This window comes from Chitinophaga filiformis (assembly GCF_900102545.1).
Classification (GTDB): Bacteria; Bacteroidota; Bacteroidia; order Chitinophagales; family Chitinophagaceae; genus Chitinophaga; species Chitinophaga filiformis.
Genome location: NZ_FNBN01000009.1, coordinates 173,015 through 288,357, shown reverse-complemented (window position 1 = coordinate 288,357; position 115,343 = coordinate 173,015). Strand labels below are relative to the sequence as shown.

Genomic DNA, 115,343 nt, shown 5'->3' with positions numbered 1-115,343 from the left:
ATTATACCGTTTCTGTACATCTTCCAATACAGTTTTTAGCGGCCGTTTGTAAGCGCTATCGGATGTTTGCTGCGCATACAGACAATGGGTATTCAACAATAGCAGGCATCCCAGTAAGGGAACGAGGAATCGGGTCGTTCTTTTCATAACATGGCATTAAACGAATGGGAATCTAAAACAAAATCACAGGTTGGTCATCCTATGCTGTCTACTTCCCGGAAAAATCGAAATAAAGTATGATCTGTAAAGCCCTTTCAGGCTCTTTCTCATAGTCGTAAAAGATATTCTTCATGCCCATTGGACCGGTTGTTTCATTGCGTTGTGTCTTGGTACCGATACTGCTGATGCCCTGCATAAAGGACAGATCTCCCGAGGGGAAGATGGGTTCATAATTATGCCACTGGTCCGTTTTCCAGGCAGGCGTAAATAAGCGCAGGAACAGGCTTTCATTGTCTGTGTATACAGTGAAGGGTTGAGAAGCAGTGATAAACTTACACCAGTACATATTAGCATGATAGCCTTTGAATTCAGGATAGTTCCAGCTCTCCCCTGTTTCTGTATTGTTATATGCTTTATGCCAGATGCCGAATTTAGTGCCTTTCAGGCGATTCTTCCATACACGGTATGGTCCGCTACCCATGTATTCCACTGCCTGCATTTCCTTTTCAGGGAATGCAAAGTTTACACCGACAAAGGAGGTGAAATAAGCAGCAGGGAAATATTGTACGGCCATCTTTACGATGCCGGATGGATAGATGGTCCATTGTAAGGTGTTGTAACTTTTCTTTCTGTCGAAGGTGGAAGTGATGATCAGTTTATTGCCTTCTTCATGATAAGAAAAACCGGCGAAGTTATTGTCTCCTTCCTGGAGTACAGGGCCATTGTTAAAAGGGATGATTGTGTTGCCGTGTTTTACGGCTTGTAACAGTCCACTCCTGTTGTTGAACGCGAGATGTATATCGGCCGCTGACACCAGCCATAGCGAGTCCTGTTCGCGGATAGTGACTTTACCGGTACTTGCTGTATCAATCATCTTAGCAGTTACCTGTGCAGGCCTTACGATGGGAAAGCTCCAGGTGAAGAGTTCCTTATCATGCGGATCTTTTGCAGACAGATAGAGCACATCGTAGCTTTGCCAGTTGGCCGGGAGCTTAAGTTTTAAAGTACCTTTCTCAAAAGGTTTCAGATGAGGTGCTATGATGGAATCATTGTATACAGTTGCTGTTGCCTGTTTTTTTAGTTGCCAGGTAAAGTGGCATTGGTCAATGTTAGTAAAGGCGTAGCGGTTCTCTATGTTGAATGTACCGTCGAAAGCGGGCGTTATTTCTCTTCTTTCCACATAGATGGGACTCCATACTTCTTTGATGGTGAAGAAGCTGCCTTCTTTTTCGTGGTGAGGCCCTACAATGCCATCAGCACCTCTGTGGTGATCAGTGTCAAGCGAGTCGTGCAGGTCCTTTCTTACTACACCCTGATCTGCAAAGTCCCAGAGGAAGCCACCAGCGCTGAGTGGGTTGTGCCACATCTTGTCCCAGTAGTCTTCCAGTCCGGCGCCATGGCCACCATCGAATTGTCCGTGGAGGAATTCGGTGGGCATGACTATTTCCCTGCCGTTTTCATAGTTGCCAATGCCGTAGTTATATTCCCTGTAGTGTTGGGTTTCGATGCCATTGAACAATTGCCAGGGATGTAGAACAGGGCGTTGCTGCAGGTCCAATTCAGGAAAAAGATGATCCAGCTCTTTGTTATGTCCGCCTTCATTGCCGTTGGCCCAGAAGACAATACTGGGATGGTTTACATCATGTTCCAGCATTTCCTTTACGAGACGGGTACCAGTTTCCGTATTATAATTGCCGTGCCAGCCTGCCAGTTCATCCATTACATATAATCCGAGTGAATCACAGACATCGAGAAAATGACCATCAGGCGGGTAATGCGACATACGGACTGCATTCATGTTCATCTCTTTAATGAGTAGTACATCTTCTATGCTGATGGCTTTACTGGTGGTACGTCCTGTTTCCGGGCGGAAAGAGTGGCGGTTCACGCCTTTGAATTTCATCTTTACACCGTTCACATAGATACCGTCGCGTTGTTTCACTTCTACAGTGCGGAAGCCAATACGTTGCCGGAGGGTGTGTAATACCTGGCTATTATTCCGCAGAGATATTTCTACTTGATAAAGGTTGGGAAATTCCGACGACCATGGTTGAATATGCGGATAGAGCGTATCCATATGAATTTCAGGCGCATTGACTGATCTTATAATTTGCGGGCCTACTTTCTGATGGTCTTTGTCGTACAGTTGCAGGGCGACCTGTCGTTGTTGTGCCGCATTGACCTTCAGGACAGCGTGGAAATCGCCGTCAGCCCGGGCATTGATAGCAACGCTGGTGATGTGTTCTGCGGGCAGGGCTTCCAGGAATACAGGGCGGAAGATGCCGCCGAAGAGCCAGAAGTCGGCTTTGCGCTCAGCTTCGTTTACAGATGGATTAGCGGAGTGCTTATCCACCGTGACTTCCAGCAGGTTCCTGCTTCCATATTTTAGTAATGTGGAGATGTCATATTTAAAGGCGTAAAAGGCGCCTTGATGTACTGGTCCCGCGGAACGACCGTTGATCTTAACGGTGGCGTCCGTCATTACTCCTTCGAAAACAATGTTTACTTTTTTGCCTTTCCAGCTGGCCGGCACTTGAAAAGTATACTTATAGAAACCACTTTCCTTACCTCGAAGACTGTCTTTCGCAAATCCGTAGTCGTATTTACCAAAACCCTGCAGTTCCCAGCAGGAAGGTACGGGGATAGTGGTCCATTTACCAGACTGACTACCAGCGGTGCAGTAGAACTGCCAGTTAACGGTGTGATCGCTACCGGTACCTGAGAGATAATTTATTTCAGTAGACTGGGCTACAGCTATTTGTATGGCGGTTGTTAATACCAGCAGCGCGGTAAGACATTTCTGTGGAATTCGTTTCATCATCAGGGTACACTTTTGGACCAAGCGGTGGTAAGTTAGTAAATGTATCCTGATATTTAAAACTGTTTTCTTTACCAGAAAGGTTATCAGGCACAATAAATGTAGACACGACACATATCTATGGGGTATATTTTTTTATATAGTGGCTTGCTTAAACCAGCTTATACCGTATTTTTGCGTCCGTGAGAAAAGTATGCCTTTACATACTAATTGTTTTTATCTGGGCTGAGAGTACCTCATTCGATCAGTTGCTGAAGCTGCCTGTGTTATTTGAACATTTCAAAGAACACCAGCTCAAGAACCCGAATGTGGACTTACTGGAATTCATATCCATGCACTACTGGGGGCAGGATATGGACGACACGGATAATGACCGGGATATGCAGCTTCCCTTTAAGAAGGTGAATATCAATACTCACTATATACTTTTCGCAAGATTCACCCAGGCTCCCCGGATCATTGCCACAGAACAAACAGTATCAAGGACTTTTACCATTTATAAGGATCAATACTATCCTGACCCAAATCTTACCTCCCCTTTCAGACCTCCCTGTGCGTGAAATTGCACCCTGTTATTTATTGATCTGTGCTGACATAGCAAGGGTATTCTGCTGCCCGTATGTCATTTCATAGGTCTTTTCTGCAATTCGATTCAACAGAAGTCATGCTTGATAAGATTATTCAATTCTCAGTTAGGAATAAACTGGTGATTGGCCTGTTCATGTTGCTATGGATTATCTATGGCATCTTTGAAGTAACGCGTCTGCCTATTGACGCGGTGCCGGACATCACCAACAACCAGGTACAGGTTATCACTACCGCACCATCATTAGGGGCGCAGGATGTGGAACGACTGATCACCTTTCCTATTGAACAGGCGCTTAGTAACGTGCCTCATCTGAAGGAAAGCCGTAGTATGTCGCGTTTCGGATTATCTATCATCACCGTTGTATTTGAGGACGATGCTGATGTGTATTGGGCGCGTCAGCAGGTGAGTGAGCGACTGCAACAGGTGGAGATCAATGAAAACGCCAGTAGACCAGAGCTGGCAGCAGTGTCCACTGGTCTGGGGGAGATATATCAGTATGTACTCCGACCGGTGAAAGGATATCAAGGTAAATACAGTCTGGCGGACCTGCGTACGATCCAGGACTGGATCGTAAGGCGGCAGTTGCTGGGTACCAGGGGAGTAGCAGAGGTATCTACTTTCGGTGGAGAGCTCAAGCAGTATGAGGTAGCGATTAATCCGTACCAGCTAAAGTCATTGGGATTAACGATCAGTGATGTGTTCACTGCTTTACATAACAACAACCAGAATACCGGCGGGGCTTATATTGAAAAAGGCCCAACGGTGATGTACATCCGTAGTGAAGGACTGGCAGGTAGTATTGCGGATATAGAAAATATTGTAGTGAAAAATACAGCAGCAGGTGTACCTGTACTGATCAGGCATGTGGCCAGTGTCAGGATGGGTGCTGCTACCCGTTATGGTGCATTGAACTACAACAATACCGGTGAAGTGGTGGGTGCTATTGTATTGATGCTGAAGGGGGAAAATTCTTCTCAGGTTATTAAGAATATAAAAGAGCGCGTTGCAGAGATACAAAAAACATTGCCGGAAGGCTTATTAATAGAGCCTTTCCTTGATCGTACCAAAATGGTGAACAATGCGATTGGTACGGTGGAGCATAATCTGCTGGAAGGTGCGCTGATCGTTGTTTTCGTACTGGTGCTCTTCCTGGGGAATTTACGTGCGGGGTTAATCGTGGCATCGGTTATTCCACTATCTATGCTATTCGCCATTATCATGATGAATACTTTCGGCGTAAGTGGCAACCTGATGAGTCTTGGTGCGCTCGACTTTGGGCTGATCGTGGATGGCGCGGTGATCATTGTTGAAGCGATATTGCATCATTTACATTTCTCTAAAAAGTATCAGCATATAGACAAGCTTTCACAGGAAGATATGAATGCGGAAGTAGCGGGATCTTCTTCCCGTATGATGAACGCGGCAGTATTTGGGCAGATCATTATCCTGATCGTATACCTGCCTATTCTTTCACTGGAAGGTATTGAGGGAAAGATGTTCAAGCCAATGGCGCAGACGGTGGCCTTCGCGATTATGGGGGCCTTCATTCTGTCGCTTACCTATGTACCGATGGTGAGTTCCTTATTCATCAGTAAAAAGATCTCACACCAACCGAATCTTTCCGATCGTGTAATGGATAAGATTGAACGCTTCTATCAGCGGGTACTTGGCCGTGCCTTGCGTTTCCGCAGAAGTGTAGTAGTTGTTGCTTTTGGATTGTTTGCACTGGCGGTGTTCATCTTTAGCCGGATGGGCGGAGAATTCATTCCGCAACTGGAGGAAGGAGATTTTGCGGTGGAGACGCGCTTACTGGTGGGAACGAACCTGAGTACGACTATTGCTACTTTTCAACAGATCTCGGGGATTCTGAAAGATAAGTTTCCTGAGGTGGAGCGGATCGTGTCCCGCATTGGTAGCGCCGAGATCCCGACAGATCCGATGCCGATAGAAGGAGGTGATATGATCATTGTATTAAAGGATAAATCTGAGTGGGCAAGTGCGGAGAGTTTCGAAGATCTGGCATCGAAGATGTCGGCCGTGGTACAGCAGGCAATACCGGGAGTGACCTTGAGTTTCCAGTTCCCTGTACAGATGCGTTTCAATGAACTGATGACGGGCGCCAAACAGGACGTGGTGTGTAAGATATTTGGTGAAGACCTGGACCTGCTGGCAAAGTATGCAGAGCAGATTGGCGCTATCAGTAAGACGGTATCCGGTACGGCTGACTGGTATGTAGAGAAGATGACAGGGATGCCGCAGGTAGTGATCCGCTATAACAGGAATGAGATAGCGAAATACGGGTTGAATATCGACGAGATCAACCGTACAGTGAATGCGGCATTTGCCGGCGCTGCCGCGGGAAAGGTATATGAGGGAGAGAAACGCTTTGACCTGGTGGTGAGGGTAGGTAATGAAGGCAGGCGGAATATTGAGGATGTACGCAACCTGATGATCGCGACTTCTACCGGTAGCCAGATTCCCTTATACCAGGTAGCGGCTATTGATGAAATAGAAGGACCTAACCAGATACAACGCGAGGACGCCAAACGCAGGATCACTGTCGGCTTCAATGTGAGAGGGCGTGATGTGCAGTCGATCGTTGAAGAATTGCAGCAAAAGATCCAACGGAAAATAAAACTCGAACCGGGGTATACCATTACGTATGGCGGTACGTTCGAGAACCTGCAGCAGGCGAAGAAGCGACTGAGTATTGCGGTGCCTGTGGCTTTACTGCTCATTTTCGTCATGCTGTATTTTGCTTTTTCATCTGTGAAGGAGGGAGCGCTGATCTATACGGCGATCCCCCTATCTGCCATCGGCGGCGTCTTTGCATTGGCGTTACGTGGCATGCCTTTCAGTATATCTGCCGGTGTTGGTTTTATTGCCTTGTTTGGTGTGGCGGTATTGAATGGTATTGTGCTTATTTCTGAATTCAATCGTATCAAAAAAGAAGGAAAAGTAACTGATGCACTGCAACTGGTGATGATGGGTACGCGTAACCGGCTGCGGCCGGTATTGATGACAGCTGCGGTGGCATCACTGGGATTCCTACCTATGGCCCTAAGCAACGGCGCCGGCGCGGAGGTACAACGCCCGCTGGCGACCGTTGTAATTGGAGGATTGCTGACTGCTACCCTGCTGACTTTATTTGTGCTGCCGGCACTTTATCTTTTATTCGAAGGAAAGGTCAAAATAAGGCTGAATAAAGCGGTGATGATAGCGGGACTGGTGTTTATCGCCATTCCTTCCGTTAAGGCGCAGAACAGCCCTGTAAATCTCAATCAGGCTATCCATATTGCATTGAGTCATAATCTGCAGGCTACCAGCGCTAGGTTGAATGAGCAGGCGGAGAATCTGCGGCAGAAGACAGGGGTTGATATTCCGAAAACACAGTTCAGTGCCGACTTTGGCCAGATCAATAGCATTCAGAAGGATAACCGCTTTGGCGTTACGCAGTCGCTGAGTTTTCCGACGGTGTATAGTCATCAGAAAAAGGCCCTGCGGGAGAACTATCTGGCGGCACAGGCTAAAACACAGCTGATGGAACAGGATATCAGGGCTGGTGTACGGCGACTGTTCTATGACTGGGTATGGCTGCATGAGAAGCAGCAGTTGTTGCGGTATGCGGATAGCATTTACGGATTATTCGAAGAAAAGACTAATCTCCGCTTCAAAACCGGGGAGACGAATATCCTGGAGAAGACTACTGCAGAGTCGCACCGGCAGCAGATTACCAATCAGCTGGAGATGCTTTCAGCGGATATGCTGATCACACTGAAGCAGTTCAATGTTCTATTGGGCGATAGTGTGTTTTATGAGCCGAAGACGGATAGCATCCGCCTCTCCTATTCTACTCCGGACACTTCGCTGGAGCAGCTTCCACAGATCCGTTCCCTGCAGCATGAATCTGCCGCAGCACACTGGCGCTGGCGTACGGAGAAGTCGAAGTTATTGCCTGACTTCTTTATCGGGTATAACAACCAGAGTATTTCGGGAATGCAGAATGTGGATGGTCAGGAGACTTATTTCAGTAACAGCAAACGGTTCAACTATGTGAATGCGGGGATCAGCATTCCCTTGTTTTTTGGTGCACAGCGTTCCAGGGCTTCCGCTGCACAATTAGACTGGCAGTTGTCGCAGCAAAGAGCGGATTACGCACTACTGCAGACACGCACGGAATGGCAGAATGCGTTGACGCAGGTACAGAAGTACGCTGCCAGCCTCCAATATTACCAGGGAAAAGGACTGGAAAATGCTGCGGCCATCATCTCAACTGCTGACAAACAGTTTGTTGGCGGGGAGATCGACTATCTACAGTGGGTCATCCTTGTTGATCAGGCGATAGGTATCAGGAACGAATATCTCGATATGTTGAACAATTACAATCAGGCCGTCATCCAGGTACTGAAATTGCAAAACTTTTAATTCAATCATTCATGCGACAATATCTTTTCTTATATATCCTGTTCGTTGCCTGCAGCAGTCATGCGCCTGTCCAGGAGCCGGCTGCAGAGACCTCCGCAGACAGCAGCACGGTAACGCTTACCAGCGATCAGATCAAAAATGCAGGTATCGAGACCGGATATCCCACGACGATGACCGTCAGCGGTGCACTGCGTTTGCAGGGTACCATTGATGTTCCACCACAGAGTACCGTGAGCGTGAGCTTTCCCCTAGGTGGCTACTTAAAGAGAACAGATCTGCTGCCGGGTGCTCATGTTAGTAAAGGCCAGGTGCTGGGAGTACTGGAAGATATGCAGTTCATCCAGCTGCAACAGGATTACCTGCTGGCGAAAGAGAAATTCACCTTTGCGGATACGGAATTCAAGCGGCAGCAGGAACTGAATGCCAGTAAGGCGAGTAGTGATAAGGTGCTGCAGCAGAGTAAGGCGGAGATGGAGAGTCAGCGTATTACGATGCAGGCCCTGGCGCGAAAGCTAGAGTTGATAGGGATTAATCCTGAGCGCCTGACGGCAGGTAATATTTCCAAGAGTGTTAATATTCTGTCGCCCATTAGTGGGTTTGTGTCTAAGGTGAATGTCAATATCGGCAAGTACACCTCCCCTACTGATGTGCTGTTTGAGCTGGTCAATCCGAGTGACATCCACCTGGCATTGAGTGTGTTCGAGAAAGATGTGAATCAGTTGTCTGTCGGACAGCAGGTAGTCGCCTACAATAACGAGCATCCGGAGAAGAAATATAATGCCGAGATCCTGCTGATCAGCAAGAACCTGAATGAGGACCGGATGGCGACGGTGCACTGTCACTTTCACCAGTTTGATGCTTCTCTCCTGCCGGGGATGTTTATGAATGCGGAAGTGGCGGTCAACAATGCGACTGCGTTAACTGTTAATGAGGCGGCGATCGTTCGCTGGCAGAATAATTTCTATGTGTTTGCTGATAAGGGGGGTAATAATTTCCAGATGGTGCGGGTGACTCCCGGGAATGTAAATAACGGGCAGGAACAGTTTTCGGCACCGGGAGTGGATACAGGGACTAAACTAGTGACTAAAAATGCTTATGCGTTGTTGATGAAGATGAAGAACAGCGCTGAAGAGGAATAAGCCTAACTATACCAGATCGTAAACAGAAGAAGGGCTGACCGGTTGGTCAGCCCTTCGCAATTTTATATTTTCATGAATCTGATCGTTACAGGAGATCGGCTTCTTCGTTTCAGCACTGCCAGGTAATATCCTTTGCTAAGACTGCTGATATTTACAGTGATCTTCGTTTTTCCTGTTATATCATACGAAATCGCTGGTTGAGCACTTGCGACGGGGATGATGTCCAGTGTTTCCCAATTTGCGGTAAGGCTGATATTATCCAGTGTAAATTCACCTGTTGCCGGATTCGGATACAGGTGGTTTGACGTATTTGATGGAGATGCGGACAGAGAAAATGCCAGTGGTTCAGAGGATTCTGTACAGTTCCCATTATTGGCCAAAACCCTATAGATACCTTCTGTAACAGGTTTAAACACTGTGCCTTATGGTATGTATAATAGTCGTAGCTGGGATCAGGCATTGTTCCAAGAAATTCTTGCGAAGACTCTTCCACACCATTTGATTTAAGCCTGTACACCTTAAAATTGCCGGAGGCACGCACGCCGGTAAGCAGTATTTTACCATCCGGCTGCACACTTATGTTTGTATTCGACGGGTTGCTCCCGAATCCCAGTATACGGTATCCACTTCCACCAAAACCATAATCGGTAGTGCCATCAGCGTGATATTTACAGACACTGGTCCGCGAATCAGAAATGCCTGCGGCGAAAATGCTACCATCAGGCAATGAGATCACCTTCGTTACTTCATCGTCTTCATCAATATCAGTATAAACTACTCCTCCATTTCCAAAGGAATTATCCAGCTGGCCGTTTGGCAGAAAACGCACCAACAGATAATCTTTGGTGACATTCTGTGCACTTCCCGCAATAATTATGCGACCATCCTGCTGTATACAACCAGTATTGATATGAAAATAGGGGAAGCCAAAATTTGCTGTTACTTTGCCATTTGTACCGAATGAAGGATCGGGGGAGCCTGTCTGGGAAAAACATTTGAAAATACTGATACAAATGAAGAACTGGATCAGTACAATAGTTTACGCATAGGTATCGGGATAAAGCGCAATATATTACGAATATCCCATATAATTAACGGCGACTGCATAGCGTCGCCGTTAATTATTTATAAGCGCCAGTCGACCGGTTCTATGCCAGCTTTCGCCAATAATTCGTTTGTTTTGGAGAAATGTTTGCAGCCGAAGAAGCCTTTATCGGCGCTAAAGGGTGATGGGTGAGCGGCTTTCAGGATATGATGTTTCGTTGCGTCGATCAGCACCTGCTTATCCTGCGCAAAACGGCCCCATAATATAAAAACCACATCCTTTTTCAGTTCGGATACCTTCCTGATCACGGCATCGGTAAAGTTCTCCCAGCCTATTTTGCTATGGGAAGCCGGTTCATTAGCCCTTACGGTCAGCATGGCATTGAGTAACAGTACCCCATGATCCGCCCATTTGGTCAAATTCCCTCCTTGTGGTATGGGGAGTCCCAGGTCTTCCTTCATTTCTTTGTAGATATTTACCAGGGATGGCGGAGGTTTTACGCCGTCCTGTACGGAAAAACACAATCCATGTGCCTGTCCGGCGCCATGATAAGGGTCCTGACCCAGTAATACGACCTTGACTTTGTCGAAGGGGGTTTTATCAAAGGCGTTGAAGATCAGGTTTCCGGGAGGATAGATGGTGTTTCCGACAGCTTTTTCATGTTTGAGGGCCATGACAACCTGTTCGAAATAGGCTTTGTGAAACTCGTCTTTGAGGACTTCTTTCCAGGTAGGCTCGATTTGTACCTCCATATCGTTTTATTTTTTTTGATTTATTTTGAATTATTAAGGGAATTTTCCATAGATTTGCACTCCCAAATTAAACGTTAAATATAGGGAAATTTGGGGATATGGATCGGTAGCTCAGCTGGATAGAGCAGCTGCCTTCTAAGCAGCAGGTCATTGGTTCGAATCCAATCCGGTTCACGAAAGCGCGATGTAGGTCGCGCTTTTTTTATGCAAAAAACTTTGACTGGTGCGGGTTTCGGAGGGTTTGATCCACTAAAGTAGCTTAAATAAAATCAAGTTATTTAGTGAGCGTTTAGTGAGCAAATAGGTGTGCTATCTTTGGTGCTCACTCGTCAAATAATGTGCTTGCAGTGTGGTTTGAAGAGCGATTTAATAACCGCTTAAATGTGAAGAAAAATGAATGTAAAGCAGAAATTGTCAATTCTAGTCTATGGCCGGAAAAGGACAGGCGTTAGTGACAGCCTCTCCCTTTATATTAGAGTTAGTATCGACGGATTTAAGGAGGAAATGTCCTGCGGGATTAAGATCCGACCTGAACATTGGGATAACTCCCGGAAACAAATCAAAGCTGGAGAAACTCAGTTCAAAAAGTACAATAAGACCCTAGAATTAATGAAGGCCGATCTCGAACGGCATTTTTACCTCGTACAGGCGTTACATCGTGTGGCTACGCCGCAAATGGTCTTGGACTCCTACCGCTCCCCTATTAATGGTAAAGATCAACAGCAACAGAAGATTGCCAATCTAGCGTTTAGTGAACGACTGGATGCCCTGATATGCGATTATATCAAATATTGCAAGTTTGAGAAGAAGGCGTATGAATTTGATGCGGTGCCTTCATCGGAGAAGAAGATCATTCTTGAAGATCGACGGAATGGTATTAAAAAAAGACTGGACGCTATTACCAGAGAGGCAAATGCCATCTTTGATAACAAGAGTCATCACAAGACACTCGTATTGGCGATTGATGAGTATCTGCTGAATTTCCTAATGCTGGCGTTTAGCGGCAATCGTTCGCCGAATAGTTTGGAGAAAATGATCGGTAGAAAGAACCGGTATCTTTCTTTCATTAAATACCGTTACAAAGCAGACGATCTCCCTGTTGAGAAGCTGGAGTATAAATTCATTACTGACTTGTTTAATTACCTACTGGTTCAATGGGGAGTGAACGAGAATTCAGCAACTAAGTACTGTCAATGTCTGAAGGAGATTATTGACCGGGCAGTAGCGAATGGCTGGTTACAGGCGAATATCTTCGGCCTGTTTAAATGCAGTTATGTAGAGCCTGATAAGCTATGGCCAAGTATGGACGAGTTTGTGACATTGCTTAATGCGGATTTGTCTAAGCAGAGCCTTCGAGAAATCCGGGATATTAACATCTTCTGCGGAATGACAGGGCTGGCCTACCAGGAAGTATTTGATCTTAGCCCGAGGGACATTGTGAAAGGATCGGATGGGGAACTGTGGATTGAGAAAAAGCGACAAAAAACAGATGGAGATGTAAGCTTGCCTCTCCTACCGCTCGCACTGGAGATTATTGAGCAATTGTAAATTCTGGTCATAAATCAGAACGGTGGGTCAACATGGTCCAGAATCTACAGATAATTTGAGCAAGCCAATAGATAATGCAAGACCTTATTTGTTGGCACTTTGAATAAAGAGTTATGAATGAAAGTGGTAAAACGTAGGCTAAAATGAGCCCAAAACAAATACTTAGGGAAGATCTTAGCTATATTCACTTGGGATTTCATAAAACAAATTACATATTTAGTATGTTTAATACCAATTCAATGTAGGCATTTTAATCAAAGCTTCTTGAAGGAGATTGATTCGTCATTCTTCCTCGCAATGACGATATGTCGAATAAACAACAGCCTCCACGCTATCTACATCCAGGCACGAGAAAAAGTCAGCAAATGTGTACGCAGCGCTTTTTTGCTGTTGTCGTCATCCTGATCATGGGTCGTCATCTTAGCCAACGCATCATCCTGACGCAGGTCAGGATACCGATCCTGCAAAGTCATTATCTACAGTCGGAAAAATCTTAGTGAGCCCCTAAGATAAACTCAAGATGATCACATCAGAAAGGCAACGAAAAAAAGGCGCAGAAATACTGCGCCTTTTTTGCATTATACTTGTTAACATCCTTTAAGGTCAATACTTCAGACCCAATTTAGATATAACGCCAACTAGTTGGTAAACCTGTAAAGGAATCTAAGCTAATCATTAGTCGATTAACTTTCTTTTCTTCACTGATCGTTGTTCATATAGATCATTTACTCTGCTCATTAAAAAAAATCAGGTACGATGAAATAGATTTTGCAAACGGTCTTTCAAGGTTGTTCAATATTACGGAGTGGCATATTTCCTTTAAAGGCACTGATGGATAGTTAAACGAAATAAAATAACCATTATCAGGATGCGACTTCACCGAAGGGCTTGCTTTAGCTGTATGAATAAAAGAGCTATCTTGTAATAAACCCTGTAACCATGTATCTATTTGTTTCCCAGTTACAATCTTATACTTTTTTGATCTAAGATTATAACAATGAACTTTCTGAATATTATTTCTGTTGACGACGACGGTAATCATTGCAACTGCATAAGCACGGCTTCCAATTACCTGAATAACCTCATGTTTATCTCTCCTGATTTTCTTTACTAAGCTATCAGTAGTTGATAAATAAGATTTCATATCAAAATAAGAATAATAGTTGCAAGTACATCCCAAATTATTCTGGGCCCTAGTATCCTTACTTAAAAGTATTAGCAGTATTAAACTAATTAAATAACGCATTTGTTTAATTTATCTTAACCATTTCATTAACCTAAGTGCTCCTATTACGCCTTGATACATGGGAGGTATACCTTTGGCTATTTCAGGGTCTAAGTGTCCAGTTCTAGCATGCTGCCCTCCATCTCTGTAAATGTTCATCTCTCCTTGAGATCTCAAATATACATTAGTCATTTGAATAGCATCCTCCTGTTTAAAGCCAGCCTGCCCCTTTACATCTGGCACTCCGTGTCCAAGTATCTCGTGTGCAAGAGCCTCCCCAAACGAAGGACCTCGCTTGATATACTTTTTTCCTATCCTATAATCGAAGTCCGCTTCTACTTTAGAATCCATGACTGATGCTGCCGGCAATAAACTGAAAAAAACAGTGACAGACAGCACGCTGTCCACTCCCCGTATTACAGAGACTTACTATGACGGAGATTTTGTTTATAATCAGGATACGCTGCAGTTGTTCAAACATGAAGAAGGAAGGGTACGATTTTTATATGATTCGGCTGTACCGCGTTACACTTATGATTATTTTGAGAAAGATCATCTCGGCAATATCCGGGTGGTATTGGGAACTTCTAGCGCTACTAAAGTGTATACGGCCACTATGGAAACAGCTTCAGCCGTTACTGAAAACGCATTGTTCAGCAATATCGATGCAACCCGTGCTGATTTACCGGCTGGCTATCCTGCTGATGGTACGACCAACACTAATAAATATGTAGCTCGGCTGAATGCACAAAACGGCAAAAAAGTGGGCCCGTCACTGGTATTGAAAGTAATGGCGGGAGATACAATCAGAATTGGTGTAAAAGCTTTCTACAAAAGTAATGGCACCAATGTAGCCAAGAGCACAGCGGAGGATATGCTGACGGCCATGATTCAGTCATTAACTGGGAATGCTGAAGCTGACGGTATGCATAGTCTGGCTTCTTCCGGGTCAGGTGCAGCATCATTATTGAATGCGAATGATTTTAATAGTCTTAAACGCAAAGATCCGTCCCAAAATCTGGAAAATAAGCCGAAAGCCTATCTTAACTACATTCTGTTCGACGACCAGTTTAAAATGGTTAATGAGAACAGTGGAGTAAAGCAGGTACAGAGTAATCCTGATGAAATGTCGACGTTAAGTGTTGATGGCACCGTTATTAAGCAGTCTGGGTTTATGTATGTCTATACCAGTAATGAAAGTGCAGAGAATGTCTATTTTGATAATCTGATAGTGGCACAGGGGGTAGGACCCTTACTGGAAGAAACGCATTATTATCCGTTCGGGTTGACGATGAGTGGCATTTCGTCAAAGGCGCTGGATGCCGCAATAGTTGAGAATAAATACCGTTTCAATGGCATTGAGTTTGAAAATAAGGAATTCAGCGACGGAAGCGGATTAGAGATGTATGATACTGATTTCCGGCAGCTTGACCCGCAGACAGGCAGATGGTGGCAAATGGATCCAAAACCGCAGTACAACTCGAGCCCATATGCTGCTATGATGAATAATCCGGTATTGTACACTGACCCTATGGGGGATACTACATGGGTGTTTGGCACAAGCGGACAGTTTCTTGGTGTTGTAAATGACAACTTGCCAAACCAGGTCCATTTTATTGATAATAGCGATCCTAAGACAGCTCCTTTTGATGCAAGTAAGTTAAGTCTGGAAGATGCAAACAAGCTTGGGCAAGCCATAAGAGATGCATCAGTGGCATTTATGGGTAGTAAAACAGCAGGTGACCTTAAGAGAATTACGGCAGAAGCAGATGCACGTAAGACAGAGTTAGCCTTTGTTGGCGTTGTAGATCCAGACAAGGAAATCCGTTTGTCAGCGTTGCCTCCGGATGAAAGCAATAAGGTTGCCAAAGTTGACCTTATCGGTCAAGTTGATAAAAAATATCCTACAGCAGAGGAACAGTCAAAAATATTTATCATAGGGCATGTTCATGACAGGGAGGCTGCGAGACCTGTATTATACCCGACAACAAAGGAGAATCTTGATTTTCTTGGAGAGCCTAGTAAGTCTGATTATCAACCGGTGTTGTATAGGAGTCCAACTGCAACTGAGAAAGGACGGTCCGTTGCTTTAATCGCAACACACTATGGTGTGACGATTTACGGCACGGGAGCTAGTAGAAGTGTATACGGATCGGAGGATTATGTTTTTGCTCAAAAAAGTCACTATTTGCTTTATCGCAATATAAGTGGCAAGACGAATCCTACAACAAGTCTTCCTCATGCGACCCTTACAATTCCGAAAAACTAAATTGTAATATATTTGGTGATCTAATTATTCAGTATCTTAAACGTTAGCAATGATAAAACCCTTTCACTTTTTAGTCGTTGTTTTATTTCTGTTGTCATGTCAACAAAAGAAGTCCGATAATGTTAGTCAATCCGTCGTTCCAAATGATAGTACTGCTGTCTATTCCAAAAATGGTGGCATGCAGTTTTTCTCTGTTCCCTTCAATAGAAAAACGCAGGACCAGCATTCATTATCTTTTGGTTGGGAGCCATCTTTCGGAACCGCTTTTGTGCTAAATCTCTACAATACGGGAACCGAAGTACAAGGAGTCGCATATGAGGTGAGGCCTGAAGACCGGGGAAGTATTTTCGGATTCAATTCCAGAGTACAAAAGGTATTGCCCTTCGAAGGCTATAGTTTTACCATTGACCTAAATCGATGGAATGCATTGGTAGAGAAGGTGGAGAATGTTCTGAGCCGATCATCTTCCAGTACTGACAAAAGCAACAGGTGTTTTGATGGAACCTATTACTACATTGAATACGGGGACAAACAGGTTGCAGGTCACAACTGTGAGGAAGATACTATTGCGGCGTTGTCAAAATACATTGAGCAGGAAATATTAACGCCTGTTCATGAACTTAGAAAAGCTGAGAAGTAATAAAAAAGGCCGGGAAAATGTGAAGTGTCCCAAAAAGTTAGACACTTTTAGGGCATTTTTTATGGATAAAAGAATTAAATACAGTCTGAAAGTGCTCCCTGCATGAGACTATAAAATTTCTTGTGTTTCGCGGCTTATTGGGTCATGCTTCACACGACTTTGGAAACCGGGGAAGGCGCTGCCGCCGCGCCATTCCCCCTTCCCCATCCTGGCAGGGTTCCAAACAATGGGGAAGGCATTTACACAAAAAATTAGATACTACGCCCTGCTTTAGTACGCCGGGTTATACAATGAATTTTCTAACAATTACTCGAAAGACAAGATTTCTTAATATATTCGTAGTAGCTCTTTAATTCATTACAAAGCACATCATTTGATCGTGCTTCCAAACGGACGGCAAAGATAATGCACGAAAAACGCAAACACTTAAATTCCAAATACTTACATTAATTTATACTGAACCAATCCGGTTCACGAAAGCGCGATGTAAGTCGCGCTTTTTTTATGGGCCTAAATGCCGTGGAGAAGGTTTAGGAGATTATTGAGAGACTCCTCCGGATAGAAATTGACGATCTATCGGAATAAGCGAGGGTTTGCATTATTCTACCGTATGGTACCTGTTTTTCTATGCTCTTTTGACGTATCAGATATCGCTTCTTTAATTCGTCTATTCTACGTATCTCTTTTTCTCTGCATCCGCCATCCCTCTGAAAAATAAAACGAAACAAAAACGACCAAACATCCTAAACCGAAAATCACCAACAAAATTCTCCGATATTTCATGTACTAACGATTTGAATTAACAGAAGTATTAAATCCAAGATAGTAAAACCAGCCATACATAATATCGCGTTTGTCTACATCTGTATCCTTGCTGTTGTACCAGGAAGCCGGTTGCGCTGCTGGTTGTTGACTATTACCTAATCTGTTATTTGCATTACCTCATAGCCAATTACCAGCATCCATTGTATTGAAAATAGTATTACTTGTCCCCAGTAGGAATAAAGGGCCATGTTCGCTCGTTACATCATTGAAATCGTCTTTAAGCTCCTGCTGATATTCCCGACGCCGTTGTCGTGGTTTACTGGCTATTGCCAGTGAGATCGCTTACTCTGAGTTCTGACCGACAACAGAAGTCGGGATAATCCAACGGAGAAGAATGCCGCATACGTTCCAACAATTTAGTCAATAAAACACCGCAGGGTCTCTGGGCATATCACTTAGTGATAACGCCCAGAGACCCTGCAAGGACGGCCCCTACCTCTTCTGTTATCGGTCAACACTTAGCGAAGCGATCTCATGACCGAAAGGAGTAACCACGACAACGGCGGGATTGGGCTCTATACTCTTCCTTAAGACATGCAAAGGCTAAATCATTCGTCATCAATCACGCCCAAATCTTACAATTAAAATGAATTCATTCAACGGTTCTGGCTTGGCACTCGGATTGCGTTTTATTTTAACTGGAATAATACTTTTCGCTAAAAGGTGATGGTACCTAGCCACCGCTGCTGGGTACGCTGTCTGCTTCATCACTTCGGAAGGTCCATTCACATTTACGAAATCAACAATGTTTGTTCCGAACCGATTAATGCTCAATTTTTTAATATTAAATCCATCAAAATTGCCGGTACTATCAATTAAAATAGCCAGAGCAGCAATTCCTTTGCTCTCCATTCCCCCAAGGCTATCCGGCAAGATGATGTTTTTACGATTCACATCCACGACAAATGGAAAAGCGGGCGACAAAATATTCACGGGCTCCGATGCTCCAGTGTCTTTCTGCTGTGCATCGCACTTTGATAACATAAAACTAAACGTTGTCAATAATATCAAGTACTTCATAACTATTGTAATAATGGAATAAATTTTTTGATCACTGGATTACTAAGCTTAAGATCTACAGAAAAATTATTGTATATCCCTTTGGCTTGTAAATTTGCCGCGCTTCCTTCTTTGAAATTAGAGACCGCCGTTTGATATGCGTTTAGATCAAACGTAGTACCATAAAACAATGTCTCCATCGCCTGCTGATATTTTTGCCCTGCTTGGGTGCCAACAACGCCAAACTGAGTTGATCCCCCAACTGCATTGATAGCGACCGCTTTACCAAATAAATAGGCTTCAACTTCATTATTAGCAGTAGCAATTCTACCATCTAACATCTGGCGCATCTCAAATTGAAATCAATTCTTTGTCAATCCAGATGGTTAATATATATACTTTTATTCTGAAAGTCATACCTTCGCTACAGCTCTTTAAATCATTGCAAAGCACATCATTTGAATATGGCATCACTTTAGTGCACCACAGACATCCAATCATCTCAAATGAGTGAATATTAAACACTTGCATCAAAATATCCCGAACCAATCCGGTTCACGAAAGCGCGATGTAAGTCGCGCTTTTTTTATGCGAGAAAATTTGGATGATGTGGATTTGGGAGGGTTTGGGTTTGGGATGCTAAGTAGCCCAAATATTGACTGGTTTTTGATGCCTGTCACATGTACAGGATACGGACATAAGCTTTCAGTGCCGCAGCATGCTCAAAAAAGGAAACTAATTCCTGATACTCTTCTTCAATGTAATGAAAAAGTTCCGGACCTTTGGGTTTATAAGCATTTCTCAGCACTTCCTCATAATCATACAACTCCTGCAGCTGTTTAAAAGAAATGGTTGACAAAATACTGCTGATTTTCAGCACTTCTTCGATATCAAGATACGCTCTATAGTCGCCTTTTAAAGCAGGGAATGCACCACCATTAAGGAAGTGAAAAACTGGTTCTCCCGTTGCATTATAGTGTTTACTTAAAAGGAAACCCAAGGTGGAGTAGCAACGATAACGGCTGAAAAATCGGTAGGGTTTAGGGTTCTTTCCTGGATAAGTCTGCAGTAACTCGTGCCAATCTTTGATTGTGTCCATCAGGTTTTCTACCCTGGATCTATTATTATTGGCTTTTGCCTCTAGTAAGTCTTCTTCAAGGAGGCCAGGTTCCTCAAATTCATACCACATGTCGTCGTAATACGAGGCGTTAGTTGTCTTTTCAATTATTTTATAAAGTGGTATTGCTATAAGGCCAAGATCGATTCCCATAATTTAGTTTAGCATTCACAGTGTATTAGGATATTCCTGCAAAATAAGGAAAAGATTGATGCAGTCCCCCATTTACGGTTACATCATCTACGAACGGAATGGGCAGATCATTATGGCGGTGAAGCGCGGCCCTTCCAGGAAAAAGCCTACGCAAAAACAGTTGGAAGCAAGGCATAAGATGACCATTGCTTCGGCACGTGCTCAGGTTATGATGGCCGATCCGGAGATAAGGGCCTACTATCAGTCGATGGCCGGGCCGGGCCAGAATGCCTACAATATGGCGGTGAAGGATGCTTACCGCAGTCCGGAAGTCCAGAATATCAGGTTAGAAAAGGGAGAGGTTGTAGTGACTGCCAAAAATGAGTTCCGGGTAGCAGAAGTGGAGGTAAAGGTAATAGACGCTGAGGGTGTTATCATAGAAAGCGGTCAGGCAGTACTGGGCAGGAACAGAGTAGATTGGTATTATAAAGCAACTGCGCTACCTGCTGGCGGTAAAGTCATTGTAGTAGCGGAAAATTTGCCGGGGTATCAGACGGTGAAGGAGTTGCTGCTTACATAAAACCGTCTTCGGGCTTCCTGCTGGTCGAGGAGCTTTGTCTGCATATTCGCGTATATTCTTCCATTTGCCAGCACAGATTATTTTGACATGTATTGCTCCCACTTTAAAAGTAGGCAGGCGTAGCTGTGCCTTTCCTGTTGATTGCTGGTTGGTCGTACTTATTTTTATTCCACAAGTTTTCAAAAACTGAGAAGTAATATAAAAAGTCACATTAATAATCTGTGGGATAACAGCCCCTTTATTTCACAAGTATTTTTATATGATAGATTTTATACGCCTTGTTCTCCAAACAGCCGTTTTATATCATCCTGGATCTCAAATATGTCACTAACAGCATATAACCCAACTGGTTTTTGCAGGTCTTTGTTTGAAGGCGGTGTCTCAACGCAGGCGCTCACCAACTTGATCTGATTTGCCAGATCAGGTAAAAACTTCATCCCTGCAACTGAATATTTGGAAATACGCCCTACGCCGTCATTATATACTTGCCCTTTCGCTTTGATGTTTTCTAACATCAGGAGCGTAGGTACTTTGTCAAATACGCTGTCATAGAACTCAATAACCGGGCTTTCATTCGGGCCCGCAAGTTCATGAATGTAAGCACAGTAATATTTCTTGCCTAACTGAATGGAAACAACATCTTTAGGTCTGTAAAAAGTAATGCTGTCGGGTAGCGCCGGTTTCCGTTTTAATTCAACCGGCGGGCTACTGATAAAGGCTTTTATCTCGTCTGATTTTCTGAAAAAATCATCACTTAAAGCAACAGATTTATTTAAAGCGTCAACGGCTTTTATAGCATCACCCGTTATTGACTTATCGGCAAACCCATATTAACAGTCCTTTTTACACCATTTTGTTATCTGACGCCTGCGTACCTGTCATTCCCTTTGCAATTAACTGATTGCCCGGTTGGCAGCGTAATCAAAATCAAAAATATGACCTTCAGAGCATTGTTCATAGATGTTGAGAACCGAATCATTACATTAAAACTGACTCATAGAGTTGTACCTGACTAAATTCCGCCGGGAAAGTATAATCACAGGTTAATTGTTATTTTGATGGTTATTAGTATCTTTTTGGGCATCCGCCACCACTCTGGAAAATAGGGCGAAACAAAAACGAATAAACATCCCAAAACAAAGGTCAACAACAATATTCCCTTTTATTTCATGTACTAACGGTTTGAATTAGCAGAATCATTGAAGGTCGGACGCTTTTGCAAAAGCGTCATGCAGGTCTCAAAATAATGTGCCAGCTTGTTGTTGATGCCTGCCAGGGATTCTACATTCGTTTTAAACATGGACTGTATGTTTTCCATGGCAGCCTCAGTACCGCCCAATTCAATAATTGAATTTTCTTCCCCATTTATTTTGTCTTGTTCCAGGTCGCTAATATCATCCAATATCAGGGCGTTGACCTTTACATACGACCATGCTTCAATTATACGATGTAGCAACTGTTCTTCAACAGGGACGTCGCATAAAGTAAAGAAAAAGGCATCCGCCCGGTTTAGTGCTTTTACAGGCGATCCCAGTGTATATTGTAAAGGCTTCCTGTTGTTTAAATACAGGAGCAGGTCGCTGAAAAAAATGCTGTTTGCAACAGTTGGAGTATATAATATCCTACAGGCACCAATAAAATCTTCGTAGCCGATCTGCTTTGCCTCATACTTTGCCATGAGGTCAAATCCATCTTCCATTAGCCGGATATGCTTTTCATCCAGCAAAATGGATTTTTCCACTCCAAGTTTATATTGCAGGTCAAAAAGGAAGGGAATAATGGTATAGCCTAATGAATTGGACAAATAAACATATTTTCCTTTCCAGAAATGGTTGTTATCAGGAGGGGTTCTATCTGCAAAAAATGTGGCAATTTCATAGTCAATACCAAATTCATCTGTCAGTCTTCTTTTGGTAATAGGGAGCATGTTAACAAATTTAATATTTCCACAAAAAATACGATTCTTTTACTTTATATTAGATAAAACCTTTGAAAGATGCAAACCCAAACCCATCAACGCCCCATTGCTCAAATAGGCGAGCACGTAGGTATCGAGCTAGGTACCAAATTAGTAAAAGATTATTTTGATGCTTATCCTGAACAGGCCTATGGACATGTTATTGGTAGAGCTATTATGGACAAGATCCTGGCACAACCCGGTTGTGAAGGGGTTGTCATTTATCCTGCTTTAAATGAAAATGGCAAAAAGACGTTGGTATATGCCGGTATTGACGCTAAAGGGAAAGCTATCGTAAAAATACCGATAGTAAACACGGACGGCGTTATTCATTTCGAAGATGGAATCATTGCCGACAGGGCTATTCCTTCTGGCGGTGACGAAGAGGGAGTGGATCCGGTAGAGCCTGAGATCATCCCTGAGTGGTAATACCCATATTTTGTTTTGCCAGGTAAAAAATAAAGCTGCCAGGACTAAAGACCTGGCAGCTTTTTAGCAGGAGCCAACCTTTCCCAACCGGTAGTCGGCCTGCCGCGCTCTTACCTACCTTGGTGGCTCACCGCAGGAAAGATACATGAGTTCATTGCTCCTAATTTCTCTATACCTACATGAAGTTTCGTAATCTGGTCATCGTTTGTATTCTACGGCGGGAAGTTTCAAGGGTGAAGGATTATCAATGACCCATTTTACTCCAAGCTCACACATTCGCGCAGTATCGCCCGATTTCCGCTTTACGTCTTTAACGATTTCTTCCACCTCAGCCAGCTCGGATGACGAAAGCTGTTTGCCCCACTTTACAAATGAAAGAAATGCATCAGCCATCTTTTTAAAATCATCATCCCAGTTTATTCCTCCATTGCATTCCAATTCATTTCCAATTCGTCCGACAATTCGGATTACCTCACCTTGAATGGTTTCAGCCGGACCACTTGATGGGACCAAGAGATTCCAAAGATCCTCGTGCTGTTCCTGCCAGGTTCCTGCATTTGTGATTATTGGAGATTTGCCATCATGCAAAAAGCGCTTTGCCACGGGCTCGACTTCAAATAATCTATATAATTCATCCAACGCCTTACTTACTTCAACAACAGTATCTTTATTGAAATTTGCTCTGTGAAACTCGAACTGTTTACCAATTTCAACAACAAATTCTTTCATTCGTGGTGTGACTTGAACGCCTGCATTCAGGTACATTTGGGAGATTTTGGCAGTCCTGACTATAGCTATATTATTGCATGCTCTAAGTGCTTGTTCCAGTGGCGTATAGCCGCTTGAATTCAATACGTCAATTTGTGCACCATACTGCAACAAAAGCGCTGTGTTTTCAACATTGTGAGAATCTGCTGCAGCGTGGAGAGGTGTTCCAACAGAACTACTTTTATCACTTACATCAGCACCTAATTCCAACAAGCTTTTTATATTGCCAAATATACTACGAGACCGATTGTGCAAAGGTGTATTCCCGTAAGTATCGGTGGCCTGTAAATCAGCACCTTGTTCAACTAACCATACTGCCAATTCATGGGGACAATTATCATATGCCAAAGCAGTTTTCTTACTGTATCCTCCACGGGCATCAATCTCACATTTATCAAATACCTCTTTAAGTTGCTGAAGACTTCCTTTGCTTAACAGTTCTTCAAAGTCATTTGTAAGTGTTTTTCTCTTCTTTGCCATGTTTGTGTTGGCTTAATTTAAGTAAACAAGTTTCGTAATAACCAGATCCACCGTATTATAATTCATGACGGTATATAAGATTGAACACCGTACGAGGACCGAAATAGCCGTTTTAAAAATAACAATATCGTACTTTTTAATAATTTATTGCCTTAATTTGTGCGTTCTTAAACCGTTATACTAATTATGAGTTGGGATATCACAAGGGTATATACTTTACCGCATCCAGCTGTCATTGAATTTTTTAAAGCTATTCCGGACCAGGTAGATATGGATGTGGTGAATACGCTGGAAAAACATACTCTGCCCGAAGAGGGATTGCTGTCAATTACGCCCAGCCATGACTATTTCGGCAGAGACCCTGATGAAATACCGAGAATAGCCCATAGCAAATATTACCATGTGATGAAGGAGGAATTATTTACTCTGCTAAAGCAACTACATGATCAAACTCATGTTCCAATCATGTATTACCAATGCGCCACATGGGGTGGATTGACCGACGACGAATTTTCAGTTGTTTTTGATGGTGATCTATTTGTTTACTGGTGGGATAGCGATACTCAAAAGCCCCTTCAACTATTAGATGATAACCGGACTATTGAAATTCCAACTTCGGTGCTTCAGAAGGGACTCGAACACCTGGGAATGTCATTACCGACCTACTATTTTGCGTTGCATACAAGGGATTATAGCAAATGGAGCTAATTGAAGTTGCTCCGATTTTCAAATCATGCTTCCATTTGCATCGACCAGGATGTTTTAGCCTCTTTTGGCGGCCTATCATCAGCTGTGAAATAAATTAAATGTAGCTGTCAGGAAATAGATATACTGTTGTTGATAATTTTAGCGGGAGACTTCCAATACTTAGTCGCCTTACCTCCGGCCCATTAATTTGACCTGGTAGTTGCGTATCGGGGCTCTCCTGGCTGTCACAAATATACTTGATTTAATATGGAAGCAGAATGAGCTGATTGTGTAAAGTTCTCTATTTTTGAACCTGTAACTATCGACTAACAGTTAAAACGTACCCTACATGGCCTACAATGAAAAATTAGCCGATCGCGTCAGAGAGATTATAACGCTGACACATAAAAACGTAGAGGAAAAAAAAATGTTTGGAGGCTTATGCTTTATGGTGAATGACAAAATGTGCATGGGAGTAGAAAAAGACCGCATGATGATCCGCCTGGACCCTGCCATTTATGAAGAGATACTGGAAAAGGAAGGATGTACGCCGATGGACTTCACCGGCAAGGTAATGAAAGGCTATGTTTTCGTGGATGCTGATGTATTGAATACCCATAAAAAACTGGACTATTGGGTCCAATTGGCACTTGATTTTAATAAAAACGCAAAGGCTTCAAAGAAAAAGAAATAGAAGTGAATACCGATGAGTAGTAAACGCTCGCGCTCCATGAAGCTGATACCCGTTGTGCGCCGAAAACAGTTAGCTGGGATTTCCGAACAATTATGCCCTGCTTCAACCATCAGCTCGCATTCCCCTTTCCTGGAGTGTTACCTCTGTTAAACGTTGCCAGTATTGGCCGGATAACGTGTCACACAGGCCACTTTCCAAAATATATTGGACATCACCCGCAAAGTTATATCTTCGCAACTGCTTTTATATCCTTGATATTAAAAAAAATTATTACTCCTGAGATTGATATTTACTCATCAATTTTATAAACTTGCATATTAAAGTTTACATGCCTTGATTAATACAATTCTATTATGGTAGTTATTAACAATTTTGAAGAATACAAATCTTTTGAGGGACAAGTTTTAGGAGTTTCGAACTTCCACAGTATTAGCCAGGAGCAGATCAATAAATTTGCTGACGCGACATTGGACCACCAATGGATACACGTTGATAAAGATCGCGCAAAAAATGAAGGCCCCTTTAAGTCAACTATTGCACACGGATACCTGACACTAGCTCTTATTCCTTATTTATGGAAACAGATTGCTGATGTAAGGAATGTGAAGATGGAAATCAATTATGGCATTGAAAACTTTAAGTTCGGTCAGCCCGTGCTGGTCGATAACGAGGTCCAACTACAGGCTAAAGTAAAATCAATAACAAATCTCAGAGGAACCGTGAAGGCGGTTATCGAAGCAACTTTAATGGTCAGGGACAACCCGAAACCAGTGTATACAGGAGACGTGATATTCCTGTATCATTTCAATTAATTGGCGCGAATTAATATTGTTTAAATTAAAAGTTACAAATACTGCATAAGTTATTTCTTTGGGGCTGTCTCCTGAGAAAAAGACTTGTGCATTAAAATAGCCTTTAATTAAAAATGGATGAAGCCATCGTTGAAAGGTTCTTCGAATTGTACTGCATAAAAGATCTTCCTGGAAACATTATGCCCATGAATATCTCAACGATGGGCAACAGTCCGGTAGCTGCTTCGTTCCATCCATGTTCATGTTATCTCCCGCAGTTGTGATTCAAACACAGCTTTGTCCATTGTGAATGCTATTATATTGGTAATCCTTTTCCCTTTCTCATTTCCTGTTCTACAACTGGATTGAATACGGGCGTCCCGGCCTGTGCTGCTTTGCGCACTAGATTTAAGTCGACAAAATCGCCGCCTCTATCGCGTACACCCGGATCAAAAAGTGCTGGTTGGTCACCGTCAAGGAAATCTGGCTTTGTTGGCCAGCCTTCGCCACACATGATCAGGGCATCGATTTGTTTTGTCGCTTTTGCAGGTGTATGCGGATCAAGTAATACACCGCGTGCAGTGAGCGTTCCGGTTACATCGAGGATCGCTCCTCCATCCCCCCAGGTGCCTACAACAAAGCCGTCTAATGTAGTGTCATCTTCAATTGCCAGGCGCGCACAGCCTGAGAAGAAAAGATTACACGCCTGTAGTTTTCCCAAAATGACAAGTGTACTTATGCGCTCTTCGGGCGTCTTACAAATAATGGTTCCTTTTATTGCTACATCTCCATCAATGATGATTGCCCAGGCATCTTCGTCAAGAACGAAATCACCGTCAATCTCCAAAGGCCCTGTTATATGTCTGATTAAAACAGGTTCATCATTCAGTGATTCGGTTTCTTCAAACCAGTCCCACCAGTATTGTTCACCGTATTGTTTTTTCAACTCATCCATTGATGTTAGTGTACCCAAAGCCTGCTTGTTTTCCATTATTCAAATATTTAGTTTATCCTTTTCTATTTTATACGATCAAATGTGGACCAGGTTTTATTCAGATAACATGAAGATCCATTCACGCCGAATATATTTAAAAAAATGAAAATATTCGTTTGTTTCCCCTCCTTAATCGTGTTTCATATCTTTAGAAATAAGTCCAGCCCACCCAACGAATTGAACACAAGGCTACTATAAATGATCTGCAGTAACCTAAAGCTGAGCGCTCCATACAAAACGATTTTCATTATTAATTTAAAATAAAACAATAAATAATAGTTGCTTTATTTAAATTAAGCTATACCTTTGTAAAAAAGCAGTTATGAATAAATACAGGCAGAATAATTTGCTGATTGCCCTTATTGGATGGGGGGCGATTCTTTTCTCAGCTGAGGCGCTGATATATTATACCCGTTGGTTCCTTCCTTTATTGACCAGCGGCCATTCCTTTGTAGCACCTCCTGTTAATATACCCGAGTTATGGTTTATGCTGATGATTGGAAGCAATCTCATTTTTCTGGCAGTAGGTATGCTCCTTTTGAGACTTCATCGGAAATACCTCAAGTCAGGTTACTTCGAAAAAGATAGCCTTCATATACTCGATTGGGTTACTATCCTGTCTTTATGCCTGGCTTTCCTGGGAGTAATTCAAACGATCTTCGAAAATTTCAATGAACTTCATACGGAGGGATGGGTTTCTGTATGGAGCACTTCTAACGGGCTATTTCGGTTCTTTACGCGGCTGCTTATTCTAAAGGCGCCTCAAACAATGTATTTCCTGTTTGCGGCTATTATGTGGGCAGTCCGGCAGTTTGTTGTACAAGCACTGAATGTTAAAAAAGAAAACGAAGCATTTATTTAATTATGGCTATAATTGTTAATCTGGATGTGATGATGGCCAGGCGAAAGATTTCGTTAAATGAATTGTCCAAACAAGTTGGCCTTACCAATGTGAACCTGTCAATCCTAAAGAATGGAAAGGCAAAAGGTGTACGGTTTGAGACGCTTGAATCTATTTGCAGAGTACTGGATTGCCAACCTGGGGATATCCTCGAATATAGAAAAGAACCGGAAGCACCTTCCCCCGAAACCAGCCTGTAATTTTTGGAATGATAACAGCACAAAAATGATTAACATAATAACGGCTTCCCCACTCAGTAGAGGAAGCCGTTATTGTGCGATTTGATTCAGGATACATGCCGTGAGTAGCTATTTACCGGCAATGACACTGATCTCGATATTGGCATTATTTACAAGGTCACTGACGGTTACACAAGTCCTGGCCGGATATGGTGGGTGAAAGTATTGCTTATAAATACTATTAAACTCCTCAAACTGGCTAAGATTGCGCAGATGCACGGTAACGCTGACTACCTGTGATAAAGATGTACCGGCTTCTTTTAAAATGGCGCTAACATTCTTTAAAGCCTGATTTACCTCTTCATTGAATCCCACACCTTGATGATCTTTAGATGTTACACCTATTTGTCCGGATACAAATACCAGCCCGTTATGTTCCCTATACCTACTAAATGGTTTTGTTTGCCCATGTACAGTTATCGCAAGCAGCGACATTATACAGCTTATTGTTAATGTTATAGATGCTTTCATTATAATCCGTATTTACATAAAAGTGCCGTCATAGCAGCCATAGCGCCAGCTCCCATGGCAACTTCCCTCGGATTTATCTTGTCATAAGTATCCAGTGCGCTATGGTGAATATAAAACAGCCTGCTATCGTCGCAGTCGAGGCTCAGCAATGCTTTGGCCATTCCCTTCATGGGTACCAGGTCAACGCCCCGTTGTTGTGGCTGGATGTCGTCAGCTTTATAGGGCGCTAATAATAATGCCCACGCTTTAAACTTAGCTGTCACTTCAGGAGAGGCTTCTATTCTGAATCCCCGGGGAGTAAAGCCACCAGCATCAGATTCTATAGCAGCCACATGATGTTCGTTCCGCACGCTGGCTTGTGCTGCATATTCCACACCACCATGCGCTCCTGCTTCTTCGTTCATGTAGAGTATCACCCTCAGTGTCCGTGCCGGCTTTAATCCGGTTGCTTTAAAGGCTCTCAGCACCTCCATAGCTTGTACAAGTCCTGTTCCGTCATCACTGGCGCCTTCGCCTATATCCCAGGAATCTATATGCGCACCAACAGTCACAAACTCGTCCGGATGGACAACTCCTTTGAGTTCTGCAATGACATTATAAGAAAGTACATCTGGCAACTGTATACAATTCATCTGCATCGATAACTGAAGTACAGGATCTTTCTTCAAAGCCTCACTCAGTTTATCAGCACTATTGGTACTCAGGGCTGCAGCGGGAATTTTCTTTACTGCTGCATCATAGCTCATAGCACCAGTGTGAGGATAGTCGTCTTTTGCCAGCGTTAGTGATCTTATCAGTGCGCCAATCGCGCCTTTCATCGATGCCGCAATAGCGCCCTTTGCGCGCTGGTCTGCAGCCGATAGATAAGCTTTGAATGTCTCTGCTTCACGTGCATCCATTGCCCGGTTGAAGAAAACAATTTTCCCTCTTACCTGTTCGTCGCTAAGTGAGGATAGTTCGGCCCAGGACTTCACTTCTACCACCTGCCCTGTTAATGTACCACCGGTTCCTACAGATCCTCCCAAGGCAGACAGATTCAACTTCACTGTTCTGCCTCCTGTAATGAAACTGGCCGATTCTTTCTCACCCCTTATCCAATGAGGTACCATGACTGGCTGGAGATAAATGCTGTCGGGATGATATCTGAAAATCGTTTCTTTTAGCCAGTCAACAGCCTGCTTTGCCTGTTCTGATCCCGCTATCCTGGCGCCGATATGAGAGGTCAGGTATCTTAGATTTACATCCATTTCCTCACTCTGTAATACTTCGTCATAAAGTTTACGGATCAATACTGAGTCAGCGTTATTATATGCCTGTGCATTTGCTGATGAAACCAGCAAGGTAGTAACTGTCGAAAAGAGGAAGAAGGAAGTACGCTTTTTGATAAAATTAAATAGCTTGTTCATACACTCATTATTGGCCTATTCCACTCGTTGTATAATTAATTGGAAACCAACGATACCCTTTCTCCAGCTTCCGTATATGACCTATACCAGGAAACGATATATGGTCAGCAGCTATCCAGTATTTCCCCTTTGCTGCATCTTCATAGGCTTTCTTACGCGCTTGTGCTGCTGCTGCAGAATCGACGTCATAGACAATTGTAACGTCAGGATCTGCAAACTGCACTGCTGCGAAATGCATAATATCGCCCCAGAAAAGTATTTTCTCTCCTTTACTGGTTACCTGGTAAAAGCTGTGTCCAGGCGTATGCCCGGGACTGGCAACAGGGAGAATACCAGGAAACAGTTCTTTTCCATATTCATAAGTCCTGACCTTTCCCGCCTTCACATAGGGCATCATTTTGAGTCGTGCCTGATCGAAATACGGCTTCAGTCTGGCGGGAGCTTTCGCATAGCTTTCATCGCTCAGCCAGTAGTCGGCTTCTCTCTTACTAACATAAATTTCTGCATTCGGGAATACCATTCTGGCACCATCCATTAAGCCACCGGTGTGGTCGGTGTGGATATGAGTGATCAATACTGCATCGATCTGTTCAGGTTTATATCCCGCACGGATCATATTCGCAGGAAGATGACCAAGTGTAGGACCGTATAACTCAGAAGTACCTGCATCTACCAGGATAAGCTTACCGTTTATCTTAAGCAGGTAAGCATTCACAGATGCTTCTACCACTGGTGTCTGAAAGTTTAGCTCGGTTAGTTTCTTCACTTCTCCCGGCTGGGTATTCGTCAGTATTTTATCCAGATCCTGCGCAATGCTTCCATCGGAGAATGCAATAATCTCAACATCCCCCAGCATCATATGATAGCTTGCCGGTTGAGGGAATGTTCGTACTGTATCCTGTGCAAAAGTAAGTGGCACATGGTACAACATAGCTCCCATCATCACACAAAAGGAAAGCATCAACTTCAGAAGAAAATACTTAAAACGAAAATTTGCTTTTATCATGTTTTAATATTTTGGATATTTTATTAGTAGATTAATGTCTTCCTGACAGGCCTGAATCGGAAGACTTCTTAAAACGGATACAAAGCTATGCCGATAGTACACTTTAGACAAGTACGCACTTCATTATAGCATAGGGTTAAAATTAGCCCTATACCCTATCCCAGTATTATTAGTTAATTTTGTTGCCTCAACAAGATTGCAATGCTCGAAAGAAAGATTCCTAAAGACCTGGATTGTGGAATGGCAATGATTATGGAAATCATCGGGGGCAAATGGAAGCCCTGTCTGATCCACAATATCTGGCAAGGTCACAGACGACCAAGCGAATTGCAGCGGTTAAATCCTAAAGCAAGCAGAAGAGTACTCTATCAGCAACTCCAGGAGCTGGAGGAGCATGGTATTATTGAGCGTGTCATATATCCGGTACTTCCACCCAAAGTGGAGTATTTTTTAACTGAGTTAGGTAAGTCATTATTGCCGGTAATCAGTGTCATGGATGAATGGGGCACACAGTACCTGGAGAATCCGGGTACAAGACCTGTGTTAAAGCAAGGTGCGTGACCTATTTTGCCAGGCGGGATGGCTCTAATGGCTTATTGTTTTCTTCCAGTCATAGTCTTCCTTTGCCGCATTATTACGCATGGAGAGATCAGCAAGCATAGCATCAATTGTGCGGCGACTGAGCCATTGTCCGTTGACAAAAACACCCGCAATCTTCCGGGTATTTTTCACATCACTTAGCGGGTTAGCATCAAGCAAAATGAGGTCAGCTCTTTTGCCGGCTTCTACTGTACCCACTTCCTTGTCTATGCCCAGCCACGCAGCAGGAAGCCTGGTGGCTGCAACTAAAGCCTCTTCCGGCGTCAATCCAGCCCCGACCAACAGTTCTATTTCATCATGCAATGAAAAGCCTCCAACAACTCCGGAGAGCCCTGCATCAGTTCCCGCAACCATCGGAACACCTGCTGCCTTGAAAGCCTTCACCAGGCGAACATGAAAATCGACTATTTTCTGGAAATAGGCGACCCGCTCGGGGGAGGTATTGCGGTTGTAGTTATTAGCGGTCAGCCATTTGCTCTGCAATAAGGGATGAACATACTGCAGTGCAGGAGATGCGCGTAATTCGTCAAGTGAGCGGGCCTGACTCAATATCCATTTCATGGTGGTTAATGTCGGTGACAACCATGTCCCATTATCTTTTGCCAGTTGTGCGAATAATTGTGCATCCTGCTCACTGAAATCACTGCTTTGCTTTGAAAACTCCTCTGCATGGGCTACCATTCCGAAATAAGGTACAAATGCTTCTTTCAGTTTCCCCCGAAAAGCGTCCGGAATATGTCCGATAGTTTTTAATCCTTGCTGGTGAGCTTCATCAACAATGGCCTTGTAAGTCTCTATATTAAGGTTGGAATACACCTTGATAAACTCATACCCTTCAGCTTTTGCGCTACGAACAGCCTGGCGTCCATCTTCAGCTGTATTAACTATTCTTCCTGATCCGTTACCACCATTTATGAGCGCCGCCAGTGCCATCCGTGGTCCTATGACAGTCCCTTTCGCAATCTCGTTCCTTTGAGCGAAGTGTTCTGCCCTGGAGTTGAGATCGAATACCGTTGTGACGCCATTAGCAACAAAAGGCGTCATAACATCCTGCGTATTAAAGAATATCGTAGCGCCCTGCGTTGGAAGACTGGGACCAAAATGTAAATCAGCAGGTATATGAACATGCATGTCAATAAGGCCAGGAATGAGCCATTTCCCGCTGCCATCAATGATCTTAGCACCAGCTGGAACAGGCTGATTGAACGCTGTGATCTGTCCATTTCTGATGATTACAGTCACGTTTGTCAGCGTACCACCGTCCTGCGTCATCGGGATAACATTCACATTTTTGATAGCGAATAACTGTTCTTTTGTTTTCTTCTGAAGGGACGGAGGCGATGAAGGCAAGGATACGCGTGCGCAACCAATGGTGATTACGAGAAAAAAGGCTATCGAAAGGGAATAATAAAAATGGCGGTGTCTCATTGGCTTATCTTAATTCTGGTTGGCCCTCAGGCGACATTAATTATAGTAAAATACTTTTTAATGGTCTACTAATGTACCAAAAAATAAACGAAGGTCCTCCGAATAACTCCCCATTTCACCAGGTACCTGAATGAAAAGAGGCTGTCTCCTGTTTTACAAACATGGGAGACAGCCTTTCTTGTAATAATATCAAATCTACAAACCTATGGAGCCAGTTGCTCATTTATGGGTTCGTAACCCGGTTGTGGTAAAATTTCAAACATCATCTCTGCCCATGGATGTTTTCTATTACCTGCGGCAGAAATAAATGCGCGGGAAATAAACACCTTGTGCTGATTCTGCACCCACCAGTTCTCGATCTCACCAAGGCGCCACTGGTCTGTACCGTCTTCATGCACAATATTGTAACGGAACGCAACATTGCCGGTAAATACCGCTGGAGTAACCTTATCCTCACCAAAGAAAGTGAGATACTGGTCTCCTGTCTTCACGTTGTCCCAATATGAGTCAAAATAGTAATGAGACACGATGTTATTAGCCGTGATCTTTGCATAAATCTTCTGTTGTATTAAAGTAGCTGCACGATTCTGTAAATACTGTATCACATAACTTCTTACAGCTTCCTTCTTTCCAGGATCACTAATCAATTCATATATCGGCAAGAGACCATTCTCACCAAAATCAATCAGTTCCGCATTGGCCTCAGTAGAACTGGCCTGCCAGGAAGAGATATCTACCTTTGGCGTGGTAGAACCCAGTGGGATCTCTCCTATCAGGTTTTTCGAAGGATCGCCACCCACAGTTCTATAATGAAGCCTGTCGTAGAAGTTTGAATTCTTCTCTTCTTCATTGTAGGAATAATTCAATCCTGCGGTCAGGCTGAAAAACTTCTTCAGACCGACATCGATCCCAATTTCAGAAGCCCTGGTACGTTCACTTGCGATCGATTCTGACTGGTACATTACTTCGAGTTTGGCTCCAAGGATGATATCAAGCAGCACATGCGTTCCGTATGCAGACACGATATATTCAGGTGTCTTGTTCTGAATATCTGCTGCGAATGTGGGCTGCAGGTACTGCTTCAGCAGATCAATATCTGCATTGGTTTTCACGCGTTTCTGCTTTATAACCAGATCGAATCCGCTGTAAATGTACTTGGTGGAAAAGGAATTCGTACTGCCAAAGCTGGTTTCCACAGAAGCTTTGAAGAGCGGAATATCAACTCCTGCTTTTACCTTGGTGGATTTCTTGTCAAGGTAAGACCTCGCGTTCTCGCCGGCGCTGAGCGTACCTACCTGTGTTTTCGAAAGATCCCATTCCACGCGAAGTGGTTGGTCTGCTTTAAGGGCGGTAACATTGATAACAGAAAACTTGGATGAACTCGAATTGGCATATTCGCCAGTGGCATCGTAACCATAACCAAGCAGATCATTCTGGCCATCTCTGGCAGACATAAGCGTGGGTGCATTTTTGAGCTTTAATTTCTCAAGGGCATCGTTTTTTGTACAGCCATATTGCATTGATATCAATACGCCTGCAACCGCCGCTACCTTAGCAGCATTCGCAATTTTGAAATTCATAAAGGATAAATTAAGGGTAATTGATGCTTGTATAAATGAGCACAACTGAGGATTCGTTAACAAATAAAACCAGAACCTTGTCATCCGGACAACTATAGACGGGGAAGCAAATGAACTTATTATTCATTCAGCTGAGACCTTATCACTTTTAATACCTGCAATAATCCGGGCCCTTGATTACAGCAAGCTTAAAAGACAGACTTCTATATTAGTGTGGATAAAACTGAACGTGTCTAATGGCCAATCAAACGTATGAGGGTAATTACATGTCTTAACTTGTATCTGTTTTCCGTGAATCAACTCTTATTAGTCTAGCTACAAATATAGGTCACAGGATTTTTTATTTTTTATTAACCTGTACGACCAAATTTATAGAAACGACATTGTAATATTTTTTTTATGTTCTCTATATTTTTATTAAATTCCTTAAAGCATGAGCTCCCTTCCGTTTGCTTTGAGATTTACAGTTAGTACCCTCATCTCTGAATGATTTAAAACACTAAAAGTATCAGTTTTAAAAAGTGAATTATTTGGTAAATTGTTGGCTTATCATTCTTTTTAGATAAACGTCTAAAATATTACGCGTTGTTAGAACATCTTATAATGCATGTCAACAAGTTCTGTTCAATAGAACCTGAGAAATTGAATTTACTGGTGCCTTTTTTCGAGCACAGGATATATAAGAAAAAAGAACTGCTATTGAGCGAAGGACACAGATGTTATGAGAAATTTTTCATTGTCAAAGGATGTGTGAACCTATTTTATCTCAGACAGAACGGCGTTGAACAAACAGTCGATTTTGCTATTGAAAACTGGTGGGCGTCAGATTTTATGGCTTTCCAGCATACTTCAGCAGCACAGTTCTCCATTCGTGCGGTTGAAAAGACAGAGGTCTTGCGTATTACTGCAGAACAGCAGCGCGAGCTGTTAAAGGCGGTACCAGAACTAAACGAATATTTCCATCTTGTATTCCAGAAAGCCTACGCTGCTGCTCAAATAAGGCTCCGGCTACTTTACGAGCTTTCCAAAGAAGAACTATACCGCCATTTCAGCGAGCATTTCCCAGACTTTATGCAGCGTGTTCCCCAATATCTACTGGCATCTTTCCTTGGCTTTACCCCTGAATACCTCAGCGAAATCAGGAAAAAGTATCTTTCTTAAACCAGTTTAAGGAAATAGCAATTTTTCGGGTGGAACTTGCGGTCATAAAAAAAGTTCAATTTATGATTAAGTCAATTAAGCATCGTTTAGATGTGTGGAAAGAAGAGCCATTATACTGGGAACAAATTGCTGCAATAGATAAACGTTTGTACGCTTCTTCAGTGCCCAGAGCATTGATAGAGCTTATTAAGATCAGGGCATCCCAAATCAACAAATGTGTTTTCTGTATTGATTATCATACCGACGAAGCTTTACAACACGGAGAATCTCCGCGCAGGATATTTGCCCTCTCCGCCTGGGAAGAAAGCCCTCTTTTTAACGAAAGTGAAAAGAGTGCGCTTAAATTTGCAGAAGAAATAACACATATCTCTGTTCATGGCGTTTCAGATGAAACATACGAAAAGCTTAGGGCGCATTTTAATACTAAAGAAATAGCAGATCTTATTGTTTTGTCGTGTCATATCAACTTCCTGAATCGCGTAGGTATTTCCACCAGGACAATACCTGTTTAAATGTAATTTGAAGTTCTCTGTGATCTTTATTTAGCTGGAAAATTTAGGAATATGATACCAAAGATGCCTAAGGCTGTCGCCGGTATTAAAATACCGGACAGCACAATAGCCACACAGGCAACGGAATTGTTGCTCGAGCATGGCAGTGAATTACTATATAATCATTCATTACGTACATTTTTATTTGCTTCCTTAGGTGGTGAACAAAAAAGGGTTACTTACGACCCCGAGCTGCTGTATGTCAGCTCCGTTTTTCACGACCTGGGACTTACTCCACATTACAGCAGCCCGGATAAATGTTTTGAAGTAGATGGCGCCAATGCCGCCCGTGAATTTCTCCGGAGCCACGGACTTCCACAACAATCGCTTCAGCTGGTTTGGGACGCTATAGCGCTGCATACGATACCCGCTGTAGCGCCGCATAAGGAAGCAGAAGTGGCGTTATTAAACTACGGTGTTGCGCTGGATGTGGTGGGCAAGGGTTATGACCAGGTATCAGAAAAAGTACGTGAGGATATTATCAAACAATTTCCCCGTACCGGATTTAAGAAAAAGGTGATACCTACTTTCTTTGAGGGTTTTAAACACAAACCGGAGACCACTTTTGGCAGTATCAATGCGGATATCTGCGCTTTTATGATACCTGATTTTCAAAGGGGGAATTTCTGTGATGCTATTCTTCATTCGCCATGGGGCGAGTGAGTGGTGGTTCTGGCCACATCAGGTACCTAAATACAAAAGCCTGTATCTTACTTTCGATACAGGCTTTTGTCGTTAATTTCTTGGATCTGGTTTACTTAGCAGTTGATATTCTTTTGGAGGATCTTCCTGCAGCAGGTTGCGGACAAAATAGTCCCAGCGGCGACGCATCATATAAGGAGCGTCTGCTGCAAAGCCATGTCTGGCCTGGGGGAATATGATCAGATCATAGTCCTTGTTTGCTTTTGTTAAAGCATCTACTACCAGGAATGTGTTATATGGTGGTACATTGTCATCCATCAAACCATGCGCCAGCAGCAGTTTCCCTTTCAGGTTTCCTGCGTAGAGTGCATTCGCCTGTTTGGCATAGTCGGATTCGGAGGTAAGTCCGTTATAACGCTCTCCCCAATCATCTTCATAGTTACGATTCTCATGGTTACCTGATTCTGCAATCCCCACTTTGAAGAAGTCAGGATAACGGAACATTGCAGCGGCAGTTGCAAAACCACCTCCGGAATGGCCCCAGATACCAATACGGCTGGTGTCGATATATGCGTAACGTGCCGCCAGCTGACGGATACCGCTAACCTGGTCAGGCAATGTATTTTCCGCCATGTTACCATAGTTCATATCATGGTAGCTCTTGCTGCGCAGAGGGTTACTGGTTCCTTCCAGCACCATGACTACGAATCCCAGCTCTGCCAGCGCCTGGTGATCCAGGCGGGCTGTCAGGAATGACCAGTCGCGTACACCACCTCCCTGCGGACCAGGGTATATATAGTCTATAATAGGGTATTTCTTCTTGCTATCGAGGTGGGTGGGCGTAAACAGCAATCCATAGATATCTGTTTTCCCATCGTGCGCCTTCACAGAAAAAGGCATTGGTGCCTTCCAGCCTGTAGCTTTGAGGCGAGCGATATCGGTCTTTTCCAGGCTGACAAGCAGTTTACCCTGCCGGTTGCGCAACACTGTAATAGCCGGAACATCTGGTTGTGAATAGCTATCGATAAAGTATTGACCGTCGGGCGAGAAAGTCAGTTTATGGTTGCCCGCCTCCGGGGTCAGGTCAGCGAAACCTCTACCGTCGAAATTTATTCTGCAGAAATGGCTGAAATAAGGATTGCGTGCATCAAGTCCACAGGCATTGAAGAAAATCACCCGGTTCTGTTCATCGACCCTCTCCATGCTGGTAACCAGCCATTGTCCTTTGGTGACCTGATTCTTCAGACGCCCGGTGGTTGCGTCATACAGGTACAGATGTCCCCAGTTGTCACGTTCACTATACCAGATAATTTCATTTGTCTTCTTCAGATACTGCCAGTTAATTGCGTCCTGTCCGGATTCATATTGCGTGGCTACGTTTTCATCGAAGACCTCACGAACAGCACCGGTAGTGGCGTCAGCGATACGGAACTTTTCCTGTTTATGATTGCGGGAAGTGGAGACAAATGCCAGTTCGGTGTTATCCTCACTCCAGTCGACATCGTCAAAGGTACCGCTGGAGGAGATATCATCGCTTAGCGTGCCTCTGTGAGGATCCGCTGGTATCTGTAAGGGGATGACTTTTGCCTGATTCACATCAATGATGACCCGGTGAATCATAGGGATGACAGCGTCGCCGGCCAGTGGATATTTCCATGTTTTGAGTACGGGTGTGCCAATATTGGTCGTAACAAGGTACATGTCGCCTACATGGCGCTGGTCCTGTTTGAAGGTCGCTATCTTACGGGAATCGTGTGACCAGCGTAATACAGGCTTGTCGCTATGGCGCCAGCCAGCGTTATCTGTAGCATAGCCAAAATCTTTAATACCGTCGGTAGTCAATGCGCGTTCAGGCCCACTGGGCAACTCACGTACCCATAAGTTGTTGTCTTTTATAAAAGCAGCGAGCTTACCGTTGGGAGAGACAATTCCACTCCGGTTATCGGCAGCCGCTGATGGCTGCAGTCTGGTTGCCCGACATTCGTAAGACTGTAAATCGCAGGTATGTTCGCCGCCTGCAATAGTAAACACGACGCTTTTGTTGTTGTTTGTAAACCGGAAAAAGCGAAATGGCAAGGCATAAGGTTGATAAATTGTGTCCGTTACTCTGGACAAGGATGCCGCCAGTTTCTCGTGATCAAAGGCGGCGGTGCGTGTACCTTTTGCCGGATCGACCAGGATAAATTCGCTACCACGGGCGGTAAGTATCCGGTACCAGAAGCGACCATCTTCCAGCCATTGGGGAGAGACGGTATTGTTATCCACTAATGGCTCAGTGTTGTAAATAAGCCGGCTTTCTGCGAAGCGGTAGTCATTAACGGGAACAGACTGCTGGGCTTTAAGCTCGCAGACTGTAATGGCGAAGGAAATCGTTAAAAGTAATTTGTTCATAGTTAATTCCGGATACTGGGCATGTTTGTTCTGGCGTAAAGGTAAGATTGCAGGTCTATACGTTTATTGCCGTTTATAGAATTCCTCAATTTAATGAACAAAGTGTATATCTCAGGAAGAATTTGTTGACCGGTAAGGCGGTTGCTATTGGTGCACTTATTCTGACTAACATATTCCATTAAAAGGGGTTGTCTCATAAGTAACTCGATGGCTCTGAGAATTTCTTATGCGGAAATTCTCTCCATTAGGTACCCGAATAAATTTGGGTAAAAGTTATTTATGAGACAGCCCCTTTTTTCAGTCCCTTAATCCCCCCACCCATGCTATTATCAGTCGTTTCTCTTCTTCTGTAAGCCGGGCGTCCCTGTGCAACAAGGTATACGATGACAGGGGCATACTACCATCATGAATACTATTTTCAATTGACCGGAGTTTACTTATCCTCCTTCTGAGCGAGTAAGATCCGAAATCGCTAAAATTAAGCTCCTCTTTCCCTTCGTTGATGTGATGTGCCAACCACCAGCCAGCAGGTTGTATATAGGAATACCAGGGATATCGGGTGTTATTGCTATGACAGTCGTAGCAGGCAGATTTAAGAACCCTCTGTACATCGGCAGGAACCTCATACATGTTTGTAATATCTGTCTGTAACACCTGCCCGCTTTTATTGCGGGCAGGTTGTATACATTGAATAACAGCGAAAGCAATTAACAGCATTAACAGCCATTTATTTGTTCGACGCATGTTCTTCTATTTTAGTTCTTCTTTTACAGTTCCACAGCCAGACATTTTCTTACCAAAATAAGGATTGGAAATCTCCTTTGTTTCGCTGATCCAGTCTGCCCCCTTACCATTATTATACATAGGACAATGATCGTAATAGAGCTGTTGTCCGGCGCCGAACGTTTTCACGAGTTCGTACATGTCTTTACTCAGCATATCAAAGTGTTCCCGCTGATGTTTGATGTTGCCGGCATTCTTTCCGATATGCTCTGCATGTTCCCTGGCATCACTCTCCACATCTTCATACACCTTCTTTTGATCTGCCGTTAACGATGATTTATCAAATTTATCAAATGCTGCGACCATCGCATCACCGGCAGCAGCCGTACCTTTATCATCATCACCTGCCAGCGCGTTTTTCATTTTCAGATAGCTGTTAACGATCTCTTTAACAGAAGATGTTGATTGTTGATCAGCTGTTGCTACTGGTTTTTCACTGGTAGTGACTTGAGCCGATTGTACTGTATCATTGCCTGTTTTTGGCTGATTGTTGCTGCCGTTACAGGCTGCAAAAAATACTATATTGGCGGTTGCTATTAGAATAATGTGTTTCATTTTCTGATTTTTTCTACGGTTATTAATTGATTAAAAGCAATAGTATACCTTCAGTATCGGGCATACTGTTGCCAGGCAGGAAAGATTTACTTTAAAGTATCTTTTATATTTCTACTGGAAAAAACACGTACCCTCCAGGGCAATAACGCCCTGAATGTCTTATAATAAACATTAAATCAGATCTGAAAACTCTGTATAGCAATACGAATATCCGGTATGGGAGGATGATAACTTCGGACAAAATACCTGCTATTAACTTTTGCCCGGGAGGAGGTCAAAAGGTCAATATTATAAAAAGTGGAGACGAAAATTACTGAGAATGCAGGATTAATGCTAAAATGAGGTGCCGCAGACAAGGACTTGTCAGTCTCTACAAGTTTTATCACATTGTCATTACAGCAGTTATCCTTGTCTTTCTTCTGATGGTGGTGATGATGATCTACATCAGCGTGGTGGTGCGATCCTTTTATTTCTGTGGCCTCCGTTTTGCCATGCCCATGATGATGTGTGGAATTGAAGCCCATATTCAGTCCTACAGCACATGCAAAGCCGACAACCGTATTCAGTAAAAATACGGTTAGCAGGATTGCTGCCTTGAAGCGACGTATGGACATATTTCTTTTCATCAGGTAACTTTTGCGCCCTTACCAATAGTGCAGGTAAAAGGTGGCGCCAATAGAGGAACAAAAATAATGTATTTTTAATCCAAAAATTCATCCTGCCCGAACTATAGCACATGAAAGGTTCGGTAGAGGTAGCGTAGAGGATTTAAAATAATTGAGGAATATCTGTCTTTGATTGAGCTTTTTACCGGGGTTGTTGAAGAGGATAGAAAAAAAAGCAAAAATCTACTAATTTAGGTAACTGATGTTACACAAGCCTTTCTCCGAAAAGTTCCGATTGCTATGGTTGCATTTCCTGGTGTGGGTATCAATCGGGATTATCAGTTTCTTTTCCATGCTGCAGGCAGATGGAGCCGGACGATCAGCATTATCCGCATGCAATAGTTGTGTTTTTTATGCACTCATTGTATATGGGAATATTAACTTCCTGTATCCCCGATTTTATCAAAAGAAAAAGTTTGTGCTGTATTTACTGGGTGCAATAATTTTGCTAGTCACAGCAGGACTTGGCCGTGGCTATTTATCCTTGTACATACGTAATGAAACTTTTGCTGCCGCACCTCATTGGCTGGATACCTGGTCTCACATTACTTTCCTGCTTTCTGTGTCCACCGTTTTTATCCTTAGCTTTGTCTTCCGACTGGCAATGGCATATTTTACCCTAAAGCAACAGTCGGAAAAAATACTATTGCAGCAAAGTCAATTTGAATTAAGATTGCTGAAAGCGCAGGTACAACCACACTTCCTGTTCAATACACTCAACGCAATGTATTATGAAGCCTATATGGAAGCGCCGCGAACTGCACTTCTCATCGAAAGACTTTCGGATATCATACGCTATTTTGTTGATCAGGGCACCAATGAATATGTTGCATTGGCGACCGAAATCCAATTCCTTGACAATTACATTGCACTGGAAAAAATGCGGATAAAACCTGAGCCGGAAATCATATTTCACCGCAGTATTGATGATCAGCGGAAGATCCCTCCTATGTTGCTGATGACCTTCGTAGAAAATATCTTTAAACATGGTATAGATAAAATTTCCGGATGTAATAAGATATACATATCTCTCATTGAAAAAGAGCAGCACCTTATTTTTCAGACCAGGAACTCTCTGAACAGGCATGCCGATCCCAGACTAAGACAGGGGCTTGGATTGAAAAATCTGCGACAACGGTTAACAATCCTTTATGGTAAGAATTTCGATCTGCATATCACTGAAGAAACCAATGAATATTTTGTTGCCAGTTTAAAATTTCCGCTCACATGATGTTACGTTGTATAATAGTTGATGATGAGCCCAAAGCTGTTGACCTGCTGGAAGTACTCATTGGGCAAGCTACCGGCTGGCAACTGGCTGCCAAATGTTACAGTGGCCTGGAAGCCATCTCCTTTTTAAAAAATAACGAGGTTGACCTTGTGTTTACAGACATTAATATGCCCCTGGTCACCGGCATGGATCTGGCGGCGTTATTATCTCCGGATAAAGGAATTGTGTTTACAACAGCCTATAGCGAATATGCTGCCGAAAGCTATTCTTACCATACTATCGACTATCTGCTCAAGCCAATTACTCTCAGGCGTTTTCTGACAGCTGTAAAAAAAGTAGAAGATCATTTCAAAGCACACCGGCTGACGGAAAAGGAAGAAAGCGCGATCTCAGGTGATGAGTATTTTTTTGTAAAATCAGGCAAAGAGCATCGGAAAGTGTTGTTGAGCGATATTCTTTTTTTTGAAAGTCAGAAGGAATACGTACGCGTAGTAACCACGGCTGTTAACCTCCTTACCTACAGACGGCTCAAAGACATAGAGGCTCAACTACCAATGGGCTTCACAAGGGTTCATCAGTCCTTTATAGTAAACATGCGCCAAATGACCGGGATACAGGATAACCATATACACATTGGCGAAACAAGAATACCCATCGGAGAAAAGTTCCGTGACAACCTGATGGAGCTTATTCGAAAACGCACTTTTTAGGTATACTTTCCGGCGTGTGTTGAGGAAAAGTATACGTTGGTTGAATATAGTTTTCCGGACGGAGTATAAACAGCAGATTTGTTGTCATTACATCAACCGCAAAACTATTTCATGAAAAAAGTATTATTGAAAAGCATTCTCTGTATCATGAATGTTATTCTCGCCAAACCTGCATTAGCCCAATCTCATCAGCTTATCGGCTCCTGGCGTTTGATTGCTGCAGACAAGATCCTGCCGGACGGCAAACAGGTAGCTGATTATGGGTCTGCCCCGCATGGCATAGCCATCTTTACTACGGATGGTCATTACGTGGTGGAAATCTTCGGTACTGAACGTATGAAATTTGCAACGACTGAACGCGGCAAGGGCACACCAGAAGAATATAAGAATGCCGTTTTAAATCAAAGCTGTCACTTCGGCACCTATAGTATAGATAGTATCAAAGGTACTATCACCTTCAATATTGATCGCGGGACTTATCCAAATCAGGATCAAACTTTGCAAGTCCGTCCATTTACACTAAAAGGAGATACATTGAGCTGGCGTGTACCGGCTCGTCCGGATGGGTCTATTCCTGTATCGGTTTTTACGCGGATACGGACGCAAGTTCCGTTACACCACCAAGGCGTCCAGGGGGTTATGTACTGAATACCGCCAACTTTTTTCATTCACCATGGGAACGAGTGACCAGTGGACGAAAAAGCAGTGCTGAATAACGACACTTCAGCACTGCTTTTCACCAACCCTTTCCCATCACAGCGCTCTTCTGCGGTTGTCTGTTACTTCCTCTTACTTTATGCCATTCCTATTAAATATATAAACACCTCCTGTTCCCAGCACCAGCGAAAATAAAACGAACGGTGCTACCAACGATGCCCAGTTGACAGCACCAGATCGCCGAAAGTATTTCGGAACATGGCGGGACCAGTCCTCTCCCACTACTGTGCTATCTCCAAATATTCCCGGATAAAAATGCAGTTTGGTGGTTTCGTGAAATACAGCGGTACTATCCAGAAACTGTAGCTGTTGACGTAAGCCTGTACCGGCAATATCCGTAAACTCCAGTTGCGCATGCATAGGAGGGAAAAATAATGCTGCAATACTAGCCGATTGTTGCCGCAGCGCCAGTTTTTGTTGCATAGCCTCGCTTTCAGCAGCAGATTCATCGTCGCCTAGTTGCTGCATGGCGTAGTACCACATATAATTAAACTTTGGGCTATTCCAGACATAGTGACTGTATTGTGGATAGTGTTTAAAAAATGCCTGCATTGTGCTGTCTGTGCTCTTATCCCACCTGGTATGGTAACCGTCCCGTTGTTTTATAAACGTGCTATACGCCTCTTGTACCGGATAACGTACTGTGAGGAAATTATTGATGACTGCCGGCACCAACAGACAAATAAGCACCCAGGTACTTAACAGCAATAAGGCACTAATTGCGCTACTTCTTCGGAGTACAATGATCAGAAAGCTGACAGCAAACCAGAAAACGACATAAAGGATAGCAATGATGGTATAGGCCAGCAGCTTTTCATCTAAGGGCAATCCAATGATGAACACAGCTAATGTTAGCAGAACAGATAACAGCACAAGTACTACGATCAGCCGGATGCTCAACTTAAAAAGGATATACTTTATGGGTTTGTTTATCTGGATGCTGACGAGTGACCAGGTACCGTGCTCTGTCTCCTGGGACAGCAGATTAAAATTAAATGCAATGATCAACAGCGGGAGAAGGAACAATATAACAAAACTAAGGTCCAGGTTACCTGTGAGCTGGTTATAAGGATTGAAGAGGTCTGTATCATATCGCTGCCCTTCCAGTCCGCGGATGGTGAGATATTGAATGGATGCATTAACATCCTGCTGCCCAATAGCAAGCGAAGCAATGGGATCTGGTTTATTAATAAAAGCAAAACGCAGGTAGTACATCAGCAGGCCAAACTGATCTTGTATGTGATGCACATTCCGGTTTATCTGCTCCTTCTGTAACGCAGTTACCGCATTAGCTGCCGCCTGTTGCTTTTCTAGGAACTGCCTGCCTATAATTATGCTTATGATCCCTGTCAGCAGGAAAATGGTGATTGCTATAATGACGGACTTACTCCGTATAAAGTTCTTAAAAGCCAAACGATACATATGTTAAAGTGCTTTAGCTGTTTCAGCGATGAAATAAATAAGCGCAAATGAGAGGAAAAACCAGACAAGCAATGCCATAATGGTCAACTGCTGTTGTTGTGCTATTGATATCAGAGACTGATGCGTGTATTTGAAATCAGGAAACTCTCTCCAATGCTCTCGTCCGATGATCTGCGGCTTATCATCATGGGCTGGTTTAACATTGCTGATATGTTCCATCTGTAACTCATTCATCGTTTGAGCCAGGAAATAGCGATAAGCTTCGGCGTTATCCTGGAAATACCGGTAAGCCTTAAAGTCTGTACCGCTCAACGCCATACTGATATTCTTAATGCCAATAAGCGGATCAATAAATGCAGAATAGTTACTGATATTGTTCTGCTTTTCATAAAGGTTGTACAATTGCTGCAGATGATTGTTATACACTTCGGCACTCAGACGCTCGCCTTCACGCATCTGGAATCCTCCGTAGTTAAAAGGAAGCTGGCTTACTGAATCCACACCATTTGCCTTTAGTACCGAGTCCCTAAGTCGTTTGAAGTGCGGGTCATTCGGATTGTGACTGTTCCCTATCTTAAGGATATCCTCCTCAACGGCAGTATCGAATTCGATCTTTCCAGGTGCGGGATGTAATGCACTACCAATGGACTGCAATGTTTTTGGCAATACGACCGCCATCACCAGCCAGATACCCAGGAGTTTGAGTAGTGCCGCACGACCGCTGTTACTGCTTGCTGAAATACAGATTGCCACAGTACTTACAAGCCACAGGTAGGCCAGGCAGATTAGCAACAGGTAAATGCTCCGTAAGCTTACAAGACCATCTGCCGGGAGCAATGGCTGCAAATAAAGCAGGAAAACAGTTGCCAGTGCTACGGGCAGCAGGAAAAGTACTGACAGCGTAAACAGACCGAGGCTGTTACCCCATATGATAGACCGGAAGCCGGCTCCCTGGCTGAGCAGGATCTTTAATGTGCCATTTTCTCTCTGCTGTGCTACGGTGTTAAATCCCAGGAAGAACAGTATCAGCGGTAAAAGCATCTGTATCAGCATTGCCGGACTGATCTCACCAAAGCGCAATAAGCCCGTGCTGAATCCGGCTTCACTGAAATTAACTGTATTCTGTTTATGCGCCTCCAGGTACACTGCATTGCCCGTGTAACTCTCCATACCATAGTCAAACACGCTTAGAGGATGTTTAATCCGAAAAGCAAATGTTCCGAAATGCGCCATACGATGCGGGTGCTTATCAGGATTAGCTTCCCAGCTTTGCCTTGCCTGCTGCTGAAACTGCAGGCGAAGAGCATTTTGTGTTGTATAAGTTTTATAGCCGGTAAAAGCTGCATATACTACCAATAAAAGCCATACGATATAAATGGCTACCAACGCTTTACTGCGGATGGTAGTCTTTAAAAAGTGCCCGGCTATGATTTTAATCTGATTTTTCATTTTGTTTTGCAATTTGTAACCAGCAATATGGATAATATCAAAAGGTGTATGTCGCCGTCAGCATAGCATTTCGCGGTGCCCCCGGAAAAAGCCGCTGATAGTTCTGTGCTCCTATCCAATACGTTTTATTCAGCGTGTTATTCACGTTAAAAGCGATCTGCATGTTACCTTTACCGGGCGTATAGTAAAGGGCCGCATCCAGTAAGGTAAATGCCGGTGTGGTAAATGACCTGTCAAACCAGGGAACCCGGTTACCATTATGTTGTACTCCCAGCCCGATACCCAGATCCTTCAACACAGACCTGCCTGTAAAATTGTAACGCGTCCACAGATTGGCACTGTTGTAAGGCGTATTCTGTTTACGGGCACCTTTCAGTTGCGGGTTATTATCTTCCATGATCCTGGCGTCTATATAACTATAAGATGCGTACACCTGCCAGTTGGGAAGCAGGTACCCGGTAATGTCCACTTCAAATCCGCGGCTGCGTTCTGCTCCACGGGATACCATTGAATCCGGGGAATCGGGCACATTGGCATTCATCAACAGGTTCTTCTGGTTGATTTCATAGACAGCCATATTCACATTGAGTCTTCCACTTCCGAAATCAGCCTTGGCACCAAATTCTTTCAGATCACTGACCAGCGGCTTAAAGCGGGATGCCGACTGATCTGTCCAGAAGTAGCTACCTGTGCTGGGCAACAGCGTCACGGTATTGCTTTGTGGCTGGTAGCCCTGCAAATAGGTACCATAAACATTTACATGACTGGCTACCGCATAGGTAATACCTATACGGGGTAACAGCTTATTGTTGGTAAAAGATAACTCGCGCGGTGCTTTGTAGTTAGTGATATCTTCAAACCATTCCTGGCGAAGGCCGAGTAATACGATCCATTTATTCCAACGAAGCAACTCCTGTATATATAAGGCATTGGTAGTCGTCAATGCAGAGGGTATGACCACGCGGGAATTCATGTTATAGTCGCTGACATTCCGGATCGTGTATGAAGGGTTATTTAAATCAAAATAATTCACATTCGGTTTAGGCAGTACCATACCGTTATATGTCACCGTCTGATAACTGGCTGCATTGGCAGGCACAAAAGTACCGGTTACGGTACCATCCTTTAACAGGTATCCTCTTGCTGAGTTTTGTCCGCCGCCTTTCATCTTCTGCCAGCTATTCAGATCATACCCTGCAAGCAGTTCATGCTTCACCTTACCGGTAGTAAAGTGAAAACTGAAATAGACGTTGACATTGTCTGTGTTCCATTGTTGCTGCCGTTGTACAAACTGCATTCCGGCGAGGGAGGGAACAGGTTCGTTATTAATATTTACTGCATATGCGTTGATAGTTCTGTGTTCCTGCAGATCTTCCCTCCATAGTTGCTTCATATAGGCAGCATTGAAGCTGATAACATCATTGAACTGATGTGACAAGCTACTGGTGATGATAAATTCTTTGGATTTGAAAAAGTCACTTCCTGCGCCAAGGTTTAAGGAAATAGGAGTACTCCGGAGATCCGTTTTACCCGCTATTGCTCCGAAAATAGGCTGGCCCCTGTCGAGGTTCCCTTCCATGTTGCTGTATATGATTTCTACATTCACAGCAGTTCTATTATCAGGAACAAATGAGAAAGACGGAGAGATCAGCAGGGCATTATTACGCACCAGATCGCGGTAACTTTGCGCCTGCTGATAAGCACTATTCAGTCGATAGAGCAATTTCTTCTCTTTATCCAGCGGACCTGTAAAATCCATTGTACCGCGGATGGTGGCAAAACTACCGGCACTCAGGCTGATCTCTTTCCGATGGAATGCCAGTGGCTTTTTGGTCACCAGGTTAATACTACCGCCTGGATCAACACTTGCGAAGGTGGCACTTGCAGGACCTTTGACAACTTCTACCCTTTCTATGTTAGCGGTAAGCGGTTGCAGAAAATAATACTGTCGCGTACGCATACCGTTGATGATCTGCCCCTCTTCATTCTGACTGATACCACGAATGGCATATTGATTATAGAAACTGGACGGTATCACTCCAGGGACTATCTTTACCGCATCTGCTAACTGAAATGCCTGGCGGTCTTTCATGATCTCTTTGGTGACAGTACCAATGGATTGTGGTACTTCTTTATTCAGCATGGCCGTGCGGGTGGCACTAAAGCTATAGTCGCTGTTATACTTCTTTGCCGACCGGCCCATTACTTCCACTGCCTGCAGCTGTTCTGGCTTAAGTCGGTTAGAATCATTCTTCGCCTGTTCTGTAAGTATCTGCTGGCCGTATCCGGGCATATAGGCGGTAACTGATGCTATCAGTAATAGTAGTTGTTTCATGGTATGTCTATAATAACAGCTGAACCTGCGGCAGCGGTAAACATTGTGATCTTAAAATATGATGATGCTAGATTGTTTCGAGGTAGAGCTGCTGTAATTCATTGGCAGAGATGCCATTGGTATTCACAATATGCACCAGGCTTCCCTGTTTCATGATACCGATCCGCGAGCCTACATTAACAGCATTAAAGATGTCATGAGTAGCCATGAAGATAGTCTTCCCTTCGGCAGCCAGTTCTTTACATATAGTGGTGAATTCAGCTATGGCCCTGGGATCGAGACCACTGGTAGGTTCATCCATAAAAATGACATCAGCATTTTTCGAGAGGGCTATTGCAATCGCTACTTTCTGGCGCATGCCCTTGCTATATGTACCCAGGCGTTTGGTGTGCGCTTCCGGCTGTAGTCCGGCTTTATGGAGGAACGCGGCCAGTGCCTCCTGTGTGTATGAAAATCCCGCCAGCCGGCTAAAGAAGTCAAGGTTTTCAAGGCCACTGAGATTGCCATACAATTGCACAACTTCGGGTATATAGGCAATCATATTTTTGGTAGCGATGTTATTAGGTTTCACCTCAACACCTTTTATCAGCGCCTTGCCTCCGCTTGCCTCAAGAAAACCCAGGAACAGATTGATAGTTGTGGTTTTACCTGCACCGTTCTGGCCCAGCAGGCAGAATATTTCACCGGCATGAATGCTCAGGGACAACTGTCTGAGCGCTGTGTATTGCTGATATTCTTTAGTAAGATTTACCGCTTCTAATACTACTGACATATAAATAGGATTTGATATTGCAGATGCTTCTCCCCCAGGCAGGATGCAGTATGCAAACTGATCCTGACAGTTAACAGGGGATTGTAGATAATTGGAGAACACAGATCTGACAGAAATACGCGCCTTAAAGGTGGTATAAGAGATTATAAGGTCTCTTTTGAAGACATTATACTAAACGTCAGATTGAATAATTTAAAGAGCCGGAGAGCCCCGGGTATTGCATTGTAGTATAAAGAAGGCTGGAATGCCTGCGCTACATTGGTCATTGTATTGCTGATAATCAACCGATACAGCGGTCTGCCAGTTATCAGTGGCCGGTATATAAGGAGTATATACGTGCCCGCATATCATGCAGGAATGGGTGGGCCTGACGTTTTTGTCGGGAGTACTTTGTTTAGAGTATACATTGGTAGTCTCGCAGGCATGCGTGTGCCAGAGCGCCACCGGCGTTATTATAAAGCCGTACAACAGCAACATGAGTGCTGATAATATGCGCCTGTATTTACGATTCTTTACCAAACCAACAATTGTAACATTGTTGCAAATATAATTGTTTATAGAACATGCAGGTATATTTTTTTCGATGTCTATAGCTGTTGTTGCTTTTTATACTGGGCCGGGCTAACGCCATTGTATTTCCTGAACAACCTGTTCAGGTGACTTTTATCTGTAAAACCCAGGCTATCTGCGATTTCAGTAAGTCGCATGTTACTATGTAACAACCTGCTTTCGACCATGCGCAGTTTATAGCGCAGAATATACTCCTGCAGTGTTTCATTCGTATGTTTCTTAAAATATCGTCCCAGGTAATTCTCAGACTGATTCATGGCGGTGCGGGCGGTATCGGACATGTTGCTGTACAACTGGCACGTTCATTTGGTGCATCCGTATTTGCCACCGGCAGCAGCAGATCATTGCAGGTAATAGAAAGCCTGGGCGCCACACCTATAGATTATAATGGCCTGTCTGTAAAAAACTATGTTGAAAAATATACAGCTGGTGAAGGATTTGACATCGTTTTTGATACGGTTGGTGGCGAAACACTTGATAAGTCATTTGAGGCGATAAGAGATTATACCGGTCATGTTGTAAGTGCATTGGGATGGGGAAGCCACAGTCTTGCGCCACTCTCGTTCAGAGGAGCTACTTATTCCGGCATATTCACACTTCTCCCCATGCTGACAGGAAAAGGCATGAAACATCATGGAGATATTTTACGGGAAGCTGCGACACTTGCAGCCGCTGGGCAACTGAAGCCCTTGCTGGATATGAGCATACTGTCATTGGAAGAAGTAGAGATTGCCTATAAGGCTATTGAAAGCGGTACAGCTACAGGTAAACTGGTAGTGAATATCTGAAGTGATGGTCCAGAATATCCAGACCAGAATAGACTATATGCGTATGAACAGTTATCTGAAAAACAAGATTGAGCTTACTTCCTGCAATATTGTTGGGAGAAAGAGCTACAATATTACCGGAAATATTCGATTTGCCTGTTTATCTCCGCCGACCGGATTAACACCGATCTGTAACTTTGGACCCTGAGTTTGTGTGTTCTCCTATATATCCAATTACCCTGATCGTCATATTTGTAGCTATTACGGGCCTCAAAGCCCATACTGCCATTACTATTGGATTCCTCTATATAAATCGGATTATCATGCTCATCATACTCCCAGGTTATTGTATGAAAATCTTTAGTAAACCGGATCAAACGCCCTTTGTCGTCATACTCAAAACAAAGCTCATGGCTGACATTTCCTGCATAGTATCGTGTAGGCTTATGTCGTGTATAGATGATTTTATTAAGTACATTGTCTGCATCATAGATAAACTCAGCTTCATATAATAACACCGATTTATCTTTCTGGCTGTGGGCTTTAGCCGACAGTATCATGAATTCCTCATTATACGTTATAATACTTTTTGATTGTTCATCACGGTTATTCCTATAGTGTATCTTTTGGGTTTCCTTTCCACTTCTAAAGCCATATTTAGTTGTTCGTTGCCTGTTTCGCTTCTGATGATGTAAACTATCATCAGAAGAGGGGAGCTCGCCTATTCGCTCATATTCGAGAAACGCATTAAATGAGATATCCTCATGGCTTATGAGTACATCATTAACGAATGTAAGCCCCCGGAGTGTATTCGGCTTTTTTAGGCTATCAAATAGAATCCAGTCTCTTTTGCTGCCGCCGTTATCCTTTGTAAGCTGTATTAATTCATGGTTATCCTGAAAAGTATAACATGTACGGGTAGTTTCAAATGGCCCTGAACGCACTACACCATCAAAGAACTGTTCCTGTTTAGTTTCAGTTAATTTATTAACCGACCCTTTCAGATTGATAAAGGAATAATATTTGAAATCAGTCAGATGCTTGTTATAAAGATGAATATGTTTAGCAAGATCATTGGCTTTCACATATGGGTTATGCAGAAAGCTTTTGGTATAGTAAATTGGGTCGGCATAGTTAATCCGGTTAATGTCGCAGATTGTTTCAAACATATTGGCGGCTGATTGTTTCTTAAATGATTCTATCGTTTATGACATCATTTTGGCGGAAGTACGGCTTCCGTTGTATAGTGTCTATAGGTATCTACTTTCATTATCGATTCACCAGCTCAAAGCTCGAAAACGCTGCTTCAAGGCTCGCATCCCCTTTAAAATGCAAACCCATCCGTGGACTCCTATCCCACTGCGGTAAAAAACTCACATCCTGTTTTACCTCAGGCGCCATCTGCCGCCAGTCACTTCCCTCCTGTCTGTAAAACACTTCACAGGTCTGGTCCGGCTTCATCGTGAATTTCAACTGGACAGGTATACCGGCCTTTATATCCTGAGTAGCTAATACAGTGCGGATATTATCTTTCACCATCCAGAATTCCACTTTATCGTTCACCGCACCAAGCCCTATCGCTGCATTAGCATCTCCATAAAATGCCAGTCCTTTAAGTGCTGTATTGCTATTTGTAACAGTAGTAGTCAGATCAAAATGGTTGCTTACCGGACGAACTGTTAATACGACACCAGCATTATTCCCTTCTTTGACTGCTCCCGACAGGTAGAGCTTCCCTTTCTCCTGGTGTATAACGGGTGTTGCATTGCGGAAATCCCATTGCCAGTAAGGCGCTATTTGCTGTCCCTGAAAGGAAGCGGATATATTACCGGTTGAATTATTACCTGTCTGCTGACTTCCAAAAGAAGGCCAGGAGTCATTATTTCCCCATACCAATTCTGCCAGCATTCCCTGGCGACCGGTAAACACATTGCTTTCTTTATTGTATGCATGATAGATATACATGTACCTGCCATCATCCCGCTTTACAAATGTTCCATGACCCGGACACTTCCAGGCTTCGTTTGTCTGCAATACAGGGTTCTGGCTATATTCTTCGTAAGGACCTTTAAAGGTCTTCGATCTGGCTACCCGTACATTGTAACTACAGCCTCTTCCACAACAATCGCCGGAGGAATAGAATAAATAATAGAAACCGTCTTTATGCAGGATGCTCTGCCCCTCCATTCCCATACGGTTATTGTCTTTCAAAAGAGAAAACACCTCTCCTTCCAGCTTCAAACCATCTGCAGACAACTTACTACCCAGAATTTCGATCGGCCGCTTATCAAGGCCATAGGCTTTAAAGGTGATATACAATTGACCGTTATCATTATACACAAACCCATCTATCGCTTCCTTACCAAAGCTTACAATGACACCATGATCTTTGAATCCTCTGTCGGGATATTTTGAAGTAGCAACGCCTATGCATGAGACATTGTCAGCTTTCCGGCGGGCTGTATAGTAAATGTAATAAGTGTTGTTATGGAAATAATATTCAGGTGCCCAAAATGAACCAGAAGTCCATTCGGGAGCCTTATCGAAGACATAACCTACCTGCTTCCAGTCCTGCAGATTCCCGGATGTATAGATCGGGAAATGTGGCGCCCATTCAGAAGATGTGCCGACAGCATAATACCGGTTCTTTACTTTAATGATGGATGGATCAGCAAAATCGCCGGAGATAAAAGCGCTGGAATTCGTTTGTCCCTTCAAAACAGTAATGGGCTGAACACATAAAAAGCCGATAAGCAATAATAGGTTGTTAAAATAGTATCTCATTTTCAAACGACAACTTATAACGCGGAAAATACAAAATGAATATGATTACACATAATTCTTTCGGGAACGATTGCGTAACTTTTTCTACCCAAATGGCAATTAATCCGTAAATATGCTATAAGTCCTAAAGAAATAGCTACACAGCCTTTGCGTCGAACCCGCTATTTCATCACACTTTATTTCCACGAGAAAAACGAAACGTTATGATTGGCTCAATTAAGAAAGGGGATCACTTTGCTTATGAGCAGGCCTTCTTACAGCTTCGCAGCCGACTTTACGGATTTTTCCTGCGTAAAACGAATTGCCCTGAAGATGCCAGGGATCTGGTGCAGATCACTTTCCTTAAACTCTGGCAGTATCGCCATACCCTGGATGAAAACTTTTCTATTGAACAACATTTATTCAGGATTTCAAGAACTGTTTTTATTGACTATCTACGCAAACAGCAAACTGCCGTGAAATGGAAGAACAACTCCGTCAATGATAAAGTCTGTTACATTCCCGAAGATTTCGATCTGCGGAAAAAGCTGTATACAGTACTGGATGCTATGCCCGGCATACGTAAGCAGGTATTTGAACTTCACCGCTTCCAGGGACTGTCATATGCTGAAATTGCCTCCCGCCTATCCATCACTGTTAAATCAGTTGATAACCACATCTCCAAAGCTATGCGTTTGATTAAAAAAGCTGTAGTACTCCATCTTTTACTTCCTTTCGGATTTCTTTCTGATTTTTTTTAAGATGACCGGAGGTATTATGCCCGCTTCTGCGTATTTACTAATAAGGACTTTCTATGCATATTAACGATGACATGGTCCGGAGGTTTTTCGACCGACAATGTAATGAAGAAGAAGCAAGGTTAGTGGCAGAATGGCTGAAAGATCATCCTGATATAGCTGAACCATACTATAAGGAGAGCGATTGGGAGGATGAGAAGGGGGAACAGACGCCTACCTCTGGATGGGATACAATGTGGAATGCTTTAATGAGGCGCATCAAACGAAACCGGGCGATAAAGCGTATCCTATATGGGTTGACGATATGTACCTGTGTTTTCCTGTTATGTATCTGGATGCCAACACCCAACAAACCTCCCTCCGGGCAATTGGCGCATACTCCGGCCGGGATGGTTACTGATAGTTTTGTATTAAGTAATAATGGTGATACAGCCCTGCTGTATGCACTTCCTGATGGCTCTGAAGCCAGCTTATCGCCTGATAGTAAGATCAGCTTTAGTCGCAGACAATGGCAGCGCTCCAGGCAGATAACAATGGATGGTGAAGTTGTATTTAAGGTTGCCCGGGATCAGACAAGGCCTTTTATAGTATACTGTGAAAATCTTTCTATACAGGCACTGGGAACAGTATTCTCTGTAAGAAAACTTCCGCGGGACAAAGATCTGAAGGTGCGGCTATATGAGGGTAAAATAGTGGTGAAGCCCGTTATGCGAAACGGCAAAGACGTAATACATCTATTTACCAATTATCTTTTACCTGGTCAGGAACTGATTATTCCGTTAAGTACTTATGTACCCGGGCAACACAATTTCCTGCAAAGTAAAGACGGGAAATTTTTTGCTGCTATCAAAGTAAAGAATAAAACGCCAGGCATAAGACCAGGTGGGTGGTTCGAATTTACCAGTCAGCCTCTAGGAGACGTATTTACTACATTGGAAATACTGTACGGCGCTGAGATCCATTATAACAAAGCCACGTTGGAAAACTTGTTTTTTATCGGCAGATTCGGGCCAGAAGATTCCATTGAAGATGTATTAGGGACAATTGCCCTTTTGAATAATCTGACAGTGACAAAACGATCCGACAACAAATATTATGTAACCAAAAAGGGATAAGCGCTTATCCCACATCAGAAAGTTTTATTTCTTAATCCAGATTGCTTACAGTATGACAAAATTGATTGTCAGCGTATATGCTGCACTTATGCTTTGCTGCGTCCTGCCGTTACCTATGATGGGCCAGTCCGGTTATGGCACGGTGAAAGGACTTATCAGGGATGAAGATGGAAAGCCCATTCCCGGTGTATCCGTGATAGCTGAGAACAGCAAAACCAATTTCAAAACCGGCACACAAACCGACAGTGGCGGCGTATTTATATTTCCACGACTACCTGCCGGCACCTCCTACCGCTTTACGTTCAGCAGCATAGGCTTTTCAACAGAGCATATCAATGGTCATGTTGTTGGTGCCGGTGCTACCACCTCACTGGTAGCCAAACTCATTTCTCAATCGTCTAAACTGAATGATGTGGTCATTGTAGGCTACCAACAGTTCCGCAGAAGGGATCTACTTGCTGCATCCTCTGAGGTAGGTGCAAAGGATCTGAAAGCCAATCCGCTCAATAACGCAGCGGAAGTCTTGCAGGGAAGGCTGGCAGGCGTACAGATCACTATGTCGGAGGGCGCTCCTGGTGCGGAACCCGTTATCAATATACGTGGTAGAGGGTCGATTACACAAAGCAGTGAGCCCTTGTATGTAGTGGATGGTATTCCGATGGATAATGCGTTGAACGTCCTGAATCCACAGGATATCGAGTCTATTAACGTATTGAAGGATGCTGCATCGACAGCTATTTATGGTTCAAGAGGAGCTAATGGGGTTGTTGTTATTACTACAAAAGGCGGACGTAATACGAACGGCAGGACGCTTGTTTCATATAACATGTTCTACGGTATACAGCAGCTGGCAAAGAAAATTGAGATGATGGACGCCCGCGACTTTGTGACTTATCAATATGAAAGGGCCTGGTGGCGTGGCGATACAGCAGGCGCCATTAAACGGTATATCAGGTACCCGGAGAATTTCGATACTATTGCAACGTTCGGCAAAGGGTTTGACTGGCAGGAACGGACTATGGGACATGATGCGTTACAGTCATCGCATAATGTGAGCGTGACCGGCGGAAATCAGAACACGACTTATAACCTGAGCCTCACAGCGGTGAAACAGGAAGGGATACTGATCAACTCAAGCCTGGACAGGAAGAATCTTAATTTCAGGCTTGATCACAAAGCGAATAACCGCTTTCGCTTCGGATTTAATACCCGGTATACCCGTCAGCTGATACTTGGTGCAGGTACTTCCGACGCAGGAGGAGCGGGCGCCAACCGCCTCCGGCAGTATACAAGATACAAGCCGGTGATACTTCCGGGAGAAGAGGAAGACTCCTACGATCCTACGCTTGATCTGAATAATGCCGGTAATGGCTTTAACATACTTAATCCCATATTGCTGGCAGAAGCAGAGGTAAGAAAACGGCACATCAACCAGTTGAACCTGAATGCTAACTTTTCTTTCGAACTGGTCAGGAATCTTACTTTCCGATCGCAGGCCGCATATAATGTAACCACTACCAATAATAAATCTTACGACGATACGCTGACCAATAACGCGAAAACCTATAATAAGCAACCGGTAGTCTCATTAAATGATATCCAGGTAACACAACTCGTGAATTCGAATGTGTTGTCGTATGTCAATCCGGCGCTTTTTAAGACAAGGCATAGTTTCAGCGCCTTGCTGGGACAGGAAACGCAGAAAACAACGACGACTTCCAGTAGCCAGGTCATTCGTTATTTCCCGGTCGGCACCCCGGCTGATAGAGCATTCAATAATTTGCAGCTGGCAGCCGCTTCAACAACGGCGTATCCGCAGCAGCAGCCGTCCAGCTCACAGGTGCCGGTCACGCTGGCGTCTTTCTTCACAACGATTGACTATAATTATGCACAACGCTATTATGCGAAATTTACCGTGCGTGCAGATGGCTCCTCTCTGTTCGGTGAAGAGAACAAATGGGGATACTTTCCGTCAGGAATTGTATCATGGAGGATCAGCAACGAGCCTTTCTTCGAGAGTAAATGGGTGGATGACCTGAGGGCTCGTTTTTCATACGGAATAGCGGGAAATAACCGCATTACACCGTTTTCCTACCGCACACAGTATGTTTCACCGGCAAGCGGTGGATATGGGCTAAATGGGGCGTTAAACGGCGTTTATAATCCTTCCAACCTGGGTAATAACCTGCTGAAATGGGAATCGCAGATTGCCCGGAACCTTGGATTTGATCTTACGGCCTTTAAAAACAGGATCAACGTTACTTTGGACCTGTATTATAACAGCTCAAAAAATCTCCTGCTGAACCAGGCCATTCCTTCTTCCACCGGTTATACTTCGCAATTTCAGAATATTGGCGCTACCAGTAACAAAGGTGTAGAGCTACAACTTTCAGCCGATATTATCCGGAAAAGAACTTTCAATTATTCAGCGAGCTTCAATATATCCTTCAACAGGAACCGTATTACCAGCCTTGGAGGGAATAACATTATCCTGCGCAACTCCGGTTGGTTTAGCGGAAACAATTTCCCGGCAGATTATATTCTGAAGGTAGGCGAAGAGGTAGGAACAATGTATGGGTATATCAATGATGGATTCTATACTTTGTCGGATTTCACTACAACCTCCTATTCCAATCCGCAATACCCCGGACTGACCACACAATATATGCTTAAAAAGAATGTACCGTCGAATGCCGGCATCCTGGCAGACGCGCTACAACCCGGATCTCCCAGGTTTAAAGATCTAAATGGCGATGGTGTCATCGATGCGGATCATGACAGAACGACTATCGGGCATTCCCAGCCTAAGTTCTATGGCGGTCTGACACAGTCGGTGACCTATAAGAATTTCGATCTTAATGTATTTATCAACTTTGTTTATGGCAATAAAGTATTCAATGCCAATAAGCTGGAATATGGCAGCGCGTATGGGGCTGAAGTGAATTTATTACGCTCCGCCAATAACAGGTGGCATATGATTGATGATAATGGCAACCTGATACAGCGAACCATTAACAGCGGAGGAAGTACCATTATTATCGGCGCTGATTCCGCGACACTTGGTGGCATCAACCGAAAGGCTAGCCAATGGTTCCCATCTACCAGTGTGAATGGCTTTTATTCTCAGAGCTATGCTGTAGAAAACGGATCTTACATCAGGATAAATAATATCACGCTTGGGTACAATCTGCCAAAGACACTGTTGTCCACTATCGGCATCAGTAGTGTGCGTGTCTATGTAACGGCCAACAACGTGGCCACGATCACCGGTTATACCGGTTATGACCCTGATGCTAATACGCGACGGTCTGACCCAACCACCTCGGGCGTGGACTATGCAGCTTATCCGAGGGCCAGAACATATGTGGCAGGACTCAATATCAATTTTTAATTATCCCAAAGCTTATTATATGAATCAGAACAAACTGTTTTATATCTGTCTACTTATTGCAATTGCAACGTCTCTGGGAGCCTGTAAGAAATTCCTTGAACCGGAGGCAGTGTCTTCATTCGATACGGAGTACGTCTTCGACAATGTACAGAATGCACGAAAAGCACTACTGGGTACTTATATGTCACTGGCGGGAGATTATGGCTATGGCATTCGTATAAGCGGATACTGGCCATATGATTCTGATGAAATGCTCAAAGGTACCAATGCCAGCACCAATGATGAAGGGCAGCTGCTGGCAAAATACCTGGGCATCCCTTCCAATCTGCAGATCACCAATCCTTTTAATCAGCTATACCAGGGGATTGAACGCGCCAACTTATGCATCTACAATATTCCTCAAATGCCGGCATATACTGGTGGCTCAGCACAGGATCAGGCACAGCTGAAACGGATGCATGGAGAAGCATTGGTATTAAGGGCGCAGTACTATTACGAGCTATGCCGGAATTTCGGAGATGTGCCGGCTCAATGGCTGCCATCACAATACGAAAGCGAATTATATAAACCTCGTATGAGCCGCGATACTATTTATGATCACCTGTTAAAGGATCTGTTGCTTGCGGAAGATCTGATGCCCTGGCGCCTGGACGTGCCGAACATCGGAGATCCGATAGATCAGCGTTTTACCAAGGGCACAGCAAAGGCTTTGCGGGCGAAAATAGCATTGACAAGAGGTGGCTATTCATTGTCAGTATCTCAGCAAACAATGGTAAGGCCTGCCGACTACCAGGAGTACTATAAAATAGCAAGAGATGAGTGTGCATCTATTATGGCCAATCCGGTGCAACATTCGCTGTTATCATCCTATAAAAGCCTGTTTAAAGACTATCTGCTTGCTCATAATTTAAACGATCCTGCCGGTGAGTTCATGATGGTTGCGTCTATGGCTTCCGGAACAAATGCTGACAGTAAACTGGGCATTCAGACCGGTACCAGGGTCAATGGCGTTGGTGGAGGTGGCCTGAATATCCTGCCTACCTATTTCTATATGTTCGATTCTACGGATGTAAGGCGTGATGTAACCTGCGTGCCTTATGAGATCACATTCGATACTGTTAAGACAGGTCATACCCTTAACGCGGTCTATGACGGTAAATTCAGGAAAGAATGGGTCAGCAATCCCAGCTTTGTCTTTAGTGCAGGCAACTCATCTACTTCCAGCCGTCCTGCTACTAATAACAGTCTTCAGAATATGCAGCTAAGCTGGCCACTTATCAGGTTTGCTGATGTACTGCTATGGTTTGCGGAGGCGGAAAATGAACTGAATAATGGTCCGACTGCAGCGGCTATTGAGGCTGTGAGCAGTGTAAACAGACGTGGACATGGTGGCAACTATACTGAAGCAGCTCCGGTGATCCCTACCGACAAAACAGGTTTCTTTAAATTCCTGGTAAAGGAACGCATGCTGGAATTTGGCAACGAGGGGGTGCGTAAATATGATCTGCTCCGTTGGAACCTGCTTTCCACGGCTATACAGGAAACCCGGGCGCGCTTAACGGCATGGTCCAAGGCGACAGAGTCGAGTCATCCGGCATTGCCTTTGTATACCTATATGGAAAATGGTCCTTCATATGCCAGTGATGCTTCACAATTACCTACTTATCTATACTTTGTTAAAACACCATCCCGCTCAGACGTGGACGGTTTCAATCCCTTTTTGTATTCATTTTATAAACCCGGTCCTATTGAGGCTGCGCCGGCAGGCCTGGTGAGGGTGAACTGGTGGCTAGGCGGGTCCAGTATTGCTTCTTTTACGAATGCTTTTGCAGTAGGCTTTACACCGAATAAAAGTGAGCTGATGCCTTTACCGCAGACGCAGCGTGATGTAAATCCTAATCTGAGTCCACAGAATCCTGGCTATTGACATCTCTAATCAATCATATCAACTGCTATCATGGCTTCGCTACGTAACTTAAGCCATTCACCTGTTTGTTGTAACAGATGCGCCACCGGTTGGCTGATAACTCCGTGCCTGTCTGGCCCGACATTCAGCAGCAAAGACATGTTCCTGACAGTTACATCGGCCAGCATACGTTTAATTCCTGCGAAAGATATTAGCCTGCTACTATCTTCCATAGCGGATGAATACCCCCATGCACCACCGACCGTCATACATTTCTGCCATACCTGTCTGGATCTGACATCTACCAGCCACTTAACTTTATCATTGGGTTGTTGCGTAATATCGTATTGCGTTTGCGGCACCCGTTCCTGTAAAGGAACAATGCCCGCCCCTTTTATAAGCGATTGATTCGTTAATACAAAGGATTTCGACTATAATATGTAAAGAAATATAATTTGACTCAATGAAATAGCGTAACTATTCGTATTGCGATAGAATGCTCAACATTGAAAAAAATTCAATAAATTAGTAAGGCAATTAATTCCTTAACTGCCAAATACTTAACCCTGGAGAGAAAACCCATTTGTTTACCCTGGTCTTAATCTCCTTTTGTACATCACCTGTAATAAATAAAAACTCAATCCAGAAGGGATTGCTGGTGGAAGATATTCACTTATGTATGCTGAACAACCACTCCATGGCATGGCACCCTCAAGCTAAAGACAGGAGAGGATCATTTTAATACTTCACTTTATGAAAAAAGTCACAACCCAGAAAAAACTCCAATTGAAAAAAGTCAAGATTGCAAATCTCAGCAAATCAAAAGAAGATGCATTGAAAGGAGACCGTATCTGTCTGACATCTCTTGCTGAGACCTCCTGCCCTACTTGTTCCCGCGGAGAAACCCTTTGTGATTGTTGACAAGCATAAGGTAAACAGTACCGAAGGCTTTATAATGGATCCTTTGGTACTGTCTATCTTACAATCCTGACTATAAGACACAGAGCTGATTCATGTATTATTAACAAACTTATCTGGTAGCATTCTTCATAGCCTGTTCCTGCTCATAGGTTGGGCCATACAGACTTGGCACAACATTCCCTGTTGCACGCAGATAAACCATCATTTCGCCACGATGGTGATAAATATGATTAAAGAGAAACCCACGTAAAACTATACCACGCGGAAGTGGTCCCAGAACAGTACGCTCTCCCACTTTCATTGTCCATGGTATTTGCAGACTTTCTTCCGTAATTGTATTCAGCGCTACTCTTGCCTTCTCAACATTCTCTTCAAACAAAGCGAGCGTTGCCTGAATATCGGCAGGATCGCCACGCTCCAAACGATCACTTGCCATATCATAAACATCTTTGGTAAGCGTACCCACATACCAGTAGTAAATAGTTGCAATATGCTGAGCCAGTTGTCCCATTGTCCAGGAAATAGGCGAGGGTTTAAAGTCAATGTCCTTTGCGGGCACAGCCTGTAATAATTTCCTGGTGCTGGTCACTTCATGCTCGAACTCCTGTAATAAGGCTTGTATGATCATATATATGGTTTTGATGAAGATACAAAGTGATTGCGTATAATAGATATAGGTGCATTCGTTAGATTTCTGGAAAATTGTCTAGCACTATCGTTCAGGACGGTTAAGTATGATGTCCAGCTACATACATTATCGTAATTATAAATATATTTACAGCAGTATTGCTCTTTAACAACACCTAAATACTAAACTTGAAGGTTCCGGTTAACTGCCTTATATGCCTGATATAACGACATTTGAAACACTAGACAGGGAAATTGAAAGAATTGGAGGAAAGCCAATCGTGCTGGAAGCCTTATGGGCTGGCGATACTGGAGGCTGGTATTTGCTACTTTATATTTATACGGTAAAAGGAATATTCTTCTTTAAACGTACCACAAGACACCTTTTAGGAGAAGTTTCGAGCCCCGAGGGAATAGAATACTTCACTAACGGGAAGCCGTCTGTCTCTTTGCTGGCGGAACAGTTTGGGAATAAGGCGTCTGAAAAATATAATCTTACCTTCTATTTTCCATCCCCGAAAGATACCGACGAAGACTGTCCGGCATGGACAGAGAGGCATCTCGCAATCACATGTGCTGATTGTAGTAAATTAATCATTCCTACGGATAGCCCCCATCTGCCGAAGGATATTTGCTATGATTGCCATCTCACCAGGGAGGAAAACGAAAAACTAAAAGACGATAGCCCTGCTGACGGAGGTGTTCACATGTATTTGTACAAAGATGATGAATATGAGCCTATCGGGTATTGCACTAACTTTGAGTCCTTCCCAATTGCCCCTTTCATTGAAGAGAAAGTTAAAAATCGGCTCAATGAAAATGCAATAGATATAGTCAAACTAGACAGACAGGACATCATAGAATTGAAAGGTAAATTAGAAAATGCGTTAGACCAGAAGTTGGATAAATACGAAATACCCGTGATCGATGAACGAAAGAAACGATTTATCATAACACATACCCTTAAGTATAAAGGCAAGGAGTACGAGCTTATGAGAAATTTCAATGATGAGCATATACGAATTTCGAATTTCATTCATAGCGTTGAGACTGCGGAAAAAGCCATTGCAGAGAATTACATTTATGAATTCTACTTCAATAAAGGGATTACATATAGAGACGATAGCTTCCTGCGTTTCATTCACTATGTCTGCCATGGCAGAACCAACATTGCAGATATAAGCAATAGATATACAAATATATTGACCGATACGGAAGTATTACAAACATTGAAAAAATTAGAACAATTGCGCTGCGTGATGATATCTAATGACGGTGTTCAAATTACGCAATTGGGCCAATGCATAATCTAACAAGAAATGCCGTCAATACAACTTTAAAACACAACACAGCAACCTATATCATGAAGAGTATTTCCTCACTGATCATAATATTCCTCATTTCAACAACAGCCGTAGGCCAAATAACCGGACGCTATACAAATATCAACGTTGGTGGTTTATGTAGTAAAACCATTATACTACTTCCTAATGGCTTTTATCATGTAGAAAGTGGATGCGAACAGTATTCATCCTTTTCTATGGTACCTGGAGAATGAAAAGGATCAAGCCAGCAGGAAGTAACAACACAATGCGTACCCTCACCACGGTTATTGGATACACTTCTGAATAAAGTGAAAAGCACCTTTGATACGCCCTCTTCTTTTAGCAGATCATAATAGTCAACATAGCAGACTATGCAGCGATAATACATGTGAAGGTGGCTTCCTTCCAAACAAAAAGAATACCAGCAGTGTTATCTTATTATTAAGCAGCGAGTTGAGTACTGACTTCAGTTCTCATCAATAACTATTACCGCCTGCGCAAAGTGAAACAGCGCTATCCCCAACGTATTAATATCGACTCAATGGCGACTTAAATATTTACAGAATCATTGAGATTAAAATAATATTATATGAAACTGAATGTATTGAATGCCGAGAATATAAATTCAAAAGAATATTGGGATGATAGGTTTAGCTCAGATCATAAGAAGTCATGGAGAGCCAATGCTGGTGAGAATCAAACTAAAATTTTCGCCTATGAAATAGTAAAAAGACTAAAAATGAATACCGGCTTCCAGGGTACTATTCTTGACTTCGGTTGTGCATTAGGAGATGCAATACCCATTTATAAAAAACACTATCCTAAGGCCAGATTTATTGGTATCGATTTTTCAACCGCAGCGATAGATATTTGTATTCAGAAGTTCGGGGACATCGCAACGTTTATGGCCAGGGATGTTGATAGTATTCCCTCAGTAGATGTTATTATCATGTCAAATGTATTGGAACATTTACCTAATGATAAAGCTGTGGTAGAAAAACTGCTCAGTAAATGCAAAGACCTGTATATCGCCGTTCCTTATGATGAGCAACAGCCTTTACATGAAGAGCATGTCAATTCATATAATCGCAACACTTTTGATTATCTGAACGCTGATAAGGATGTTTATCTATGCAGGGGATATACCGCTAAGCAAATATTGACATCATATATCTACATCGAATTGAAAAACATCATACGCCCTCTTTTCAATGTTCCTTTATATAAAGGAGGACTTTACCGGCAAATCTTGTATCACATAAAGAGTCAGCAAGGTATTTCCGCACGGAACTAACCAAGCGACAGGTTATAGCTGACGATTACAGTTCTTCCCATAGTCATTATCCATTATCATTGATTAAGTAGCCGGGGCTGGCAATATCAACACCTATATATGAGACTGTTGGCGGAGCCATTCTACATGTGTACAGAACTCTCCTTTCTGCTGCAGGTATCTCAGGAAGCTACTTAACCGCTGTTCCATTTTGCTGCCTGAAACGCGGCGGATATAGCCTGGTAACGTATAGGCGCCGAGGTCAGCCAACTCCCATGGATGGAAGTAACAGGCCAGCATACGGTCCTTTCGCAGGATGGTATTGCTGAAATGCCGCGTAACAAAACCAGGCATGTTCTTGATGCTGAGCCAGAAAACAGGATAGCGGCACAGCGGTGAAACCGAAGAGGGCATTATCCAGAGGTCGTTCTCCAGGAATGGCGTTCTTGGCTTATCCCAGTTATTATAACGTCCCGGCAGCCAGGTCGGGTTCAGGGAAGCATCATACAGGTAGCCGGCGCCCTTCAATGTTGCTATGTCAACCGGTTTGAGACGGGGCATACGGAAACCGTATACAGGCATGCCCGTTATTTCCTGCAATGCCAGCCGTGAGCTTGCCAGGTGCGCTGGTGTAAATTCACTATGATAATAGGCGTGTGACGCCACTTCATGCCGGTCTGCCAGCTGGCGAACCAGTTCAGGGTAGTGTTGCGCCCAATAAGCAGTAACAAAAAAGGTAGCCCTTACGCCATAACGCTCAAACAGGTCCAGCACCCTCATCAACCCGTCGTGAGAAACAGACAGTTGCTCCTGCAGCGGCACCTGGCCCCCAAATTCCTGGGGAATATCGAACTCCTCCACATCTACGCTTATCAATAATCTGTTAGCCTTACTCATGACTCATTTTTAAGATACTCAGATAGTTCCGCAGCTCCCGCAGCAACACCTTTGGCCTGAACGACGAAAAGCTGATGCCGGGGCGACAAGTAATATCCAGGGATTCCATGGTGATCAAGGGGTCCTGGCTTGCCTTGTAAATAAACTCACTATCATACAAAAAGCCGTCTATACGGGTAGATAGTAATATGCGGCGTCCATGCGGGTTAAAACCTTTCAAACCTGCCTGAGCATCATCTATCTTCAGATGCAGCAGGAAACGGTTCATATAGCGGCTTACCCGTGTAATAAATTTTCTTCTGACTGGTAACAACTTCAGATAAGCTGCCCCCCTTTCTCCTGCTACTACGTCCGTTCCCTTCAGCAGCTGCTCATATACCTTTTTTATAACGGCTACGCCAAAAGGGAAATCCAGGTCTGTATATATCTGGAGGTCAAAACGGCCCCTTTTCGAGCCTTCCCGCACTGCATGTCCCTTGCCGCAGTTGACGGGGTAGCTAACAATGATGATGTCAGGGATAGCCGACTGGAGCTGCGTGATCTGTTGCGCGCCAAAATTTCTTGTGGATCCATCATTCACCACTATAAGCTGTACAGGCACTGGTGCCAATATGTGCCGTACTTCTTCATAATGTTGTAGCAATGTTTCTACCCAATTTTCGGGGGGATTGCAGCAGGGCAGGATAAGATCAAGACCGGTCGTTTCGGTCAATACCTTCCCCTCCCTTATATTAACTGCAACAGGAGTTAATAAAGGTTGTACAGACATATAGCGGTTATGTTATTTATTGCAGAAAGTAACGTTGGATTTTCTCCATACCCCTATCCGTGCCTGTAAAAAAAGCAACACAACAGTACAAGGCAATGCTTTTATATGCCAGGCAATGGCATACTGATTAATGAACCTCGGCATCAGGTCTGTTGGCGAAAGAGATACTACCACTAACGTGAACCATAACAGCCCTTTGCGCCAGCCTGGGGATAACGGCATAGTATAGCAACCAATGGCTACACCGGTAACAGCCATAACATAGGTAGGCGATTCCGTGCTTTGATTAAAGACCACGATCCATATCAACAGATAGGCCAACAGCATCCAGGGATACCCCTGCATACGCTTTACCAGCCCGCATATCAACGCGTGCAGCAGCATGGCCACTGCTACCAGTAATGCTATCTTGTCAAACAGCTCAATAGCAGACGTTTTAAGACCCAGCATCACATGCAACATTCCCAGTAGAGAGCCATCCTCTTTAATGGTGGTGCTTGTGAGCAGCTGGAACCAGTCAACATAATGCTGCCAGAGCAGCTGCGGAGAAATAAATAATAACGGTAGTGCGGAACCGACGATGGTCCATACCAGGCCCCAACCAATAAATGCACCTTTCCGCGGAAAGAACAGGAAAGCCAGGCCCGTAATAGCGCCATACCCTTTTATGAAAAAGCACAAAGCTGCAAACAGAGCGGCACGCATAGACTGCTGACGTTGCAGGCTTACAACTGTCAGCACCATGAATGACGCCATAGCAGGGTTGGTTTGTTCAGATTGTATGGCATTACTCAGCTCAATGAGCAGGAACCAGGCAACCATGCATTTAATAGTGTCTGCAAAAGGCAGCTTGCGGATCATGTAGAGAAAAATAGCCGTACTGGCCAGCATCCAGCCCAGTAGCCCCACTTCTTTTGGCAACAGCGCAAAAGGCGCAAACAATACAGGGAATGACGGATGATACAGGAAATAATCATAATACTCCGCCGGATACAATTGATATAACGGTAACTTATGTACGAGATGATAAAACGAAGTACGGAAAATGATAAAATTATTATAACGCCCCGTAACAATCGCCTGTATGTACAATATAATGGTGGCAACAAAATATATAGCGGCAATGACCGCCGGTTGTCTTAACCATCCTGGGATTTTCTTGCGCCAAAAAGAGCCGGCGTCAGGTACAGCTGGTATTGTCATAAATAAACTATAGGTATCCCCCGGATAAATATCTGTTTTATCGCGGTATAGCGCTTAACAGCATTTAACACTATTTAACAGTATTTAACACTATTTAACGTGCAAATATGTAGAATGTTACAATATGCTACAAAGGAAAAAGAAAATTTAAGGCGTTTTTAATCCTATTACCATAGACGGTTTTTTGTCCCCCTACCCCCAGGGTACTATCGGTAAACATACATACAACAGCCACTAACAAATCATATACAAATAGATGGACCAGGGAAAATTTCCCTGGTCCATCTATTTGTCTCTAACGGAGTACATGTGCTGAACTGATCAAGTCCAACTATGCGTCGGGTATGCGTCGGGTATACGCCCGGCGTAAAGCGTATATAAACTATCTCTTTAGTCGTTCGTTCCTTCCTATCCGCCCGCCGTTTGAAACACGTACTAATACTTGATAACTTTATTGCTATATGTCTTCTTGCCAGCGGTTGTTTTAATAATATACATACCAGCAGGAAGATGCGAAAGGCTCAGATTTGTGCCATTCTGTACCCTCTTTGCAGGCAATACCTGCGTGCCGTTGCTGTTGAAGATCTCCACAATAACATGCTGATCTTTTATGCCTTCCGCCTTTACAGTAACATCAGTCGTAAATGGATTAGGAGCTACCATCAGGCTGCTGGTACTTGCTTTAGCAGAAAGGGTACATCCGGCCTCAAATGTCCATATACCGGAAGTCGCCCTGAATTTTACATATTGTGCATCCTCTCCAAGGAAGGTCACACCTGGCACAGTTGTTACCGTTGCACCATTTCTCCAGATAACGATACCATTGACCTTGATCTCTTTCAGGCCACAGGTAATAGCGCTCTTAGGAATGCCTACAATACCAGTTGTACCGGACGGGGATGTCATCGTCTGTGTAAGTCCGGATCCACTGGTGGCAACACTTACGCTGATATTGCCTTTAATGGTCGGTATCACACCTGATACATTCGTAAGACCTCCTAACTGCGGCAGGAAGGAAAACTCTTCATATGCCGGCAATGTAGGACGCACTCCCAGCACAAAAGCACTCATGACGTACAGTGGTCCTGCGGCCCAGGCATGGTTATTACTATTGCTTGCTGGAAACTCTTCCCATAAAGTAGAAGACCAGCTATCGATCATGCCTGCATAGCGGTCTTTCATTCTTTTAATACCAGCCTGGGGATCAAGTTGCACCATGGCCTGTTCTATGTACATCTCCTGGTAGGGACTTGCATTGTACTTTGTTTTAAGTACATTCAGTATCGCCGCTTTCTGTGCGTCATTAGCCACGCCGGCAAGGAAGGCCCAGGCATTGCTTCTGTCATCTATGATCTGTGATTGCACACCACCGGCAGTACGATGATAAACATAGGCATTTGCATTGCTGTTCCAGAAGTAATTATTAAAGTTACTTCTTACTCTGCTCAACAACTGTTCGTAATAACGTTTATCCGTCACATATCCCAGCGAATTGGCGATATTGGCAGCCGATTCAAGGAACACGGCATAAATACCATTATAAACCGTATTAGCGGCGCCTGCAGGAGTAGCATCCTTGTTATCACCCCAGTCAATCCAGTTCCAGGGACCATCCTGCCATACAAGCATACCATCGCTGTTGGAGGAGTTCACACAATAGACAGCAAATTTCTTTATAGAAGGATAGAACTCTTCTAATAAAGCCCTGTCGCCTGTATAAGCATAATACTTCGCTAACATGGCAATCGCCGCCAGGTTCTGGTCAGGTAAATGGAACGCAGTACCAGGACCTGTCGTATATAATGATCCGTCGCTTTTCTGTGAACGCAGCAATTCACGGTAACCTTTGCGGGCGAGCAGATTCGAAGACGTGTCATAGAGATAGAAGGAGTAAAGGATCTGCTGGGATACATCACCCCACCATTGCCCTCTCTCCCTGTTAGGACAATCATAGAAAATATCTCGCATGCAAACACGGGACGTTGCTTTGGATTTATTCCACAAGCTGTTAAGCCTTGCGTCATTTGACGAGAAGGTTCCCGGTACGGTTGTATTATAGCTGGTTTCACGATACCTTAATATCTGTATCTGCACAGGACCGGTCACGTTTGAGAATTGATAACTCACCGTATCCCCGCTGGAATTCTGCCAGGCATAGCACTCAAACTCCTGCTCTCCTGCCCTGGTAATATATTCCTGCCAGTAAAACCGGTTCACTTCAATCCTGATCTTAACACCGGCTGGCGCAGTCACTTTCAGATATGGTCTCAGCTGTATATTAGTACCAACTCTTGCAGTAATGATACTATTGGAGCTGATGGTAGGAGGAAATGAAGCAGCATTGGTATAAGCGCCCAGCTCATATTCTTTCCACATCGGTATGGTTCTGGGCACTAACTGATTCCATGGGGCTACACCTGCTATTCCTTTCTGAACAGCATAAGACCAGCCGCTATCATCATAGCCGGCAGATGTCCATGCGCCGGGGTCTGCCTGTGCATTGTAAGAAACCGGCCAGGCAATCCATTTGTAGTCGCTGTTGTCGAGAATAAGCTGAGTCGTCGCTCCAAACGAAGGATGTACCTTCACCTTCCAGGAGGCATCAGAAACAATAGACGAGGGACTGCTACCTGACAAGGATGATTCAAACAATAATCCACCATTATTCGTTACACGCTGTGAATATGAATTATTGCCGCCTTTATGCCAGACAAGCACCGCAATGGTATTTTCACCTGCAGTGAGATAAGGCGCAATATCCACTTCGTCATAATAAGTATTTAACAGATCGGGACGTACATCCAGTCCACCATCCTTTACGACCAGCTGATTATTAACATATAACCAGTATTTGTTTTCCGCAGCAATCCTGGTCAGCGCACGACCTGGTTTAGCGGAAAGCGTTACTTTCTTTCTCAGGGAGAGCCATGTATTGGCTGGTCCCGCATTAGCGGTCCATATCCAGTTAGCCTGCCATGATGAAGGATTGATCTTTTGAATGGCCAGAGATGTAACCTTATCATTCCAGTCAGGGCCGATCCAGGGTTCTGATACTGTTCTCGTCAGACTGGCGCCTGAAAAATTATCATCCCAATATACAGTTACCTGGTAACCAGCAGGCACCGTAAATGAAGAAACAGCATCATCAGGCAAACCATAAGCGATCATCTGCGCCCGTGTATAGTTGCCCGGAGAAAGAGCGATCGCCTTGCCCAGGTAGGATGCATCTGTATAGAAAACAGCCTGCTCCTCCGGCGCTACTTTTGTAACAATCAGGGAGGTAACCTTGTCATTCCAGTCAGTGCCGATAAAGGACTCTGAGGCAGTCTTGGTAATGCTGGAACCTGTGAAGTTATCATCCCAGTAAAAGGTGGCCTGATAACCGGTCGGAATGGTATAAGAACTAATGGCATCATCAGGGAGCCCATTGGCAATCATCTGCGCCCTGGTATACGTACCGGGAGATAACGCGACAGCCGTTCCTCCGTAGTTCATATCTGTATAGAAAACGGCCTGCTCCCCTGGCGGCACCCTTGAAACAATAAGGGAGGTAACCTTATCATTCCATTCCAGACCAATAAAGGACTCAGAGGCCGTCTTCGTCAAACTGGCCCCGGTGAAATTGTCATCCCAGTAAAAGGTGACCTGGTACCCCGCAGGAATGGTAAAAGAGGAAATAGCGTCGTCAGGAAGGCCGTTGCTGATCATCTGCGCCCGGGTATAAGTACCGGCAGACAAGGAGATAGCACTTCCTCCATAGTTGATATCTGTGTAGAAAACTGCCTGGTCAACGCGATTACTGGTTGAAGCGCGTACAGATGTGTGACAGATGAAAATGAGGGATTGGGCCAGAAAGACAAGCATATGCCTTCTGAGCCACTTCATAGGTCGCTTTAATGGTCTCATACTGTGTGGATTAAATAGATTTGACTTAATAGATTGCTACATCTGTAATGGATTGGGTGAGTCAACTCGCGGTTATATACCACAATGTCCGGTTTTTTGTGGTAAATAAAAATAATATAAGACGATTTATTAGCTTTAGAGTACTATGTAAGCAAAGTCAGGCACTTACGTAGTTGTGGGGCGTATGGCTCTCAGCATCTCTCTTTTACGTGGAGGCCCCGGCACCTTCTCAACAATAAATCCTGCCGTCTGCATGGCACGTCTGACATTCCCTTTACTGCAATAGGTAACCAATATTCCTCCGGGAGCCTGACAATGATACAGCTTTCTAAAAACGTCTTCCGTCCAGAGCTCAGGCTGGGCAGTCGGAGCAAAAGCATCGTAATAGATGATATCAAAGGATCTGGTGAAGGATACATCCTGTAATGCAAGGTGCGTTTTATGCAGGCAGAAATAAGGATGTATCTGTATGTCTGTATTCCATGGAACGCTGTGCAGGGTAGTCAGACAAGACTGTAAGGCCGGCTCATTGAGCTGCCCAGCGTAATTCAGTTCGTCTGTCTCTGTATAGGTTAAAGGGTATTGTTCAATGGTTTGATAATAGATGTGCTGTTGTTCCCCGATAGCTTCCCTGAAAGTCAGTAAAGCATTCAGTCCCGTACCGAATCCCATCTCCAGGATCGACAAAGTATCACCTGCCCTCTTTGACAGCTGATATTTTAGTCCTTCTTTGATAAATACGTGCATACTTTCCTGCACAGCACCGTGAATGCTATGATACGTTACGTTCCATTCAGGAATGGATATCGTGTGGGACCCATCTGCTGTCACCTGTATCTTTCTTTCCATCCATGCAAAGTTCGGTAATCCGGATATTAACTGCAACGGGGCTTTTGCGACTTGTTCCCCGCCATTAATACCAGCGTCAGGAAGAGATATTGTTTATACAGACGTAGTCCCACTTTTCATCTGCTGACCGTATTTTAATATTTGTCCCAGAAATACATCATCAATTTATTAAAGGAAATTAATGCAGCAGCCGATACTAATCCGACAGCTATAATGCCGGCTCTCTCACTAATTGGTTCACCCAGCACATATGAAAACGTCATTAACAATAACAGAAAATTGGCAATCAGTAGAATGATCAGTTGTGTCTTCCTGGATATCTTCATTTTTGTATAGGTATTAGGTTATTAAACAAGTAATTTTTACGTGGAATTATAATAATATAACCTTCAAAGGCTTTGTCAATATACGTCTTATTTTATTTATACCGATACAATTTTACTCGCTGAATACCCCAGTCCTCCATAGCGATACGTATATGCCTTCCCTGATGCGTCTGATCTCCATTCAGTCTTCTTCCCGGCACCCACTTGCCGTTATTATACACACCTTCCTCTGCGGATAAAATTCCCACAAAAGGAGCAGTTGTATCCGTTGTAGCAGCTGTAATAACGATACCCGTTCCTGCTACAATAAACTCGTCATCACCCGTACGGATAATGATACCGCCTGCTTCCGGCCATTTCTCACGGGGAACGCCTGACCATCCCAATGTTCCATCATGCGCAACAGAAAGGATATAATCACCGGAAGTGATTTCCGTACGCAGCATTGTTGTATCAAGCAATACACCCTCCATACGACCGGTGCCCTGATAAGAAAGAATAGCCGGCGCCAGTTGTCGTAAGAGGTCATAACTTTTGGCCACTGTTTCTTCCTCCGGTTTCTTAGTAGACTCTATTGAAAAAGGAGAAAAACCGATAGCCTGATAATGTCCTACTGCATACAGGGCTTTTGCCCCATCTGATGGTTCGAAGCGGATCTCAGGAATGAAAAGCGGGTTGTTCCTCCGTATATAGAGATCATTGTAATACCTGAAACGGGGATTATAAAAGTCAGGTGAGAGTATATCTATTGCAGGAGCGCCTGCCTGCCAGATATCAAGCAGATGCGGCAAAGGACCTCCACTGGGATATACCCCCGGGTCTACATTCCTGTGATTCAATGCGCAATTGACAAACATAGGAAGTGCATATTCCGCCTTTCCCTCATGGGCAACAGTATTCGCATACTGAGCGTAATACCATGCCTGGAAAAGCTCCTCAGTAGCCATGCGCTTGCCAAACACCTGCTCCCAGGTACCGCTGGTCCGATACCCACTATAAGACCAATGCGCCTTCAATTCAGGAACAATGGAATCCTTATGCTTAACCAGGTAATCCATCAGGGCCGCAGGTACCTGGCCACTATAAGCGGTATTAGCAGCCGGTGTATGTTCCCGCGGCTCGGGTAGCATGCCGATCTCATTTTCTACCTGCACCATGATAACGGTACTATATGCGGCATCTATTTCCCGAATATGCCGCATGAGCGCTTTAAATGCCTTCACATCAGCAGCCAGGTTATTACTGCTAAAAGCAGAAAGGATCTCCTGACCACTTCCGTCGCTCCGTAATGCCCTTGGAAACCGCTGCTGATCTTTCTTTACCCAGGCTGGTGCATAACAGCTCACACTATTCTTCCAGGCGCCAAACCACAACAGAACGAGATGCATATTGTTGCTACGGGCCTGGTAAATAATTTTATCTATCACAGAGAAATCAAACTTATTCTCAACAGGTTCTATCAACTCCCAATACACCGGTGTCAACACTGTATTCAGCTGCATCTTCTTCAAGGTTCCCCATATGTCTGTCATATATTCAATACTGGATGCACTTGAATTTCCCAGTTCACCACCCAGCACAAGAAAAGGCGCACCTTTAACTATCAGCTGCGTAGCTGTACCTTGTTTCTTTAACTGCGGAAGACCAGCAGCATGCTGCTGTGCGCTGCATGTCAGGAAAGGTAACAACAGGATCAGTAAAGTAAATATACCAGCACGTAACACAACATGGCCGGGAGCAAACGAAGATCTTGTTTGTTCCATCTGTAGAATAATTTTATGTTTTGATCAGTAGCAGCGATGCAAATAATATCCGGAGGATTATTTTTCAGAACGGGAACACTTCCAATCACACTGCCATAACTAAAATAAAGACAATTTCTAAAATTGCAACCGATTGTGTTATTTATTTTCCAAAAAAGTTTACTTTAGCTGTACAGATCAATTACACAAACGATTGTGCTGTATTGTCCACGATTATGAGTGCCTGGAATTGCTCTCTCATTTTACATTTTATCGATACTGACCTTTATGGCTAACGAAAGAGAGGTAACTATATATGATATTGCCAGGGAGTTGAATATATCTGCAACTACGGTCAGCCGCGGCCTGCAGGATCATCCTACCATCAGCAAGAAGACAAAGAAAAAGATATTTGAGCTTGCTGAACAGCTGGGCTATCGCAGCAATCATTTTGCCCGCAGCCTGCGCAACCAGAAGACAAATACATTCGGCATCATCGTACCCCGGCTGAATAGCCACTTTATGTCATCAGTGATTGCCGGTATTGAAAATGCCGCCAACGAACATGGGTTCTCCCTCCTCATAGCACAGTCTTCCGAGTCTTCTGTAAAAGAGGCTTCCAGTGTCAGGACCATGTTTGACAGCCGGGTGGACGGACTGCTTGTGTCGCTGGCCGTTGATACCACCGAACTTAATCACTTTGAGCACTTCTTCAAAAAGAACATCCCGGTGATCTTTTTCGACCGTGTGATGCCACATGAAAACTCAGTCAATATCCTGATAGATAATCGTCAGGCCGCCTACAACGCCACCAGGCACCTGATAGAACAGGGCTGCCGCAGGATCATGCATATCACCGCTCCTACCCTGCAGAATGTATATAAGGATCGCCTTAAAGGCTATAAAGAAGCCCTTGGAGAGCATAAGATCAAGTTCAGGGAGGATTATGTCGTCATTACGAATTTAAGCCAGGAAGCGGGCGCAGAAGTGGCAAAGTCGATATTGAAGATGAAGACACTTCCCGACGGCGTCTTTGTTTCCAACGACAGCTGCGCCGTAGGATGTATGCTGGCATTGAAGGAACAGGGTATCCGTATTCCCGAGGATATTGCCTTTGCCGGGTTTAACAACGATCCTGTAACACAGGTCATAGAGCCCCATCTTACCACCATCAACTATTCGGGTTATGAAATGGGACAGGTGGCAGCCAGGCACCTGATCAATCATGTCAAAGACGTCTCTTTCGTAAGCAGTACCAACACTATCATTCTGCGTTCAGAACTGATCGTGCGGGCTTCTTCCCTGAAGAAAGGCCGTAAATAGCACTTTAACACACTTAACATATGCGCTCTTTACAATTACCCGTTTTAACCATCAACGCTGCCCTGGCATGCATGATCTGCAGCTGCGGACAGTCTGGTTCCACGAACACAACAGACAGCACACTGGCCAGCGTTACGGCCGACAGCAGCACAAAGAAGTATCTCTCACAGCCGCTGGTCAGCCATATCTATACCGCCGACCCTTCCGCACATGTGTTCAACGGCAGATTTTATATCTACCCTTCACATGATACTGCTACCGGTATTCCTGAAGATGACCTGGGCAGCCACTTTGATATGAAAGACTACCATATTCTTTCCATGGATTCCATCGGTGGCCAGGTAACCGACCATGGCGTTGCACTCGACATCAAAGACATTCCATGGGCACATCGCCAGCTGTGGGCGCCGGATGCAGCATTTGCCAACGGCACTTATTATCTCTACTTTCCTGTAAAGGATAGCCAGGATATATTCCATATAGGTGTGGCCACCAGCAGCAAACCGGAAGGGCCTTTCAAAGCAGAAAAAGCACCGATTCCCGGCAGCTACAGTATCGATCCATGTGTATTCCAGGATGATGATGGTAAGTCTTATATGTATTTCGGAGGCATCTGGGGCGGTCAGTTACAACGCTGGAATAACAATCGTTACGACTCTGCTAAGGGGAACAGAAAGCCGGAAGAACTGGCTATATTGCCCAGAATAGCTAAGCTGGAAACCAACATGAAATATTTCGACGGACCAGTAAAAGAAGTACAGGTACTCGATGAAAAAGGTCAGCCCTTCCATGAGAAAGACAATGAAAAACGCTTCTTTGAAGCATCATGGGTGCACAAGTATAAAGGGAAATACTATTTCTCCTACTCTACCGGCGACACACATAACCTATGTTATGCCACAGGCGACAGCCCATATGGTCCCTTCACCTACAGAGGTGTGATCCTTACACCTGTTGAGGGATGGACAAGTCATCACTCTATCGTTGAAAAAGATGGGAAATGGTACCTCTTCTATCATGATGTTCAGTTGTCAGGTAAAACTTATCTGAGGAACGTAAAGGTAACAGAGCTGCACTACAATGAAGATGGCAGTATTCAAACTATCCATCCTTCCTTATAAACTTATCATACAGGCATGTAAAAGGGGAGCCTTGCGGTCTCCCCTTTTTTTGTGCTACCATTTATCTACAACTAGTCTCGTATTCAAAAACACTCCTAATAGCCGGGATTCTGTGCATCTACGCCTCCTGTTCCCAGTTTAGGGTTGTTGTCAATTTCCTGCTGTGGAATAGGCAACAGTTCATCCCTGTTTGCCCTGAAATAACTGATCGGATCTGTTGTGAAGTATCCTTTTTTCCTCCATCTGAGGATGTCACGGTTCCTGATCTCCTCTCCTCCCAGTTCCACCATCTTTTCATGCATAATCGCCTTCGTTACCTGGTCCTTATTACCTACCGGGAATTGCGTAGTTGGATAATGCGGCATCATCACAGAAGCTCTGTCCCTTACCTGGTTGAGGTAATCTACAGCAGCACCTGTATTTCCCAGTTCATTCTCACATTCTGCCAGCATCAGCAGTATTTCCGCATAGCGGATGATACGCTGGTTATTTCCTCCGGGATGATAAGATGCAGTGGATACGCTCATCTTATAGATGAGCATAAACTTACGCCAGCTCACCTTTTTCGTCACGCCACGTACGGTGGAAGCATTCCCGTTCTGCAAAGCATCAGTCAATACATCTGCATCGTTATTGAACTTGTCGCCTGTTTCATAAACAGACCAGTGATAGCGAGGATCTGTTTTAGCAGCGCCGCTTGCCGTATTTTCAAATTCATTGAGGTACTTGTCGGAAGGAATGAGGTTTCTCCATGCCAGCGGACAATACTCCTGGTTGCGGATAGTGGATTGAGCTGTTCCTGAACCATCGCCCGTGCCACTCCAATCGAAGCTATTGTCTCCCTTATCGAAATACACCGCTTCCCATATAGACTCCGCATTAAACTCTGTTTCTTCAATGAAGTTATCATTGTAATTATCCACCAGGCGATAAAGCCCTGCACCGGTCACTTTCAACAGCGCGGCCTTTGCTGCCGCGTAATCGCCTTTCTGCATGTTGACCCTACCCAGCATTGCATTCGCCGCACCTGATGTTGCACGACCCAGATCTGCGTTTCCATAGGAAGGTTTTAACACAGCGGCTGCCTCTGTCAGGTCCTTGATGATCTGTGTATACACTGCATCTTCGGTAGCCCTGGGTTGAAACTGATCTGAACCGCTCACCACAGTGGTATATACCGGCACTGGTCCCCAGAGGCTCACCAGTTCAAAATAAGCCCATGCCCTGAAGAACTTGGCCTCTGCAAGACATTGGTCTCTTACTGCATCATTGTCGGTCACATTAGGCGCATTGCTGATTACTGTATTGGCGCGGTGGATAACAGTATAGAGTCCCTTCCATACACTATTCATCACGGGATTATCTGAAGTAGTGGCGCCGTTCAGGATTTGCGCCCTTGGCACTTCCAGCTGTCCGCCACCGGAAGCAACATCATCGCTTCTGAGGTCTTCCACGAAGAACCATTCACGACCAACGAGATTAGCTGCGTGAAAAGCTGAATAAATGGCATTGGTGCCTTTCTGCATCTCCGCGCTGTTCTTGAAATAAGTCTCCAGTGTGGCGTAACTGGGATTTGTCTTGTCCAGGTCCTTGTTACAGGCGGTGGTAAATACTGCCGCTATTACAGCGGCTATAATGATCTTATTAGAAATATGCTTTTTCATGTCTGATTTTTTTGCTGCTCATTAGAAACCTACCTGCAGGCCAAACTGGAAAGACCTTGCCGCGGGATACTGACCATAATCGATACCATTGGTGAGTGTTGTGTTCTTTGAACCAATCTCAGGATCCCATCCTTTGTAGCCAGTGAAGGTCAGCAGGTTCTGGGAAGATACATATACCCTGAAGCTGCTTATTGCTCCATGAGCAAAGGTGCGCAGAGCTGAAGACGGAATGGTATAACCCAGGATCACATTCTTCAGTCTCAAATAAGAACCGTTCTCGATCCAGCGGTCTGAAACGCGGGCATTCTGGTTAGGATCACCACTGATAGCCCTCGGCATATCCGTATTGGTATGCTCAGGCGTCCATGCATTCAGCACTTCCACACCGGCGCCGAACAAACGGGCCATACCTTCACTCAGTACCCTGGTACCATTGAAGATCTTGTTGCCTTGTACACCCTGGAAGAAGAGGGAAAGGTCAAAGTTCTTATAGTTAGCACTGGCATTGAGCGCATAAGTGAATTTAGGAATATAGGAGCCCAGGAAGGTACGGTCCGCAGCTGTGATCTTACCATCGTTGTTAAGATCTTTGAACTTGATATCACCCGGCGCAGTTGACTTAGCCGGATTAGTACCTGGTATCTGTACAGGGCTCTTGTTCACCTCATCCTGGCTCTGGAAAATGCCGTCTACTACATATCCGTAGAAAGACTGAATAGGCTGACCAGCTACCGTACGGGTAATGTTACCATTACCGAAATCAGCATCAGCACCATCATCGATAGTAGCACCAGGAGTATTCAGGCTCAGTATTTTGTTCGTGATGAACCCAATGTTGCCGGTCACATTCCATTTAAAGCTACCGCTTGTCTTGTTGTATCCTAATTGCAGGTCAACACCGGTATTTTTCATGGACGCAGCATTCAGCTGGGAACCTGTTCCACCGAAACCAAAACTATAGGGAGTAGGAATAGTGAGGATCAGGTTATCCGTCTGACGGCGGTACCATTCTGCTGTAAAGGTGATCTTGTTATTGAACAATCCGAGGTCCAGGCCAACGTTTATCTGTTTGGTCTTTTCCCATTCCAGGTTAGTGCTGGCCAGCTGATTGTAATAAGAGGCATTGCCCACAGTAATGGTATTACCAAAAGGATAAGTAGCACCATTCGCCTGTACTACCGCCTGCCAGGGATATTCATCGTTCAGCACAGCGTTTTGCAGGGCAGGGAAAATACCGATCGCATTCAACCCTGTGATACCCCATCCTCCACGCAGTTTCAACTCGGAGATGGCAGCCACCTGTTTAATAAAAGGTTCCTGGTCCATCTTCCAGCCTGCAGACACAGAAGGGAAGTTCTCGAATTTCCTCCCAGGTGCCCATACTGAGAGTCCATCGCGACGGATAGCGCCACTCAGCAGGTACTTACCCGCGAAATCGTAACTGACACGGCCGATATAAGATTGTATCAATGAAGCGGTCCGCGAAGAAAATGCTGTCACATTGGTAGCACCAACAAGGGTCTCCTTGTCATTGGAGCTCTGGTTACCCGTCTGTGATTCACCAAAGTTATTTGCCTGCTGCCGCTCGTATACTGCTATTGCATTGATATGATGGTTGCCGAAGGTCTTATCGAAGGTGAGTTGTTCGGTATACAGCAAGGTGGTCCTGTTTGTCCGCTGGTCGGTGATAGTGGCTACAGTAGCGTTCCTCCCCTTATCATTGTAAATGGGTGCGAAAACATGCTGAAACTGCGTAACATAGTCAGCACCAAATGTAGAGCGGAAACTGAGCCAGGGTGTGAAGTTCACCTGTGTATACACAGTACCCAGCAGCTTAAAGTTCTGGCGGTGAGCGTCTCCCAGCAGCGTTGCATCTTCCACTGGGTTGGTAGGGTCAGCACCGTCCACACTATTTTCCGCATTCCGGAAACCGCCGTTCGTGGTTGGATCATGTACAGGCAGGTAAGGCAGTGCCCTGATAATGTTCGCCAGGCGGGTTCTGTTACCGGAAGTATTATCGTAGCGCTGTTTGGAATAAGAGAACAGGAGGTTCTCTCCTACCATAAACACCTTGCTGATATTGTGCTCTGAGTTGATGCGGAAATTACCACGTTGATAATTCACTCCCTGTGCGATACCGTCCTGTTTAAGATGACCGGCCGACATATAATAGCGCGAAGCATCATTACCGCCGCTTACAGACACGTTAGACTGTGAGATCAGGGCTTTCCTGAAATAGGCATCCTGCCAGTCGGTATTTGTCTGTGCATAGGTCTGTGAAGTGCCGTCATATATTGGCTGATTAAAATTAGCATCTTGCAGGCGCGGTGGTTTTGCAATGCCGGCTGCCCCGTTTAATGCACGCTCATACTGCAGGTATTGCTGCGTATTCAGCAGGTCGATTGTTTTCCAGGCTGACTGAACACCTACGTAAGAATCAAAGTTCACATGTGGCTTGCCATCGCGGGAACCTTTTTTGGTAGTGATGATGATCACACCGTTTGTAGCACGGGAACCATAAATAGCAGCCGCACTGGCATCTTTCAATACCTCTACCGATTGAACATCCCTGCTGTCAAAATTTGCGAGGTTAGAAGTGGGGAAACCGTCTATTACATACAGCGGATCTGATGCATAGCTGATAGAGCTGATACCCCTGATCCTCACAATAGCATCAGTACCGGGTGTACCATTATTGGTAACGGTCACACCAGCTACTCTTCCCTGCAATGCCTGTTGTACGCTGACAACGGGCAGTTCACTAATCGTTTTACTGCTTACAGAAGCTACAGAACCGGTAAGGGAACTTTTCTTCTGTGCACCGTATCCTATTACGACCATCTGTTCCAGCGACTGCATATTCGGGGCGAGGCTTACTTCATAATTTGCCCCGCTGCCTACTGTAACATGGAAGGGAGTATAACCAATAAAACTAAACTGCAATACTTCTCCGGGAGCAGCATTAATGCTATAGGTACCTTCTGCATTGGTCACCGTACCCCGGCCGGTGTTTTTAACAGAAACAGTAACGCCTGATAGTGGCTTTCCTGTTTCGTCGATGACTCTACCTTTTATAGGCTGACCATTCTGACCGTGCACTACCGTAAACAGGAATAATGCCAGTACAGTCAGCAATGCCGGAAGTAACCGCTGCCCTCTGCCGACAGCCGGACCTCTCCGAAAAAAAACTCGTAAAGCAAGCTTCATAACGCGTGATTGATAGTTTTTAAATGATAAAATGGTAACAAAACAAAAAAATTGTCAATTTTACACCTATAAGTAATCCCATGACGGCGGAAAGCCTATTCCGGGGAAACATAGTTTTTCAAAACGGGAATCATCCTGGTCTTACTTATAGTGGTTCTCAGGCTCAATTGCAGCGTGAAGTACCTACATAATTACCAGATTTTTTGGTCTGAGCTTATCAATAATTGGTTGATATTTCTCAAATCACAATCGGTTGCGTAAATTGAGGTCGTAAACCCGGAAAAGAAATTAGCTTAAACGATTACTAAAGAACAGGAACACGCACCTTGTCAGATACATTAACTATTGTATTCATTTTACAGACCACGTATGCAAGACACGTTATTATTAGTAGATGGTAATAAGGATAAACTGCAAGTCCTATCAGAAAACCTCCGTGAAGATTACCTTATATTCACTGCAGAAAACGGACAACAGGCGCTCGATATGATAGAAAGACACTCTGTCCGGATGATCATTTCCGACAGCCATACACCACTTGTCAATGGCTTCGATCTTTGCACCCGGTTGAAAACAAGCCTGAACTACTCACACATTCCCTTCATACTACTCACTGCGCCCATGCAATCCAGGCTGGATGGTCTGAAAGCAGGTGCAGATGCCTGTATTGAAACACCATTCTCGCCAGAACACCTGAAAGCACAGGTCAGCAACCTGCTGAATAATCGTAAGAAGATCAGGGCATATTATACCAGCTATCCCCTCGCACATATAAGTACGATGGCATACTCCAGGGCGGACGAAGATTTCCTGATCACGTTGAACAAGCTGATTATGGATAACATAGAAAACCCTGAGCTGGATGTAGAGCTGCTGGCAAAACTGATGAACATCAGCGTACCTACCTTATACAGGAAAATTAAAACGCTGTCAGATCTTACACCGAATGAACTGCTGACAGTAACAAGAATGAAGAAGGCTGCGGAGCTATTGGCCGGTACAGGTTATAAAATATTCGAAGTAGCTATCATGGTAGGATTTAACTCACAGAGCAGCTTTGGCAAAGCCTTTCTGAAGCAGTTTAATATGACGCCTACTGCTTTCCAGCATATAAAAAAGGAAGAACAATTTTCAGCCGGAAAATTTACGTTGTAACTATTCTCTTAACCATCTGATCATCTGAGGAAATGGCTGTGCCCCATTTTTCCCGGCATTGACTGCATCATAACAAAAACCACCCCATTGCAATAAGGGGAGATAAAGCATATTTCCGGCAGTATATTGTTCGATATACCATTCAGAAGATCCTTTATAACCATGAGGATGAAAAACGATCGCCGGATCAATATTGAGATGAACACAGGCAGCATAGCTCCAGGCAATGGCCATCATTTCTTCTCCATCTGATTGATTCTTTTCTGTCATTGCGCCTACATTACCATACATCATTTCGCGGTCTGCAGGAAATGCAACAGCAATATGTCCTGCTTCATGTAAAAGATCACCCGGATACAGTAAGCGGCTTTCGTCAACAACAAGGGTTCCTTTATTTATCAGGATGCCAGGTACAAAAGTTTCTTCCGTGATAGTATCAAACACTACCGGGATGCCAATAGATTTAATAAACTGAGTGATCCCTTGAATAAGTGTAGTTGAATTAGTAGTTGTCATAGTATGCCGGATAAACGGGATGCAAGTTAGAGAATTATTCTGCCTCCCTCATATTATCTAGTTCAGTAATTACTGTTATTGCAAATTTATCAGATTTTAATGTTATTCTTCATCATTATGCATGCTATACAGACAGGTGGTCATAACAAATCACCGTTAAATATCGCCAATTAGTCGATATTTTTCACCATTCCATCCAATACAGAGTGTCATTTTGTCCTTCCACCACACACGTACCATTTGGTAAATTTCATCCTCATCCGTACACATCGAATTATTAAATCATACTTAAAATTTAACAACGCTATCTATTTAATAAACTTTCTGCTAATTTTGTACCCCGATGACGAGGTTGTTAATTAATTTTTTCTTATCGCTCTGCTTTTTCCTGTTGAAAGGACATAGCCATCTGTACGCAGGTACAGACCAGGATTATGTTTACAGGTCAATGCTGCAGCATTCGGAAAGTACTGTACACATACGCATTGCAGATGTACGGAACGACCATGCAATGTTCAGTAACAAACCTGCATCCGGGGCCAGAAAAGAAAAGATCAAGGCCACAGAGGTTGAAGACGAAGAGGAAAGTCTTTCAAACAGGAAACATGTAGAGATCAGCAATTATTATCATTTTGACCCGCTTGAACCCGCAGCATACTATAATTACCTAAAGAACCCTTTACCTTTCTGCAATCATTTTTCCTATTTATTTTCTGACAAGTTCATTGTACACCGTGTAATCAGGGTGTGATCTTTCACTGTAGCTTACAGGCTAACCACCATTGCCTGAAACATCTGAAAATATATTTCTGTCGCTTACCGTCCATAGCATCTGCTATTGAGGATATAGCGCTATACACCTTATAAACCACCATTAGTCAGCTACCAGCATCTTATTTAAAACATATAAATACTATGAAGAGAATTGTCATGCTCATGGGCTTGTATGCCATGTTGTGTCATATAGGCTGTAAATCAGCGAAAGAAGAAAAGGAAGAAGGTACCAAACTGCTCGTTACCAGTCCTCTGAAAATGGACACGACAATCACCAGTGAATACGTGTGTCAGATTCGTTCCATACGTAACATCGAACTGAGAGCCCAGGAGAAGGGCTATCTGCAGAACATTTTTGTAGATGAAGGCCAGTTCGTAAAAAAAGGTCAGCTTCTCTTTAAGATCATGCCTACCCTCTATGAAGCTGAGCAACAGCGGGCAGAGGCCGAAGTGAATATCGCAGAGATCGAGGTACAGAACACCAAACCGCTTGCAGATAAAAACGTCGTATCAAAAAATGAACTGGCTATGGCCCAGGCCAAACTGGTAAAAGCTAAGGCTGAACTGGCACTTGCCAAGGCGCACCTGGCTTTTACAGATATCAGGGCTCCTTTTGACGGCCTGGTAGACCTCCTGCATTTAAAACTGGGAAGCCTTGTTGAAGAAGGAGAACTGCTTACCACACTGAGCGACAATAACCAGATGTGGGTTTATTTCAATGTTTCTGAACCGGAGTACCTCGCTTATAAAGCGCAGTCCAACACCGGAAAGAAGCTGGAAGTGAACCTGCTGACAGCAGATAAACAATTGTTCAAACATCCGGGAGTTGTTGAAACGATTGAAAGTGAATTTAACAATGAAACCGGTAACATCGCTTTCAGGGCTACATTCCCTAATACAGAAGGCCTGCTCAGACATGGCGAAACAGGTACTATCCTGATTAAAAGACCTATCAGGGATGCACTGATCATTCCTCAGAAAGCAACCCTTGAGATCATGGATAAAAAGTATGTGTATGTAGTGGATAAAAACAATGTGGTGAAATTAACACCCATCACCATTGCTGCTGAAATGCCTGACCTGTATGTAATAAAAGAAGGACTGGCTGACGGTCAAAAGATACTTCTTGAAGGATTAAGGAAGGTGAAAAATGACGATAAGATCGCATACGAATATGAGGAGCCAAAGACTGTGCTTTCTCATTTAATCCTCGCATCTGAATAAAGTAAGTATCTAAAAAAGCAAGAGAATGTTTAACATATTCATGAAAAGGCCTGTCTTTGCGATAGTGATATCACTTATCATTATCTTCATGGGCGTACTGGCCATTAATACACTCCCTACCTCACAGTTCCCGTCGATCGCACCTCCGAGGGTAATTGTGAGTGTAGCCTATCCCGGCGCCAGTGCCGATGTACTGGTGCAATCCGTTCTCATCCCGATGGAAAAGGCAGTGAACGGTGTACCGGGTATGAAGTACATGACATCCGACGCTACCAGTGCCGGTGAAGCCAATATTCAGGTAGTATTCGATCTCGGTACAGATCCTAACCAGGCTGTAGTAAACGTTAAGAACAGGATTGAGCAGGTAACGAGCAGGCTCCCGCCACTCGTACAACGTGAAGGTATCGTTGTGAATATCCTGCAGCCAAACATGCTGATGTACGTGAACGTATACAGTACAGATCCTAAAGCGGATGAGAACTTCCTTTACAACTACGCAAACATCAATATCTTAAATGAGCTCAAAAGGGTAAAAGGTATCGGTAACGCACAGATCCTCGGTAGCCGCCAGTATGCAATGCGTATCTGGCTGAAACCTGACCGTATGCGCGCCTATAATGTGTCTACAGATGAAGTGATGGAAGCATTGAGCAATCAGAGTATTATCGGATCTCCCGGCCGTCTGGGACGAAGTGATGGTAAACGTTCTGAGTCGCTCGAATATGTATTGACTTATCAGGGCCGTTACAACAAACCTGAACAGTACCAGGACGTGATCATCCGTGCCAATCCGAACGGTGAGCTCCTTTACCTGAAAGACGTTGCGGATGTTGAATTCGGAAGTGAGTTCTATGATATCTATTCCAACCTCAATGGTCACCCTTCAGCAGCGATCGTATTAAAACAGACTTATGGTAGTAATGCGAGCGATGTAATTAAAGCCATCAAGCTGAAACTGGATGAAATTAAAAAGAGCTCTTTCCCTCCGGGAATGAACTATGAGATCGACTACGACGTATCCAGCTTCCTGAACGCCTCTATCGAAAAAGTGGTACATACCCTGGGCGAGGCATTTATACTGGTGGCGATCGTGGTATTTATCTTCCTGGGCGACTGGCGCTCTACCCTCATCCCTACCCTGGCGGTGCCTGTATCGCTGGTGGGTGCGTTCTTCTTCATGCAGCTTTTCGGACTGACCATCAACCTCATCACACTGTTCGCGCTCGTACTGGCTATCGGTATTGTGGTGGACAACGCCATTGTGGTGATAGAGGCCGTCCATGCCAAGATGGAAGAAGAACATCTCTCGCCCTATCAGGCAACTATAAAGGTGATACATGAGATCAGCGGAGCGATTGTCGCTATTACCTTTGTAATGACTGCAGTATTCATTCCGGTAGCATTCATGTCGGGCCCAGTAGGTATCTTCTACCGGCAGTTCGCCATTACCATGGCAACTTCCATCGTACTCTCCGGTGTGGTGGCACTAACACTGACGCCCGTACTTTGTGCGATCATCCTGAAGAATAACCACGGACAGCCCAGGAAGAAAACACTGATGAACAGGTTCCTCGATGGATTCAACCATCAGTTTGAGAAACTCACCGGCAAATATGCAAGCCTGCTCAAATTGATCGTGAACCGTAGAGTCATCACCTTTGGTATCCTCATCGCTTTCGGCGCCGGTATTGTTGGCATCAACGGTAATCTGGCTTCCGGCTTCATTCCCAATGAGGATCAGGGTATGATCTATGCGATCATCCAGACACCTCCCGGCGCTACCCTCGAAAGGACCAATGATCTCGCAAAACGAGTACAGGAAATTGCTGAACACATAGAAGGTATCCAATCCGTTTCGGCACTGGCAGGTTATGAGGTATTGACAGAAGGTAGGGGTTCCAACGCAGGTACCTGTCTTATCAGTCTGAAAGACTGGTCCGAGCGTAAGCATAGTGTGACAGAGATCATCGAAGAGCTGGAAGAAAAATCAAAAGATATTCCGGGAGCAACGATAGAGTTCTTCGGACCACCGGCTGTACCTGGATATGGCGCTGCGGGCGGTTTCGCGCTACGCCTGCTTGATAAGACAAACAGTGATGATTATAAGGAGCTGGAAAAAGTGAATGATCAGTTCATGGCTGCATTGGGTAAACGCAAAGAGCTGACAGGTCTGTTCACCTTCTTCAGTGCCAACTATCCTCAGTATGAATTGCAGATCGACAACAAGGCAGCGATGCAGAAAGGTGTATCTATCGGTAAAGCGATGGACAACCTCTCTATCCTGATCGGTAGTACCTACGAACTTGGTTTCATCAGGTTCGGTACTTCACTCAAAGTATACGTGCAGGCCTCTCCTGAATACAGAAGGCTGCCTGACGATCTGATGAAGCTGTATGTAAAGAACAATAAAGATGAAATGGTGCCTTATTCAGCATTCATGTCCATCAGAAAAACACATGGTCTGAATGAGATCACCCGGTACAATATGTACACTTCCTCTGCTATCAGGGGTGAGCCTGCACCGGGCTACAGCAGTGGTGAAGCCACCAAAGCTATCCAGGAAGTAGCCAAAGAGACATTGCCACGCGGATATGACATCGACTGGGAAGGTTTGTCGAAGGATGAAGTAGAACGTGGAAACGAAGCACTCTACATCTTCCTGGTGGTACTGGCCTTCGTGTACCTGATCCTGGCGGCACAATACGAAAGCTTCCTGCTACCGTTGGCGGTGATCCTCTCCCTGCCTGCGGGTATTTTCGGGGCCTTCCTGCTTGTTAAACTAATGGGACTGGCCAACGATATCTATGCCCAGGTGGGTCTTGTAATGCTGGTTGGTTTGCTGGGTAAGAACGCCGTATTGATCGTGGAATTTGCCGTGCAGAAACACCGTGCAGGTGCAACCGTAGTTGATGCTGCGATAGAAGGTGCGAGAACGCGTTTCCGTCCTATCCTGATGACGTCACTGGCGTTCATTGCCGGTCTGATCCCACTGCTTTTTGCTACGGGTCCGGGTGCTATCGGTAACCATACAATTGGTGCTGCATCTGCCGGCGGTATGCTGTTGGGAACAGTTTTCGGTGTGATTGTCATCCCGGGACTGTACTACATATTCGGTGGTCTGGCGGCAAAACGTAAGCTCATTAAAGACGAAGACGGAAACCCCTTAACTGAAGAAATCGATCACAATGTTTAGAAAAAAAGTAAATAAGTATATAGGAATAACCTGTGTTTCCTTGGCTGTTGCGGCTTGTGGCGTACCGGCTTTAACGGAAAAGACAGAGAATAGAACAGTACCTGCGAGTTTTAACAACTCGCAGGATACTGTCAGCATAGCAAAGATGAAGTGGAAGGAATACTTCACTGATCCTTACCTGGCTGCGCTGATAGATACTGCTTTAAACAACAACCAGGAGCTCAATATCACTTTACAGGAGATAGAGATCGCCAAAAACGAGATAAGGGCCAGAAAGGGTGAGTATCTGCCATTTGTGGGCGTCAGAGGCGCTGCAGGGGTTGAAAAGGTAGGTCGCTATACCAGCCAGGGCGCCGGTGATGCTACTACTGAGATCGAACCTGGAAAGGAAATGCCTGACCCATTGCCCGATTTCCTGCTGGGCGTATATGCCAACTGGGAAGTGGATATCTGGCATAAACTGCACAACGCTAAAAAAGCAGCAGTGACCAGGTATCTGTCCACCGTAGAAGGCAGGAACTTTATCGTAACCACCCTGATAGCAGAAATAGCTAACTCCTACTACGAGTTACTGGCACTGGATAATCAGCTGGGTATTGTAAAACAGAACATCGACATTCTGAACAATGCGCTGGAAGTTGTAAAATTGCAGAAGGAAGCTACCCGGGTTACCGAACTGGCCGTACGTAAATTTGAGGCGGAGGTGTTGAACACCAAAAGCCTGCAGTACGATATCCAGCAGAAGATCACAGAGACGGAGAACCGGATCAATTTCCTGCTGGGTAGATATCCACAGCCGATCCAAAGGAATCTCCAGACTTTTGACAATCCGATGCCGGAGATCGTTCATACAGGTATCCCATCTCAATTACTGGCCAATCGTCCTGATATCAAACAGGCGGAACTGGACCTGGTTGCGTCCAAGCTGGATATAAAGGTGGCCAAAGCCCAGTTCTACCCTTCCCTGGGTATTTCTGCCGGTTTTGGATATAACGCCTTTAATCCAACCTACCTGTTCAGGACGCCTAAATCGCTGATGTATTCCCTGGCAGGTGATCTGATCGCACCGTTAGTCAATAAGAATGCCATAAAGGCCAATTACGCTACCGCCAATGCGAAACAGGTACAGGCTGCCTACAACTACGAGCGTACCATCTTGAACGCCTATGTTGAGGTTGCCAACCAGCTGATCAAGATCGGCAACCTGGCCAAAAGCTATGACCTGAAATCAAAGCAGGTGCAGACACTGTCCGAGTCAATCGCGATTTCCAATAGCCTCTTCCAGTCAGCAAGGGCTGATTACATGGAGGTACTCCTTACTCAAAGGGATGCACTGGAATCGAAGTTTGAGCTGATCGAGACCAAAAAACAGCAGCTGAACGCCATGGTCAACATTTACCAGGCGCTGGGCGGCGGATGGAATTAAGCTATCCAATAAACTGGAAAAACGGAGAAAGATCGTCCTGATATCCTTCAGGGTTCGATCTTTCTTCGTTTCTTCCATATCACTATACCGTCATTTCCATATCATTTGACCGGCATCTCTATATCGAACCGATATACATATGACGGTGAAATGATATCCAGATGGCGGTATAGCGATATGGAGATATAGAATTCGGATCGAAACCAGGTCCTTACAAGGATTAGATAAGTACTGACTGACATCCCCTTAACCCGGTAACTCCTGAAGGAATCTGTCCACCACTGTGAAGTATCACTTTCATTTATTATTTTCGCGATAACCCGTTAATAATCACATGAGAAAGCCACGTTTATTACTCTTTGTCCTGTTAGCCATTCATTTTCAGATTCTTGCGCAGCAACCTATTAGCCGGCTCCCTGACTGGGCTCTGGGGCCATTTGTCAGACCTGCCGGAGCCAATCCTATCATTTCGCCGGACTCAGGCAGTCGCTTTTATGATCCGATGCAAGAGAAACTGCTGGACTGGGAAAGCAATGATACCTTCAACCCTGCCGCTACAGTAAAGGACCAGAAGGTATATGTGCTTTACCGTGCCGAGGATAAATCCGGCGTAGGCATAGGGCACCGCACCTCCAGGATTGGACTGGCGGAAAGCAAAGACGGCATCACGATGAAGCGTATGGGTAAACCCGTGCTCTTTCCCGGGAAGGATGACCAGCAGGAGTTTGAATGGACAGGTGGCTGTGAGGATCCCAGGGTGGCTGTGACGGAAGATGGCACTTACCTGATGCTATATACCCAATGGAACAAAAAAACGCCCCGTTTGGGCTCCGCAACGTCAAAAGACCTGGTACACTGGAAGAAGCATGGTCCCATCTTCCAGGATGCTTTCAATGGCAGGTTCCATAATATCGCATCCAAGTCGGCGTCCATACTGACCACGGTGAAGAATGGCCAGCTCAGGATCACGAAGTATAAGGGTAAGTACTGGATGTACTGGGGCGAAAATCACGTTTATGCCGCGACTTCCGACAATCTCGTTGACTGGGTTCCGGTAGTGGATGAAAAAGGTGCGCTTAAAGCCCTCATATCTCCCCGTAAAGGCTACTTCGACAGCAACCTGACCGAGTGTGGCCCTCCGGCTATTTTGACCGATAAAGGCATCGTATTGCTTTATAACGGGAAGAATCTGGGAGGCAAGGACAGAGACACAAACTATACGGCCAATTCATACTGTGCCGGACAGATGCTGTTCAGTGCAGATGACCCTACAAAATTCATTACCCGTCTTGACCAGCCATTCATGGTCCCCACCGAACCATTTGAAAAGAGCGGGCAATATCCTGCAGGGACGGTGTTTATTGAGGGCCTTGTCTATTTTAAGGGCAAATACCTGCTTTATTACGGATGCGCCGACTCCAGGGTGGCGGTGGCTGTTTATGATCCTGCAAGGGCTAATTAGAATTTCCTGATATTTGCATGCTCTTAAAGGATCAACCGACGGAAACCAATGGCAACAATGGAAGCAATACTGGAAAAAAAGATACTGATCAATGCCCCGGTAGGCGAAGTATGGAAGATACAACATTAATGAAAACATGGATGGGATCAGGGGAAATGGGCATTGAAATTACCACTAACTGGGAAGTCGGCAATCCTATAGTGATAAAGGGATTTCATCATGTTGAATTTGAGAATAAAGGCATCGTGCTGGAATATGTACCCGAAAGTATAATCAGTTATAATTTTTTAAGCTCGCTATCCAGGCTACCGGATGAAGAAAAGAATCATTCGGTTCTCCGGTTCGTACTGATGCCTGAGGGAGATCATACGACCATATTACTCACCATCAGCAATTTTCCCACAGAAGCAATCTATCATCATCTGAATTTTTATTGGAATGTTACCCTGGCAATGCTAAGCAGGCAGTATCTTTCTGATCATTGATGTTTATTATTCTCTGACTGATACGATTTCTGATATCTACCTTGTTGATGCTATAGTACAGGTGTTATTTATTGTACCGCTGGCATTGACCGGCAAAAGAACGGAACAGTAAGCTGTATTCATTTGCCCAGCAAGGCATTTAGCCCATCGCTATCAGGACTCTGATAAGTAACCTTATCAACGCGGTGATCCTTCACAGTAACAATCATCGGATAGATCTCCTTTCCCTTATCAGGATATTCAATCATATCAGCTGTATCCAGTAACACCTTATTGCTGGACATTACATCATTCCCCAGTTTTATCTTCAGTAATTTGGCAGATTGTATCCTGGTGAAAATATACCTGATGCTATCTGACTTGCCAATGTTGTTCTTTACAAATGCTTCAGCTGTACTGATACAACCTTCACAACCCTGATTGGGAATAATAACATAACTGCCAGTAGCAAGATCATTCGCATCCAATGCATCGATGGCCTGACTTAGCTTGCCGACGCCGTTTTGACGAGAACAGGCAGATACCAGTAGTGTAAGGAATAAGAGCAACAGTCTATAATTCAATCTTACATTGTACATATTGGGCGATGTTTTGGTCCTTATTATTGGCATTCAGAAAATATATTCCCTCCCGGGTAACAAAAAAGTTATCCAATGCCAGGGCATCAGGCAGGGCCGCTTCTCCCAGGTATTTAAAGTCTTTGTCAAACGCGATGAGGCTGGTTTGCTTCCCTCTTAATTTAGCAGTGATTGATACTTCATCAGCAGGAGGTAATTCCAGCAACCTGTAATACCTGTCATGGTATTGGTCATAAATGATATTACGATAGGAAGGCGTACTGGTATAATAAGCGAGGGCCAGCTTCGGATCCAGTATCTGTTTATCATTTTTGGATAATGACATTGATGTTATGCAAATGTTGCTCCTGCTCCCGGCATACAATTCTTTTGTCTGCCAGTTACTGTCAATGACCTGTATGTTATGATCGGCAGGGAGACTGATGATCAGGTGTTTTGTCTGCTCATTATATGCACAGTATGGCGTACGCAAATGTGATCCTCCCCAGTTATGCTGCCAGTAAACCTTGGAATAAGACAGCCGTTGACTGATACCTCCTGTAGACAGATCGATCATGGTGCAGATAGTACGACTGTTGACAAGCTCATCCTCCTTCTCTCCCAACAGAAATCCCGTACCAATAATCCTGTTGCCAAGGAAAAACACAGGTGATGCAGGATTGGCATAAGGCCAGGCAGCGGCATTACTTTTCATACGGGGCGCTTCACGGTTAACAAAGTCAAGGCTTTTGTAAACAGTATCGCGGCTCATTGAATAATAGAAGAGCTTTGCACTACCATAGGTATACAATACCAGGCTATCTGCAGAAAGATAACGCATGTAAGAAATCTTCTGCCGGATATTAACCAGGTGTATGCTATCCGGATATACCTGTCCTTCTTTGCCAAGCGGGTATCGTAGCAGGCGTTTGTTATAACTATCAAAGGCATACAATACATTTTCTGCTGCATGATAATCGATAGGTGTTGATATACCCATTACCATCAAACTATCCAGGTAAAGGCGCAGCGTATCGTTTGTAGAGATGGTCAGCGGGATAATGGTACCGGCTGTATTACAATTTGACCAGGGCGTCTCTGTTTTGCCACCGCAGGCATAGAGAGAGATAAGGGCGCCCAAAAATAAAAAGAAGGATCTTCCTGACATAGGTCCGTTTAGACTTGATAATAATGAAAATAAACAGGGCGGTGCTCGCCCTGTTTATCATCCGCTATTCTACATAATACGTACAATTGGTCTCATCCGGATTAATGGCAGAAACGCAGTCGTAGTGGTATACACCGCCTACAACAGTGATCCTGCATTTTCCGCGCAGGCCATGATGATCGTCCTGACAGGCGCTTCCGGAAGATGAACCGGATACGAACAAAACAATTGCTGTAACAGCAATACCAAAAAGCATGAGGGATCTTTTCATCTTGTATTGTTTTAAATGAAGGAAAAGCAAAACGAGGTTGTACTGACGTTAACAAATCACAATCGGGTATAACACATTACAGGATATTGGCGTCAGCGGGTATTCATAATTTCAGTACCTGACTAATTTAGGTAAAATAATTTATAATTCATCATAACTGTTCTGAAATAGCTATGACTTATTCTTATAAAATTGTCAAGATGACATATTCGCTAAATAGTGCCGGTTTCAGTATGGGATGGCGGGCGGCGGTCTCTCTGAAACTGAAGCTACTGAGGGTAATAAAAAGTGGATGTATTAAAAATAAATGAACATCCACAGAATTGGTTAAATGACTACCTGGCTCCATCAGGTACCCGAATAAAAAGAGCCTGATCATACTTTTGATACAGGCTCTCTCTATGTTGCTACAGTAGTTAATCTTTTCGCTTTACCGCTGTATTATGTGAACTATATGCGTTTCCGTTTCCTCCTGAGGTAACGAATACCGCTACATATCCTCCTCCCGGTGCCAGTTGCAGGGGGATCACATCTTTCTTTGTATAGGCCGCTTCTTCTACCTTCACAGCGCCTGCACTATCAGGAATATCTCTCACTACAGATACTTTGTAGTTTGCCTGCTGCAGGAAAGAGAGCGGGATATTGATCTGCTGAGGCGCATCTCCATTCATTACAGCCAGGAACCAGGTATCGCCTTTACGCCGCGCGAATACTGCCAGCTGGCCTATTTCAGATGGCGGCAATACGATGGTTTCGTCCCAGGTAGAAGGGATAAGCTTTATCAGGTTGCCGGCAGGATTGTCAAGGATGTGTTGCGGCCGGGCGGCATAGGTAAGCAGCGGTGCACTCAGAATGGCTGCACTGGCTACCTGGTGAGCCCAGGAGGTATTCTTTCTACGCTCTCCGAAATGAACGACGGTATACTCTGCAGGACCGGCTAAAAAACGCGTGAAGGGCAAGGTGGTTTCGTGTTCGGCCCTGTCTGTCAGCTTGCTGGCTTCCATACCTTTTACTGCTTCCCTTGTCAGTTCATTGGGCCAGGTGCGGGATGACCCGGTAGGCTTGTTAGCACCATGGAAATCTGTTAACAGGTGATACCTGGCTGTTTCCTGCAGGATAGCCGTATAAAGGTCTATCACCTCCTTTGCTTCACTGTCAAAGAAATCGATCTTGACACCTGTTATACCCAGGTCATGACAGCGCTTGAAAAAAGCCTGTCTTTCCGTTTTATCCCGCAATGTTTTGGAATGCTTCCATACCCAGATGCCTACATGATGGCTTTTAGCATCATTGACCACATCCCTGATCTGATCGTCTGTCCACTTGGCCCAGAAGCCTTCCAGGATATTATGTTCAAAACCTAAAGCGCCTGCTTCAGCAGAAAACTGCTTCATGACTTCGGGCGTACCATCTCCACCTCCGTCCAGGTATTTCCATGCAGCGCGGCCGGGTTTGATCCAGTCTGTATGTATGCCTTTAGGAAATAGTTTCGGGTCGGGCGGCGGACAAAGATTCTGTACTATATCGTTGTTGACCATTGTATTAAGGTCAGCACCTACCATTACTACCCGCCAGGGAGTAGTAATGGTGCCACTGATCGCTGCAGGTTTGAGAGAACGCTGTACATCCTCTTCACTGTAGCGTAGCTTATAGGGATAAGAAACCGGCTGATGTTGTGCTAAGCGTACTACCAATCCCTGTTTGCCATTTGCTTCGAGCGCCATACCGGCATAGTTCACGAGGTCGGCTTCTGTAATGGCCGCGTAAATACCCTGTTGCAATTTGAAGGTGGCTGGTGGCGCTACCCACTCTCCTGCCTGTAAAGCGGATATCTCCTTTTTTGCATACACACTTTCATAATGCATGTTCAGGTCGTGATACCATACCTCACTTCCGGCGGGAATATTGAATACTGTCGCCTCATCAGGGATACGGTTCACACTGGCGGCGCCGGGCACCACTGTGCGGAAGGCGATGCCAGTGTTAAATACACGTACATCCAGGGTGTAGCTGGTGGTACCCTGTTTCAGGGCAATTGTGGCGCCCTGACAATTGTTAACAGCCACCGCATGCACTCCATTCCAGGGATAACGTTCATTGACGGTATATCGCTTTACAGCACCCTTTGTTACATCGCTGGTCAGCAGGCGGTCATCAATAGATAGTATCATCGGTGATGCATCGATAACCGGGGTATTCCGGAAAGCAACTGTATAGTATAGCTGCTGATGATCAGAGAATAACCTGAAACGAACCTGCCCGTCGGGACTGGTCACCAGCGTAGTATCGGCAGCAAAAGTCTTCGCTGCCAGCAGCAGCGTGCAAAGAAGGACCCGTATTTTCATAATATTGCTTTATTGATGTAACCTATCTTAATAAGGCAGCTGCACACCATAACAGTGGCGCCTGTCCATGCATATCGCCGGTAATACGTTTACGGTCCAGGTAGTACTGGCGGTCGTTCTTCTTGTTGGTACCTTCACATACCTCGCGGACATCGCCATTGCTATCAATGTAGGTTACCAGTGCCAACCATGCCTTACGTGCTGCCGGCCCATAGACCTTTGCATCCAGCCATCCCTGCTTCACACCTGTGATCATGGCAAATGTGAACATACCAGTACTGGAGGTTTCCGGCCATGAAGCAGGATCATCTATCAGCTGTCGCCACATACCATCTTGCGCCTGGTATTTCAGCAATGCCGCCATCATCTTTTTGTATCCTTCCATGATGCGGGGCCTGTCAGGATTATTGGCCGGTAATGAGCGTAACAGTTCACTCATACCTGCGGCCATCCAGCCATCACCTCTTCCCCAGAAGAAAGGAACGTCCGGTGCATGATAAAAGAGTCCGTTAGGCTGTTGTAAAGAATCAAGATAGACGACCATTTCCTTTGCTGCCCGATCGATATACTCCTTGTTGCCCGTAGCACGGTAGGCTTGCGCCTGTACCGCTGTGATCATAAACATATCATCGATCCACATACGGGTTTGCCAGGTAAGTCCCTTTTTGTAAGCCGCCAGGCCTTCAGGCTTTACGTGCGGTCCTTCCGGTGTTCCCCATTGTTTGTCTGCAATCCGCTTTCCCATTTCCAGGTAACGCGGATCTTTCGTTTGCTGATAAAGCTCCAGCGGTACTGATCCAAACACGGTATGGTCTACATGGTCGGGCTTAGGCACCAGTGCTGTATCTGCTGCAAAAAGCGGTTCAAAGCGTTCGGCGAGTTTTATCGTCAACGTGTTGTCCTTACTTTCCTTTGCAAATGCCAGTGCGCCATACCAGGCACAAACCTCCGGATAGGTAATAACAGAAGGTGGTGTTGACCTGCCGAAATTGGGATGCGGGGAGGCAATAAAGCGATTAGCCACCCGTTTCCCTACTTCCTGTGGAGAGCTGTCTTTGGGAAAATGTTTCAACGCGGCGGATTGCGAATAAGCCACACTACAATGGACTAAGACCGTCATGGACAGAAGTATGCCTGCAGGCTTTCTTTTCATATGTTTGTTTTTACGGTTAATAGAATTTGGCTACCACTGCGGGTTCTGCGGATACTTAGAACCGGTTGTTGTTGCATCTATCTGCGACTGTGGAATAGGCCGGAGTTTATGTTTCTCCTGTATATTCTTCTGTCCGTCAGTATTATGCAGTCTTACCCGTGTAAGTAATTGTCCTGTTCTGATCAGGTCCTGCCATCTCGTTAGTTCTCCGCATAGTTCGCGGGAACGTTCATCCAGGATAAAATCTAACGAGAGATCTGAAACCTGTACTTCCATTGCCTGCGGATTGCCTGTAGGATAGGCTGCTCTTCTTCGGATCGCGTTGATGAAACCTACTGCATCGCCAGGCCTTCCATCCATGAATGCTGCTTCTGCTGCTACCAGATAGGTATCTGCCAATCGGTAAACAATGATAGGTCTGATAGATGGATTGTTCATATCAACACGTTTGGTATCGAAATATTTCGTCAGCGTAGGTGCTAAAGAAGGTACGTACTTAGCAGGTGTAATGACCTGGTAAGGTTTGGCCTTTATCTGAGCATCAGACATTTCATAGCCGGGCATAAATATGGCCGTATCTCCAATTCCGAACTTCGGCTGACCAGGATGTGCATTCGCCGGCGCTCCCGGTGGTAAAGGATCAGGCCAGTTAGGGATCAGCTTCCGTGCATTGCAGATCCAGGTAGTCTGAAAGCTCTTATTATAACGGGTATCATTTACCTTATCTGCAAACACTGTATCTGTCAGCCAACGGGTAGGGATCACCCGTATATAAGGGCGGCCATAAAACACATCCCGCTGCATGCCAGGCTGATTCTCGTACTGGGGCACCCACAGATGGCACAAGAGGTTATCCGCATCGCGGTTATCCTGTTTAGGAGAACCATTGTATGCAAGATTAGATGTATGCTGCACCGTCCATAACACTTCCATATTCGCCTCATTGCCTTCCTGGAATACCTTTCCGAAATCGGACAGCAGTCCTACTCCTGCCGCCGCGCTATTGCTGATCAGGGTAGCTGCTGTTGTATAGGCATTTTTATAATCATCTGCTTTTTTAGCGAGGGAGCCTGCTCTGGTGAGATATACCTTCGCCAATAGATGTGTAGCTGCGGCAGCAGTAGCCCTGCCTGGCTGTACACCGGCACTGAGAGGTCCCGGCGGGAGGCTGGCAATAGCTGCAATCAGATCTTCAATAATGAAATCATATACATCCGCCATAGGGTCGCGTACAGCCGAGGTGGTAGGCGTACTCTGGAAATGCCTGTTCAGTGTTACATCTCCCCATAGTTGCACCAGGATAAAATAATAATTAGCCCGCAGGAACCTGGCCTCGCCCACCATTCTCTTTCTAAGCGTTGTGTCCATCCCGGGTATCTGTGGTGCATTATCCACGAGACCATTGCAGGTATTGATATACGTGTAACAATACTTCCAGACATTAGTTACATTTCCATTCGATGGTGTATAATTGCTGGAATAACTATTCAGATCGCTACTGCCGTCCACACCTCTTTTAAATTCATCTGTGCCACATACCGTCAGGCTATAAAAGTCCTGCGGTCCCCATATCCAGCGGGTACCTGCATAAGCGGCATTCAGGCCTGCCTCAAAACCCTGCGCTGTTGTAAAGAAATCGGGCGTAAGCACAGAATGAGGTTCTTCCTCCAGCTTTTTCTGACAGCCGTAAAACAGCCCTGTTACAAACAGGAGATTGATAAGATATATACAAAGCTTTTTCATATACTGATAGTTTTGGTAAATCTTCCGGAACTGTTGTCCGGCTTACATTATATACATCACAGCGACACGTTAAAACCAAATATCATAGACCATGTACCAGGCGTATCCACATTCAATCCTCCCTGGTTATTAGTTCCTGATCCTGATCCCATCGCCGTTTCAGGATCGATGCCTTTGTATTTATTCCGGTAAGGAGAAAAGAGAATAAAAGGATTCTGGGCAGTGGCATATATCCTTACCGCTCCAAGTCCCCATCGTTTCACCATGGCAGGCGTGAGGCTATAACCGAGACTCAGTGATCTGATCTTCAGATAGCTTCCATCGAAATAACTTAACAGGGAACTATTGGGGGTATTGGTATTGGCATGGTTAGGTTTAGGATAAAAGTTCTGACCACTGCCGGGTGTCCAGTAATCTACATCCAGGTTATTGTAATTACTCTGGTAGGTATTGATAAAGCTGCCGCTCTGATGCATCTTGCTCACGATCAATCCGCCCATTCTGACAAAGGCAACAATGGTAAGATCAAAGCCTTTAAAGGTAAAGCGGTTGGTAATACCTCCCTCCCATTTCGGCTGGTTGGAACCTAGTATCACTCTGTCGTCTGCATTGATCAATGAATCCCCATTCGTATTCGCAAGTCTGAGTTGACCGATCACCGATCCGGGATTTGTTACTGTCAGCCCATATCCTTTCGCGATCAGAGAATCTTCTTTTGTATTCTGCCAAACGCCTTGCTTCTTATAGTCGAAAATGACGCCTATAGGATATCCGACGAACCAGTTGTTATTGATATCTCTTGTAACGCCGTTTGCCAGCTGCGTGATCTTACCGCGGTTGATAAACACGTTGAGGTTGGTTGTCCAGCCGAATCCATTGTTATCTCTGGCGCGGACGTTCACTGTACTGAGTTGTAACTCTATCCCCTTGTTGGAAGTCTTTCCTACATTCGTCAGGATCGCATTGGGAATACCTGAAGTAGGTGGTAATGTTTGTGGCAATAACAGAGAACGTGTTTGTTGCTGATATAATTCTATCGTTCCTGTTACACGATTGTCCCACAGACCGATGTCAATCCCTGCATTCAAAGTGGAGGTATACTCCCAGGTAAGAGCTGGATTAGACACATTGGTGGGATAAGCGCCCGTAACATTGGTAGAACCGAAATTGTATGTGGTGGGCGATAAAGCGCCAAGTGTCTGATAAGGAGAGATAGCGGTATTACCCACAGAACCATATCCTACTCTCAGTTTCAGGTTGGTGACAGCATGTGCCTTTGACATGAAACGCTCTTTATGCAGGTTCCAGGCCGCAGATACAGATGGGAATACATGGTATTTATTGCCGGGCGCCAGACGGGAAGAACCATCAGATCGCAGCGTCAGTGTAAGTAAGTATCTTTCATCATAGTTATAGTTGAGTCTTGCCATGTAAGAGAGGATATCCCATTTCTCATATTTACCCTGTCCCGTAAGATTGGCTGAATACTGCGGATTGTAGTACTGCAGGAAGTCTGCGAGGATAGTATTGTTGTTGAATGTATTGGACTGTAAGGCGGATTCCTGTAAGCTGTACAAGCCTGTGAAGTTAATGTTGTGCTTCCGGGCAATCGTCTTCTCATATATCAGCAGGTTTTCAAGGGTATAGTCGAGGGTCATGTTGGTCTGATTACTGGAAGTAGACAAAGTCCCCTGATTATACGTTGTTTTGCTGGCATAGAAGTTTCCATATACATCATTCCTTAGTTCCGCACCTGCGTTAAACCTGTATTTCAGGCCTTTTGCCAGCGTGACCTCCGCATATAAAGTAGTGAAGGTGCCTGATCTTTTACGTGTCTCCACAGCTGCACCGGGCAGAGAATTAGCCAGGGGATTCCATACCTGGCTGGCAGTACCGGGTACATATGCATTCACTAATGCGCCAGTGCTATCGTATGGTGATACCAGCGGATTAGCGCGTAATACCTGTCCCATCGGATTGGCACTTTCTCCGTTTGTAATGGAATAGGTATTCAGTGTATTCAGCCCCACTTTCACTGATTTCCCCAGCTGCTGATCAACGCTGGCTTTAACGGAAAACCGTTCAAAAGACTGTCCGGAATAGATGCCTGTCTCTTTGTAGTATCCTCCTGACAAAGCGTATTGCGTGGTCTCTGATCCACCGGTAATGCCAAGTTGATGGTTGGTTGTCATCCCGGTTTTATAGATCAGTTTCTGCCAGTTAGTATTGCGGCCCATTTTGATGCCCTGTACTTCTTCCTGGCTGAAGGAGCCATTGGTATAAAAAGAAGGATCGTCCAGACCAGTGTATTTACCGGGTGTTTCATTAATGAGCGCCCATTTTTTAAATGTGGTGAATTGCTGTGCATCCATTACATCATATTCCCCCATATTCTTTACAAAACCTGCATAGGCGCTATAGGTAATAACAGGTCTGCCTGTTCTGCCTCTGCGGGTGCTGACCAGGATGACTCCATTAGCGCCTCTTGAACCGTAGATAGCCGTGGCGGAGGCGTCTTTCAATACTTCTACAGATACTACATCATCCGGGTTCAGGTCGTTGATATCGCCGTTAAACGGAATACCATCCACAATGAATAAGGGATCATTGGCAGCATTTACTGACCTGGTACCTCTTACCAGTATTTTAGGTTTTGCACCGGGCTTGCTGTTACCTCCGTTTTTCTGCACATCGATACCAGCACCCTGTCCCTGTAATGCCTGGCTCAGATTGGCTACAGGCACATCTCTGAGAGACTGTTCTTTGATGGAAACAATGGAGCCTGTTACATCGGATTTCTTTTGTGTACCATATCCTACTACCACCACTTCATTCAGGCCTTTATTGTCTAACTGCAAAGGAACGATCATCCCCGACTGATGATCATTGCCAACGATGATCTCTTTACGCACATACCCGGTAAAGGATACGCTGAGTATAGATTTTTTCGGAACAGTAATGTTAAACTGACCTCCGGCTGTTGCTGCTGTTCCATGTGTACCTCCTTTCACTCTTACGATAGCCCCCGGCAGCGGTTCCCCCTGCTCATTGGTCACAACTCCCTTTATCACTACCTCCTCCTGGTTCTGGGCATATGCAATGCCCGATAAAAACATTAAATAATACCATATGGCGAAAGCCCATATCTTCCTGGTTCTGCAACTATTGCATGTAATTGCAGTGATCAGATTTTTCATAACGGAATTTTTAATTGTTAGGCGGAACTTCTACTGATGTAACCTGGATAAACGCTAAGCGATACTGACAATGCCAGACGTGATTGAATAGATAAAGCATACATGCAAACGATTGCACAAATAGAGAATAGAATTCCCTTCCCATATATTTCAATGAGAGAACCAACGTTGACAATTTATTCCTAAATCATGCAAACGTTTGCATGTATTAACAAAAGGAAACTGTTACAGAATAATTAAACTCATAATTGATTAATTGGATTTTGGTGAAGAAGATGAGTAATGCTATCGGGCCAGGAACGATCAAACTTTCATAACGGAATAACTTGTGAGACTAAGCTATCTATTGTGGAACACTGTTTTAAAGTTAAACAAAAGGCATTGAAAAAAAGCTTCATACCACTTGTCTAATTTTATCATTTACTTATACTTTTTTCTCATCAATGAGACTATTCCAGTTATCTGGATGAGAATATCCTGTTGCCGGTTAGAATTTCTGCAGCTTCTTTGTGTCTGATTTTCCGTTGTGGTGTAACTCCAGCAGGTACATGCCAGGGGCTTTGTCGGATCTGAAGGGTACCGTGTATTTTCCTGCCGACAGATATGCATTTATCAGCACTGCAACTACTTTGCCGTTCATATCATATACTGCCAGGCGGGTCTTGCCGGGGTCAGGCAATGTAAAGTGAACGGTTGTCTGGTCGGAGAACGGATTAGGGGAAGTGTTTAATGTCATTTCAGGCGCAGTGCTGCTCTTTATTGCAGCGATGGACTGCCTGCTGGTGCTGCCGGTCTGTATTTTTACTTCTGTATAACTATTCCATGCATTTACGCTATTACCGTGTCCCAGTATCCGTACATATTTTGCCTGACGGGCGGTGAATGTGAAGGTTTCCAGATTAAGGGAAGTTCCACTGCTGACCCGTCCTGTAGATGCATTGGTCCAGTTGGTGCCATTGTTACTTGTCAATACATCAAAAGTGGAAGTACGGGTATTACCACTATAAAATGCGATCTGTACGCCGGAAACAGACACCGTATCATTCAGGCAGAACTGGATCCATTGGCCATCTCCATTGGCTGACCAGCGGGTATTCAGGTTATCGTCCAGTACATTGGCAGGCACGTTTCCATCATCGCCGCTGGCAGATATGGGTTCGCAGGTAGTACCGGAGTCATTGTCTGCATTTGGGCCTACCAAATCAGATGTAAGTATACGTGCTGTAACGGCTGCGCCAGACACCTCATCTGCTCCGATCTCCAGGGGCGCAGTGCGTGCTTGTCCGTCCATATCTGTTGTTACGGATGGGTAAGAGCCTGTAGCAGCGCCAATGGCAGGACTGCCGGACTGCAAATGGAATGTACCGGTTGCATTTCTTGCAAGTAAAGGATTGGCGGTGGTGTAGCCACTGGAAGGCATGTCGCCATCGCCGTTTGTATTATAGAGCATATTACCGCTCCATACAGCGCCTGTGTATGGTCCGGCGATGGTAGCTGCTGCTCCGCCGCCCTGTATAATATTATTGGCGATGGTAATAGCGGTTGCTCCCAGCCCATTGGTACGTCCGGCCTGGATGATATTGGCGGGGTTGTTGACCAAAGTATTAAACGCAATCAGCACACGATCCGGACGGTCATGAACAGTCAGCGCGTCCCCATTGGCTACCTCGCCATCTCCATTACCGACATTGATAGCGGGGTTGCAATTTTCGAAATGATTGCTGAACACTTTATGATCATCTCCAAAGATGCGGACACCCGGTGTGTTGATAAAATAGTTGCCGTAAATGATATTGAAGTTACCATGTCGCAATGTGAGATGGGCAGGGCAATTACGGATCGTATTAAAGCGGAATGTTACTGCGGATGCTTTGATAGAAACCAGCTCGTTCTCTCCCTCGCAATCCTCAAAAAGATTATGTTCCATAACGCTGTTGCTGGAAGATAGGCTGTAACCACTAAGGCCGAACTGTACTGATTCAGCCCCGTTGCCTGTCTGAGGATTGTGATCCAGGAAATAGTTGTGGTGGATATGTATGCGCTGGCAGATCTGGCTGCCGGTACCCCGCATCGCGATAAACCGTCCCAATGCATTCTTATGCTGGAAGGTATTGTAGTCTATTTCATGATCGTTCCCGTTGATGGTCAGGTTCTCCCCTTCTCCGGGCGTTTCAAAGACATTGCGTGTCCAGCGACAGAAACTGGTACCGCTGGCCATCGTTGCCTGGGAGGCATTGAAGGTGAATTTAAAGCCGCGGATGACGATGTACTTAGCCGGACTAACAATACTAAAACCAGCAGTACCATTGATCGTGGCCCCTCCTATCGTCTGGGCAGCAATGGTGATCGGCTGGGAAGCTGTCCCCTGCTTACTGATCGTAATGTCCGTACTGGCGGTATATGTACCATTTGCCAGGATGATCACATCTCCGGGAGCGGCATTGTTGATAGCGGTTTGTAAGGCGGATAAGGACGATACATTAATAGTGGCGGCCCATAGTTGCAGATGTCCCGACAGGCAAAGGACAAACAGGGCCCAGGTTTTCAGGTTGCCGGACAGTTGCAGGCACAATAAGGGCTTGATTAGCTGTTTCATGCGAAATTGTTTTAATAATAATTGATTAAGGGATGGTGATAAAAACAGGTTATAAAAAGTGGGAATTCTGCACCTGCTTTTTGTAAGCGGAGTCAACGTGGTTTTTCTAAGATAGGACTTTTTTGGTAATTAGCAATCGGTTGCAAGGGAGGATGTAAATTCTTTCAGCCGGAGGAGAAATATGCTTTATATACGACGTATACACGGCGTATACACGACGCATCTATGACGCATAGGTGGACTTATAATATTTTTGAACTACCTTTTTAATTACCATTTTATAGGTAATAACTGCAATAATGGCCCTCCGGACTGCCCCTCCTGCGGCTCTTATTGCTGCTCAGTCTTATAATAACTTAACCTCACATGATATACCCCATCGCTGTATTTACGCGTATAAGTCCCGGAAATATGATGATAAGCACCGGCACCACCCGTAATTGGAAAATCATGATCCGGCGCAATCGTATCTCCCGGTGTCAGATTAAATAATCCAATCGCGGAAATAGTCCCATCCGGCAACTGGAAAACAGTTGTTGTAACACAATCGTAACGTTTGCTGCGCAGGTTATAATACATGCTGGAAAATACATCCTGCGTAATAGCACCTCCCCTGCCTGTACTATCATGACATATGGCAAGTGCCTGTTCTATCAGACCGTTGTATACCCCGGAATCTGCCTGCTGATGATTATATAAAGTATCGAACTGATTTTGTATGTCCGTCTGCTGGTAAGTAAGTTCGATAACAGCGGGAGTTGAATGCTTAGGCTGCTTACAGGCGGCAAGGACAAGTAATATTGTACAAATGACAAGAATAGGTTTCATAGCGGGTATTTTGGTAAATCTATGGCTAAAATGTCGTATTTTCATAACAGACTGATGCCTATTCCATGTTGATGAAATTATTACTGATTCCACTATTATTGCTGGTGAACAATGTCTATCCACAACAGTCATCTTACCAGTTCTCTTCTTTGAATGTCAATAATGGCCTGTCACACAATCAGGTCAATTACATATACAAAGACTCCAAGGGATTTATGTGGTTCGGAACAATGAGCGGATTGAACCGTTATGATGGATATTCCTTTAAAGTATTCCGCCATAACGTAGCGGACTCTAATTCCCTGAGCGATGACTATATCACCGGGATCTATCCTGCTCCGAATAACCGCTTATACATCAAAACCCGCGCGGGCGATAATATTTATGATCCTGTCAGGGAACAATTCGCGAATGCCACCACATGGCTGCAAAATAAAGGACTGCCGGGATACTATGTGAACAGCGTTGCACAAACAGGTAATACCTGGTGGGTTTCATATACAGGTGGAGGGTTATACAAGGTCGACAGTACAGGCCATGCTACTAAAATATTGATTCCAGGCTCCAGCAATATTCCCGTTTCAGACCTGAAGAAAGATGCACAGAACAGGCTTGTCATACTCTACACCAATGGCAGGCTGGAAAAACTGGATGTCGGCGCCAACAGGGTCGTTTACCGCAATAACAGTCTCATCCCCATGATAGAAAAGCAGCCGGCTTCACTCCGCTTTTTTATAGATGCACAGGATGATATATGGGTATATATGCCGGAAAATGACTTTGGTGTCATCTACCTGAGTCCTGCGAAAGGTACCATCAGACAGCTATCAAGCCGCAATGGCGCTTTAAATAATGACATTGTCAACAGCATTGTACAGGATGATAAAAACATCATCTGGATAGGGACGGATCATGGAGGTGTCAATCTTGTAAACAAAAGCGATTTCTCTTCCCGCTTCCTGCTCAACAAGGAAGAAGACCCTAAAAGCGTTGCAGAAAATGCTATATATGCACTCTACAAAGACAATTTCGGCATTGTATGGTGTGGCACCTATAAAAGAGGCATCAGTTATTTTACAGAGAACATGCTGAAATTCTCCCTGTTTAAACATAGTCTTACCGATAAACAGAGCCTCAGCTACAACGATGTAAACTGTTTTGCGGAAGACAAAAAGGGGAATATCTGGATCGGCACCAATGGCGGCGGTCTCATTTATTACGATCGTACCGCAGGAACTTTTACCCGGCAGCAACACAATCCTGCCGATGATAACAGCATCAGTAACGATGTAATTGTCAGCCTGTATGTAGACGACCACGACAACCTGTGGATCGGGTATTATTTCGGAGGAATGGACTACTACAACAAGGGCAGGATCACCCATTACCAGCACAATGAGAAGAATCCAAACAGCCTTGCCAATAAGACTGTCTGGAAAATATACAGAGATAAACGCAACAATTTCTGGGCAGGCACCCTCGGTGGTGGATTAGACAGATTTGACCCCGGTAACAGCATCTTTTATCATAATAATGTTAATCAACCAGCTTCCGTTCATTCCAACTTCATCACCGCCTTTGCGGAAGATAAAAAAGGGAATCTCTGGATAGCCACCGCTTACGGCATCGACGTGCTGGACAACTCCAAAGGCATTTTTGTACATTACCTGAATGCCACCCACCAGCTGAGTAATGACAACGTGTTCTCTCTCCTGTACGACAGGCATGGACACATGTGGGCAGGTACCCGCTCCGGCCTGAATGTATTTGATGAAGCCTCACAGACCTTCAAATCATTTACAGTGAAAGATGGGCTGCCGGATAATAATATCATCAGTATACTGGAGGATAATGAGGGATATCTCTGGGTCAGCACCTCCAATGGATTAAGTAAGGTCGCTGTGAAGGAAAGTCCTGAGGGGCAACTCAGCATCAGCTGCCGCAATTATGATGATAAAGACGGACTGCAGGGAAAGGCCTTCAATGTTAACGCCGCCCTTAAACTCCGGTCGGGGGAACTCATTTTCGGCGGTGCCGACGGATTCAACCTGTTCAATCCTGCATCGCTGCCACAGAATACCAATAAGCCTGCTATTGTACTGACGGGATTGCAGCTGTCCAACAAGACAGTAGAAGTCAATGAAAAGGTGGGTAACCGCGTCGTGCTGCCAACTTCTTTGTCCGAGATAAAAGAGATTGTGCTTAAATACAATGAGAATGATTTCTCCATTGATTTTGCAGCCTTAAACTTCATCAATACCGACAAAAACCAGTATGCCTACAAACTGAAAGACTTTAACGAGGAATGGCTGACCACCGATGGTAAAACCAGACGTATCACCTATACCAACATCAACCCGGGCACCTACACCCTGATGCTGAAGGCAGCCAATGAAGACGGCTACTGGAATGAAGAAGGTATTTCCCTCAAGATCCGTATCAAGCCACCATTCTGGAAAACGCCGCTGGCCTATATCATCTACATGGTACTGGTAGTTTCCATATTGCTGCTTTTAAGAAGACAGGTGATCAAACGCGCCCATACCCGTTTCGTACTCCAGCAGGAAAGAAGAGAAGCGCAACGCATGCATGAACTGGACATGATGAAGATCAAGCTGTTTACAAATGTCAGCCATGAATTCCGTACGCCGGTGTCGCTAATACTGTCGCCTATAGAAGAGATCATCCGGCATACGAAGACCCAGGAGGACAAAAACAAGTTCCAGCTTATCTACCGCAATGCCAAACGTTTATTGAACCTGGTAAACCAGCTGATGGATTTCCGGAGGATGGAAATGCACGAGCTGAAGCTCGACCCTGTCAGAGGAGACATTGCCGAATTTATTAAAGATGTAGCCTGCTCTTTCACTGACCTGGCGGAGCGAAAACAAATCCATTTCTCCTACCAGAGTAGTTGTAGCCAGCTATATACCAGTTTTGACCACGATAAGATAGAACGGATCCTGTTCAACCTTTTATCCAACGCTTTCAAATTTACGCCCCAGGGAGGCACCGTAACAGTTGAAACGACACTCAGTTCCACAGATGATAAAACATGGCTGGAAATAAGGGTTAAAGACACAGGAATCGGTATTCCGGCGGAAAGACATGAGAAAGTCTTTGAGCAGTTCTTCCAGAGTGACATGCCGGGAGGGTTTGTGAACCGGGGTAGCGGAATAGGGTTAGCCATTACGAAAGAATTTGTAAAACTGAATAACGGGACCATCACGGTAGAAAGTGAGGTGAACAAGGGTAGCTGTTTTATTGTACAACTGCCTATTGAGCTGTCAGAGGAACATGAACAGGCGCCTCAGACGGAATCTGTGATGGTTTCTCCGGTCCTTCATGCAGCTAAGGCAACGGCAGACGTGGTTGAAGAAGAGGAGATTTCCTTACCGGTTGCTGACCTAATGGAGTCTTCGACTGAAAAACAGACCATCCTCCTGATAGAAGACAATGACGACTTCCGCTTCTACCTGAAAGAGAACCTGAAGGCATATTATAATATTATCGAAGCAGCTGATGGCGGCGCGGGATGGCAGAAGACATTATCAGGGCATCCTGACCTGGTAGTGAGCGACATTAATATGCCGGTCATGGACGGCGTTGAACTGTGTGGGAAAATCAAACACGACAACCGTACCCGCCACATCCCCGTAATACTGCTTACTGCCATGGCCGGGGAAGAAGAACAGCTAAAAGGACTGGAAACCGGGGCGGCAGATTACATGGTGAAGCCCTTCAACTTCGAGATCATGCTGTCCAGGATCCGTAACCTCCTGGCAAGACAGACCCTGGTAAAACACATTATTGGCTCTCCCGAAACGACAGGCGAGGGACATGTGCCCTCCCCGAACGAGAAATTCCTGGAGAAAGTGCTGGCGATCGTGGAAAAGAACCTTTCCAATGCCGGTTTCTCTGTGGAAGAACTCAGCCGGGAGCTTTGTATGAACAGGGTATCTGTTTACAGGCGTATTTTCTCCCTCACGGGACAAACGCCGGTGGAATTTATCCGTACCGTGCGCCTCAAAAAGGCAGCCCAGTTATTGTCCAAAACAGAAATGAACGTAACAGAGGTGGCTTATGAGGTAGGTTTTAACAATCCTAAATACTTTGCCAAATACTTCAAAATGGCCTATAATATGCTGCCTTCCGCGTACGTTGCCAGCATGAGAAAATAGGCCCTGCAAAGAGCAATACCCATCCATGTAACATTTGATACCCCTGCTGCAACATTTTATCCTATTTAATAAACATTGTACAACCCTCTCTTTCTCTTGATAACGATACTTTTATCCTATCGTTATGAGGGACATCATGCCGTTATTTGACAAACCAAAATCAAAAGATCGCGCATTAATTTAAACACTTAATCTCCACGCTATGAAACAAGCCAGTATGACTGGAAGACCATACCTGATGGTATGGGTCATGGTCTTCTTTTGGGCTTTTAGTATGCCAGCCCGGGCACAGAATCAATCCGACGAAAGGACTGTTTCCGGCACAATCACTTCCAAAGAGACCGGGAACCCTGTTCCAGGCGCCTCTATTCTTGTTAAAGGGACAAAAAAAGGAACCACAACCGATGACAAAGGACATTTTACTATTAAGGCTGCTCCGGGCCAGGTAATTAGTATTGCCTCTATGGGATTTATGCCCCGGGAATTTAAAGTCGGCAACTCCGGTAATGTTAATGTCGACTTACAGGACGATTACCGCAAGCTGAATGATGTGGTCGTGGTCGGCTACGGTACAATGAAGAAAATAGACCAGAGCAGTGCCCAGGTATCTATTAGCTCCGCTGACGCGAACCGTACTATAAATACGACCATCGATCAGGCCATCCAGGGCCGTGCAGCTGGTGTGTATGTTACCCAGAACTCGGGGCAACCGGGTGGAGGGATCTCGGTGAATATCCGGGGTGTCAATACCCTGAGCGGCACCAACGAGCCCTTATATGTAATTGATGGAGTACAGATCCAGCCGTCTACTGTTTCTTATGGTAACACCAGTTCCGTAAATGCGCTGGCAGGTATCAATCCTGCAGACATTGCATCATTTGACATCCTGCAGGGACCTGCCGCTACCGCGGTATATGGTTCCCGTGCTACCAATGGCGTAGTGCTTATCACTACTAAACGGGGAAAGGCAGGCCAGGTGAAACTGTCTTATAATTATCTTTATACCCAGCAGGGCAAACCTGACGATATTAAGACCATGAGCCTGCAGCAGTTCGCGCAAATGAACAATGAAATTGCCGTGCTGCTGAACCGTACACCGACCCCCGAATTCCAGAACCCCAGTGTGCTCGGCCAGGGTACCAACTGGCAGGACGCGTTGTTCAAAACAGCTCCCCTGCAGAAACACCAGGTGACCATGAGCGGCGGCGCCACAAATACCACCTATTATATGTCAGGCGAATATTTTAACCAGGAAGGTGTGGCCATTGGGTCCAAATTTGACCGCTATTCCTTCCGCCTGAACCTGGACAACCAGGCATTCAAATGGTTAAAGCTGAGCACTTCCCTGAATTTCTACCAGACAAAGGAAAAACTGGCTTCCACCAGTGAGGACGTGGTAAGGAATGCCATTAACCTGGCGCCCAATATTGCGGTGAAAAATCCGGACGGCAGCTGGGGTGGAGCTACAACGAATGAATATGGCAGCAACGCAAAATATGCGCCGCTCAATCCCGTAGCCATCGCCAACCTGGTGAGCAATACTTATAAACGTACCGGCGGACTTGGAGGGGCAGCTGCAGATGTTAACATCATAAAAGGTCTGACCTTCCGCACCAGTTTCAATGGAAATTTTGAATATGCAGACGGCGCCAAATTCATTCCTACCTACCAATTAGGATATAACGTGAATGAAAAAGCCTCCCTGGCCATCAACAACGGCAGGAACTTTTACTGGAACCTGAATGAATTATTGCAGTACAACAGGGAAATAGGTAAACATAGTTTCGGAGTGATGGTCAGCCATGAAGCGCAGGCATGGAGCGGTCAGGGTTTCAACGCACAACGCGTCGGATTTGCGAGCAATGACATCCAGTCAATAAACCTCGGAGATGCATTAGGGCAAACTACCGGCAGTTATAAATATTCAGGCGCCCTGGAATCTTATCTGGGTCGCGTCAACTATACCTACGATAATAAATACATCCTGCAGCTGGCAGGAAGGGCAGACGGTTCTTCCAACTTTGGTATAGATAACAGATGGGGATATTTCCCTTCCGTGTCTGTTGCCTGGCGACTAACCGGCGAAAACTTCATGAAGGCGCTGCCTTTTATCAATGAACTGAAGATCCGCGCGGAAATTGGTACTACCGGTAACAACGGTAGCGGAGGCGCACAGTACTCTTCCCTGAGTGCCGTTACTACTCCATGGGGAGCAGGCTTCCGCACCGGGCAGTATGGTAATGCGGCCCTCAAATGGGAATCTACCGAAACAAAGAACATAGGCTTTAACCTGAGCATATTAAAAGACAGGATACAGCTGGAAGGCGACTACTATATCAAGAAAACAAATAACCTGCTCATGCCTAACCCGCTACCTGCCTATATGGGTACGCAGGGTGAAGGAGCGATCAATCCTCCGATAGTAAATATCGGCGCGATGCAGAACAAAGGATTCGGTATCACATTGAATACAGTGAATATCGATAACAAAGCCGGTTTCACCTGGAGGACTAACTTCAATATCTCATCCTTCAAAACCAAGATCACCAAGTTCTATTCTGATGCCGCCTTCCTGTCAAGGTCTGCCTGGTACATGAATAACTTCACCTCCCGCTCTGCAATAGGTCTCGCGCCATGGCAGTTCTATGGTTATATTTCAGATGGCCTGTTCCAGTCTGTAGATGACATCAACAGCAGTGCTGTACCGGCGCAATCAGACGGTACGCGCTTACCGGTATCAAAAGACGGTGGTGTATGGGTTGGCGATGTGAAATATAAAGACCTCAATGGCGATAAGATCATTGATTCACGCGACCAGACCTATATTGGCAATCCATGGCCTAAACTGACCTTCGGATTGACCAACACCTTTGCATATAAAGGATTTGACCTGAGCATACTGGTGACCGGTACGCAGGGCAATGATATCTTCAACTACCTGCGTTTCGAAAATACCAATCCTAACAACATCAACCTGGGAAGGAACCTCTTACAGGAAACATTTGGATATGCACGTGTCACCGAAGAAGGCGGTAAAACCACACTGCAGAATCCAGGTACTACCGTGCCAAGGATCGTAGGTAATGATGTGAATGGTAATGGCAACCGTTTCACTAATCTCTTTGTAGAGGATGGTTCCTATATCAGGATCAAAAATGTACAATTGGGCTACACGCTTCCAAACTCTCTTATCAGACACCAGTCTGTTGTAAGGAACATCCGGTTGTCTGCAGGTGTTCAGAATCTTGCCACTTTCACAAAATATAAAGGATACGATCCCGAAGTAGGTGCCTACCTGGGAAAAGAAGTGCAGTTGAACAGTCAGCTGATAGGTGTGGACGCCGGACGCTATCCTTTAACCAGGTTATATTCTGCCAGTGTCGCTGTTGATTTTTAATGAGCCTTTAAACTAACACCATGAAAAAGAGAAACTATAATAAATACTTCATCACGTTGATATGCCTGATAACATTATCAGCCTGCAGCAAGGATTTTCTGAACAGACCTCCTGAAGATGCGATCGTTGATGTGAACTTCTATAAATCGTCTGACCAGGTGCTGGCAGGTACCGCGCCATTGTACAACATCGTATGGTTTGCCTACAATGATAAAGCATCGCACGGCATTGGAGATGGCAGGGCCGGTGTGCTCATGTCAGGATCTTACCAGGTACAAAATATCCGGATGCAGACAACAGACGTAACGCCGGAAGTGTACAGCTCCTGGACTGCCTTCTTCAACGTTGTAGCACAGTCCAATATGGTTATCAGCAATCTCACAAAATATACTGCCTCCAGCGTACCTGAATCCGTTAAACAGGCGGGTATTGCAGAAGGCCGTTTTATGAGGGGGGTAGCCTATTCGTACCTGGTGCAGAACTGGGGTCCTGTTCCCATCATTGTTGATAATAATGTACTGCTGACCGATACTTCCATCACCAGGAATACAGTTGAATCTGTATGGGAGTTCATTATCCGTGACATCCGTTTTGCTGCGCAGAATCTGCCTGCTACACCACTACAGAAGGGCCGTTTAACCAAATGGGCCGCAGAAGGCATGCTGGCTAAGGCATTCCTCACACGCGCCGGTATTTCAGGTTCCCGCAACCAGTCAGACCTTGACAGTGCTGCCTGGTATGCTAATGATGTGATCATGAACAGCGGCGCATCTTTAATGAGCAATTATGAAGACCTATTCCTGATGAAGAACAACAATAATCCGGAAAGCCTGTTCGCCCTGCAATGGAAATACGATGGGGACTGGGGAACGCAGAACAGCGTACAGGCATTTCTGGCTTATGGTTCTGAAATAACAGGCTTCGGAGATGGATGGGGTGGCGATCTTGGTGCATCACTTGACCAGCTGAAGTTGTACAGGACAGACGATAAACGCCGCAAAGGTACATTCATGTTCCCGGGTGATCACTATTCCTACATACATCAGTCAGTAGACGATCCTAATAATCCTGGTAAGAAGATCATACAGGAACTGCAGGTGCCCTGGAACACTGTTGGCTCTGAAAGATATAACAGCAGGGCCTGGGTAAAAAAGTATGTGGTAGGCCGTCCT

General features: G+C 44.7%; 91 protein-coding genes and 1 tRNA gene (2 of these 92 running past the window's edge). 41 read left to right on the top strand and 51 right to left on the bottom strand.

Annotation, left to right across the window (positions count from 1 at the left end; all coding sequences use genetic code 11):
- A protein-coding gene (locus BLR32_RS28540; RefSeq protein ID WP_089837110.1) for an alpha/beta hydrolase family protein crosses the window boundary here: on the bottom strand, window positions 1–147 show its start. It extends 1,248 nt beyond the left edge of the window; 147 of the gene's 1,395 nt are visible here — the first part of the coding sequence; it begins with the start codon at window positions 145–147; the stop codon falls past the left edge of the window.
- A 61-nt stretch (window positions 148–208) separates the two neighbouring features.
- Window positions 209–2,980, bottom strand: coding sequence for a glycoside hydrolase family 2 protein (locus BLR32_RS28535; RefSeq protein ID WP_089837108.1), 2,772 nt, complete (start codon window positions 2,978–2,980; stop codon window positions 209–211).
- Between the two features lie 179 nt (window positions 2,981–3,159).
- On the opposite strand from BLR32_RS28535, the gene BLR32_RS28530 reads away from it, so the two are divergent.
- The 3 genes from BLR32_RS28530 (at window position 3,160) to BLR32_RS28520 (ending at window position 9,130) form a co-directional block, all read left to right on the top strand.
- Window positions 3,160–3,537: a hypothetical protein gene (locus BLR32_RS28530; RefSeq protein WP_143011622.1), complete on the top strand. Its 378-nt coding sequence runs from the start codon at window positions 3,160–3,162 to the stop codon at window positions 3,535–3,537.
- 104 nt (window positions 3,538–3,641) lie between these two features.
- Window positions 3,642–7,991 carry a CusA/CzcA family heavy metal efflux RND transporter gene (locus BLR32_RS28525; protein WP_089837105.1) on the top strand — a complete coding sequence of 1,450 codons (4,350 nt, stop codon included), beginning with the start codon at window positions 3,642–3,644 and terminating at the stop codon, window positions 7,989–7,991.
- Window positions 7,992–8,002: 11 nt separating this feature from the next.
- Entirely contained in the window at window positions 8,003–9,130 is a 1,128-nt protein-coding gene (locus BLR32_RS28520) for an efflux RND transporter periplasmic adaptor subunit (RefSeq protein WP_089837103.1), read from the top strand.
- Between the two features lie 62 nt (window positions 9,131–9,192).
- Here BLR32_RS28520 and BLR32_RS34665 read toward each other — a convergent pair whose 3' ends face one another.
- From BLR32_RS34665 to ung, 3 genes are all read right to left on the bottom strand, one after another.
- Window positions 9,193–9,384 carry a hypothetical protein gene (locus BLR32_RS34665; protein ID WP_394331205.1) on the bottom strand — a complete coding sequence of 64 codons (192 nt, stop codon included), beginning with the start codon at window positions 9,382–9,384 and terminating at the stop codon, window positions 9,193–9,195.
- Entirely contained in the window at window positions 9,306–10,133 is an 828-nt protein-coding gene (locus tag BLR32_RS34265) for a delta-60 repeat domain-containing protein (protein WP_394331204.1), read from the bottom strand. The genes BLR32_RS34665 and BLR32_RS34265 overlap by 79 nt, the downstream gene beginning before the upstream one ends.
- 122 nt (window positions 10,134–10,255) lie before the next feature.
- Window positions 10,256–10,927 (bottom strand): uracil-DNA glycosylase, encoded by a 672-nt coding sequence (gene ung / locus BLR32_RS28510; protein ID WP_089837099.1) that lies wholly within the window; start codon window positions 10,925–10,927, stop codon window positions 10,256–10,258.
- A 100-nt stretch (window positions 10,928–11,027) separates the two neighbouring features.
- Here ung and BLR32_RS28505 point away from each other — a divergent pair.
- Both BLR32_RS28505 and BLR32_RS28500 read left to right on the top strand, forming a co-directional pair.
- Window positions 11,028–11,101, top strand: a tRNA-Arg gene (locus BLR32_RS28505).
- Window positions 11,102–11,320: 219 nt separating this feature from the next.
- The gene (locus BLR32_RS28500; RefSeq protein ID WP_089837098.1) at window positions 11,321–12,475 is read left to right on the top strand and encodes a phage integrase SAM-like domain-containing protein; all 1,155 of its coding nucleotides are present in this window, start codon (window positions 11,321–11,323) and stop codon (window positions 12,473–12,475) included.
- 335 nt (window positions 12,476–12,810) lie between these two features.
- Here BLR32_RS28500 and BLR32_RS34150 read toward each other — a convergent pair whose 3' ends face one another.
- From BLR32_RS34150 to BLR32_RS28490, 3 genes are all read right to left on the bottom strand, one after another.
- Window positions 12,811–12,948 carry a hypothetical protein gene (locus BLR32_RS34150; RefSeq protein ID WP_176842459.1) on the bottom strand — a complete coding sequence of 46 codons (138 nt, stop codon included), beginning with the start codon at window positions 12,946–12,948 and terminating at the stop codon, window positions 12,811–12,813.
- A 248-nt stretch (window positions 12,949–13,196) separates the two neighbouring features.
- Window positions 13,197–13,619, bottom strand: coding sequence for a hypothetical protein (locus BLR32_RS28495; protein WP_089837095.1), 423 nt, complete (start codon window positions 13,617–13,619; stop codon window positions 13,197–13,199).
- 111 nt (window positions 13,620–13,730) lie between these two features.
- The gene (locus tag BLR32_RS28490) at window positions 13,731–14,051 is read right to left on the bottom strand and encodes a hypothetical protein (protein WP_089837093.1); all 321 of its coding nucleotides are present in this window, start codon (window positions 14,049–14,051) and stop codon (window positions 13,731–13,733) included.
- Here BLR32_RS28490 and BLR32_RS28485 point away from each other — a divergent pair.
- Both BLR32_RS28485 and BLR32_RS28480 read left to right on the top strand, forming a co-directional pair.
- Window positions 14,050–15,969 carry an RHS repeat-associated core domain-containing protein gene (locus BLR32_RS28485; RefSeq protein ID WP_089837091.1) on the top strand — a complete coding sequence of 640 codons (1,920 nt, stop codon included), beginning with the start codon at window positions 14,050–14,052 and terminating at the stop codon, window positions 15,967–15,969. The two genes, BLR32_RS28490 and BLR32_RS28485, sit on opposite strands and share 2 nt — an antisense overlap.
- A gap of 49 nt (window positions 15,970–16,018) precedes the next feature.
- The gene (locus BLR32_RS28480; protein WP_089837089.1) at window positions 16,019–16,609 is read left to right on the top strand and encodes a hypothetical protein; all 591 of its coding nucleotides are present in this window, start codon (window positions 16,019–16,021) and stop codon (window positions 16,607–16,609) included.
- 1,383 nt (window positions 16,610–17,992) lie between these two features.
- Here the strand turns inward: BLR32_RS28480 and BLR32_RS28475 are convergent.
- From BLR32_RS28475 to BLR32_RS28465, 3 genes are all read right to left on the bottom strand, one after another.
- The gene (locus tag BLR32_RS28475; protein ID WP_089837087.1) at window positions 17,993–18,454 is read right to left on the bottom strand and encodes a hypothetical protein; all 462 of its coding nucleotides are present in this window, start codon (window positions 18,452–18,454) and stop codon (window positions 17,993–17,995) included.
- Window positions 18,455–18,456: 2 nt separating this feature from the next.
- A complete protein-coding gene (locus BLR32_RS28470; RefSeq protein ID WP_089837085.1) occupies window positions 18,457–18,783 on the bottom strand; it encodes a hypothetical protein in 327 nt (108 codons plus the stop codon).
- A gap of 326 nt (window positions 18,784–19,109) precedes the next feature.
- A complete protein-coding gene (locus BLR32_RS28465) occupies window positions 19,110–19,703 on the bottom strand; it encodes a DUF1877 family protein (protein ID WP_089837082.1) in 594 nt (197 codons plus the stop codon).
- A 58-nt stretch (window positions 19,704–19,761) separates the two neighbouring features.
- Between BLR32_RS28465 and BLR32_RS28460 the strand changes: the two genes are divergently transcribed.
- Entirely contained in the window at window positions 19,762–20,262 is a 501-nt protein-coding gene (locus tag BLR32_RS28460; RefSeq protein WP_089837081.1) for a hypothetical protein, read from the top strand.
- A gap of 269 nt (window positions 20,263–20,531) precedes the next feature.
- Here the strand turns inward: BLR32_RS28460 and BLR32_RS28455 are convergent, their stop codons facing one another.
- Window positions 20,532–20,777 (bottom strand): hypothetical protein, encoded by a 246-nt coding sequence (locus BLR32_RS28455; RefSeq protein WP_089837078.1) that lies wholly within the window; start codon window positions 20,775–20,777, stop codon window positions 20,532–20,534.
- Window positions 20,778–21,436: 659 nt separating this feature from the next.
- Complete coding sequence (locus tag BLR32_RS28450) at window positions 21,437–22,189, bottom strand: hypothetical protein (protein WP_089837076.1); 753 nt, start codon at window positions 22,187–22,189, stop codon at window positions 21,437–21,439.
- A 69-nt stretch (window positions 22,190–22,258) separates the two neighbouring features.
- Between BLR32_RS28450 and BLR32_RS28445 the strand changes: the two genes are divergently transcribed.
- Window positions 22,259–22,648: a hypothetical protein gene (locus tag BLR32_RS28445; RefSeq protein WP_089837074.1), complete on the top strand. Its 390-nt coding sequence runs from the start codon at window positions 22,259–22,261 to the stop codon at window positions 22,646–22,648.
- Window positions 22,649–22,846: 198 nt separating this feature from the next.
- Here the strand turns inward: BLR32_RS28445 and BLR32_RS28440 are convergent, their stop codons facing one another.
- Window positions 22,847–23,896 (bottom strand): ankyrin repeat domain-containing protein, encoded by a 1,050-nt coding sequence (locus BLR32_RS28440; protein ID WP_089837072.1) that lies wholly within the window; start codon window positions 23,894–23,896, stop codon window positions 22,847–22,849.
- Window positions 23,897–24,082: 186 nt separating this feature from the next.
- Here BLR32_RS28440 and BLR32_RS28435 point away from each other — a divergent pair, with 186 nt between their 5' ends.
- The 3 genes from BLR32_RS28435 (at window position 24,083) to BLR32_RS28425 (ending at window position 26,089) form a co-directional block, all read left to right on the top strand.
- Entirely contained in the window at window positions 24,083–24,604 is a 522-nt protein-coding gene (locus tag BLR32_RS28435; protein WP_089837070.1) for a hypothetical protein, read from the top strand.
- A gap of 328 nt (window positions 24,605–24,932) precedes the next feature.
- Window positions 24,933–25,277, top strand: coding sequence for a TfoX/Sxy family protein (locus tag BLR32_RS28430; RefSeq protein ID WP_089837068.1), 345 nt, complete (start codon window positions 24,933–24,935; stop codon window positions 25,275–25,277).
- A gap of 353 nt (window positions 25,278–25,630) precedes the next feature.
- A complete protein-coding gene (locus tag BLR32_RS28425; protein WP_089837066.1) occupies window positions 25,631–26,089 on the top strand; it encodes a MaoC family dehydratase in 459 nt (152 codons plus the stop codon).
- 295 nt (window positions 26,090–26,384) lie between these two features.
- Here BLR32_RS28425 and BLR32_RS28420 read toward each other — a convergent pair whose 3' ends face one another.
- Entirely contained in the window at window positions 26,385–27,059 is a 675-nt protein-coding gene (locus BLR32_RS28420) for a hypothetical protein (protein WP_089837064.1), read from the bottom strand.
- Window positions 27,060–27,384: 325 nt separating this feature from the next.
- Between BLR32_RS28420 and BLR32_RS28415 the strand changes: the two genes are divergently transcribed.
- Both BLR32_RS28415 and BLR32_RS28410 read left to right on the top strand, forming a co-directional pair.
- Window positions 27,385–27,924, top strand: a complete 540-nt coding sequence (locus BLR32_RS28415) for a hypothetical protein (protein WP_089837062.1) — start codon at window positions 27,385–27,387, stop codon at window positions 27,922–27,924.
- Window positions 27,925–27,926: 2 nt separating this feature from the next.
- Window positions 27,927–28,163, top strand: coding sequence for a helix-turn-helix domain-containing protein (locus BLR32_RS28410; RefSeq protein ID WP_089837060.1), 237 nt, complete (start codon window positions 27,927–27,929; stop codon window positions 28,161–28,163).
- Between the two features lie 108 nt (window positions 28,164–28,271).
- On the opposite strand, the gene BLR32_RS28405 is transcribed toward BLR32_RS28410, so the two are convergent.
- Genes BLR32_RS28405 through BLR32_RS28395 form a run of 3 tightly spaced genes read right to left on the bottom strand, consistent with a single transcriptional unit; the run spans window position 28,272 to window position 31,085 of the window.
- The gene (locus tag BLR32_RS28405) at window positions 28,272–28,673 is read right to left on the bottom strand and encodes a RidA family protein (RefSeq protein WP_089837058.1); all 402 of its coding nucleotides are present in this window, start codon (window positions 28,671–28,673) and stop codon (window positions 28,272–28,274) included.
- A complete protein-coding gene (locus BLR32_RS28400; protein WP_089837056.1) occupies window positions 28,673–30,079 on the bottom strand; it encodes a M20/M25/M40 family metallo-hydrolase in 1,407 nt (468 codons plus the stop codon). The genes BLR32_RS28405 and BLR32_RS28400 overlap by 1 nt, the downstream gene beginning before the upstream one ends.
- A gap of 7 nt (window positions 30,080–30,086) precedes the next feature.
- On the bottom strand, window positions 30,087–31,085 hold the full coding sequence (locus BLR32_RS28395; RefSeq protein WP_245705541.1) for an MBL fold metallo-hydrolase: 999 nt from the start codon (window positions 31,083–31,085) through the stop codon (window positions 30,087–30,089).
- Window positions 31,086–31,286: 201 nt separating this feature from the next.
- Between BLR32_RS28395 and BLR32_RS28390 the strand changes: the two genes are divergently transcribed.
- Window positions 31,287–31,646 (top strand): winged helix-turn-helix transcriptional regulator, encoded by a 360-nt coding sequence (locus tag BLR32_RS28390; protein ID WP_089837052.1) that lies wholly within the window; start codon window positions 31,287–31,289, stop codon window positions 31,644–31,646.
- A gap of 24 nt (window positions 31,647–31,670) precedes the next feature.
- Here the strand turns inward: BLR32_RS28390 and BLR32_RS28385 are convergent, their stop codons facing one another.
- The gene (locus tag BLR32_RS28385; protein ID WP_089837050.1) at window positions 31,671–33,113 is read right to left on the bottom strand and encodes an amidohydrolase family protein; all 1,443 of its coding nucleotides are present in this window, start codon (window positions 33,111–33,113) and stop codon (window positions 31,671–31,673) included.
- 203 nt (window positions 33,114–33,316) lie between these two features.
- Window positions 33,317–34,693, bottom strand: a complete 1,377-nt coding sequence (locus tag BLR32_RS28380; protein ID WP_176842458.1) for an MAC/perforin domain-containing protein — start codon at window positions 34,691–34,693, stop codon at window positions 33,317–33,319.
- 603 nt (window positions 34,694–35,296) lie between these two features.
- Here BLR32_RS28380 and BLR32_RS28375 point away from each other — a divergent pair.
- From BLR32_RS28375 to BLR32_RS28365, 3 genes are all read left to right on the top strand, one after another.
- Entirely contained in the window at window positions 35,297–35,854 is a 558-nt protein-coding gene (locus tag BLR32_RS28375; protein ID WP_089837046.1) for a Crp/Fnr family transcriptional regulator, read from the top strand.
- Window positions 35,855–35,916: 62 nt separating this feature from the next.
- A complete protein-coding gene (locus BLR32_RS28370; RefSeq protein WP_089837263.1) occupies window positions 35,917–36,366 on the top strand; it encodes a carboxymuconolactone decarboxylase family protein in 450 nt (149 codons plus the stop codon).
- A 51-nt stretch (window positions 36,367–36,417) separates the two neighbouring features.
- Window positions 36,418–37,068: an HD domain-containing protein gene (locus BLR32_RS28365; protein WP_218124269.1), complete on the top strand. Its 651-nt coding sequence runs from the start codon at window positions 36,418–36,420 to the stop codon at window positions 37,066–37,068.
- 72 nt (window positions 37,069–37,140) lie between these two features.
- Here BLR32_RS28365 and BLR32_RS28360 read toward each other — a convergent pair whose 3' ends face one another.
- The 4 genes from BLR32_RS28360 to BLR32_RS28345 all read right to left on the bottom strand — a co-directional run bounded on the left by BLR32_RS28360 (window position 37,141) and on the right by BLR32_RS28345 (window position 41,402).
- Window positions 37,141–39,438: a S9 family peptidase gene (locus BLR32_RS28360; RefSeq protein ID WP_089837042.1), complete on the bottom strand. Its 2,298-nt coding sequence runs from the start codon at window positions 39,436–39,438 to the stop codon at window positions 37,141–37,143.
- Between the two features lie 297 nt (window positions 39,439–39,735).
- Window positions 39,736–40,182 (bottom strand): heme-binding domain-containing protein, encoded by a 447-nt coding sequence (locus tag BLR32_RS28355; RefSeq protein ID WP_089837040.1) that lies wholly within the window; start codon window positions 40,180–40,182, stop codon window positions 39,736–39,738.
- A 6-nt stretch (window positions 40,183–40,188) separates the two neighbouring features.
- Window positions 40,189–40,776: a DUF3347 domain-containing protein gene (locus tag BLR32_RS28350; protein ID WP_089837038.1), complete on the bottom strand. Its 588-nt coding sequence runs from the start codon at window positions 40,774–40,776 to the stop codon at window positions 40,189–40,191.
- Window positions 40,777–40,952: 176 nt separating this feature from the next.
- A complete protein-coding gene (locus tag BLR32_RS28345; RefSeq protein WP_089837036.1) occupies window positions 40,953–41,402 on the bottom strand; it encodes an HYC_CC_PP family protein in 450 nt (149 codons plus the stop codon).
- A 241-nt stretch (window positions 41,403–41,643) separates the two neighbouring features.
- On the opposite strand from BLR32_RS28345, the gene BLR32_RS28340 reads away from it, so the two are divergent.
- From BLR32_RS28340 to BLR32_RS28330, 3 genes are all read left to right on the top strand, one after another.
- A complete protein-coding gene (locus tag BLR32_RS28340; protein ID WP_089837034.1) occupies window positions 41,644–42,672 on the top strand; it encodes a sensor histidine kinase in 1,029 nt (342 codons plus the stop codon).
- Entirely contained in the window at window positions 42,669–43,382 is a 714-nt protein-coding gene (locus tag BLR32_RS28335; RefSeq protein WP_089837032.1) for a LytR/AlgR family response regulator transcription factor, read from the top strand. Before BLR32_RS28340 ends, BLR32_RS28335 begins: the two co-directional genes overlap by 4 nt.
- A 111-nt stretch (window positions 43,383–43,493) precedes the next feature.
- Complete coding sequence (locus tag BLR32_RS28330) at window positions 43,494–44,030, top strand: lipocalin-like domain-containing protein (RefSeq protein WP_089837030.1); 537 nt, start codon at window positions 43,494–43,496, stop codon at window positions 44,028–44,030.
- 141 nt (window positions 44,031–44,171) lie between these two features.
- On the opposite strand, the gene BLR32_RS28325 is transcribed toward BLR32_RS28330, so the two are convergent.
- From BLR32_RS28325 to BLR32_RS28305, 5 genes are all read right to left on the bottom strand, one after another.
- A complete protein-coding gene (locus BLR32_RS28325; protein WP_089837028.1) occupies window positions 44,172–45,521 on the bottom strand; it encodes a DUF3526 domain-containing protein in 1,350 nt (449 codons plus the stop codon).
- A gap of 3 nt (window positions 45,522–45,524) precedes the next feature.
- Entirely contained in the window at window positions 45,525–46,970 is a 1,446-nt protein-coding gene (locus BLR32_RS28320; RefSeq protein WP_089837026.1) for an ABC transporter permease, read from the bottom strand.
- 37 nt (window positions 46,971–47,007) lie between these two features.
- Window positions 47,008–49,305, bottom strand: a complete 2,298-nt coding sequence (locus BLR32_RS28315; RefSeq protein WP_089837024.1) for a TonB-dependent siderophore receptor — start codon at window positions 49,303–49,305, stop codon at window positions 47,008–47,010.
- A 67-nt stretch (window positions 49,306–49,372) separates the two neighbouring features.
- Entirely contained in the window at window positions 49,373–50,077 is a 705-nt protein-coding gene (locus BLR32_RS28310) for an ABC transporter ATP-binding protein (RefSeq protein WP_089837022.1), read from the bottom strand.
- A 587-nt stretch (window positions 50,078–50,664) separates the two neighbouring features.
- On the bottom strand, window positions 50,665–50,904 hold the full coding sequence (locus tag BLR32_RS28305) for a helix-turn-helix domain-containing protein (RefSeq protein WP_245705540.1): 240 nt from the start codon (window positions 50,902–50,904) through the stop codon (window positions 50,665–50,667).
- Here BLR32_RS28305 and BLR32_RS28300 point away from each other — a divergent pair.
- A complete protein-coding gene (locus BLR32_RS28300) occupies window positions 50,860–51,435 on the top strand; it encodes a zinc-binding dehydrogenase (RefSeq protein ID WP_245705539.1) in 576 nt (191 codons plus the stop codon). The two genes, BLR32_RS28305 and BLR32_RS28300, sit on opposite strands and share 45 nt — an antisense overlap.
- A 113-nt stretch (window positions 51,436–51,548) precedes the next feature.
- Here BLR32_RS28300 and BLR32_RS28295 read toward each other — a convergent pair whose 3' ends face one another.
- Both BLR32_RS28295 and BLR32_RS28290 read right to left on the bottom strand, forming a co-directional pair.
- Window positions 51,549–52,583, bottom strand: coding sequence for a hypothetical protein (locus BLR32_RS28295; protein WP_089837020.1), 1,035 nt, complete (start codon window positions 52,581–52,583; stop codon window positions 51,549–51,551).
- A gap of 100 nt (window positions 52,584–52,683) precedes the next feature.
- On the bottom strand, window positions 52,684–54,198 hold the full coding sequence (locus BLR32_RS28290; protein ID WP_089837018.1) for a glycoside hydrolase family 43 protein: 1,515 nt from the start codon (window positions 54,196–54,198) through the stop codon (window positions 52,684–52,686).
- Window positions 54,199–54,401: 203 nt separating this feature from the next.
- On the opposite strand from BLR32_RS28290, the gene BLR32_RS28285 reads away from it, so the two are divergent.
- Genes BLR32_RS28285 through BLR32_RS28270 form a run of 4 tightly spaced genes read left to right on the top strand, consistent with a single transcriptional unit; the run spans window position 54,402 to window position 61,368 of the window.
- Window positions 54,402–54,938, top strand: a complete 537-nt coding sequence (locus BLR32_RS28285; protein ID WP_089837016.1) for an RNA polymerase sigma factor — start codon at window positions 54,402–54,404, stop codon at window positions 54,936–54,938.
- A 53-nt stretch (window positions 54,939–54,991) separates the two neighbouring features.
- Complete coding sequence (locus BLR32_RS28280) at window positions 54,992–56,050, top strand: FecR family protein (RefSeq protein ID WP_089837014.1); 1,059 nt, start codon at window positions 54,992–54,994, stop codon at window positions 56,048–56,050.
- A 52-nt stretch (window positions 56,051–56,102) separates the two neighbouring features.
- Window positions 56,103–59,441, top strand: a complete 3,339-nt coding sequence (locus BLR32_RS28275; RefSeq protein ID WP_089837012.1) for a SusC/RagA family TonB-linked outer membrane protein — start codon at window positions 56,103–56,105, stop codon at window positions 59,439–59,441.
- 19 nt (window positions 59,442–59,460) lie between these two features.
- Window positions 59,461–61,368 carry a RagB/SusD family nutrient uptake outer membrane protein gene (locus tag BLR32_RS28270; RefSeq protein WP_176842457.1) on the top strand — a complete coding sequence of 636 codons (1,908 nt, stop codon included), beginning with the start codon at window positions 59,461–59,463 and terminating at the stop codon, window positions 61,366–61,368.
- A 5-nt stretch (window positions 61,369–61,373) separates the two neighbouring features.
- Here the strand turns inward: BLR32_RS28270 and BLR32_RS28265 are convergent, their stop codons facing one another.
- Window positions 61,374–61,709, bottom strand: a complete 336-nt coding sequence (locus BLR32_RS28265) for an alpha-L-fucosidase (RefSeq protein WP_089837008.1) — start codon at window positions 61,707–61,709, stop codon at window positions 61,374–61,376.
- Between the two features lie 391 nt (window positions 61,710–62,100).
- On the opposite strand from BLR32_RS28265, the gene BLR32_RS34260 reads away from it, so the two are divergent.
- Window positions 62,101–62,268: a hypothetical protein gene (locus BLR32_RS34260; RefSeq protein ID WP_218124268.1), complete on the top strand. Its 168-nt coding sequence runs from the start codon at window positions 62,101–62,103 to the stop codon at window positions 62,266–62,268.
- A 109-nt stretch (window positions 62,269–62,377) separates the two neighbouring features.
- On the opposite strand, the gene BLR32_RS28260 is transcribed toward BLR32_RS34260, so the two are convergent.
- Window positions 62,378–62,896, bottom strand: coding sequence for a DinB family protein (locus tag BLR32_RS28260; protein ID WP_089837006.1), 519 nt, complete (start codon window positions 62,894–62,896; stop codon window positions 62,378–62,380).
- A 214-nt stretch (window positions 62,897–63,110) separates the two neighbouring features.
- Between BLR32_RS28260 and BLR32_RS28255 the strand changes: the two genes are divergently transcribed.
- Together BLR32_RS28255 and BLR32_RS28245 are read left to right on the top strand one after the other, a co-directional pair.
- Window positions 63,111–64,208: a hypothetical protein gene (locus tag BLR32_RS28255; protein ID WP_089837004.1), complete on the top strand. Its 1,098-nt coding sequence runs from the start codon at window positions 63,111–63,113 to the stop codon at window positions 64,206–64,208.
- A gap of 601 nt (window positions 64,209–64,809) precedes the next feature.
- On the top strand, window positions 64,810–65,514 hold the full coding sequence (locus BLR32_RS28245) for a class I SAM-dependent methyltransferase (RefSeq protein ID WP_089836999.1): 705 nt from the start codon (window positions 64,810–64,812) through the stop codon (window positions 65,512–65,514).
- Window positions 65,515–65,607: 93 nt separating this feature from the next.
- Here BLR32_RS28245 and BLR32_RS28240 read toward each other — a convergent pair whose 3' ends face one another.
- The 6 genes from BLR32_RS28240 to BLR32_RS28210 all read right to left on the bottom strand — a co-directional run bounded on the left by BLR32_RS28240 (window position 65,608) and on the right by BLR32_RS28210 (window position 75,206).
- Window positions 65,608–66,390 (bottom strand): polysaccharide deacetylase family protein, encoded by a 783-nt coding sequence (locus tag BLR32_RS28240; protein ID WP_089836997.1) that lies wholly within the window; start codon window positions 66,388–66,390, stop codon window positions 65,608–65,610.
- Window positions 66,383–67,159, bottom strand: coding sequence for a glycosyltransferase (locus BLR32_RS28235; protein WP_089836995.1), 777 nt, complete (start codon window positions 67,157–67,159; stop codon window positions 66,383–66,385). Before BLR32_RS28235 ends, BLR32_RS28240 begins: the two co-directional genes overlap by 8 nt.
- Before the next feature lie 12 nt (window positions 67,160–67,171).
- Entirely contained in the window at window positions 67,172–68,362 is a 1,191-nt protein-coding gene (locus BLR32_RS28230; RefSeq protein WP_089836993.1) for a glycosyltransferase family 87 protein, read from the bottom strand.
- A 435-nt stretch (window positions 68,363–68,797) separates the two neighbouring features.
- Window positions 68,798–72,268 carry an alpha-L-rhamnosidase-related protein gene (locus tag BLR32_RS28225; protein ID WP_089836991.1) on the bottom strand — a complete coding sequence of 1,157 codons (3,471 nt, stop codon included), beginning with the start codon at window positions 72,266–72,268 and terminating at the stop codon, window positions 68,798–68,800.
- Window positions 72,269–72,433: 165 nt separating this feature from the next.
- Entirely contained in the window at window positions 72,434–73,117 is a 684-nt protein-coding gene (mnmD, locus tag BLR32_RS28220; protein ID WP_089836989.1) for a tRNA (5-methylaminomethyl-2-thiouridine)(34)-methyltransferase MnmC2, read from the bottom strand.
- A gap of 418 nt (window positions 73,118–73,535) precedes the next feature.
- Window positions 73,536–75,206 (bottom strand): GH35 family beta-galactosidase, encoded by a 1,671-nt coding sequence (locus tag BLR32_RS28210; protein WP_089836985.1) that lies wholly within the window; start codon window positions 75,204–75,206, stop codon window positions 73,536–73,538.
- A gap of 267 nt (window positions 75,207–75,473) precedes the next feature.
- On the opposite strand from BLR32_RS28210, the gene BLR32_RS28205 reads away from it, so the two are divergent.
- Together BLR32_RS28205 and BLR32_RS28200 are read left to right on the top strand one after the other, a co-directional pair.
- Entirely contained in the window at window positions 75,474–76,508 is a 1,035-nt protein-coding gene (locus BLR32_RS28205) for a LacI family DNA-binding transcriptional regulator (RefSeq protein ID WP_089836983.1), read from the top strand.
- A gap of 20 nt (window positions 76,509–76,528) precedes the next feature.
- Window positions 76,529–77,629, top strand: coding sequence for a glycoside hydrolase family 43 protein (locus tag BLR32_RS28200; RefSeq protein WP_089836981.1), 1,101 nt, complete (start codon window positions 76,529–76,531; stop codon window positions 77,627–77,629).
- 95 nt (window positions 77,630–77,724) lie between these two features.
- On the opposite strand, the gene BLR32_RS28195 is transcribed toward BLR32_RS28200, so the two are convergent.
- Together BLR32_RS28195 and BLR32_RS28190 are read right to left on the bottom strand one after the other, a co-directional pair.
- Window positions 77,725–79,293 carry a RagB/SusD family nutrient uptake outer membrane protein gene (locus BLR32_RS28195; protein ID WP_089836979.1) on the bottom strand — a complete coding sequence of 523 codons (1,569 nt, stop codon included), beginning with the start codon at window positions 79,291–79,293 and terminating at the stop codon, window positions 77,725–77,727.
- Window positions 79,294–79,314: 21 nt separating this feature from the next.
- Entirely contained in the window at window positions 79,315–82,500 is a 3,186-nt protein-coding gene (locus tag BLR32_RS28190) for a SusC/RagA family TonB-linked outer membrane protein (protein WP_089836978.1), read from the bottom strand.
- Between the two features lie 369 nt (window positions 82,501–82,869).
- On the opposite strand from BLR32_RS28190, the gene BLR32_RS28185 reads away from it, so the two are divergent.
- On the top strand, window positions 82,870–83,655 hold the full coding sequence (locus tag BLR32_RS28185; RefSeq protein ID WP_089836976.1) for a response regulator transcription factor: 786 nt from the start codon (window positions 82,870–82,872) through the stop codon (window positions 83,653–83,655).
- Here the strand turns inward: BLR32_RS28185 and BLR32_RS28180 are convergent, their stop codons facing one another.
- Window positions 83,656–84,171, bottom strand: a complete 516-nt coding sequence (locus tag BLR32_RS28180; RefSeq protein ID WP_089836974.1) for a hypothetical protein — start codon at window positions 84,169–84,171, stop codon at window positions 83,656–83,658. It lies immediately after the preceding gene.
- A gap of 343 nt (window positions 84,172–84,514) precedes the next feature.
- On the opposite strand from BLR32_RS28180, the gene BLR32_RS28175 reads away from it, so the two are divergent.
- The 6 genes from BLR32_RS28175 to BLR32_RS28150 all read left to right on the top strand — a co-directional run bounded on the left by BLR32_RS28175 (window position 84,515) and on the right by BLR32_RS28150 (window position 92,735).
- The gene (locus BLR32_RS28175) at window positions 84,515–84,922 is read left to right on the top strand and encodes a hypothetical protein (protein WP_143011620.1); all 408 of its coding nucleotides are present in this window, start codon (window positions 84,515–84,517) and stop codon (window positions 84,920–84,922) included.
- A 164-nt stretch (window positions 84,923–85,086) separates the two neighbouring features.
- Window positions 85,087–86,169, top strand: a complete 1,083-nt coding sequence (locus BLR32_RS28170) for an efflux RND transporter periplasmic adaptor subunit (protein ID WP_089836970.1) — start codon at window positions 85,087–85,089, stop codon at window positions 86,167–86,169.
- Window positions 86,170–86,194: 25 nt separating this feature from the next.
- Window positions 86,195–89,362 (top strand): efflux RND transporter permease subunit, encoded by a 3,168-nt coding sequence (locus BLR32_RS28165; RefSeq protein ID WP_089836969.1) that lies wholly within the window; start codon window positions 86,195–86,197, stop codon window positions 89,360–89,362.
- Between the two features lie 40 nt (window positions 89,363–89,402).
- A complete protein-coding gene (locus tag BLR32_RS28160) occupies window positions 89,403–90,788 on the top strand; it encodes a TolC family protein (RefSeq protein WP_245705538.1) in 1,386 nt (461 codons plus the stop codon).
- Window positions 90,789–91,122: 334 nt separating this feature from the next.
- Window positions 91,123–92,250 (top strand): glycoside hydrolase family 130 protein, encoded by a 1,128-nt coding sequence (locus tag BLR32_RS28155; RefSeq protein ID WP_089836963.1) that lies wholly within the window; start codon window positions 91,123–91,125, stop codon window positions 92,248–92,250.
- Between the two features lie 128 nt (window positions 92,251–92,378).
- On the top strand, window positions 92,379–92,735 hold the full coding sequence (locus BLR32_RS28150; RefSeq protein ID WP_176842456.1) for an SRPBCC family protein: 357 nt from the start codon (window positions 92,379–92,381) through the stop codon (window positions 92,733–92,735).
- Between the two features lie 119 nt (window positions 92,736–92,854).
- Here BLR32_RS28150 and BLR32_RS28145 read toward each other — a convergent pair whose 3' ends face one another.
- From BLR32_RS28145 to BLR32_RS28105, 9 genes are all read right to left on the bottom strand, one after another.
- Complete coding sequence (locus tag BLR32_RS28145) at window positions 92,855–93,313, bottom strand: hypothetical protein (protein ID WP_089836959.1); 459 nt, start codon at window positions 93,311–93,313, stop codon at window positions 92,855–92,857.
- Complete coding sequence (locus BLR32_RS28140; RefSeq protein WP_089836956.1) at window positions 93,288–94,460, bottom strand: DUF4221 family protein; 1,173 nt, start codon at window positions 94,458–94,460, stop codon at window positions 93,288–93,290. Before BLR32_RS28140 ends, BLR32_RS28145 begins: the two co-directional genes overlap by 26 nt.
- A 64-nt stretch (window positions 94,461–94,524) precedes the next feature.
- Window positions 94,525–94,731, bottom strand: a complete 207-nt coding sequence (locus BLR32_RS28135; protein ID WP_089836954.1) for a hypothetical protein — start codon at window positions 94,729–94,731, stop codon at window positions 94,525–94,527.
- 416 nt (window positions 94,732–95,147) lie between these two features.
- Entirely contained in the window at window positions 95,148–97,076 is a 1,929-nt protein-coding gene (locus tag BLR32_RS28130) for a glycoside hydrolase family 97 protein (RefSeq protein ID WP_089836952.1), read from the bottom strand.
- A gap of 22 nt (window positions 97,077–97,098) precedes the next feature.
- A complete protein-coding gene (locus tag BLR32_RS28125; RefSeq protein ID WP_089836949.1) occupies window positions 97,099–98,229 on the bottom strand; it encodes a glycoside hydrolase family 88/105 protein in 1,131 nt (376 codons plus the stop codon).
- A gap of 30 nt (window positions 98,230–98,259) precedes the next feature.
- Window positions 98,260–99,972: a RagB/SusD family nutrient uptake outer membrane protein gene (locus tag BLR32_RS28120; protein ID WP_089836947.1), complete on the bottom strand. Its 1,713-nt coding sequence runs from the start codon at window positions 99,970–99,972 to the stop codon at window positions 98,260–98,262.
- A 56-nt stretch (window positions 99,973–100,028) separates the two neighbouring features.
- The gene (locus BLR32_RS28115) at window positions 100,029–103,169 is read right to left on the bottom strand and encodes a SusC/RagA family TonB-linked outer membrane protein (RefSeq protein WP_089836945.1); all 3,141 of its coding nucleotides are present in this window, start codon (window positions 103,167–103,169) and stop codon (window positions 100,029–100,031) included.
- Between the two features lie 487 nt (window positions 103,170–103,656).
- Window positions 103,657–105,765 (bottom strand): chondroitinase-B domain-containing protein, encoded by a 2,109-nt coding sequence (locus BLR32_RS28110; RefSeq protein WP_089836943.1) that lies wholly within the window; start codon window positions 105,763–105,765, stop codon window positions 103,657–103,659.
- 330 nt (window positions 105,766–106,095) lie between these two features.
- Window positions 106,096–106,593, bottom strand: coding sequence for a hypothetical protein (locus BLR32_RS28105; RefSeq protein ID WP_089836941.1), 498 nt, complete (start codon window positions 106,591–106,593; stop codon window positions 106,096–106,098).
- A gap of 71 nt (window positions 106,594–106,664) precedes the next feature.
- On the opposite strand from BLR32_RS28105, the gene BLR32_RS28100 reads away from it, so the two are divergent.
- The 3 genes from BLR32_RS28100 to BLR32_RS28090 form a co-directional block, all read left to right on the top strand.
- Complete coding sequence (locus BLR32_RS28100; protein ID WP_089837260.1) at window positions 106,665–110,774, top strand: hybrid sensor histidine kinase/response regulator; 4,110 nt, start codon at window positions 106,665–106,667, stop codon at window positions 110,772–110,774.
- A 202-nt stretch (window positions 110,775–110,976) separates the two neighbouring features.
- Entirely contained in the window at window positions 110,977–114,171 is a 3,195-nt protein-coding gene (locus tag BLR32_RS28095; protein ID WP_089836939.1) for a SusC/RagA family TonB-linked outer membrane protein, read from the top strand.
- A 20-nt stretch (window positions 114,172–114,191) separates the two neighbouring features.
- Window positions 114,192–115,343, top strand: the 5' portion of a protein-coding gene (locus BLR32_RS28090; RefSeq protein WP_089836937.1) for a RagB/SusD family nutrient uptake outer membrane protein. Its footprint extends 492 nt past the window's final position; 1,152 of the gene's 1,644 nt are visible here — the first part of the coding sequence; the start codon lies at window positions 114,192–114,194; its stop codon lies off the right edge, out of view.

Bases quoted from the DNA above. Each gene is read 5' to 3' on its own strand.
- BLR32_RS28500 (WP_089837098.1), top strand. From the start codon at position 11,321: ATGAATGTAAAGCAGAAATTGTCAATTCTAGTCTATGGCCGGAAAAGG.
- BLR32_RS28420 (WP_089837064.1), bottom strand. From the start codon at position 27,059: ATGGAAAACAAGCAGGCTTTGGGTACACTAACATCAATGGATGAGTTG.
- BLR32_RS28145 (WP_089836959.1), bottom strand. From the start codon at position 93,313: ATGTACAATGTAAGATTGAATTATAGACTGTTGCTCTTATTCCTTACA.
- BLR32_RS28295 (WP_089837020.1), bottom strand. From the start codon at position 52,583: ATGTTTGAAACAATCTGCGACATTAACCGGATTAACTATGCCGACCCA.
- BLR32_RS28360 (WP_089837042.1), bottom strand. From the start codon at position 39,438: ATGAACAAATTACTTTTAACGATTTCCTTCGCCATTACAGTCTGCGAG.
- BLR32_RS28330 (WP_089837030.1), top strand. From the start codon at position 43,494: ATGAAAAAAGTATTATTGAAAAGCATTCTCTGTATCATGAATGTTATT.
- BLR32_RS28165 (WP_089836969.1), top strand. From the start codon at position 86,195: ATGTTTAACATATTCATGAAAAGGCCTGTCTTTGCGATAGTGATATCA.
- BLR32_RS28280 (WP_089837014.1), top strand. From the start codon at position 54,992: ATGCATATTAACGATGACATGGTCCGGAGGTTTTTCGACCGACAATGT.
- BLR32_RS28170 (WP_089836970.1), top strand. From the start codon at position 85,087: ATGAAGAGAATTGTCATGCTCATGGGCTTGTATGCCATGTTGTGTCAT.
- BLR32_RS28380 (WP_176842458.1), bottom strand. From the start codon at position 34,693: ATGAATTTCAAAATTGCGAATGCTGCTAAGGTAGCGGCGGTTGCAGGC.
- BLR32_RS28340 (WP_089837034.1), top strand. From the start codon at position 41,644: ATGTTACACAAGCCTTTCTCCGAAAAGTTCCGATTGCTATGGTTGCAT.
- BLR32_RS28430 (WP_089837068.1), top strand. From the start codon at position 24,933: ATGGCCTACAATGAAAAATTAGCCGATCGCGTCAGAGAGATTATAACG.
- BLR32_RS28335 (WP_089837032.1), top strand. From the start codon at position 42,669: ATGATGTTACGTTGTATAATAGTTGATGATGAGCCCAAAGCTGTTGAC.
- BLR32_RS28195 (WP_089836979.1), bottom strand. From the start codon at position 79,293: ATGAAAAAGCATATTTCTAATAAGATCATTATAGCCGCTGTAATAGCG.
- BLR32_RS28490 (WP_089837093.1), bottom strand. From the start codon at position 14,051: ATGGATTCTAAAGTAGAAGCGGACTTCGATTATAGGATAGGAAAAAAG.
- BLR32_RS28105 (WP_089836941.1), bottom strand. From the start codon at position 106,593: ATGAAACCTATTCTTGTCATTTGTACAATATTACTTGTCCTTGCCGCC.
- BLR32_RS28455 (WP_089837078.1), bottom strand. From the start codon at position 20,777: ATGTTAGAAAACATCAAAGCGAAAGGGCAAGTATATAATGACGGCGTA.
- BLR32_RS28210 (WP_089836985.1), bottom strand. From the start codon at position 75,206: ATGGAACAAACAAGATCTTCGTTTGCTCCCGGCCATGTTGTGTTACGT.
- BLR32_RS28190 (WP_089836978.1), bottom strand. From the start codon at position 82,500: ATGAAGCTTGCTTTACGAGTTTTTTTTCGGAGAGGTCCGGCTGTCGGC.
- BLR32_RS28125 (WP_089836949.1), bottom strand. From the start codon at position 98,229: ATGAAAAGAAAGCCTGCAGGCATACTTCTGTCCATGACGGTCTTAGTC.
- BLR32_RS28400 (WP_089837056.1), bottom strand. From the start codon at position 30,079: ATGAACAAGCTATTTAATTTTATCAAAAAGCGTACTTCCTTCTTCCTC.
- BLR32_RS28275 (WP_089837012.1), top strand. From the start codon at position 56,103: ATGACAAAATTGATTGTCAGCGTATATGCTGCACTTATGCTTTGCTGC.
- BLR32_RS28480 (WP_089837089.1), top strand. From the start codon at position 16,019: ATGATAAAACCCTTTCACTTTTTAGTCGTTGTTTTATTTCTGTTGTCA.
- BLR32_RS28175 (WP_143011620.1), top strand. From the start codon at position 84,515: ATGACGAGGTTGTTAATTAATTTTTTCTTATCGCTCTGCTTTTTCCTG.
- BLR32_RS28235 (WP_089836995.1), bottom strand. From the start codon at position 67,159: ATGTCTGTACAACCTTTATTAACTCCTGTTGCAGTTAATATAAGGGAG.
- BLR32_RS28520 (WP_089837103.1), top strand. From the start codon at position 8,003: ATGCGACAATATCTTTTCTTATATATCCTGTTCGTTGCCTGCAGCAGT.
- mnmD (WP_089836989.1), bottom strand. From the start codon at position 73,117: ATGGAAAGAAAGATACAGGTGACAGCAGATGGGTCCCACACGATATCC.
- BLR32_RS28315 (WP_089837024.1), bottom strand. From the start codon at position 49,305: ATGAAACAACTACTATTACTGATAGCATCAGTTACCGCCTATATGCCC.
- BLR32_RS28200 (WP_089836981.1), top strand. From the start codon at position 76,529: ATGCGCTCTTTACAATTACCCGTTTTAACCATCAACGCTGCCCTGGCA.
- BLR32_RS28525 (WP_089837105.1), top strand. From the start codon at position 3,642: ATGCTTGATAAGATTATTCAATTCTCAGTTAGGAATAAACTGGTGATT.
- BLR32_RS28375 (WP_089837046.1), top strand. From the start codon at position 35,297: ATGCATGTCAACAAGTTCTGTTCAATAGAACCTGAGAAATTGAATTTA.
- BLR32_RS28115 (WP_089836945.1), bottom strand. From the start codon at position 103,169: ATGAAAAATCTGATCACTGCAATTACATGCAATAGTTGCAGAACCAGG.
- BLR32_RS28425 (WP_089837066.1), top strand. From the start codon at position 25,631: ATGGTAGTTATTAACAATTTTGAAGAATACAAATCTTTTGAGGGACAA.
- BLR32_RS28255 (WP_089837004.1), top strand. From the start codon at position 63,111: ATGCCTGATATAACGACATTTGAAACACTAGACAGGGAAATTGAAAGA.
- BLR32_RS28135 (WP_089836954.1), bottom strand. From the start codon at position 94,731: ATGAAAAGATCCCTCATGCTTTTTGGTATTGCTGTTACAGCAATTGTT.
- BLR32_RS28130 (WP_089836952.1), bottom strand. From the start codon at position 97,076: ATGAAAATACGGGTCCTTCTTTGCACGCTGCTGCTGGCAGCGAAGACT.
- BLR32_RS28230 (WP_089836993.1), bottom strand. From the start codon at position 68,362: ATGACAATACCAGCTGTACCTGACGCCGGCTCTTTTTGGCGCAAGAAA.
- BLR32_RS28355 (WP_089837040.1), bottom strand. From the start codon at position 40,182: ATGCGTCGAACAAATAAATGGCTGTTAATGCTGTTAATTGCTTTCGCT.
- BLR32_RS28440 (WP_089837072.1), bottom strand. From the start codon at position 23,896: ATGGCAAAGAAGAGAAAAACACTTACAAATGACTTTGAAGAACTGTTA.
- BLR32_RS28435 (WP_089837070.1), top strand. From the start codon at position 24,083: ATGAGTTGGGATATCACAAGGGTATATACTTTACCGCATCCAGCTGTC.
- BLR32_RS28350 (WP_089837038.1), bottom strand. From the start codon at position 40,776: ATGAAACACATTATTCTAATAGCAACCGCCAATATAGTATTTTTTGCA.
- BLR32_RS28205 (WP_089836983.1), top strand. From the start codon at position 75,474: ATGGCTAACGAAAGAGAGGTAACTATATATGATATTGCCAGGGAGTTG.
- BLR32_RS28150 (WP_176842456.1), top strand. From the start codon at position 92,379: ATGAAAACATGGATGGGATCAGGGGAAATGGGCATTGAAATTACCACT.
- BLR32_RS28270 (WP_176842457.1), top strand. From the start codon at position 59,461: ATGAATCAGAACAAACTGTTTTATATCTGTCTACTTATTGCAATTGCA.
- BLR32_RS28495 (WP_089837095.1), bottom strand. From the start codon at position 13,619: ATGAAATCTTATTTATCAACTACTGATAGCTTAGTAAAGAAAATCAGG.
- ung (WP_089837099.1), bottom strand. From the start codon at position 10,927: ATGGAGGTACAAATCGAGCCTACCTGGAAAGAAGTCCTCAAAGACGAG.
- BLR32_RS28450 (WP_089837076.1), bottom strand. From the start codon at position 22,189: ATGCTCCCTATTACCAAAAGAAGACTGACAGATGAATTTGGTATTGAC.
- BLR32_RS28365 (WP_218124269.1), top strand. From the start codon at position 36,418: ATGATACCAAAGATGCCTAAGGCTGTCGCCGGTATTAAAATACCGGAC.
- BLR32_RS28140 (WP_089836956.1), bottom strand. From the start codon at position 94,460: ATGTCAGGAAGATCCTTCTTTTTATTTTTGGGCGCCCTTATCTCTCTC.
- BLR32_RS28320 (WP_089837026.1), bottom strand. From the start codon at position 46,970: ATGAAAAATCAGATTAAAATCATAGCCGGGCACTTTTTAAAGACTACC.
- BLR32_RS28155 (WP_089836963.1), top strand. From the start codon at position 91,123: ATGAGAAAGCCACGTTTATTACTCTTTGTCCTGTTAGCCATTCATTTT.
- BLR32_RS28290 (WP_089837018.1), bottom strand. From the start codon at position 54,198: ATGAGATACTATTTTAACAACCTATTATTGCTTATCGGCTTTTTATGT.
- BLR32_RS28285 (WP_089837016.1), top strand. From the start codon at position 54,402: ATGATTGGCTCAATTAAGAAAGGGGATCACTTTGCTTATGAGCAGGCC.
- BLR32_RS28385 (WP_089837050.1), bottom strand. From the start codon at position 33,113: ATGAGACACCGCCATTTTTATTATTCCCTTTCGATAGCCTTTTTTCTC.
- BLR32_RS28180 (WP_089836974.1), bottom strand. From the start codon at position 84,171: ATGACAACTACTAATTCAACTACACTTATTCAAGGGATCACTCAGTTT.
- BLR32_RS28110 (WP_089836943.1), bottom strand. From the start codon at position 105,765: ATGAAACAGCTAATCAAGCCCTTATTGTGCCTGCAACTGTCCGGCAAC.
- BLR32_RS34150 (WP_176842459.1), bottom strand. From the start codon at position 12,948: ATGACTTTGCAGGATCGGTATCCTGACCTGCGTCAGGATGATGCGTTG.
- BLR32_RS28415 (WP_089837062.1), top strand. From the start codon at position 27,385: ATGAATAAATACAGGCAGAATAATTTGCTGATTGCCCTTATTGGATGG.
- BLR32_RS28395 (WP_245705541.1), bottom strand. From the start codon at position 31,085: ATGATAAAAGCAAATTTTCGTTTTAAGTATTTTCTTCTGAAGTTGATG.
- BLR32_RS28225 (WP_089836991.1), bottom strand. From the start codon at position 72,268: ATGAGACCATTAAAGCGACCTATGAAGTGGCTCAGAAGGCATATGCTT.
- BLR32_RS28445 (WP_089837074.1), top strand. From the start codon at position 22,259: ATGCAAACCCAAACCCATCAACGCCCCATTGCTCAAATAGGCGAGCAC.
- BLR32_RS28535 (WP_089837108.1), bottom strand. From the start codon at position 2,980: ATGATGAAACGAATTCCACAGAAATGTCTTACCGCGCTGCTGGTATTA.
- BLR32_RS28300 (WP_245705539.1), top strand. From the start codon at position 50,860: ATGTTTCTTAAAATATCGTCCCAGGTAATTCTCAGACTGATTCATGGC.
- BLR32_RS28305 (WP_245705540.1), bottom strand. From the start codon at position 50,904: ATGAATCAGTCTGAGAATTACCTGGGACGATATTTTAAGAAACATACG.
- BLR32_RS28370 (WP_089837263.1), top strand. From the start codon at position 35,917: ATGATTAAGTCAATTAAGCATCGTTTAGATGTGTGGAAAGAAGAGCCA.
- BLR32_RS28245 (WP_089836999.1), top strand. From the start codon at position 64,810: ATGAAACTGAATGTATTGAATGCCGAGAATATAAATTCAAAAGAATAT.
- BLR32_RS28390 (WP_089837052.1), top strand. From the start codon at position 31,287: ATGCTCGAAAGAAAGATTCCTAAAGACCTGGATTGTGGAATGGCAATG.
- BLR32_RS28310 (WP_089837022.1), bottom strand. From the start codon at position 50,077: ATGTCAGTAGTATTAGAAGCGGTAAATCTTACTAAAGAATATCAGCAA.
- BLR32_RS28475 (WP_089837087.1), bottom strand. From the start codon at position 18,454: ATGAAGTACTTGATATTATTGACAACGTTTAGTTTTATGTTATCAAAG.
- BLR32_RS28095 (WP_089836939.1), top strand. From the start codon at position 110,977: ATGAAACAAGCCAGTATGACTGGAAGACCATACCTGATGGTATGGGTC.
- BLR32_RS28240 (WP_089836997.1), bottom strand. From the start codon at position 66,390: ATGAGTAAGGCTAACAGATTATTGATAAGCGTAGATGTGGAGGAGTTC.
- BLR32_RS28100 (WP_089837260.1), top strand. From the start codon at position 106,665: ATGAAATTATTACTGATTCCACTATTATTGCTGGTGAACAATGTCTAT.
- BLR32_RS28325 (WP_089837028.1), bottom strand. From the start codon at position 45,521: ATGTATCGTTTGGCTTTTAAGAACTTTATACGGAGTAAGTCCGTCATT.
- BLR32_RS28260 (WP_089837006.1), bottom strand. From the start codon at position 62,896: ATGATCATACAAGCCTTATTACAGGAGTTCGAGCATGAAGTGACCAGC.
- BLR32_RS28460 (WP_089837081.1), top strand. From the start codon at position 19,762: ATGCAGTCCCCCATTTACGGTTACATCATCTACGAACGGAATGGGCAG.
- BLR32_RS28410 (WP_089837060.1), top strand. From the start codon at position 27,927: ATGGCTATAATTGTTAATCTGGATGTGATGATGGCCAGGCGAAAGATT.
- BLR32_RS28470 (WP_089837085.1), bottom strand. From the start codon at position 18,783: ATGCGCCAGATGTTAGATGGTAGAATTGCTACTGCTAATAATGAAGTT.
- BLR32_RS34260 (WP_218124268.1), top strand. From the start codon at position 62,101: ATGAAAAAAGTCACAACCCAGAAAAAACTCCAATTGAAAAAAGTCAAG.
- BLR32_RS28345 (WP_089837036.1), bottom strand. From the start codon at position 41,402: ATGAAAAGAAATATGTCCATACGTCGCTTCAAGGCAGCAATCCTGCTA.
- BLR32_RS28405 (WP_089837058.1), bottom strand. From the start codon at position 28,673: ATGAAAGCATCTATAACATTAACAATAAGCTGTATAATGTCGCTGCTT.
- BLR32_RS28185 (WP_089836976.1), top strand. From the start codon at position 82,870: ATGCAAGACACGTTATTATTAGTAGATGGTAATAAGGATAAACTGCAA.
- BLR32_RS28485 (WP_089837091.1), top strand. From the start codon at position 14,050: ATGACTGATGCTGCCGGCAATAAACTGAAAAAAACAGTGACAGACAGC.
- BLR32_RS28465 (WP_089837082.1), bottom strand. From the start codon at position 19,703: ATGGGAATCGATCTTGGCCTTATAGCAATACCACTTTATAAAATAATT.
- BLR32_RS28120 (WP_089836947.1), bottom strand. From the start codon at position 99,972: ATGAAAAAGCTTTGTATATATCTTATCAATCTCCTGTTTGTAACAGGG.